Genomic DNA, 115,343 nt, shown 5'->3' with positions numbered 1-115,343 from the left:
TCTCGTCCACGGCATCAGGATCAAAGCCTTCCATCGGGGTCGAGTCGACCCGTTCGGAGGCCGCCGCCAGCATCGCAAAACCCAGTGCGATGTAGGCCTGGCGCGCAGCGCTTTGGGCATTGACCTGCGTACCGCGCGCCGCCACGATCGACAACAGCTGCTGCCGGTAGGCTTCCCACCCTTCGTTGATGGTGCCGCGTTGCTGGTTGGTCAGGTCGAACATCATGTTGACGCGATCAGCGGTGATATCGTCCCATGCCGCAAACACCAGCAGGTGGGAACTGTCGGTGACTTGCGACTGGTTCCAGGCGACCGCCTTGATCTTTTCGCGCACGCTCGGGTTGGTCACGACCATCACTTCGAACGGCTGCAGTCCGCTCGAGGTCGGCGCCAGGCGGATCGCCTCCAGGATGCGCTCGATCTTTTCGGCAGGCACTGCCTTGGATGCATCGTACTTCTTGGTGGCGTAACGCCAGTTCATGTCTTTCAGCAATTCGCTCATAAAACCCTCGATTCAGTTCGCATGGTGATTCATTACTAACGCAATGAAGAAATCTTGCCGATCATCTACAGACTAACAACCGGAAATGATGATGGGCATTCGCACGTATAATAAGTTTCAAGTCAACTTGAAGGTCAAGCACAATGAAGATAGGTGAACTGGCCCGGCAGACCGGGCTGGCAACTTCTGCCATCCGGTTCTACGAAGAACAGGGACTGATTGCCTCGCCGGCGCGCGGGGCGAATGGTTATCGCAGCTACGACGAACGCGCATTGAAGCAGTTGCGTATCGTGGTGGCGGTGCAGAAGCTGGGGTTTTCGCTGGAAAATATCCGCCGCATGTTCTCGGACGACGGAGTCTGCTCCAAGACGCGCACCATCGAACAGATCGAGGTGCGACTAAGCGAATTGCAAGAACTCGAACTGGCCCTCGCCTCGCAGCGCCGGGACATCGAGTCATTGAAGAAGGCGCTTGAAGAAAGCATCGAGAGCGGCCAGGACCCGATGTGTCCGACGCTGGTGGCGGCGTCCCCCAGGCGTACCCGCAAGCTGGCTTCCTGAGGCAAGGCCTGACATGGACTGCAGAGCCACCAGAAACTCCGGCCTTGATGCTGGCGGTTCATTAGCAACCAGGGCAGTCTCGCAGGCCGCGCCTGCGTTGCGCCGACCCTTGCTTTTTTAGGGCAGCCGTCACTATTCTGGTGCACCGGCACGGATCATAAAGAGTACAAATTCGCCCGATTCACCGCATCAACTTGCTTGGCCAAGACCACAGCAAATACACTCGGCGGGCCGGATATTTTCATTCTATCCGGGGCGCATCTGCTTTATCTCCGACTGCTTCCAGCCCCCTTCCTTGCTGAAAAAGACTACTCCTCTATGCAACGTGATCGCCGCCGATTCTTGTCACAAGGTTCAGGCTTGGGCATGGCCCTTGCCTTTCCACTTCTTGGCAACGCCGCCACTTCATCCGATCCCCTCCAGCAACGACGCGCAGTGACAATAGAAGCGCCATGCGGGCCGATTCGCGGAGCGGCAGAAAATGGCGTGAACTCCTTTAAAGGAATTCCTTATGCCATGCCACCCGTTGGTCCATTGCGCTTCAAGGCGCCCCAACCGGCGCCCCGGACACGCACCGTCATCAACGCATTCTCGTTTGCCAACGCGCCGATTCAACCCGATAGAATCCAGGCAGGAACAGGCCGCCGGTTCATCGGCGATGTGAACCAGAGCGAAGACTGTCTTTACCTGAATATATGGACGCCTGACACGCCCGGGCCGCACCCTGTATTCGTCTGGATCTATGGTGGCAGCAATATCTATGGCGCGACCAGCCAGCCCCTGTATGACGGCACCAGCTTTGCCAGGAGCGGCGTAGTCTGCGTCACCATCGGCTATCGCCTCGGTGCGCTTGGCTTCCTCGAGCTGGGCGCCATCCTGGGTGACGCATACAACGGCAGTGGCAATAACGCCCTGCGTGACCAGGTCCTGGCGCTGACATGGGTCAGGGATAATATTTCAGCCTTTGGCGGCGATCACGACAAGGTGACGATCGCCGGCGAATCCGCAGGCGGCAAGAACCTTTCTGCCTTGCTGGCGGCCCCTGCCGCCAAGGGGCTGTTCCAGCAAGCCATTGTGCAAAGCGGTGGCGCCCTCACCACTCATACGCAAAAAGACGCCCAGGAGGTCGCGGGGATCTTCGCCTCAGCGCTGCAGCAACAAGCGCCGGGAACACCTGTCGCGCAACTGCTCTTGAACACCGACGCCGCCGCCCTGCTCAAGGCGCAGGTCAAGACGGTTGAACAATATCAACGGAACTTTGCATTTCGCACGGTGATTGACCGCGACTTCATGCCTCGTTCGCCACAGGCATTGATTGCAGACGGCGCATCCAGCGACGTACCGTTGCTGATCGGGAGCAATCGCGATGAAGCCTTGCTGTTCTTCCCACCGGCATTGCTGGCAGCGCATCGACAGAATACCTATTCTGCCGCCGCAATCTCATCGCGGGAAATGGCCCAGATTGATCCGGCGACAATGCAGCAGGCCGACGATCTGTACCAGAAAGCGTTTCCCTCGCAATCGGCCTTTGACCGTCGGCTGCGTTTATTGACTGCCGAAGAGTACTGGATCCCGACCATTCGCGTCGCCGATGCGCATGCCGCCAATGGCGGTAAAACCTACCTGTACCGCTTTGATGAAAGCGCCAGGCAGGGACCGTTTTCCGGGTATGCAGTCCATGCCGGCGAGCAGCCGTTTACCTGGCGCAATTTCGGCGAGCCATTCCTTGAAATGCTGTACGGCAGAAATCCGCCAACCCCGGCATTTGCAGATGTGGTCCATCAAACCTGGGTCTCGTTCATCAAGACCGGTACGCCCTCGCACCCGCAACTTCCCACCTGGCCGCGGTATTCGCCTCAAGGGCGCCGTACGATGATTCTCGATGGCGCCGGCAGCACTATCCAGACCGATCCGGCAGGACAGGAGCGCGAACTGTGGAATCGTGTGATGCCCTGAGCGCCGTTCATGGCATTGACCAGATACAGATGAAGCGGCGCCGGGTTCCCGGCGCCCGCCCCATGCATCGCTACTCTTCCGGGTAATAACAAAAAATCAATAGCCCGGTTTCCAGGCGCGACTGCAACCGCAGCTGTCCATTGACGCCCAAAAAATTATCGTTCATCCTACGGGCGACCAAGAGCCGGGAAACAATAGTCTAATAAAAATAACAGCCCGGCCAGAGACCGCCGCGCTCTCAAGAAACCAGAGGCGCGCAGATTTTCGCGCCGTCGGCATTACCCACAACTCGCCCATTCCCTCGGCTAATGCCATGGCGATTTGCGCACAGCGACGAGGGTCGCCATGAATTGATGATCGGTCTTGCCCGTACTTGCTTCAGGTCATTGAAATTATTGTTCGAGAAGATATCCTGCCCGATGTTGAAGAACGATTTATTCCTACCGAAAGGCGGTAATCATGGATTGGCTGCATGCGCTGTTCGCAAAATCTCCCGAGATTGCGTTGTTCCTGTCCCTGGCCGTCGGCTATTACATCGGCAAGATCCAGTTCGGCAAGTTTCAGCTGGGCGGCGTGGCCGGCTCGCTGCTGGTGGCGGTGCTGGTCAGCCAGGTCGGCGTGAGCATCGATCCAGGCGTCAAGTCGGTGCTGTTCGCCCTCTTCATCTATGCCGTCGGGTATGAAAGCGGCCCGCAATTCTTTAATTCCCTCGGCAAGCAATCGATTCGCGAAATCATTCTGGCGGCGGTGCTGGCCATCAGTGGCCTGGCGACCGTGGTGGTCATGGCCAAGCTGTTCGGTCTCGACAAGGGACTGGCCGCCGGCATTGCCGCCGGAGGCCTGACGCAGTCGGCCATCATCGGCACCGCCGGCGACGCCATCGCCAAGCTCGGCCTGGCCGCCGACGAAGTCAAGCGGCTGCAGGGCAACGTGGCCGTGGGTTACGCCGTGACCTATGTCTTCGGTTCGTTCGGCGCCATCCTGGTCTGCGTGAACCTGCTGCCGAAGTTGATGGGGCGCAGCATCAAGGAAGATGCGGTGCGAGCCGAAGCTGCCATGCAGCAAGGCGTGCAGGTGCTGGCACCGGGGCAGCAGGCCGCGGCCCCCGATCTGGTAGGTCGGATTTATCAAATCGATGCCGCCACCGGGCTCACGGTGAATCAAATCGAAAAGAAACATCCGACCGCATCGATTACGGTCGAGCGCGTCAAGCGCGACGGCAAGATCATCGAGACGACTCCGCAACTGCTGCTGCAAGCCGGCGACATCGTGCTGGTGGTCGGACGGCGGGCGGCGATGGTCGGCATCGCCGCCCTGTTTGGTCGCGAGCTGTACGCCGTCGACGGCATGGAGCAGACGATGGAGCGCCGGGATGTGGTGCTGTCGAACCGCGAATATCACAACCGCACCGTCGGCGATATCAGCGCCAAGACCGCCAGCGAGGTGCGTCATGGCATCTATGTGGTGCAACTGACCCGCATGGGAAAAGCGCTGCCGATGCACGACGAGACCGTGATCCAGACTGGCGACGTGGTGACCGTGTTCGGCTCGGAACAGGACGTCAAGCGCGTCTCGGCACTGATCGGCTACGCCATCGTGCCCAGCCCCAAGACCGATTTCGTCTACCTGGGCGCCGGCCTGGTGGTGGGCTTGCTGATCGGATTGCTGACCGCGCGCATCGGGTCGATTCCACTGACGCTGGGCAGTGGCGGCGGTGCGCTGCTGTCGGGGTTGCTGTTCGGCTGGCTGCGGGCCAGGCGGCAGACATTCGGCGCCATGCCCAACGGCGCCGTGCAGATCCTGAAAGACCTGGGACTGGCCGGATTCGTCGTCGTGGTCGGGCTGTCTTCCGGCCTGCAGGCAGTGCAGACCATCAAGGCGCAGGGGTTGACGCTGTTCGGCGTGGGCGTGGTGGTCACCATCTTGCCGCTGGTATTGACCATGCTGTTCGGCCGCTATGTTCTGCGCTATGACAACACGGCCGTCTTCGCCGGCGCGCTGAGCGGATCGCGCAGCGCCAATCCGGCCTTCGGCGAAATTCTCGACAAGGCCGAGAACGCCATCCCCACCGTTCCCTTCGCCATTACCTATGCATTGGCGAACGTGTTCCTCACCCTGCTTGGCCCACTGGTAGTAGCGCTGGTTTGAGCGCACATCGAGCCGGCAGTGGCCGACTCCGCAATCTTTGCAGTTCTCTTCCCAAAGGAGTAACACCATGGATTTTAGCGACCCAGAAAAACTTGCCCTGCTGAGCCCCTTCGAATTGAAGGATGCGTTGATCCAGAGCGCCATGCAGAACAACAAGCTGATGCTCAATGCGGGTCGGGGCAATCCGAATTTCGTGGCCACCAAACCGCGCCATGGCTTCTTCCAGTTCGGGCTGTTCGCCATGACCGAGGCCGAGCGGTCTTATATCTACATGGATGGCGTCGGCGGTTTTCCGCAACGCGAAGGCATCGAGGCCCGCTTCGAACTGTACGCCAAGAATCATGCGGATGTTCCCGGCGTGCGCTTCATCGAGGCCGCAGTCTCTTACGTGCGAGATCAGCTGGGCATGTCTGCGGGCGATTTCATCTACGAGATGTGCGAGGCCATCCTCGGCTGCAACTACCCGGTGCCAGACCGCATGCTGCGCATGACAGAGCGTATCGTCGGCAACTATCTGCACAAGGAGATGATCGGCACCCATCCCTTCGTCGGCCACTTCGACATGTATGCGGTCGAGGGCGGCACCGCCGCGATGACCTACCTGTTCGGTAGCCTCAAGGCCAATCACGTGATCAAGGATGGCGACACGATCGCGCTGGGCATGCCGATTTTCACGCCCTACATCGAGATTCCGCACCTGGCCGAATTCAACCTGGTCGAGGTGACCATCGATGCGCCGCAATCCAACAACTGGCAGTACACCAGGAAAGAACTCGACAAACTGCTCGACCCCAAGGTGAAGGCATTCTTCCTGGTCAATCCGAGCAATCCACCGTCGGTCAAGATCGACGACAAGACCCTGGCCTACATCGCAGAGATCATCAAGAAACGTCCCGATCTGATCATCCTCACCGATGATGTCTATGCCACTTTTGCCGACAACTTCACCTCGCTCTTCGCCATCTGCCCGTACAACACCATCCTGGTGTATTCGTTTTCTAAATACTTCGGTGCGACCGGCTGGCGCATGGGCGTAGTCGCCACGCACAAGCAGAATGTGATCGACGAACTGATTTCCAAATTGCCGGAGAAGACCGCCCGCCAGCTCGACCAGCGCTACAGTTCGATCACGACGGCGCCGCGCAACATCAAGTTCATTGATCGCCTGGTAGCCGATAGCCGTACCGTCGCCCTCAATCACACGGCTGGTCTATCGACGCCGGTACAGGCGCAGATGACCTTGTTCTCGTTGTTTTCGCTGATGGATGAGGCTGGCAGCTACAAGGCGTCGATGAAGCGCATTGTCCTTCGTCGCAAGGAAGCGCTGTATCGTGAGCTTGGACTGCCGATGCCGGTCGACGCCAATTCGGTGCGTTACTACCACCTGCTGGACCTGGAACTGCTGTCGGCTGAAATGCACGGCGCCGAATTCTCCAAGTGGTTGCTGACGCGGTTAAAGCCTAACGAAGCGCTGTTCCGCCTGGCCGAAGAAACCGGGGTGATCCTGTTGCCGGGCAAGGGCTTTGGCGCCAGTCATCCATCAGGCCGCGTGTCGCTGGCCAACCTCAATGAATACGACTATGCCAACATCGGTCGCGCGATCCGCAAGATGGCTTCCGAATACTATGCCCTGTTCGAGCAGGAAAAAGGAAAAGCCAAGCCCAAGGCGAGCAAGGTAAGCAAGCCGGCCAAGGGCAAGCGCCGCGATTGATGTTTCCGGTGTTCGCCATTACGTCCTAGCCTGCAGCAGGGATCTCATGAAGACCGCCGTATTCATTACCCGTCGCATGATCAGCCCTTGTTTTCTCGTGAAAATCGGCATGGCGAACGTCAATCGTTGCCTCTCAGGTATGAAGTTAGGGGATATCCTGATACCCGGATTATGCGAAAAAAGCGATACTGGCGAGTGTCCAGGCGACTGTAGAAATCCCGCAGTCCCGCCCTCCGAAAAATTGCATCGGGGGCTTTGTCCATTATCTCTTCGCTTCTGAAGCCACCTCGCATGATCCCACTCCGCGCAGATCCATCTTCCCGGGAAAATACGGGCTGCAACGGCTGCCATGGCCCGGCGCAGCACGACATCGCGTTCGAATTCGCCTATCAGCCCATCGTCGACCTCGACGCCAGATCGGTCTATGCCTTCGAAGCGCTGGTACGCGGCCCCGAAGGGCAATCTGCGGCCAGCGTGCTGACGCAGGTCAACGACAACAACCGTTACCGTTTCGACCAGGCTTGCCGGATGAAGGCAGTCGAAGGGGCAGCCAGGCTGGGCATGACCGAACTGCTGTCGATCAATTTCCTGCCCAATGCCGTGTATCGGCCCGAGGTCTGCATCCGCAGCACCTTCGAGGCTGCGCGCACGCACGGTTTCCCGATCGAGAACATCATCTTCGAGGTGACCGAGGGCGAGCACATCCAGGATCGGCCTCATCTGGTTAACATCTTCAAGGAATACAAGCGCTTCGGTTTCCAGACCGCCATCGATGACTTCGGCGCCGGCTATGCGGGGCTCAATCTGTTAGCCGAATACCAGCCCGACATCGTCAAGATCGACATGGACCTGGTGCGTCATGTCGATACCGACAAGCCTCGGCAATCGATTGTGGCCGGCATCACCCGGATCTGTCGCGAACTCGATATCCGGGTTCTGGCGGAAGGCATCGAAACGCGTGGCGAACGCGATTTCCTGGCCAGTGTCGGCGTCAGGCTGATGCAGGGCTATTGGTTCGCCAAGCCGGGCTTCAAGGAACTGCCGCAGATACCTCCCGCCGCCTGGGATTGATGGTTGCGGCATGCCCCTCGAGGCTCAATAAGCCGATTCCACCTTGAGACTGGCCCAGAGATGCGCCGCGGCCATGGTCCGGTGCGGACTATAGCGCCTTAGGAATTCTTCAGCGGCCGGCATGTCGGGCCGCACCGCATGTCCGCATAATTTCCCTATCGCAGTGCGCACCGCCACATCGCCATGCAGCGAGCAGTCGGCGTGCCCGAAGCCCCTCAACAGCGCGTAGTTGACGGTCCACGGGCCGATCCCTTTTACCGCCAGCAGCGCCGCACAGATCGATTCGATCGGGTTGGATGGGTGCTCGACCAGATCAAGCTCGCCGCTGGCCACCATGGTCGCCAATCTCAATATGGTCTCGGCTTTCGAGCGCGAATACTGGCGGGTGGTCAGCGCCTCCAGCGGGACCCTGGCCGCATCGGCCGGCGACGGATAACACCAAAGACCATTGCTATGGCGCCGGCCAGCCAGTTCGATGAAGGTACGCCTGAGCGATACCGCAAACGAGACATTGATCTGCTGTCCCATCACCGCCCAGGTCAGGGCTTCGAAAATACTCGACGACTGCACGATGCGCAGGCTCTTCTGCTTTTTGGTCAGGGGACCGAACAGGGGATCGGACATCACGAAGGCGGCGAAGGGTCGCGGGTCCAGCCGCAGGCCGAGCAAGCTGGTCAACACTTCATTGGCCTGCGCCTGCATCGCATCGCTCAGTGCGCCATCAACGTGAATGATGCAATCGGCACTCTTCTTGCCGAATGCGATGTCGACTACCGCTGGCGTGTCGTCGATCAGCACGCCCTTGCGCAGACCCGAATCTGTTATTGCCTCGGCCAGTTGCTGCTGGTCGCGGCCGTGGAAGCTCAGCACATCGGTCGAGTCATAACCGGGCGGCAGCTTCAATGAGATTGCCATTTCGGACGACATCTGCTGGCTTATGGTCTTCCTTGCGGTCTTCTTTTCTGTCTTCTTTTCGATGGCCATGATGAGCTTGTAGCGGACGGGATCACGCACAGTGTAACCGTCGGCTGGATTGTCCGCGCACGGCACCGTTGCTAGCGCGTGCTTGTTGGACCAGTCCACGAAATTTGAATTGTGCCGGGATAGTGGGGAACAGGAAGCTGACGCTGCCCAATGGCGTTTGATGATGGGCAACCACGGTCGAAAACGTGACGCAATCGTAAACAGGACCGGAAATGATGATTCAGGCCATCAAGCCAGCCCATCCCACCGTACTTCGTATGGCGTCCTGCGCTCAGTTGAATTCGCTCAATATCGCGAAAAAGAAAGGAATTGAATGAGTCTGAAAGCGCTCGGGATCTACTTCGTTAGTTTGACTTTCGCTCTTGTTTTTCTCCTAGGTTTTATTACATGGCATGGCAGTGATGTGGAGTTTCAGCATTACACCGCCATCCGCATGCACGCCTGCGACATCGTAAAGAACGATCGATCAACCTTGCTCGGATTCGATCCGGATAAGTGTCAGGTTCATCGTAGACCGATGTGGGTTGGCGAGTTGATTGATGTTTCCTGCACCGCCGTTGACCGTGATGAAAAGGAGCATCAATTCTCCTACTCCTATAGCGACGTGCATGGCGTCTTCAATTATTTCTTCAAACGCTATTTCCCGGCCAACCGAGGAGGTCATTGCAATGGCTGACCTGCGAGAAGTATGGGCGTGGATTGTCTTCTATCTAATCACTTCGATCTTCGCGTTCATGGCGGCTCTATTCATCATGAACCTTTTTTGGCCAAGCTACGACGCTAGCGAACAATCATCTGGGCCTCTAGAACAGCAGTTTTATCTTCTACTCGCTGATCGTGGCTATTGGATGACGGGAAAAAATCGTGACAGTGAATTCGGGGAGGGAATGAGTGAAAAAGGACGGGAACGTTTCGCAAGGCTGCTAAACGACATCAGGTTCAAGAGAGATTGTCTGGACGGCGCAGACAAGAAAAACAAGGAAGAAATGGAGTGCACTGTAAATGGTGAATGGATTTATTTCGTCAATTAAGGCGGAATTAGCAAAGGAGCTTATATGAGCAAGGAAAAAGTGGTCTGGGATAAGAATGGTCTTCCTCCAAAGAGCTTTTGGGATGACCATTGGAAAAATGGCGGGGGGAAAACCGTTGTCATTCCCTCATGGATAATTTTCGAAGCGGTCGGCGACGGCCTGAGCTTAGCCAATCTAGCGGCCAGCAAAAAATTACTCGACCCCAAAGTGCCGATAGGCCAGAGGATATTAATAAAGGGGGCACCATACGCACAGGTTTTATATGACGAACTAGGCCTGCTCCACGATGCATCCTATTTTCTCGGTGCGACAAGTTATACCGTAGATATAGACCTGAAAAAAGTGGCCAAGGATAAGGTTATTGGCACAGCCACTTATACTTTTCATGGAGAGGATTTTGATTGGAACCGGAACGACAGCGACTCATGGGACACTGCATTCGCGAAATTTGTTCGAAGGAGCTATGTCGGCGATGGAACTCCCTTCAAGGTCGAGCCCGGCGGGCCGAATAGCCTTCAAGTCAGCGGAGAGGCTTTTATCGGATTCGATCCCAGATTTGACATCGCCGATGTCAAATCCTACAACCGTTTGAAATATGGAGTTGTCGATCAAGTCGAATCCAAATTCATCATTGGCGTAGAGCGTGAAAATACAGCGCCAACTACCCTCTGGCAGAGTAATACAGAGACCGCGAATGGAACAACCATTACCCAAACCGATAATAACGGCGACGGGAAATGGGACCGATTTCAGATCGACACGGGTTCAGACAACGGCGGCACGCCAAAACATCACATCGACACCGGCACCACCCTCGACCAGATGCTAGACGCCGACCGCAAGATGCAAAGCCTGCACCGGCTTGGCGAACTGGGTTCAGGCACCTGGGGCATGTACACCGAATGGTCGACTCGCCAACTGGTGGATGACAAGCCATTTACCTATACCCCTGGCTATACCTACCGACCAACGTTCGAGATGCCTGGACACAACCCGATTGGCGCCTTCTATGAGAGCCGCTCTGCAGCGCTGGATACAGCCGAATCGGTCGCCGCGCACAGTTTCCGCATTCTTGATGAAAAATCCGAGGCGGTGAGCGAGCGTCAATTACATGCGCGAGACATCGACGGCGACGGCCGCCTCGTCGGTAGCGAGCTCGATGGACTGTCAGCATGGGTCGACCGCAATGAAGATGGCGTGATGAATGACATCAGCGGCGCTGGCACGGAAAAAGTAACGCTGCGCATGGCCCTCGCCGGCATCGGCCTGGCCAGCTTGGGCGGCGCCGACTATCGTTGGTACACAGCGGGTAACGGCAAGCAACGCACTGACAGAGAACGTGACGTGGTGACGCCAGTAGAGCATCGTACTGCGCCGCAGGCATTGGCAAGCGACTACCGGCAGTTGCGCAATGGCGATCCGGTTTTTGCGGTCGCCAGCGGCGGATTGATCACCTGGCAAGCCAATCAGGTCAAGCTGAGCGGCAACCAGCTCAATCTGGTAGGCACGGACGGCGACGACAGCTTCGACATCAACTACTACCGGCAATACGACGGCCGCTATTTCAGCCTGCGCCATGTCCAGAATTTCTATGCCGGCGCAGGCAACGATGTCATGGGTGGCAGCGCACGGTCTGACAGGATGTGGGGTGGCACCGGCAACGATGCCCTGCTTGGCTACGACGGCAACGACACCATGCATGGCGAAGAAGGCGACGATGAACTGCAGGGCAATGCCGGGCATGATGTCCTGATCGGCGGCGCGGGCAATGATCGCCTGTTCGGCCAGGTCGGCAACGACACGCTCGATGGCGGTGACGGAGATGATCTGCTGATTGGCTTCAATGGCGCCAACGAGGCGACCCAGGCCTTGGCCGCCGGCGAACTCGATGACGACCTGCTGCTGGGCGGCGCGGGTAATGACCAGCTCGACGGCGGATTGGGTAACGATTACCTCGATGGCGGCATTGGCGACGATCTGCTGCTGGGTGACGCCGGTGCCGACACCCTGTTTGGCGGCAGCGGCCAGGACGAACTCGATGGCGGCGACGGCATCGACACCATGATGGGCGGTGATGGCAACGACAAGATGTTCGGCGGGGTGGGAAACGACACCATGTACGGTGGCGATGGCAATGACATTATGCTCGGCTTCACGGCCACCAATGTCCGCAAACAAACCTTGAATGCAGGTGAAACCGACGACGACGTAATGCATGGCGGCGCCGGCAACGATCTCCTGCTGGGTGGCCTGAGGAACGACCAGCTCTGGGGCGATGCCGGCGACGACGAGCTGCAAGGCGGCCAGGATCACGATCTGCTCTATGGCGGTGCCGGTCGCGACCGTCTGTTCGGCGGCGTCGGCGATGACGTTCTCTATGGCGGCGCGGGGGATGACATTCTGGTGGGCTTCACCGGCAGCAATGAACTCAAGCAGTCACTCCTGGCCGGCGAAACCGACAACGATCATCTCTATGGTGGCGCCGGTAATGACCTGCTGCTGGCGGGCCTGGGTAACGATTATCTCGATGGCGGCGCCGGAGCAGATCGCATGCAGGGTGGTCGCGGCGATGACCTTTACCTCGTCAACAGCGTCAATGACGTCATTCTTGAGTTCAGCGATGAAGGCGACGATACCGTCCTCAGCAGCGTCAACTATGTGCTCAACGAACATATCGAGCAACTGCACCTGATGGAGGGGCTGGCCATCAACGGCACTGGCAACAGCCGCGACAACACCATCATCGGCAACGACTGCGACAACCTGATCGATGGCGTCACCGGTGCCGATGTGATGATAGGTGCCAAGGGTAACGATACCTATCATGTCGACCATCTAAACGACCGCGTGATCGAACACCAGAGCGAGGGGATCGATACCGTCAATGCGAGTATCAGCTACCAGTTGGCCGACCATGTCGAAAATCTGGTCCTGCTGGATTTTTCGACGCCAGAAAAGGGGCGCGCCGACGGCGTCGATATCCTGGTCTACGGTTATCCCAAGGCCAATGAACTGGACTACATGCAAGGCAATGCCGTCAAAGGTTATCAGGGCACCTGCGCCATGGTCGGGATCGCCAACATGGCGACTCAGGGTGGGTGGGGCTTGGGCGAGGCCGATGTCGTCGGGCGCGCCATCGACAATGAATGGTGCGTCACCGATACGGCCAGCAGCGATTATGAACGCGGCGGATCGAACTACATCAACCAGCAGGCCTTGCTGGAGAGCTACGGCATCCGCAATCGCCAGCTGGCCGGCTACGACGAACAGGCGATTGCCAACCTGATACGGGGTGGGCGCGGCGTCATCGTCGGCCTCAATGCGGGCAAGCTGTGGGAGGACGAGGCCTACCGCGATCATGGTGGCGTCAATCACATCGTCACCGTAACTGGTGTCGCGATCGATGCTGCCAGCGGCGCACTCAACGGATTCTATATTGCAGATTCGGGTCGGGCGCTGGTGAGTGACATGACACGCTATGTGGCAATCGCCGATTTTCGCCGGCATGCCAATGTCACCAATGCCTATGCCATCTATTCCATCGAACCGATCAAGCTGTGGGAAGAAAATATCGATGGCATCGGCAATGCGATGGACAACACCTTGATGGGCAACCGCGGCAATAACGTGCTGGCCGGCGGCACGGGCAACGATATCCTGATGGGGGGCCTGGGAGACGATACCTATCTGTTCAATCGTGGCGATGGCCGCGACGTGATCAACGAAGCCGGTGGCGCAGCAACTGAGCACAACGTGCTGGCCCTGGGCGCCGATATCGCCTTGCAGGACCTGTGGTTCACCCATGACGGCGATGACATGGTGATCGATCTGCTCGGCCAGGATGCCGGGGGCCAGGACCGCGACCAGATCATCGTGCGTGGCTGGTACGCCGCAAGCCGCCAGAAAGTCGAATCGATCACGCTGGGTGGCGGCGAAGCCTTGTCCAGCCGCGATGCCGAAATGATGGCGGCCACCATGCAGTCGCTGACAGCGTCGTCTGCAACTGCACACGCCCTGTGGCAGAGCAATCGCCGTGCAGCGCCTGCTGCCAGCGCCTGGAACTGAGCATCATCGAGAGCGGCGCATGATGGTCGCAGGGCCTCCCCGGGCTCTGCGACCAGCCCGAAGAATCCGGCAAGCCTGGCGACCCCGCACCATGAGCGCAGCCGGCAGTTTCTGAAGCTGGTGGCTTAGTCAATAATCACCTCGTCGTCCCTGCGCAGGCAGGGACCCAGCGTCGTTATTCGCGCCGAACGATGCGCAACGCAAGTCGCTGGATCCTGACTTTCGTCAGGACGACGGAGATGGAGTGAAAAATCTCTCGTCGTCCCTGCGCAGGCAGGGACCCAGCGTCGTTAATCACGTCGAACGATGCATAACGCACGTCGCTGGGTCCTGACCTTCGTCAGGACGACGGAGATGGAGTGAAAAATCTCTCGTCGTCCCTGCGCAGGCAGGGACCCAGTGTCGTTAATCACGTCGAACGATGCACAACGCACGTCGCTGGGTCCTGACTTTCGTCAGGACGACGGAGATGGGATGAAAAGTCTCTCGTCGTGCCGGAGTACAACGATCAGAACGTCTGCCAATCGGCATCATTGCCGCGTGCCAGCAGCGGCGCCGACGGCGTCAGCTTCACCGGCGATGGCTTGCGCGGCGTGGCGACGGTGCGAATCGGAGCTCGGCCCGATGTGTCCTTTGCCAGCGTAAAGATACTGATGGCCTGGTTCAGGCCGGCGGCCTGCTGCTGCATCGATTGCGCGGCAGCCGCTGCTTCTTCCACCAGGGCGGCGTTCTGCTGGGTCACTTCGTCCATCTGGGTGATGGCGCGATTGATTTCTTCGATGCCGGTGCTCTGCTCCATGCTGGCAGCGGAGATCTCGGCCACGATATCGGTCACCCCCTTGACGCTGGCCACCACCTGTTCCATCGTCGCGCCAGCCTGTGCCACCAGCCGGGTGCCGGTGCCGACCTTGTCCACCGAATCATCGATCAATTGCTTGATTTCCTTGGCCGCTGCGGCCGAACGCTGGGCCAGGCTGCGCACTTCAGACGCCACTACCGCAAAACCGCGTCCCTGCTCGCCGGCACGGGCAGCTTCCACCGCTGCATTCAACGCCAGGATATTAGTCTGGAAAGCGATACCATCGATCACGCTGATGATGTCGACGATCTTGCGCGAGGAGCTGTCGATGGCTTCCATCGTCTCGACCACCTGCCCCACCACCACGCCGCCCTGCATCGCGATGTCGGAGGCGGTGCTGGCCATCTGGTTGGCCTGACGCGCGTTGTCGGCATTCTGCTTGACGGTGGATGTCATTTCTTCCATCGCCGAAGCGGTTTCTTCGAGCGAGCCGGCTTGCTGTTCGGTACGCGCCGACAGGTCCAGGTTGCCGCTGGCGATTTCGTTGGACGCGGTCGTGATGGCCTCGGTCCCCGAGCGCACATCGCCGACGATGGCGACCAGGTTGTCATTCATCTTGCGCAGGGCCTGCATCAATTGGCCAGTCTCATCGCGCGAATCGACTTCGATGCGGGTCGACAGGTCGCCCGCGGCGACATTCTCTGCCACCCGTACCGCACCGGCCAAGGGCGCTACGATGGAGCGGGTCAGGAAGAAGCCGGCCACCAGCGCCATCAGCACCGCCACGATGGAGCACAACAAGGTCACCTGGATCGCCAGTTCACCCTGGGCCACCGCATCGGCGCCCTCTTCACGCAACTGCGCGTCCTGCGAATTGGCGAACGCCGTGGCCAGGTCGAGATAGGCGTTCTGTGAAGCGATCACCTTGCGGGTAACGAAATCGTCGGCCGCTTCGGCATCACCGGCCTGCACCAGGGCTACCAGCTGCGCCTTGCCTGCTTCGAATTTCTCACGGGCAGCGTCGACATCCTTGATTTTCTGCTGGCCACCCACCGTGGTCTGGCGGGCGGCGATCTTGTCGATGGCAGCTTTGGTCTTGGCGACTGCGGCTTCCATCTCCTTGGCGCGATTTGCACTATATTGGGGACGACTGATGTCGATCACCATGCCGCGAATCAGCTTGATCTGGTCGTTGACGCCATCGCGCACGTCGCCGGCCCAGCGCACTTTCAGGTAACGGTCGTTGATGATGCCGTCGATCGTCGACTGGATGCGGCTGATCTTCAGGAATGCCGTTGCACTAACGACAACCAACAACACAATGATTAGGGCGAAGACAGCGGCAATGCGCTTGCCTACCGCCAGGTTCTTGAAATATGCAGACATGGTTTCCCTCGGTTGTTCATATTGGTAGCTGTCTCCTCTTCTCAAAACAAAGAAGACGATGCTTTTTTTATGGAACAACAGCGGCGGGCCAACTGATGCAATTATATTTAGCGGCCCGATGATGCAATAAAAGATGACTGCGCGCAATACGCAGTGTTACCTATATTTTTGCACCACAGGGCCCGCTGACAACGTTTATCTTCAGACAATTCCGCTGCTGCTGGCGCCTGCCACAGGCGGACGCTCGGCGCGTTTATGGTCGCGATAGGCGCTGGCGCGATAGAACGCCACCGGGTCGATGGCGCCGCCACTTCGCAGCCGCGCCATCGCCAGGATGGCCCCGACATCGGTACGAAATGCCTGCTTGAGCGTTTGCGCCGCCATCAATGCGTCATTGTTCTTCTGGTGATGCTCCAGCGCCTGCTGGTCGACCAGCGCGGCCTGGATGTAGGCGCGCTGCACTTCGATGGCGCTGGTCATCAGGCTCTCGATGGGGTCGGTGACATTGTGCGACTGGTCCAGCATGTAAGCGGGACTGAACGTCTCGCCACCGCGGATGGCGGCATCGCGCAATTCATTGAAGATCAGGAACAGCTGGAACGGATTGATGCTGCCGGAGTCGAGATCGTCGTCGCCGTACTTGCTGTCGTTGAAATGAAATCCGCCGAGCTTGCCGAACTGCGCCAGGCGCGCCACGATCATCTCGATATTAGTGTTGGGCGCATGGTGGCCGAGGTCGACCAGGCACTTGGCTTTGGGTCCCAGTTCGGTGGCGCAGGCGAAGCTGGTACCCCAGTCGGCGATGGTGGTGGCGTAGAACGCCGGTTCGAACAGCTTGTGTTCGATGAACACGCTCCAGTCGGCCGGCAACGCGGCGTAGATGCCGCGCATGCTGTCCAGATAACGTTCCAGTGCGCCGCGCAGGTTGTGCTGACCGGGAAAATTGGCGCCGTCGCCGACCCACACGGTCAAGCCCTTCGAGCCCAGCGCATGGCCCAGCTCCACGCAATCGATGTTGTGCGCCACGGCCTGCGCGCGCACTGCCGGGTCTTGCGCGGTCAGGCTGCCGAATTTATAACTCTGCTCCTGGCCGGCCGCATCCTGGAAAGTGTTGGAATTGACCGCGTCGAAATAGAGACCATGTTGCTGCGCCGCTTCGCGCAACGCGCGCGGGTCGCTTGTGCGGTCCCACGGAAAGTGCAGCGACACCCCGGGCGTGGCGCGGGTGAGCTGGTGGATGGTGCCGCAGTCGTCGATCTTCTCGAACACATTGCGCGGTTCGCCCTTGCCGGCAAAGCGCGCAAAGCGCGTGCCGCCGGTGCCCACGCCCCAACTGGGCAGGGCGACGGCAAAGCGGGCCGCCAGCCCGGTGAGGACTTCGATATCCTGCCCGCGCCGTTGCAGCGTACCGCCCAGGGCGTCGTAGTCGGCCTGCAGGCGGGCCTGTTCGCGTGCATTCTGCTGCGCGACGAAATCTGATGAAATGCGAAATGTCATGTTGTCTCCGTGATGGATTGCGCGTTGCTTTACATTACGTGCCGCGCTTATTTACCTGGTTTTACGACCGGCGCTTTACCCGCTCAGCGGGTGAAGGCGGCGGCGTTGCCGGCATCGACGTTAAGGATATTGCCGGTGCTCTTGGCTGATTTCTCGCTGGCGAAGAAATAGACCGCTTCGGCAATATCCTCGGGCAGCACGCTGCGCTTGAGCAGGCTGCGCTGGCGGTAGAACTCTTCGATATTGTCGGCTTCGATCTTGTTGGAGGCGGCGCGCTCCTCTTTCCATTTTCCATCCCAGATGCGCGAACCGCGAATCACGGCGTCGGGATTGACCACATTGACGCGAATGCCATACGGGGCGCCTTCGAGCGCGATGCAGCGCGCCAGGTGGATCTCGGCCGCCTTGGCGGTGCAATAGGCCGATGCGCCCGCCGAGGCCACCAGCCCATTCTTGCTGGCGACATAGATGATGCTACCGCCCAGGCCTTGCGCCAGCATGCTGCTGTAAGCGGTACGACTGACCAGGAAGTAGCCGGTGGCCAGCACCGAAAGATTGTGTTGCCAGACGGCGAGACTGGTGTCCTGCAACGGCGAGGCCGAAGCGATTCCCGCATTCGAGACTAACAGATCGACGCCACCGAAACGCAGGGCGACACTGTCGAGCACCCGCTTGACGTCGGCCTCGCTGGTGATGTCGGCCCGCACGGTGGCAATCGCATCCGCTCCGCCGTGCTTGACCAGGCCGCCGTAGGCGCTGTCGATGGCCGCCTGGTCGATATCGGTCAGCATCACGCAGGCGCCTTCGGCCAGCAATTGCCGCGCCACTGCCTGGCCGATGCCGCCGCCGCCGCCGGTGACCAGCGCCACTCGTCCGGCGAGACTCTTGGGCTTGGGCATGCGCTGCAACTTGGCTTCTTCCAGCAGCCAGTATTCGATGTCGAAGGCTTCCTGCTCAGGCAGGCCGACATAGGTGTCGACGCTGTTGGCGCCGCGCATGACATTGACGGCGTTGACGTAGAACTCGCCGGCGATGCGCGCCGTGGCCTTGTCCTTGGCAAACGACAACATGCCCACGCCGGGGATCAGGTAGATCACCGGGTTGGGGTCGCGCATGGCCGGGCTGTTGGCGCGCGCGCAACGCTGGTAGTAGGCCGCGTAGTCCTGGCGATAGGCTTCCAGCGCAGCGTCGAGGCTGGCGGCCAGCGCATCGAAGTCGGGCGCATCGGGGTTGAAGTCGAGCACCAGCGGCCGGATCTTGGTGCGCAGGAAGTGGTCGGGGCATGAAGTGCCCAGCGCGGCCAGCGCCTGCAACTCCTGGCTGCAGACGAATTCAAGCACGGCGGCGCTGTCGTCGAAGTGCCCCAGCTTGTATTCGCCCTTGCTGATCTTGCCCCGCAGCACCGGCATCAGGCGCGCCGCCAACGATGCACGTTCCTGCTGCGGCAGCGCAGCATGGCGTGCGCCACCGAAGGCCGGCGTGCGGCCATTGGCCGCCAGCCAGGCATCGGCCCGGCGGATGATGTTGAGCGTGTTCTCGTAGCAGGACTTGGCGGTATCGCCCCAGGTGAACAGGCCGTGTCCTTCCAGCATGATGCCCTTCAGCGCCGGTTGCTCGCTGACCATCGCCTGCAGCTTGAGGCCCAGGTCGTAGCCCGGGCGCTGCCACGGCAGCCATCCCAGTTCGCCTTCGAAGATGCTGGCGGTGAGCGCCCGACTGTTTTTGCAGGCGGCGATGGCAATGACGGCATCCGGGTGCATGTGGTCGACGTGGCGATGCGGGATGTAGGCATGCAAGGGCGTGTCGATACTGGCGGCACGGGTATTCAGGTTGAAGGTGCAGTGCGGCAGATAGCCGACCATCTCGTCTTCATGCTCAAGCCCGCGGTAGCGCCGGCGCAAGGCATTGAGCCGGTCCATGTAGAGCGTGGAGAAACCGTCCAGCTTGATGCTGCCCAGGTCGCCGCCGGAGCCCTTGACCCATAACACCTCTACCTGCTCCCCGCTGAGCGGATCGGGCATGACGATCTTGGCCGAGGTGTTGCCACCGCCGAAATTGGTGATTTCCTTGTCAGCGCCTAACAGATTGGAGCGGTAAAGCAGCAGTTGCGGCTGGTCCAGGGTGGCGGCGTGGGCGTCGTCCCAGGCCGAGGCGATGCGCTGTGCGCCGGCCCTGGCCGAGGCTAAGTCGGGTGAAAAGGCAGTGGTCATTCAAGTCTCCGTTCTGATTATGGTTGCTCGGCGCGACCCGCGACAGGCAATACAGCTAGTAAAAATCAGACGCCGATCAGAGTCAATCGATCTCCAATCAACTTGGTGATCGTTTATGAAGTAATCACCAAGTTGATTGATTGTTTGTTGACTTGTTTTTTGCCAATCGCTTAGTCTTGAGACATAACGAAAGATCGCAGGACAGGCACCGGCAACAGACCGGGCCGCCGGCGAAGAACATCATGGAGACGAACATGATCAACCCCAATCGCCGCAAGCGGTTGCTGGGCCTGCTGTCGGAACATGCCGGCGCCAGCGTCGAGCAGCTCTGCCAATGGCTCAACGCATCGGCGGCCACAGTACGGCGCGACATCGCCTGGCTGGCAGAGCGCAACATGCTTACCCGTACCCGGGGCGGCGCCGAGCGGCTCGAACCCAAGCGCAACACGTTTGCGCTATCGGGCGAGAGCTTCCAGGCCAACCTGGACCGCAATCGTCCGCAAAAACAGGCGATTGCGCGTTATGCCGCCGACATGTGCGACAACGGCGAGACCATCATCATCAACGGCGGCACCACGACCTTCATGATGGCCGAGTTCCTGGCGCACAAGCGGCTCAAGATACTGACCAATTCGTTCCTGATGGCCGAGCGCCTGCTGACCACCAGCGAGAACCAGATCATCGTGCCGGGCGGCCAGGTGTATCGCGAACAGAACGTGATTTTGAGCCCCTTCGACAACGACATCACCCAGCACCACTACGCCGGCAAGATGTTCATGGGCGTGTATGGCCTGTCGATGCTAGGGCTGATGGAAGTCGACCCGCTGCTGATCCAGGCCGAAAAACGGCTGCTGAGCCAGGCCGAACAATTGATCGTGCTGGTCGACAGTTCCAAGTTCTCGCGCAAGGCCGGCCTGATCCTGTGCGGGCTGAACCGTGTCAGTTGCCTCATCACCGACACCGGCGTAGCCGACGGTGCGGTGCAGATGATGGAGCAAGCCGGCGTCAAGGTAGTCACGGTGGCGCCGGTGCAGGAGCGCGAGCTGGCGCTGCAGGACTGAACGGCCACGCGCCATCCGCGCGCCAGGCCGCATATAACAATCACACTGGAGACAAGACATGAACAACAACAAGACAGGCGCGTCCGCACGCGCCGTGCTGACGATGGCGCTGGCGCTGACAGCGGCCGCCATCGGCTTGGCGCAACCCGCCGCGGCAGCCGAGAAGGTGCGCATCGCCATGGTGGTCAAGAGCCTGGGCAACGGCTTCTTCGACGCCGCCCACGAGGGCGCCAAGGAAGCCGCCAAGGAGCTGGGCGATGTCGACATCATCTACACCGGCCCCACCACCCCCACCGCCGAAGGCCAGATCGAGATCATCAATTCGCTGATCAGCCAGAAGGTCGATGCCATCGTGGTCTCGGCCAACGATGCCAATGCGCTGGTGCCGATCGCCAAGCGCGCCGCGCAACGCGGCATCAAGGTCATTTCGTTCGACAGCGGCATCGCCCGTGCCGGACGCCTGATGCAACTCAATCCGTCCAATGCCGAGCTGATCGGCGTGAAGCAGATCCAGATGGCATCGGAGGCCATCGGCGGCGCCGGTGAAGTGGCGATCCTGTCGGCCACGGCGCAGGCCACCAACCAGAACATCTGGATCGGTGAGATGAAGAAGGCGCTGGCCAAGCCCGAGTTCTCCAAGATCAGGCTGGTCGCTACCGTGTATGGCGACGACCAGTCCGACAAGAGTTACCGCGAAGCGCTGGGCCTGCTGCGCAGCCATCCGAACCTGAAGGCCATCATCGCGCCGACCACCGTTGGCATCAACGCTGCCGGCAAGGCCGTGGTCGATGAAAAACTGGTCGGCAAGGTCTACGTGACCGGACTCGGTCTGCCTTCGGAGATGGCTGGCCACGTCAAGAGCGGCGCCGTCAAGAGCTTCGCGATCTGGAACCCGATCGACCTCGGTTATGCCGCCACCTTTGCCGCCTACCAGTTCGTCAAGGGCAAGAACCAGGGCAAGGATGGCGAAACCGTGGCCGTGGGCCGGATGGGATCGATCAAGCTCGACGCCTCGGGTGAAGCGGCACTGGCGCCGCCGTTCACCTACGACGCCGGCAATGTCGACAAATTCGCCAAGATCTTCTGACGACGCTGCCATCAACCCGCCGGTACTGCCCCCTTCTTCTGGATAGCGACGACTCCGCCATGGTTACTTCCGTATTGCCTGTCCCAGGCACATTGTTCAACCCGCCGCAGGCGCCGGGCGCCGTGGCCATGCGGGCGGCGCTCGACACCAGCAGCGCGCCGGTGCTGGCGCTGAGCGGCATCGGCAAGCGCTTCCAGGGCGTGGTGGCGTTGCACGACGTCGGCTTCGAGGTGCGCGCCGGCGAAGTGATGGCCTTGCTGGGCGAGAACGGCGCCGGCAAGTCGACCCTGGTCAAGATCCTGACCGGCATCCACCAGCCGGATGAAGGCAATATCGTGCTGGGCGGACAGGCAGTGCACTTTGCGTGCGCCCAGGATGCCATGAAGGAAGGCATCACGGCGGTGCACCAGGAAACGGTCATGTTCGAAGAACTGACGGTGGCCGAAAATATCTGGGTCGGGCGCCAGCCGTTATGCGGCATGCCACGCCGCATCGACTGGCGCCGCATCGAGGACGAAGCCCGCGCGCTGTTCGAGCGGCTGGAAGTGGACCTGCCGATACGGGCCCGGGTCAAGGACCTGAGCGTGGCGCAGCGGCACTTCGTCGAAATTGCCCGGGCGCTGTCGCAGCGGGCCAAGGTGGTGATCATGGATGAGCCGACCGCCGCCCTGTCGCACCATGAGATCGGCGAGCTGTACCGGATCATCGGCCAGTTGCGTGCGAGCGGCACGGCGGTCATTTTCATTTCGCATAAATTCGACGAAATCTTCGCGGTGGCAGATCGTTATACCGTGCTGCGCGATGGCCGCTTCATCGCCGCCGGTGCGCTGGCCGACATCACCGAACCGCAGCTGGTGGCACTGATGGTCGGGCGTGAGGTAGGCCAGGTCTTTTCGCGGCCGACGCCAGCGCAGGATGCGCCGGCGCGGTCCGGCGCGCCCCTGCTCGAAGTGGAACACCTGTGTCATCCGAGCGAGTTCCACGATGTCAGCTTCTCGCTGCGCCGTGGTGAAATCCTGGGTTTCTACGGGCTGGTGGGCGCAGGCCGCTCGGAAGTGATGCAGGCCCTGTTCGGTCTGTCGCCGCAGGCGCACGGCAAGCTGCGCATCGACGGCCAGGTGGTGACGGTGGATTCGCCGGCGCAAGCCATCCGGCATGGCATCGCCTATGTGCCGGAAGACCGCCAGCGCCAGGGCGCCCTGCTGTCGCTGCCGATCTTCCAGAACATCACCTTGCCGATCCTGCCCGGCATCGGCTTCTTCCTGCGTCGTCATCGCCGGCACGAACTGGAGATTACCCGCCAGCTGTGCGAACAACTGGAATTGAAGGCCAGCCATTTCCATCAGCAGGTGGCGCAACTGTCGGGCGGCAACCAGCAAAAGGTGGTGCTGGCCAAATGGCTGGCCACCAAACCGCGCGTACTGATCCTGGACGAGCCGACCAAGGGCATCGACATCGGCTCCAAGGCGGCCGTGCATCGCTTCATCGGCCAACTGGTGGAGCAAGGCCTGGCCGTGATCCTGGTGTCGTCCGAATTGCCGGAGGTCATGGGCATGGCCGACCGCATCGTGGTGATGCACCAGGGCACGATGCAACAAATATTCGAACGCGACCAGGCCACCCCCGAATTGCTGGCGGCGGCAGCCTCGGGCAGCACCACGCACCTGACAGGAACCACAGCATGCCATTGACGTCACTAACCCCGTCCCACGGCCAGGCGCTGTGGCGTCGACGCGAGCCGCTGCTGGCCGCCCTTACGGTGGCGCTGGTGCTGCTGGTCGGCCTGCGCGCGCCCTCATTCCTGAGCTGGCAGAGCATGGACAACCTGCTCACCGACAGCGCGGTGGTGATCATGCTGGCGCTGACCCAGATGCTGGTCATCCTCACGCGCGGCATCGACCTGTCGGTGGCCTCCAACCTGGCCCTGTCGGGCATGATGTCGGCCCTGCTGGCGATGAACTTCCCGCAATTGCCGGTGGGCCTGATCATCGTCTCGGCAGTATGCATCGGCTTAGCGCTAGGACTGCTCAACGGTTGGCTGATCGGCTATCTTGCGTTGCCGCCGATCGTGGTCACCCTGGGCAGCATGAGCGTCTTTCGCGGGCTGGTGTTCGTGCTTTCGGGCGGAGCCTGGGTGTCGTCGCGCAACATGCCGGCCGACTTCATCGCCTTTCCGCTGGAACGACTGGGCGGACTGACCCATCTGGCCTGGCTGGCCGCCGCCGCCATCGTCGCGCTCTGGTTCCTGGCGCGCCACACGCGCTTCGGACGCGATCTGTATGCGATCGGCAACGATCCGGTGGCTGCCGCCTACGTCGGCATCGGCGCGCCGCGCCTGCTGTTGTGGACCTACGGCTTGTCGGGGGCGATGGCCGGACTATGCGGCTACCTCTGGGTGGCGCGCTATGCAGTGGCCTACACCGAGATTGCCTATGGCTTCGAATTGACCGTGATCGCCGCCTGCGTCATCGGCGGCATCAGCATCGCCGGAGGCGTCGGCAATGTCAGCGGTGCGGTACTGGGCGCCTTGTTCCTGAGCGTGATCAACAACGCGCTGCCCATCGTGCGCATCTCGCCGTTCTGGCAAAGCGCGCTGACCGGCCTGGTGATCCTGTCGGCGGTGGTCATCAATGCCCGTGGCGACCAGGGCCGTCGCAAGCAAATCCTGCCGTTGCATGGCTCCGGCCTGCCGGCGTCACCTGCCAGGAAACCAGCATGAGCCTCATGAGCGAGCCCGGCGCGACCAAGACCTCGCGCTACCACATCGAAGACCGGCCACGCTTTCGCCCGGTCGACCTGCTGCGTCACTGGGAATACCTGCTGGCAGTGCTGCTGCTGGCAGTGCTGGCCATCAACGGCCTGCTGCTGCCGCATTTCCTGGACCCTTACAACCTGGCCGACAGCACCTTCAACTTCAGCGAAAAGGCCTTGATCGCGTTGCCGATGGCGCTGCTCATCATCTGCCGCGAGATCGATATCTCGGTGGCGGCCATCATCGCGCTGGCGTCAGTGGCCATGGGCGTGGCCAATCAGCATGGCGTGCCACCGGTCGGCCTGTTCGCGGTGGGCGTCGCCACCGGCACCCTGTGCGGCCTGCTCAATGGCGTGCTGGTGACGCGGCTGGCCTTGCCTTCGATCGTGGTGACGATCGGCTCGATGTCGCTCTTCCGTGGCCTGGCCAGCGTGGTGCTGGGCGACCAGGCGTTCACCAGCTATCCAGAATTGCTCAGCGACTGGGGACAAGGTTATTTCTTCGATGTCATTCCACGCCCGTTCGTGGTGTGGCTGGTGGTGGCGGCCCTGTTCGCGCTGGCGCTGCATGGCACCCGCTGGGGACGGCGCATCTATGCCATCGGCAATAACCCGGTGGCGGCGCGCTTCTCGGGCATTGCGGTCGACCGCTACCGCCTGGCCCTGTTTGCGCTGACCGGTGCCATGGCCGGCCTGGCCGCCTGCCTGCTGACCGGACGCATCGGCAGTACCCGCCCCAATATCGCCATGGGCTGGGAACTGGAAGTGATCACCGTGGTGATCCTGGGCGGCGTGAGCATCGCCGGCGGCATCGGCACCATCGGTGGCGTCATGCTGGCGGTGCTGACCATGGGCATGGTGACCTACGGTCTGGCGCTGGCCAATATCCCTGGCATCATCATGACCATCGTGGTGGGCGCGCTGCTGCTGGTGACGATTGCCGTGCCGCGCCTGCTCAGCGGCCGGCGCAGTCGTTGAGGCCGTGATGGAACAGATTGCGTTCACCATGCAGTTGCGTGCCGGATGCGCCGACGAATATCGCCGCCGGCATGACGCCATCTGGCCCGAGCTGGCCGCCCTGCTGCATCAGAGCGGGGTGCGCGACTACAGCATCTTCCTCGACCCCGACAGCGGCAAGCTGTTCGCCGTATTGCGCCGCACGCCACAACACGGCATGGACTGCCTGCCCCTGCATCCGCTGATGCAACGCTGGTGGACCCGCATGGCCGACCTGATGGAAACCGGCCAGGATTGCCGCCCCCTGACGCAGGACCTGGTGCCGATGTTCCACCTTCCCTGATCAATGCCACGATGACCGCAGCCACGATGACCGAAGCCACCGCCGTATTCGATATCGGCAAGACCAATGTCAAGCTGACCCTGGTCGACCACCACGGCCAGGAACTGGCAGTGCGCCGCCGTCCCAATGCGACACGACAGGACGGTCCTTACCCGCATCACGACGTCGCGACCATCGAAGCCTGGCTGCTGGAAAACCTGACGCAACTGGCGCGCCGCTGGCATATCGCCGCCATCGTCCCGGTCGCCCACGGCGCTACCGCCGCCCTGGTCGATGACGAGGCGCTGGTGCTGCCGGTGGCCGACTACGAACACGATTTCCAGCTGCCCGGCTATGACCGGCTGCGCGCCCCGTTCGAACAGACCTTCTCGCCGCGACTGGACCTGGGGCTCAACCTGGGACGCCAACTCTATTGGCAACAGCAGCAATTTCCGCAAGCCTTCGGCCGCGCGCGCCATGTGCTGATGTACCCGCAATACTGGGCGTGGCGCCTGTGCGGCGTGATGGCTGCCGAAGTCAGTTCGCTGGGTTGCCACACCGATCTCTGGCAACCCGGCCTGGCTCGTTATTCGACACTGGTGGAGCACTGCGGCTGGTCGCACCTGATGCCGCCGTTGCGCCATGCCTGGGACACGCTGGGCACGGTGCGCCCGGCGCTGGTGGCCAGCACCGGATTGCCGGCCGACTGCCGGGTGTTGTGCGGGGTGCATGACAGCAATGCCTCGCTGGTGCGCCACCTCGAACCGGGGCCGGACCGTGCGCGCATCGTGCTCTCGACCGGCACCTGGGTCATCGCCGCCGCCCTCGACGGCCAGCTCGCGCCGCTGCAGGAACACAGTGACATGCTGGCCAACGTCAATGTCGTCGGCGCGCCGGTGGCCTGCATGCGCTTCATGGGAGGACGCGAATTTGCGCAACTGGCCGGCGCCACCCATGCGCACTGCACGCTGGACGATCTGCAGGCGCTGCTCGATGCGCAAGTGATGGCGCACCCCTGCTTTGCCGAATGTGGCGGGCCCTTCGCGACACGCCAGGGGCGGATTACCGGTCAACTGGCCAGCGGGGCCATCAACCCCTATGCCCTGGCAACGCTGTATTGCGCATTGATGACCGACTATTGCCTGGAACAACTGCAGGCGCCGGGCGGGATCGTGGTCGAAGGCAGCTTTACGGCCAATCCGCATTTCGCGCCATTGCTGGCGGCGCTGACGCAACGGCGCGTCAGTTGTTCGCAGGACAGCAGCGGCACCACGGTCGGTGGCTGGCTACTGGGGCAATGGGGCAACGCCGGCGCCAGCGATCAGCTGGGCGCGGCGCTTGCCGCGCCAGCGCTGTCCCTGCCCGGCCTGGAACGCTATCGGCAAGCCTGGCGTACCGCGCTGGCAGAGCAGGATGCGCCGGTTGCCTGCGCAGTCAACTGAGGTCGCGCTCGATCAGTCGAGCTTGGGTGTCAGGCCCGGATCGCCCTTGGCCATCGCCTGGCGATAGGCAGGCCGTTCACCGAGTCGCTGCAGGTAGGCCAGGATGTGGGGATAGCCGGACAGGTCGAGCGGCTGGAACTCGCGCATGGTGCTCAGCGAGAACAGGCTCATCACATCGGCGGCGGTGAATTCGCTGCCGGCCAGGTAAGGGACCTGGCCCAGGCGCGCTTCCAGCAGCGCCAGCACGCGCTCGACGCGTTCGCGGGTAGCCGCCAGCAGCGGGTGATCGGACGCCAGTCCGGCCCGTTGCACCGTCATGTTGCGCAACATCACCGATTGCAGGTTGCCATTGGAAAAATGGAACCAGTACAGGTAGGCCGCGTAGTCAGGATGTTCCGGCGCCAGCTTGAGACGCCCGCCACCGTGCACCGTGATGATGTATTCGACGATAGCCGCCGATTCGCCCAGCAGCAGATCGCCATCTTCGATCACGGGCGCAGCGCCCAGCGGATGCAGCTGGCGCAATTCCGGTGGCGACAGCCGGGTGACCGGGTCGCGGGTGTAGTGCTTCAGTTCGTACGGCAGGCCCAGCTCTTCGCAGAGCCAGATGATGCGTTCGGATTGGGAAATGCCCAGGTGGTGGATTTTGATCATGTCGGCGTCAGGAGTGGTTGCACATCAAGGTTTCTTGGCGCCTGATTCTACCGGACCTTCGATGCTCACCCCCATCGCCTGGAACAGCGTGGCCGTATCGGCCAGCCGCGCCGCAGTCGCCCTGATTTCACTGACCCGCGCATCCAGGTATTGCCGCTCGCCGGCGCGCACCGCACCCGGTGGCACGGCACCCAATGCTGCGCGCCGCTGCGCATTGCGCCAGCCCTGCTCGCCATGACCGCGCGCGGCCGACGCCGCCTGCAGCGCATCGGCATCATGGGTCAGCGCCACCAGGCTGTCGGCCACGTTCTGGAAGGCATTCAGGACGGTCTGGCGATAGTTGTCCTCGGACGCCAGGAAAGCCTCTTGCGCGGCGCGCCGACGCGCACTCAAGGCGCCGCCGTGGAAGATCGGCTGGGTCAGCGATGCGCCGAGGCCCCACACCGCGCCCGCCGCTCCGGTGGCGCGCGCCCAGGTAAAGCCGGACTGGCCGAACGAAGCACTGATCGACAGGCTGGGAAACATCTCGGCCGTGGCCAGCGCGACTTCGGCTGCGGCCACCTTCAGCGCCGCGTCGGCAGCCAGGATGTCGGGACGCTGGCGCAGCAGGTCCGACGGTATCGACAGCGGCACTCGCTCAGGCAGGCGCAAGGCGGCGATATCGAGGTCGGTAGGCGCGGCGTCCGGCGTGCGACCCATCAACACCGCCAGCGCATGACGCATCGCCTGCCATTGCGAGCGCAAGCCCGGCAGGCTGGCGCGCAGCGATTGCGCGCTGGTCTGCGCGGCCAGCACCTCATCGACCGGCACCGCGCCCATGGCGGCCCGGCGCTGCAATTCACTGGCATCGCTGTCGGCCAGCGCCACCAGGCGTTCGGTGTGACTGACCTGGGCTGCCAGCGAGGCCGCATTGATGGCGGTGATCACGACATTGGCGGCCAGCGTGCGGCGCGCCGCATCGAACTGGTACGACTGGGCGTCGACCTGGGCCGCCAGGGCCGAGTTGGCAAAGCGTTCCACGCCGAACAGGTCGAAGGTATAACTGGCCCGCAATTGTCCCGAGAAGACGTTGTAGAGGTTGGTCGGTTGCCCGATATTGGGCAGGCCCAGCGCGCGCTGGCGCGTGGCCTGGCCAACGGCGTCGATGGTCGGCCAGAGCGATTCGCCCAATTGGGCGCGCAGTTGCTCCTTGGCGCCCGCCAGGCTGTGTTCGGCCTGCGCCAGCGAATGATTGTGCTGCAACGCTTCATCGACCCAGGCCGACAATTCGGGCGAACCATAGGCTTGCCACCACTGGGGTACAGCGCGCTGGCCCAGCTCGAAATGCTGGCGCGCGCCTTCCGGGCCGAACGATGCCGGCGTGGCTTCTACCGCGTAGTTGGCCGGCTGTGGCATGACCGGGGCATCACCGGTCGGACCCAGCGCGCATCCGGAAAGAACCAGCATGCCCAGCACCGCCACCCGCTGCAGCTTCATTGAATGGAGTGGTCGCATCAGTGGCTCCCCTGGGTTGCCGCGTCGCGGTGATGGGTTTCGTCGGGCTTGACCTTGTAGCACAGCGCATACAGGGCCGGCAGATAGAACAGCGTCAATACCGTGGCGATGGTGATGCCGCCCATCAGGGCGGTCGCCATCGGCCCGAAGAAGTTGCTGCGCAACAGCGGGATCAAGGCCAGCACCGCGGCCGCGGCGGTGAGCGTAATCGGGCGGAAGCGACGCACGGTGGCGCCGACGATGGCGTCGAAGCGGGCCCGGCCGGCGCCGATATCCTGCTCGATCTGGTCCACCAGGATCACCGAGTTGCGCATGATGATGCCCAGCATGGCGATGGTGCCCAGCATGGCGACAAAGCCGAACGGCTGGTGGAACAGCAGCAATGCGCCGACCACCCCGATCAGGCCCAGCGGCGCGGTCATGACCACCATCATGGTGCGACCGAAGCTTTGCAGCTGCACCATCAGCAGCAACAGCACGGCGATGATCATCAGCGGCATCTGGGCCGAGATCGATGATTGCGCCTTGGCGTTTTCTTCGACCGGCCCCCCGACGTCGATGCGGTAACCGACCGGCAGGTCGCGGCGCAGTGCATCGAGCTTCTCGTTGACGCTGTTGGTCACGTCGATGCCCTGTACGCCTGCCCGCACATCGGCCAGTACCGTGATGGTCGGCTGCCGGTCGCGTTCCCAGATCACGCCATATTCCAGCGTGTTATGGAATTGCCCCAGGGTCGCCAGCGGCACCGGGCCATTGGCCGTGGGCATGGCCAGCGTGGCCAGCCGCGACGGGTCGACCCGTTCGCTGCGCGGGGCCCGCAGGTCGACGCTGACCAGCTTGTCGCGTTCCCGGTACTGGGTCACGGTAAAGCCCGACAACTGCATGGCCAGGAAGTTGGAAATCTGCTGCGAGGTCAGACCCAGCTCGGCGGCGCGCTTCTGGTCCACTTCGAACGATACCGAGCGCTGCGCCGGTTCATCCCAGTCGAGCTGCACATTGATGGCGCGGCTTTCCTTGCGGATCTCGGCGGCGACCTGCTCGGCGATGGCGCGCACCTTGGGGATCTGTTCGCCGCTGACCCGGAACTGCACCGGGAAACCGACCGGCGGCCCGTTCTCGAGCCGCGTGATGCGGGTACGCAGGCCACTGAATTGCTCGCGCAAGGGTTTCTCCAGCGCCCGCGCCAGGGCCTCGCGGTCTTCCACCGACTTGGCCGTGACCACGAACTGGGCAAAGTTGGCGCTGGCCAGTTGCTGGTCCAGCGGCAGGTAGAAGCGTGGCGCGCCGGTGCCCACGAAGCTGATCACATGGTCGACCTCGGCCCGGTCCTTGAGCACGGCTTCCATGCGATTGGCTTCGCGCTGGGTGGCCTCGAAGGAGGCGCGTTCCGGCAGGTGCAGATCGATCAGCAGCTCGGGACGGTCCGAGCTGGGGAAGAACTGTTGCGGCACCAGGCCAAACGCCGCCAGCGACGCCACGAACAGCAGCGTCGTGGCCAGCACCACGCGGCCCCGATAGACCACGCACCATGCCACCATGCGACGCAGCCGGACGTAGATGCGGGTCTGGTAGATCGGATGATCGTGGTCTTCCTCGTCATGCCCGGCATGCGGATTGGCGGCGATCTCTTCGTCGCTGAGCGCGCCGGGTTTTTCCTTCAGGATGTGATAGCCCAGCAACGGGATCAGGATCACCGCCGCCAGCCACGACAGCAACAAGGCAATGGCCGAGACCTCGAAGATCGAACGCGTATATTCGCCGGTGCCCGACTTGGCCAGCGCGATCGGCAGGAAGCCCGACACCGTCACCAGGGTCCCGGTCAGCATCGGGAAGGCGGTGCTGGTGTAGGCGAAGGCGGCCGCGCGCCGCTTGTTCCAGCCCTGCTCGAGTTTCACCGCCATCATCTCGACGGCGATGATGGCATCGTCCACCAGCAAACCCAGCGCCAGCACCAGCGTGCCCAGTGACACCTTGTGCAGGCCGATGTCGAGCATGTCCATGAACAGCGCGGTGACGGCCAGCACGATGGGGATCGAGATCACCACCACCATGCCGGTGCGCAGGCCCAGCGATACCAGGCTCACCACCAGCACGATGGCGACCGCCTCAGCCACGGCTTCGAGGAAGTCGTCGACCGACTTGGCCACCGCATGCGGCATGCTCGACACCGGTGTCAGGGTCAACCCGGCCGGCAAACGCTTGCGCAACTCGTCGGTGCGCTGGTCCAGCGCCTGGCCCAGGCGGATCACGTCGCCGCCGGGTTGCATGGTCACACCGATGCCAAGCACCGGCTTGCCGTTGGAGCGCATTTCCTGCTCTTGCGGTTCGTCGTAGCCGCGCGTGACCTTGGCGATGTCGCCCAGCCTGAAATTGCGGTTGTTGATATGGATGATCTTGTCCGACAGCGACTGCATGTCGTTGAACTGGCCGGTGGGCCGCACATAGACGCGGTCATCGGTGGCGGTGATGAGCCCGCCCGGCACCACCGCATTCTGGCCGCCGATGGCATCGGCCAGTTGCTGCGGGCTGATGCCCAGGCGCGTCATCTGCGCATTCGAGATATCAATGTAGATGCGCTGGTTGCGCTCGCCGAAGTAATCGATCTTGCCCACGCCGGGCACCCGCAGCAGTTCGCCGCGCAACTGGTCGGCATAGTCGCGCAGCTGCGCCGGCGAGAAACCATCGCCTTCCAGCGCATAGATATTGGTATAGACGTCGCCGAATTCGTCATTGAAGTAAGGACCGTGCACGCCCTGCGGCAAGGTGGCGGCGATGTCGCCCACTTTCTTGCGCACCTCGTACCAGGTCTTGGGCACTTGCGCCGCCGGGGCGGTGTCCTTGATGGTGAAGAACAGCTGCGACTGGCCGGCGCGGGAATAACTGCGCAGGAAGTCGACGTCCGGGGTCTCCTGCAGCTTGCGGGCGATGCGGTCGGTGATCTGCTCCTGCACCTGGCGCGCCGTGGCGCCTGGCCAGTCGGTCTGGATCACCATCACCTTGAAGGTGAACGGCGGATCTTCCGACTGCGACAGCTTGCTGTACGACCCGATCCCGAGCAAAGTCACCAGCGCCAGGATGAACGTCACCAGCGCCTGATGCTGCAGCGTCCAGGACGACAGGTTGAAACGACCCGGGGCGCTCATAGTGCGAAGTCCTCGGCATGCAACGGCGCGATGGCCTTGACCTTTTCGCCGGCGGTGAGGGTATGCACGCCCTGCACCACCACCTGCTCGCCGACGGCCACGCCCTGGCTGAGCGAGATGCTACGCTCGCCATAGGCGGCCACGGTCACCGGACGCAGCTCCAGCTTGCCGTCCTTGCCAACGATCCACAGCGCCGGCTTTTCGCCCTGATGGAACAGCGCGGTCGCGGGCAGCACCGTGATCGGGGCGGCCGACTGGTCCTGGTTGGCGATCAATACCTCGCCGCTCATGCCCAGCAACACGGCGGCATCGGGTTGTTCCAGCGTGACCTTGACGCGATAGGTACGGCTCTGGGCATCGGCCGCCGGGCTCACCTCGCGCACACGGCCGTTGAAGCTGCGGCCCGGCAGGGCCGCCAGCGTGACGGTGGCCGGGGCGCCGGACTTGATGCGGGCGACCTGGCCTTCGGCGGCATCGGTGATGACATCCACTGCGCCGCTCCAGGCCAGCGAATACACCGCTTGGCCAGCCGCCAGCACGTCACCGGTATTTGCCTGCTCGGCGCTGATCACGCCATCGCGGTCAGCTACCAGGTCGGTGTAGTTACGCTGGTTGCCGGCCACGCCGGCACGCGCCTCGGCGGCCTTGAACTGGGCCAGCGCGGCGGCATGCGCGTCCTGGCTCTGTTCCAGCTGTTGCGCGCTGATGAGGTTCTCGCGCGCCTGGTCGGTGTCGCGCTTGAGCTGCTTGCCTGCGGCGTCGAGGTGCTGGCGCGCCGAATCGAGGTCGGCACGGGCGCTGGCTGCGTTATAGTCGGCATCGACCGGGTCCAGCCGCGCCAGTAATTGCCCCTTCTTCACCTTGTCGCCCAGGTGCACCCGGCGCTCCGAGAGCTTGCCCGCCACCCGGAACGACATCGCCGTCACGAAGCGCGATTGCACCTCGGCCGGCAGGCGCAGCGCTTGCGCGCCGTTGCGTTGCTGGGCTTGCAGCACCACCACTTCGCGGGGCGCATCGGCCACCGGTTCGGGCTTGCTGCAGGCGGCGAGGACGACAAACAGGGGCAGTGTCAGCAAAGCGCGCGCAGGCAGGCTGCGCGAGCGAAGATGGAAGGCATGCTTCACGACGTTCCTTTCGTGGAATGTGAATGTCCGGACTGGCGTGGGCGCCGAACCATCAAAACATAGTCTAAGTTTTTGGCATTCTAATTCAGTTATGAATTCGGATGCAATATTGTATTTGAATACGCACCTGTTAGAATTCGAGTCATGACACGCCAACGACTCAGCCGCGAGCAAAGCCGGGAGCAAACCAGGGAACGGTTGCTCGATGCTGCGCACTCGGTTTTCATGCAAAAAGGATTGGCGCTCACCAGCGTGGAAGATATCAGCGGCGCGGCCGGCTATTCACGGGGCGCCTTCTACTCCAATTTCGAAGACAAGACCGAGCTCTTCTTCGAGCTCCTGCGGCGCGAAGACGAAAGCATCGACCAGGACTTCCATCGCATGCTGAGCGGCCCCGTGGCCGACCCCGCCGCCTTGCAGGAAGAAGTCGCCAGCTACTACGCGAGCCTGTTCCGGGCAGACAAGTGCAGCCTGCTGTGGATGGAAGCCCGCATCGTCGCCCTGCGGGACGAAAAATTCCGGGCCGAATTCAACGGCTTCCTGGAAGAGCGTTACCAGCAGATCGCCGAATTCGTCGAGATCTATTCCAGGCTGACCGGCACCGTGCCGGCGGCCCCGCCGCGCGAGATCGCCATCGGCCTGATGGCCTTGTGCGAAGGGGTGAGCTTCTCGCATCGCTGCGCTCCCGACATGGTGGACGACAAGACCGCCGAATCGGTGTTGTCGTGGTTTCTCAAGGCGGCCATCGCAGCGCCGGCCAACTAGTTTTTTCCCCGGCACTACTTCCCCGCTCCCGTCACGCCCCCTTCACCGTACTGACTGAGATCAGTACGGATCGACCTCAACCGGCTGCAGCCACACCCCTCCGCCAACGACAACTTGCCACCCGGCAGGCGTCGTCACGCTCATCTTTCACGTGCAAAAAATTAATCCAGACCCTGAAAAGCAAACTGGTATAGTGATGATACCAGTTGCCGGAACTCGTCTTTTGTTAGGGAAAGCCGAGGCAGCAGGTCAATAACAGCGCACCGCGCAGCAATGCCCCAGAGCAATAGCAGAAGAACCAACAAACGGCAGCCAGGCGCACGCATGAGGGCGCAAGCCCCCGCATCCCTGGCGCACATATAAAAGATGAGGTTGTTGTTGAAGGGCAATAGCCTCGCAACCTGCCAGGAGACAGTAATGCAAACCAACCCGAGCGCGGTCGAGAAATCGGCCATCCGCAAGGTGGCGATGAGGCTCGTGCCTTTCGTCGGCCTGATGTTCTTCATCAACTTCCTCGACCGCACCGCCATCTCGTTCGCCGGCCCCAATGGCATGACCCGCGACCTGGCCCTGACGGCGGCCCAGTTCGGCTTCGCCGCCGGGGTGTTCTTCATCGGTTATGTGCTGCTGGAAATCCCCAGCAACCTGGCCTTGCACAAGTACGGCGCACGCCGCTGGCTGGCCCGCATCATGGTGACCTGGGGCATCGTCGCGCTGCTCTTCACCTGGGTCAGCAGCATCGAAGGGCTCTACGTGCTGCGCTTCCTGCTGGGCGTGGCCGAAGCCGGCTTCTTTCCCGGCGCCATCCTCTACCTGAGCCTGTGGGTGCCGGCCCGGCACCGCAGTCATATCCTGGCGCTGTTCTACCTGGCGCAGCCCCTGACCATCGTCATCGGCGCGCCGGTGGCAGCGCTGCTGATCGAGGCCCACGGCCTGTTCGGGCTGGAAGGCTGGCGCGTCATGTTCGCCGGCGTCGCGCTGCCGGCCATCGTGGTCGGGATCATCGCCTGGTTCTATCTGGCCGACTCGCCAGCGGACGCCAAATGGCTCACGCCGGCCGAGCGCAACTGGCTGACCCAGGCGTTGCAGGCCGAACACAGCGGCAAGCAATCCAGCCATACCTCCCATGCCGGCGCGGCGCTCAAGAATGGCCGGGTGTGGATGCTGGCGCTGGTGTACTTCGGACTGATCTACGGCCTGTACGCGCTGGCGTTCTTCCTGCCGACCATCATCGGCGGCTTCGAAACGCAGTTCGGCGCCAAATTCAACGTCTTCCAGAAGGGCCTGATTACCGCCATTCCGTATCTGCCGGCGGCCATCGCGCTGTTCCTTTGGAGCCGTGACGCCACGCGGCGCGGCGTGCGCAGCTGGCACGTGGGACTGCCGGCGCTGCTGGGTGCGATCAGCATCCCGATGGCGCTGTTCATGCAGAGTCCGGCCGCTACCGTGGCCGCCATCACCGTCACTGCCTGCGCCATCTTCTCTGCCCTGCCGACCTTCTGGTCGATTCCGGCGCGCTTCCTGTCGGGCGCCGGTGCGGCCGCCGGCATTGCGCTGATCAATACGGTGGGCAACGCGGCCGGCTTCATGGCGCCCTTCATCACCGGCGCCATCAAGGATGCGACCGGTTCCTACCAGGCGCCGATGTTCGTGGTGGGCGCGTTGATGGCGTTGTCGTCGGCCATCATCTTCGCCATTGGCGCCGGTGCAACGCAGGAGCAAGCCGAGTTGCAAGGCCGGGCCGTGGCCGAATGAGCGGCAGGCAATCAATTACCAATTCCTGAACGGAGATAAATCATGAAACAGAAAATTGCGCTATTCGGCGCTGGCGGCAAAATGGGTGTGCGTCTGGCCAAGAACCTGAAGAAGTCCGACTATCAGGTGGCCCACGTCGAAGTCAGCGAAGTCGGCCAGAAACGCCTGCACGATGAAGTCGGGGTTGCCTGCGTGAGCATCGACACGGCGCTGGATAACGTCGATGTCGTCATCCTGGCGGTACCCGACACCCTGATCGGCAGGATCGCCGCCGAGATCTCGCCCAAGCTGCGCGCCGGCGTGATGGTGATGACGCTGGACGCCGCTGCGCCGTTCGCCGGCCATCTGCCGGACCGGCCGGACCTGGTGTATTTCGTGGCGCACCCCTGCCACCCACCGATCTTCAACGACGAGAGCACGCCCGAGGCACGTCATGATTTCTTCGGCGGCGGCCATGCCAAGCAATCGATCACCAGCGCCCTCATGCAGGGCCCCGATTCGGCCTTCGACCTGGGCGAGGATGTCGCCAAGGTCATCTATGCGCCGATCCTGCGCAGCTACCGCCTGACGGTGGAGCAGATGGCGCTGCTGGAACCGGGCCTGTCCGAGACCGTCTGCGCCACCTTGCTGTACGTGATGAAGCAGGCCATGGACGAGACCGTGCGCCGTGGCGTGCCCGAAGACGCAGCGCGCGACTTCCTGCTGGGTCACATGAATATCCTCGGTGCGGTGATCTTCAATGAAATCCCGGGCGCGTTCTCGGATGCCTGCAACAAGGCGATCCAGAACGGCCTGCCGCGCCTGATGCGCGACGACTGGATCAAGGTGTTCGACCACGATGAAATTGCCGAGAGCATCCGCCGCATCACCTGAAGCGCATCACCCGGAGAGACAAGCATGGAACGCATCTACGCCACTTATTGGCTGGAAACCGGCGACGACCCCGCGCGCGCCGCCGAGGTCATCGCCGGCGAACAATCGAGCGGCACCTTCGTCGCCCTGGCCACCGAGACCCCCGAGCTGAAAGAGCGTTCGGGCGCGCGCGTGGAGCGCCTGGAGGTGCTCGGCGTCAGCAGCCAGCCCAGCCTGCCGGGCGGCATGCCGTCGGCGCGCTACACGCAGTGCGAACTGGAGCTGTCGTGGCCGCTCGAGAACACCGGCGCTTCGCTGCCGAACCTGATGGCCACCATCGCCGGCAACCTGTTCGAGCTGCGCCAGGTGTCCGGCCTGCGACTGACCAGCCTGAAGTTGCCGCCGGCCTTCGCCCGCGCCTATCCCGGCCCGGCGTTCGGCATCGCCGGCACGCGCCGCCTGACCGGCGTGGCGCACGGTCCGCTGATCGGCACCATCATCAAGCCCAGCATCGGATTATCGGTGGAAGAAACCGCGCAGCAGGTGCGTGAACTGGTCGCCGGCGGCGTCGATTTCATCAAGGATGACGAACTGCAGGCCGATGGCGCACGCTGCCCCTTCGATGAACGCGTGCGTGCCGTCATGGAAGTCATCAACCGACACGCCGAGCGCACCGGCAAGAAGGTGATGATGGCCTTCAACTTGACCGGCGACCTGGATCAGATGCGGCGTCGCCACGATCTGGTACTGGCCGAAGGTGGCACCTGCGTGATGGCCAGCCTCAACTCGATCGGCCTGGTCGGACTGCATGAACTGCGGCGTCATGCGCAGTTACCGATCCATGCCCACCGCGCCGGCTGGGGCTACCTCACCCGCAGTCCGCAACTGGGCTGGAACTACGCGCCCTGGCAGCAACTGTGGCGCCTGGCCGGGGCCGACCACATGCACGTCAACGGCCTGCGCAACAAGTTCAGCGAGCCCGACGACAGCGTCATCGCCGCCGCCCGCGCGGTACTGGCGCCGGTCATCGAAGGCGCCGACGTCACCCCGACCATGCCGGTGTTCAGTTCCGGACAGACCGGGCTGCAGGCCGCCGACACCTATGCTGCCATCGGTTGCGCCGACCTGATCCATACCGCCGGCGGCGGTATCTTCGGCCATCCGCAAGGCGTCTCGGCCGGGGTCGAAGCACTGCGCGAAGCCTGGGTGGCGGCAATGGAAGGCATTCCCCTGGCGCAGCACGCGCGTGACAACCGGGCCTTGCAAGCCGCACTCGGATTCTGGAAATGAGTGCCGGACACCTGCAGGAACAACTGCCACCCGGCCTGCTGCTGGCCTACTACGGCGACGATTTCACCGGCTCCACCGATGCCATGGAAGTGATGACGGCGGCGGGATTATCGACCGTGCTGTTTCTGCGCACGCCGGATGCGGCCATGCTCAAGCGCTTTCCCGATGCCCGCTGCATCGGCATCGCCGGGTCGTCGCGCGGTCGTTCGCCACAGTGGATGGAGCAGCATTTGCCAGCCGCCTTCGACACCCTGGCCGCGCTCAAGCCGCCGTTGCTGCAGTACAAGGTATGTTCCACCTTCGATTCGTCGGCCGACACCGGTTCGATCGGGCGCGCCGTCGACATCGGCGTGCGCCATATGCCTGGCCGCTGGTCACCGATGGTGGTGGGCGCGCCCCGTCTGAAGCGTTATCAACTGTTCGGCAACCTGTTTGCGGCAGTCGACGGCATGGGACACCGGCTGGACCGCCATCCGACGATGTCGCGCCATCCGGTCACGCCCATGGACGAAGCCGACCTGCGGCGTCACCTGGGTCGCCAGACCAACCGCCGCATCGAACTGATCGACATGGTGCAACTGCGCGATGGCGCGCCCGGTGCGCATCAGCGACTTGCCGACCTGGTCGCCTCGCGCGATGAGCCGCCACCGGTCGTGCTGATCGATGTGCTGGATGAAGAAACGCTGCGCGAGGCCGGCCGCCTGGTGTGGAGCAACCCAGGCGCGTTCAGCGCCTCATCTTCCGGCTTGCAATATGCGCTGGCCGCCTACTGGCGATCGCGCGGCTGGATTCCTGCGGCGCCATCCTTGCCGACCGCCGGCAGCGTGCCGGTGATTGCCGCGGTCAGCGGCAGTTGTTCACCCGTCAGTGCAGCGCAGATCAATTGGGCGCGCCGGCATGGCTTCGCTACCGAACGGATGGACTTGCCCGCCGTGCTGGACGCCACCACCCGCGAAGACGAACTGCAGCGACTGCACAACTTGGCCATCGAGGCCATCGACGCCGGTCGTAGCCCGTTGGTGTTTTCGGCAGAAGGCCCCGACGACCCCAGCGTGATCGCCTTCGACGACATCGCCGCCGGCGCCGGCATGCCCCGCGCCGATGCCGCGCGCCATGTCGGCATCGCACTGGCCGAGGTGATGCGGCGCATCCTCCAGGCCCGACCGGTGCCACGCATCGCCATTGCCGGCGGCGACAGCTCGGGCGAGGTTGCCAGCGCCCTCGATATCGTCGCCTTGTCGGTCTGCGCAGGACTGGCGCCGGGCGCACCGCTCTGTCGGGCGTGGTCAGACCAGCCGCATCGCGACGGTCTCGAACTGGTTCTCAAGGGGGGGCAGGTCGGCGCCATCAGCTTCTATGGCGATGTACTTGAAGGGCGGGCCGCGGCCTGAGGCGACCAGGCGATTATGGTAGAGTGCGCGACCAACGACACTCCAAAATCTGCCTGAGACCCGCCTTCCATGCCGGAACCGATACAACGACGCAAGTTATACCAGGAAGTGCTGGAACGGCTGATGGACCGCATCCATGCGGGTGAATTTCCACCAGACTCGCAACTGCCGTCCGAACGTGAGCTGATGGAGCAATACGGCGTCGGTCGCCCGGCCGTGCGCGAGGCCTTGCAGGCCATGCAGCGCTCCGGCTTTGTCGAGATCGCTCACGGCGAGCGGGCGCGTGTGGTCGATCCCACCGCTGATCGGCTGATCGCCCAGATCACGGCTGGCGCCCAGCACCTGCTGCGCACCAAACCCGACATGCTCAGGCACATGAAAGAGGCGCGGGTATTTCTCGAAACCAGCACCGCCCGCATGGCCGCCGAGCGCGCCACCGATGAGCAGGTGGCGCGGCTAAGGCAGGCCATTGCCGAGCATCGGGCCTCGATGGTCAATCTGGAAGAGTTCATCGAACGCGACATGGCGTTTCACCGCGAGATCGCCGACATCAGCGGCAATCCCATTTTTCCATCGGTGGTGGAGTCCATGTTCAAGTGGGCCAGCGAGTTCTACGCCACGCTGGTGCGGGCGCCCGGCGCCGAAGAGCTGACGCTGGCCGAGCACCAGCGCATCGTCGACGCGATCGCCGCGCACGACGGCGACGCCGCCGCCGAAGCGATGCGCGCGCACCTGACGCGGGCCAACGAGTTGTATCGCGCGCTGGGCCAGAACTGACCTACACGGCCACCGCCATGATGGTCGCCTGCATCAGCGCCACCACCTTGCGCTGACCATCCTTGATCGCCACCACCTCACCGTTGCAGATGATCAGCGTCCTGCCGGCATTCTGCACCCGGCCGATGGCCACGAAGTGCTCGCCGATGGCCGGTCGCAGCAGGTTGATCTTGAATTCAACGCTCACCACTTCGCACCCTGGCGGCGCCTTCGTCAAGGCCGCGTAACCACAGGCGCTGTCGAGAATGCTGGTGGTGGCGCCGGCGTGCAGGTAGCCATGCTGCTGGCTCAGGTGCGCTGAAAAAGGCAGTTCGATCTGCACTTCGCCGTCGCCCACCAACGCCAGTCGGGCGCCCAGCGTCTGCATCAGGCCCTGGGCGTTGAAGCTGCTACTGATACGTTGCTGTATGTCGCTCATCAGGGGACTCCCACGGTTGTCTTCAGGCCCCGCTCACAAGGACCTGGAAAGATTTCACAGTGGATTGTCGCTCATCCGCCCGCATGTGACTTGCCTGTCGGTGGCAAATGCAGGCGATAATGCGCCATCCCTCATTTCGTTATAATTTCCGCCATGCAAGACATCATCAGTGGATTCCTGCGCTTCCAGCAGGAGGTGTTCCCCGAGCGCAAGGAACTGTTCAAGACCCTGGCCAGCGGCCAGACGCCCAAGGCGCTCTTCATTTCCTGTTCAGACAGCCGCATGGTGCCCGAACTGGTCACGCAACGTGAGCCGGGCGAGTTGTTCGTGATTCGCAATGCCGGCAATATCGTGCCCTCGTTCGGCCCCGAGCCGGGCGGCGTCAGCGCCACCGTCGAATACGCGGTGTCGGCCTTGCAGGTGTCCGATATCGTCATTTGCGGCCACTCCGACTGCGGCGCCATGAAGGCAGTCGCCACCTGCGCCTGCCTGGACCACATGCCGGCGGTCAAGCACTGGCTGCACTACGCCGATGCCGCCCGCATGATCAACGAGTCACGCAATCACCCCACCGAACCCGAACGCATCGATGGCATGGTCCGCGAAAACGTGATCGCCCAGTTGAACAACCTGCGCACCCACCCATCGGTGGCCGTGGCGCTTGCGCAAGGCCGGGTCACCCTGCATGGCTGGGTCTACGATATCGAATCGGGTTCGATCGATGCGCTGGATGCGGCCTCGGGTAAATTCGTGCCGCTGGCGCAACATCCGGCCACCAAGGTCTAGATCGTTGTAGCGCCCGTAGCGCGCCAGGTCATCCGATCACTGCCCGTGATACCGGATGCGCGACAGGCTCACCAGGCAGGCGGCGCCGGCCAGCGCCGCCGAACAGACCAGCACCAGCTGATACGGGGCCGACGACACCGTCAGCAACAGCGCCACCACCGAGGCGCCCAGGCTCTGCCCCATCAGGCGTCCGGTGCCCAGCATGCCGCTGGCGCCGCCGGTGCGCGCACGCGGCGCCGAACTGATGATGGTACGGTTGTTGGGCGACTGGAACAGGCCGAAGCCGAAACCGCACACGGCAAAGATGGCGGCGATGACGCCGTCCGGCGTGCCCTGCCCCACCATCAGCAGCATCAGCAGGCCGATGCTCATGATCGCGAGACCACATCCTCCCAGCAGCCCGGCCGAGAAACGGTCGGAAAGCTTGCCGGCGATCACGCCGGTCAGCGCCACCGCAATCGGCCACGCCGTCAGCAGCAGGCCGGCGCGACCGGCGCCCATGCCCAGCTGGTTCTGCAACATGAAGGGCAACATCACGAAGCTGGCCATCTGCGCCGCAAACGAACAGAACGAGGTGCCGATCGATAACGCAAACAGCGGGATGCGCAGCAAATCCAGCGGCAGCATCGGCGCCGATGTGCTCTGCACCTTCAACAGCACCACCAGGCTGATCACCGTCAGCACCGCGCACACCAGCACTGTCGACCAGCCTTCGACGTGGCCGATGGCATCTATCGTGTACAGCAGCAGGCCCACGAACAGCATGCACACCACCGCACTCTTGTGATCGAACTGGCGACTGGACAGTGGATTGAACGGTAGCGCCCGGATACCGATGAAGAACGCAACAAAACCCAATGGAATGTTGATCAGGAACAGCCAGTGCCAGGACGCGAAATGCAGGATCGCGCCCGCCACCGTCGGCCCCAGCGCCGTGGCCGTGCCTGCCACTAGCGCGTTATAACCGATGGCGCGGCCCAGCATGCGGCTGGGGTAGATGAAGCGGATCAGCGCCGTATTGACGCTGAGGATGCCAGCCGCGCCCATGCCCTGCAGCACCCGTGCCAGGCTCAATTGCAGCATGGTGTCGCTGGCCGCACAGGCCAGTGAGGCGACGGTAAACAGCACCAGGCCGGTCAGGTACACCTTGCGATATCCGGCCACTTCGCCCAGCGAGGCCAGCGGCAGCAGGAACACGGCCAGCGCGATCTGGTAACTGTTGATGATCCAGATGGCATCGGCCTCGGTGGTCATCATGTCGCGCGCGATGGTCGGCAGGGCCAGATTGGCAATCGAACCATCCATCACCGCAATCGCCACCGCCAGGACCACCGTCGCGATGGCCAGAATACGCTGCCTGCCCGGCAGGCCGTCGATGTCTTGCATGGCGCTGATCTTTGCTTGCACTGTCACCCTCTGCTGTTTCCGTTGTTATATGCGATAAATCTTTTGCGCGGTGCCGCTGAACAGGCAACTGCGCTCCACAGGCGACATTATCGCAGTCAGTCGCTTGAATGCGTTCCAGACGCTGACATAACCGAACATGCCCTTGTCGACCGGGAAATTGCTTTCGAACATGCAGCGCTGTGGACTAAACAATTCGATGGCGGTCTCGATCCAGGGTTGCCACGCCGTTGCCAGCACCTCGGAAGCGGGAGGCATCTCAAGCAGATGAAAATCCCAGCCGCCGATGGGCATGCCAAGGCCGCCCAGCTTCAGGCACACATTGGGTTGCGCCGCGATGTTCTGCATCGCGGCGCGCCAGTGGCGATAGACCTCCTGCTGTCGTCCCCGGTAGGGTCCGGCGCCGAGCGGGCCGCCCACATGATCGAGCACGATGGTGGTATCGGGACAGGCGCGGGCCAGTGCCAGGACTTCGTCGAGCTGGGTGTGATAGGCCCAGACGTCCAGCGTCAAGCCATGCGCCGGCAATCTGCGGGCGCCGGCCTGGAACTTCGGCTCCAGCAACAGCCCCGGCGGGGGCGGCACGGGATTGCTGCGGATCGCGGCGTCGCCATGCCAGGCGGTGGTGTTGCGGATGCCGCGCAGGCGTCCATTGCCGGCGGCAGCCAGCGCGTCCAGCACCGGCGCCACCGCCTCGCCCAGCATCAGGTCGGCAAAGCCGACGATGGCCGCGCAGGCCCGGGCCGGGCCATGGCGACCCGAGGCCGATTCTGCCGCGATGCCATCGATGAATTCGACCTCGCCGACCGGCTGCAACGCCAGCGGACCATCCTGGCGATACATGGTGCGACATTGCACGAAGACGGTACCGACAACATTGTGGCCAGCGCCCAGATCGGCCGACAGTTCATCGAGCAGGTAGCGCCCGGTCGGTCGATCCCATAAGTGATGATGGGCATCGATGATCGGCAATTCCGGCTCAAGTGCTTCCTCTTGCCGCAGTGCCAGCCATGCCTGGCGCACATGCAGGTGCGGCGAAGCCTGATCAGCGCCCGCCGACATACTCGCAGTTAAGCTTTTGCAACGACTTCTCGACCCAGCTGCGGTCGCTGGTGCCGGCTGCAATGGCAGCCATCTGCGCTGCCTCGGCGTCGTTCTTGGCCTTGGCGGCGGCATACACCGCATCGATGTCTTCGAATGCCACGCACAGCAGGCCGTCGCTGTCGCCGACCATCAGGTCGCCGGGACGCACCACCATGCCATCGATGGCGATCGGCACGTTGATCTCGCCGGGGCCGTCCTTGTAGGGGCCGCGATGGGTCACGCCGGCGGCAAACACCGGAAAGTCGCCACTCTGGATCGCATCCAGATCGCGGATGGCGCCGTTGATGACAATGCCGCCCAGCTTGCGCTGGATCGCCAGCGCCACCATCAGTTCGCCGATGATCGCATTGGACAGGTCGCCACCGGCGTCGACCACCACGATGTCGCCCGGCTCGGCCATGTCGAGCGCCTTGTGCACCATCAGGTTGTCACCCGGACGCGACTTGACGGTGATGGCGGCGCCGGCCAGTCGGGCGCCGCGATGCAGCGCGCGCAGGCGTGCACCGCCGGCCGACATGCGCGACATCGAATCGCTGATGTTGGCCACCGGGATGGCGGCAAACTTTTGTACGACATCGTCGGCGACCTTGCGCTGACGTTCGAAAATACGAAATCCCACGGACACGATGCTCTCCTCTGGCTAGCGAAAAAGTTACCGCAGACTGCTGCAGAAACGCTGCACGCGGGTGCAGGCATCGCGCAGGCGCTCGGTCGAATCGGCATACGACAGGCGGAAATTAGGCCCCTGGCCGAAAGCGCTACCGTGCACCAGCGCCACGCCCTCGGCGTCCAGCAGTTCGGACACGAAGTCTTCGTCGGTCTCGATGCTCTTGCCACTCTCGGTGCGCTTGCCCAGCAAGGCCTCGCACGAGGGGAAGACATAGAACGCGCCCTCGGGCACCGGGCAATCCAGGCCAGGCGCCTGGTTCAGCATCGACACCACCAGGTCGCGACGCTCCTGGAACACCTTGCGGCTGTGATGGATGTAATCCTGCGAACCGTTCAACGCTTCCACTGCCGCCCATTGCGACACCGAGCAGGCGCCCGAGGTCAACTGGCCCTGGATCTTTTCCATCGCCTTGATCAGTTGCACCGGACCGGCGGCGTAGCCGATACGCCAACCCGTCATCGCGTAGGCCTTCGAGACACCGTTCATGGTCAGCGTGCGTTCGACCAGCTCGGGCGCGATCTGCGCCGGGGTGGTGAACTGGAAACCGTCATAGACCAGGTGTTCGTAGATATCGTCGGCCAGGATCCACACGTGCGGATGGCGCTTGAGCACCTCGGCCAAGGCTTCCAGTTCGGCCCGGGTGTAGGCGGCACCGCTCGGGTTGCACGGCGAATTGAACATGACCCACTTGGTGCGGGGGGTAATCGCCGCTTCCAGTTCTTCCGGACGCAGCTTGTAATTGTTGGCACGGCTGGCGCGCGCAAACACCGGCACCCCGCCACACAGGGCGACCAATTCCGGATACGACACCCAGTACGGCGCAGGCACGATGACTTCGTCGCCCGGGTTGACTGTCGCCATCAGGGCATTGGCGATGACCTGCTTGCCACCGTTGGAGACGATGGTCTGCGCCACCGTGTAGTCGAGCTGGTTCTCGCGCTTGAACTTGGCCACCACGGCTTCGCGCAACTCGGTGATGCCGGCCACGGCGGTGTACTTGGTCTGGCCACGACGGATCGCCTCGAAGGCGGCCTGCTTGATATTGTCCGGGGTATCGAAGTCGGGCTGGCCGGAGCTCAGGGCGATGACGTTGCGCCCCTGCGCTGCCAGCTCGCGTGCCTTCTGGCTGACGGCAATGGTCGCCGACGGTTTGATACGGGAAAGGGAATCTGAGATGAATGCCATGGTGGTCTCGTTGATGTCGGTCGGAATGGGGTTCGGTAATCAGGCGTGGCGGATATCGGCGACGAATTTCTGCGCACGCGGATGCTGCGGCCGCTCGAAGAAATCCTGTGGCGTGGCGCGTTCGAGCACTTCGCCATCGGCCATGAAGATCAGGCGGTCGGCCACTTCACGGGCAAAACCCATTTCGTGGGTGACGCAGACCATGGTCATGCCTTCGGCGGCAAGCTGCTTCATGACGTGCAGCACTTCGCCCACCATCTCGGGGTCGAGCGCGGAAGTCGGTTCGTCGAACAGCATCACCGGCGGCTTCATCGCCAGCGCACGGGCAATCGCTACGCGTTGCTGCTGGCCGCCCGACAACTGGCCCGGGAAGGCATCGGCCTTGTTGGCCAGGCCGACCTTGTCGAGCAGGGCCATGGCGGTGTCGCGGGCTTCCTTTTCGGACAGTTTCAGCACCCGCATGGTGGCCAGCATCACGTTGCGCAACACGCTCATGTGCGGAAACAGGTTGAAGGACTGGAACACGAAGCCGATGCGACTGCGCAGCTTGTTGATGTCGACGCCGTTGCCATGGACATCCTGGCCATCGACATAGATATTGCCGTCGTTGATCGGCTCGAGCCGGTTGATGGTGCGGATCAGGGTCGACTTGCCCGAGCCGGAGGGGCCGCAGACGATGACGACTTCGCCACGTTTGACCTCTTCACTGACATTGCGCAGGGCGTGATAGTCGCCGTACCACTTGTTGACGTTATTGAATCGGATCATCACGCACTCCTGAATTGACGTTTGTTTTTGATGCGGCGCTCGGCCACGCCGACCAGCGAACTGAGCGCATAACAGATGGCGAAGTAGATCAGCGCCAGCAGGAAATAAACCTGGAACGGCTTGGTCAGCAGCTGGGCATTGACCTGGTAGGCGGCGTAGGTCAGCTCGTTGACGCTGATGATGTAGGCCAGCGACGTGTTCTTGATCAGCGAGATGAGCTGGTTCAGGATGCTGGGGATCATGTTGAACATCGCCTGCGGCAACACGATCTCGCGCATGGTCTTGAAGTAGCTCATGCCCAGCGAACGCGAGGCCTCGACCTGGCCCTTGGGAATGGCCTGGATGCCGGCCTTGATCACCTCGCCCAGGAACGCGGTCTCATACGCGATCAGCGCGCAGATCAGGGTGGTGGTGCCGGAGATCGACTTGCCGGTCAGCAGCGGGACGATGAAGTAAGCCCAGAAGATCAGCATCAATACCGGCAGTCCGCGCACGGTGTGGACCAGCATCGCGGCAGGCGCGGCGATCCACCTGATGCTGCTGGTGCGCGCGATGCCGCACAGCACCGCCAGCGGAAACGCGCACACCAGGCCGGTGACCGCCAGGATCAGGGTCAGCGCCAGGCCGCCCAGCGAGCCGTGCGGGAACTCGCCGATCAGCAACTGCAAGCCGTAGGTCGACAGGATGGAAGTGAAATCACTGATCATTTCAACGCTCCCCCGACTTCAGATTGCGGTTGTTGTAATAGGCGCCGACGGCCATGATGGTCCACGACATCAGCAGGTAGAAGGCCGATGCCAGCGCAAAGGTCTCGAAGGTGCGATAGGTTTCGTTTTCGATCTGGCGGCTGGAATAAGTCATCTCGGCTACGCCGATGGCCATGGCCAGGCTGGTGGACTTGAACAGGCTCAGCGACTGGTTCACCAGCGGCGGCACCGAGATGCGGATCGCCTGCGGCAGCAGCACGTCGCGCATCGACTGCACATAGTTCAACCCGAGCGCGCGCGCCGCTTCCAGCTGGGTGCCGGCGACCGAGCGCATGCCGCTACGCAGGTCTTCCGACATATAGGCCGCCGAATTGAGCGAGATCGCAATCAGGGCGAAGATGAATTCGCCGTTATGGTTATTGATGAAATCGGTGATCACCGCCGGCAGCAGTTCGGGAATGCCGAAGTACCAGACGAAGATCTGTACCAGGCCGGGAACGTTGCGGTGGTAATTGACGAAGGCCGAGATCAGCCATTCGAGGGGGCGCAGGTGCAGCATGCGCAGCGCGACCAGGATGACGGCCAGCACGAATGCGCACACCCAGGCGGTGGCGAACAGCCACAAGGTGGTCAAGGCGCCCTTGATCAGCCAGTCCAGGTATTGGCCTTGCAAGACCGCACTGAAATCGAGATGCATGTTGATTTCCTTCCTGCGGGTTCTGCCTGCCGCGCCCATCGAACGCGAAACAATTCCCGCTAGTGCCAGGGCGGCAGAGGCCCCTGGGGACGCCGAAGCGACGGCGTCCCATTGAGTTATTGCATGCGAGCGTCAGGCTTACTCGAAGGCGCTGACCGGGGTCAGCTTCTTCTCGCGCACGATGTTGTACTTGGTGCCGGGGCCAAACCACTTGTTCCAGTTCTTGTCGATCTCGCCGGCTTTTTCCATCTTCTCGAGCGCTTCGTTGACGGCAGCCAGCAGTGCCGGCTCGCCCTTCTTGATGCCCATGCCGGTCGGCTCGAAGTAGAGCGCGCCTTCCAGGAACTTGTACTTGCCGCTGCCTTCGTTGACGAAGCGCACACCCGATGGTTGCGAGATCGCCAGTGCCTGCACCTTGTTCTGCGCCAGCGCCAGGAAGGCAGCCGGGCTATCCTGGAAGGTCAGGATGGTGGCCTTCGGAAACTGGCGACGGGCATACAGTTCTGGGGTCGAGCCCTTGTTGGCGCTGATGCGCTTTTCGGCGATATCTTCGATCTTGTTGAAAGGACCATCGGCATGGGCCACCAGCTTGATCGGCGTCTGGTAATGAATCGAGCTGAAATCGATCTGTTGCGCGCGTTCCTTGGTGTAGCCCAGTGCGGCCACCACCAGGTCGACCCGTCCCAGCGTCAGCTCAGGAATCCGCGCCTCGACGGACACACCCTTCTGTTCCAGTTTCACGCCCAGCTCACGCGCCACGCCGGCACACATGTCGACGTCGAAGCCGACCACCTGACGCGTTTGCGGGTCGACAAAGCCGACCGGCTCGCTACTGGTCAAGGTGGCACAGATGAGGGTGCCGCGGGCCTTGATATCGGCCAGTCGATCAGCGTGTGCGGCGGTGGAAAAAGCCAACGAAAACAGGGCTGCTGCCATGCCCAGATGCGTCTTCTTGATGAGTGCCAGTTTCATGTTCCATCCTTTCCCGGTGGTGAGTTTCAACAATCTCTGAAATAAATCATAATGGCGTTATGATTTCATAACAAGCAGTTTTTATCGTTATTTTTCAATCACTTAAGGGATGCATCGATGCAGTGCAAGAATCGTTGCCAAGCGCCCCCAGGCTCACCTTTGGGGTGCAGAAACGGGCTTCAAAAGCCTGTTTCTGGTGCGCTGCAAGAGGGATAAAAAGTGATACGCTCACCACAAATGCGAAAAACGAAATCAATTGATGAAAATGCTGAATGAGTCCCCGAAATCGAAGCTGAAGGACCAGGAGAACCCGCCTGATCGTACCGTGCTGGGCGCCGAACGCAGCCTGGCCATCCTGGCCGCCTTCATCGACGCGCCCGAGCGCTTCGGGCTGTCCGAGCTGGAAGAACGCACCGGTCTGTTCAAGAGCGTGATCCATCGTTACCTGATGTCGTTCATCAAGCAAGGCTTCGTGATCCAGCGCGCCGACAGCTCGTACCAGCTTGGCCCCAAGGCATATCAGTTAGGCAAAGCCTTCGAGGCGCGTTTCGACTATGCCGACTTCATCATGCCGACGCTGGAAAAGCTGGTGAAGGAAACCGGCGAAAGCACGGCCTTCTATATATCCCAGCAAGACCAGCGGCTCTGCCTGTACGCCGCCGAGTCACCCGAGTCGGTCAAGGCCACGGTCAAGGCCGGTTCGCTGTTTGCGCTCGACCAGACGTCTGCGTCCCAGGTATTGCGCTTCTTCTCGGTGCCGGGAAACGCCGCGCGTTCGGGCGGGCGATATGTCGCCATCTCGGTCGGCATCAACAATGCACATTCGTCGTCGATGTCGACGCCGGTCTTCGGCGCCGGCGACCGGCTGGTCGGTGCGATGACGATCTTCGGCTTGTCGTTGCGGTTCGATCCCGCGGCCAGCGCCGTACTGCGGGGCAAGCTGCTCGAACTGGCGCAGGAATTGTCGGCCCGACTGGGCGCTTCGCCCCGGGTCTATGTCAATCCGGGCAGTGAGGTCTTCGACGAAGCGGCCACGCTGCAGGCGATGTCCTGAGGCACATGCAAAACGGGCCCCTGAGGGCCCGTTCGCAATAACGTTAACGCATCGGCCCCTCGGGCCGATTTGACTTAGTTTGCCGTCGGCATGGCGAAGTCAGCGCCCTTCTTGATGTTGTTGGGCCAGCGTTGCATGATCGACTTCTGGCGGGTGTAGAAACGCACGCCTTCTTCGCCGTAAGCATGGGTATCGCCGAACAGGCTCGACTTCCAGCCGCCGAAGCCATGCCAGGCCATCGGCACCGGGATCGGCACGTTGATACCGACCATGCCGACCTGGATGCGACGACCGAATTCACGCGCCACGCCGCCATCGCTGGTGAAGCACGATACGCCGTTGCCGAACTGGTGCTTGTTGATCAGGTTGACCGCGTCATCGAAGCTGGACACGCGGGTGCATGACAGCACCGGGCCAAAGATTTCTTCCTGGTAGATCTTCATCTCTGGCGTGACATGGTCGAACAGCGTGCCGCCGACGAAGTAGCCGCCCTCATGACCGGCCACCTTGTGGTTGCGACCATCGAGGATCAGCTTGGCGCCCTGCTCCACGCCCGAGGCGATATAGGACTCGATGCGCTGCACCGCTTCACGGGTGATGACCGGGCCCATCTCGGCTTCAGGATTCATGCCGTTGTCGATCTTGAGCTGACGTGCGCGCTGGGTAAGCATCGGCAACAGGCGTTCGCCCACATCGCCCACCAGGACCGCCACCGAGATCGCCATGCAGCGCTCGCCGGCCGATCCGTAGGCCGCGCCGATCAGTGCATCGACGGCCTGTTCGAGATCGGCGTCGGGCATCACCACCAGGTGATTCTTGGCGCCGCCCAGTGCCTGGTAACGCTTGCCGAAATGCGTGGCGCGCTCACCGATGTAACGTGCGATCGGGGTCGAGCCGACGAAGCTGATGGCTTGCACGTCAGGATGCTCGAGCAACGTGTCCACGGCTACCTTGTCACCCTGCACCACGTTCAACACGCCTGGCGGCAGCCCGGCTTCGGTGAACAGCTTGGCCATGAAGATGCTGGCGCTCGGATCGCGCTCGCTGGGCTTGAGGATGAATGCGTTGCCAGCGGCGATGGCCACCGGGAACATCCAGCACGGCACCATGCACGGGAAGTTGAACGGCGTGATGCCGGCCACTACGCCCAGCGGCTGGCGCAGGGTCCAGTTATCCATGCCGGTGCTGACCTGGTCCGAGAAATCGCCCTTGAGCAGTTGCGGGATGCCACAGGCAAATTCGATGATGTCGATGCCGCGCGCCACTTCGCCCTGCGCGTCCGAAAACACCTTGCCGTGTTCGGCGGTGATGATCGCAGCCAGCTCATCCTTGCGCTCGTTCATCAGCTGCAGGAACTTGTTGACGATGCGCGCGCGCCGCACCGGCGCCATGTCGCCCCAGGCCGCCGCTGCCTTGACGGCCGAGCGTACCGCTGCATTGACTTCCTCGGGCGCGGCCAGGGCCACCTTGCGGGCAGCCACGCCGGTGGCGGGATTGAAGACGTCTTGCGAACGACCACTGGCGCCGGCCACGACCTGGCCATCGATATAGTGTTCGACTGCTTGCGACGATGCGTATGCTGCGATCTTGTTCATTTGACATGTCTCCGATGTGAGGGTGATGACGAATAATGTCTCTTTTGCGCCATCAACTCAATATTCTAAAATTTGATTCATTGTTAAATTTTATGAACAATAGCGTTTATGGATAAATTAAACGGCGAGCCCCTCTGGAGTCATATCTTCACCTTGATCGTGCTGGGCGAGATGGGCAGCTACACCGCCGCCGCCACGCGCCTGGGGGTAACTAAAAGCGCCGTCAGCCAGCGCATTGCCGAGCTTGAGCGGGCGGTCAAGATCGAGCTGGTGCAACGCACCACCCGCAGCGTGCGCCTCACCGCCGAGGGCATGCGCTTCATCGAAGCCAACAAGGCGTATTACGAAGGGATCGACCGCAACTTCCAGGAGCTGTGCGATTCGATCCGCGAACCGCGCGGCATCGTCAAGGTGAGCGCGCCGGTGGCATTGGGCCGGCAACAGATCGTGCCGCGCCTGGCGGCTTTCCTGCAGCAGTTTCCCGATGTACGCATCGAACTCGAATTGAGTGACCAGTTGGTCTCGCTGGCCAAGGAGGGGTTCGACCTGGCGATCCGGCACAGCAATTCGGTGCCGGATACCCATGTCGCCTGGACCTTGTGCGAAACGCGTGCCGTGCTGGTGGCCTCGAAGGCCTACCTGAAGCGACGCGGTACTCCCGCCACGCCACAGGAACTGGCAGAGCACGAATGCCTGCACTACCTGCGTCGCGGGCAAGTCCCGATGTGGAGCTTCGCGCATCGCGGGCGTAGCGACCAGCAGGTGAGCGTGCCGCTGCGCGGCCCGATGGCCACCAATAACAGCGAGGCCTTGCGTGAGTGCGCGCTGGCTGGATTGGGGATCACCCTGCTGCCCGACTTCTCGGCGCAGCAGGATTTGCGCAGCGGAAAGCTGGTGACGGTGCTGTCGGACTGGACGTCGGTGGGCACCTTCGGCGACCGGCTGTATGTCATCCGTCCATACAGCCCGTACATCTCGCGCCCGGTGCGCGAGTTCATCGATTACATTCGTGCTGCGCTGGGTGGGGGGTTTTCTTCGCAGTGACGAAGGTGGGGTGGTGGGGGAAAATTTAGGTACAACCAACCTCGTCGTCCCGGCGCAGGCCGGGATCCAGTGACTTTAGTGATGCCTCGTAGTCCGCTGAAAGACGCTGGGTCCTGACTTTCGTCAGGACGACGGTGATAGGGGAAAACGCTTAGGTACAACCAACCTCGTCGTCCCGGCGCAGGCCGGGACCCAGTGACTTTGGTAATGCCACCAGTCCGCCGAAAGACGCTGGACCCTGACTTTCGTCAGGGCGACGGAGGCGACTCTATCGAATGACCGTCTGCCAGCTTCAATAACACTTCCGTCAACACCCGCGCCCCGGCAGCCGCATCGGCCGACGTGATCGATTCGGCTTCATTGTGGGTAATCCCGAGATGACAGGGAATGAAGATCATCGCCGATGGACAGACCTCATGCAGATACCTGGCGTCGTGTCCGGCAGTGGACAAGATGTCCTGCCAGGTCACGCCAAGCGTATCCGCCGCCGAGCGGATCAGCTCGCGCATGGCGTCCGGAAACTCCAGCGACATCGCCGTCGATAATTCCTTGACCAACACCTCGCACACCCCGACATTGGCCTGGCAAATGGCGTCGATGGCATCGCCCAGTTCACGCAGCAGCGCCGACTCCGGATGCCGCAAGTCGATAGAGAACGTGACGCTGCTGGGCACCACCGATGGCGCATTGGGCGTCACCGTGAAACGGCCCACGGTAAATTTAACGATATCCTCGGCGTCGTGCATCCGTTGCGTCAGCGCCCGCACTATATCGAGCGCGGCCAGCAAGGCGTCGCGTCGCTCGGCGCGGGTCGAGGTGCCGGCATGCGCCGCCTCGCCCTGTACCGTGACCTGGAAGGTGCGCTTGCCCTGGATGCCGGTGACCACGCCGATGGTGGTGCCGTTGCGTTCCAGTAGCGGCCCCTGCTCGATATGCGCCTCGACATAGGCGGCCAGCTTGCCGCCCACCGGACGCAGTGCCACATCGTCCAGCGCCACGGCGGCATCGGCCAACGCGCGCTTGACGCTGATGCCGCGACCATCGACGACCGGCTCGATATCGCCCAGGCCACGGGCGCCGGCAAATACGGCCGAACCCATCATGCCGGGCGCGAAGCGCGAACCCTCTTCGTTCATCCAGGCCACGACTTCGATGCTGCGACGGGGCGTGATGCCCGCCGCATGAATCGCCTCGCAGGCTTCCAGCGCCGCCAGCACGCCATACACGCCGTCGTACTTGCCACCGGTCGGCTGGCTGTCCAGGTGCGAACCCGACATCACCGCCGGCGCATCAGGATCGCTGCCGGCCAGCCTCAGGAAGACATTGCCTGCTGCGTCGCGCGACGCATGCATGCCGATCGCCTGCCCCCATTGGATCAATTGCCGGCTGGCGACGAAGTCTTCAGCCGACAGCGCCTGCCGGTTGACCCCGCCATGCTCGGTGCGACCGATTGCCGCCAATTGCTCGTGACGCTGCCAGAGCCGTTGTTCGGACACCTGTGCGGAGACCCTGCTCATGATGTCTTCATGATCTGCGATGGTTGCGAGCGCGGGTCGCGCGGCAGCCAGGCGTTCTGCGCCACGCTGGCCAGGAACTCGGCCACCAGCTGGTTGAACAAGGCCGGATCTTCCAGGTTGAGCGTATGCCCGGCCTTGGGCATCACCGCCAGACCCGACGCGGGAATGGCGCGCTTCATGAAGATGCCCGGTTGCAGGCAATGGTCGTCTTCATCGCCCACCACGATCAGGGTCGGCACCGGCATGGCCTTCAGTTCGGCCTCCAGATCGTACAGCGACGGCCGGCGCGCCTGCACCCCGCGCATGGTCATGGCCGAGCCGAACGCGGAGTGCTGCGACAGGTAATCCTGAAATTCCTGCCAGCCGCGCGGGTCCTTCTGCAGGAAAGGAATGCGCGAAGCCGCCAGCGAATACGTCTTGGAAAACTGTTCAGCACCCTGTTTCTCGAACTGCGCCGCCACTTCCAGCGAGACGTCGCGGAAGTAGTCTTCGTGTTCCTTCTCGGCGCCATAACCGGCGCCCGCCACCACCAGCGACAACGCGCGCTGCGGCGCGATCAGGCCGAAGTGCACCGTCGCGAACCCGCCCATGGACAAGCCGACGATGTGCGCCTTATCGATACCGAGGGAATCCAGGACATCGCGGATATCTTCGGCCGCGCGACGCTGCGAATACGCGTCGATGTTGTCCGGCACGGCCGACGGCGGATAACCGCGGGCGTTGAAGGTAATGCAGCGGTAGCGGCGCGAAAAATAACGCACCTGCGGTTCCCAGCTGCGCATGTCGCCGCCGAACTCGTGGACGAAAACGATGGCTTCGCCGCTGCCGGCTTCCTCGACAAACAGCTCGACCTGGTCGCTGGTGGTAATGATGGGCATGTCGGCTCCGTTCAGAACAGGTCTTTGGGGACGTCGATGGTGCGTGCCAGCTCGACCATCTCGGGCAACAGATCGCAGAAACGATCGGCCCATTCCTCCGGCACGGTCAGGCTGACCTTGACGAAGCGATCGCCAAACATCTTGGTGTGGTAAGCGCCCTGGCGAATCATCACACCGCGCGTCTGGTAAGCCGCCACCAACGCTTCGGGCTTGATGCCTGCGCCGATGGTCTCGATGATCAGCAGGTTGGCCTGGGACGGATAGACCGGCACCGCAAAGCCAGGAATCTTCAATGCCGCCTCGGCCACCACCTGCTGGTTGCGACGCTGGCGACGCCAGATTTCGGGGAACCACTCGGCCTTGCTCTTGAGGCCGGCAATCGCGGCCCGCTGCGACAGCACGTTGCTGCCCAGGTTGTTCGGCGGCGCAGTGGCCAGCAGCTCGATGATGTCGGCGTGCGCCAGCACCGCGCCCAGGCGCATGCCCGCCAGGCCCAGCCACTTCGAGAAGCTGTAGATCTGGATCGACTTCTCGGGGTAGAACCGGAAGGCCGGCGTGAAACTCTCGGCAAAGCTGCTGTAGGTCGAATCGTGGATCAGGTAGGCGCCGACCGAACGGGCGATCTCGGTGAAGGCGCGGATCTCTTCCTCGGTATGGCAGGTACCCAATGGGTTGTTAGGATCGACCAGGTAGATCACGCGGGTGTTTTCATTGACGGCGGCACGCAACTGTTCCACCGTCAGCTTGTAACCCTGCTCGGCGCTGTAGATCGGCAACTCGATCACGTTGGCGCCGGCCTTGCGGGCAAAGTGCATCGGCCACGCCCAGCTGGGATTGGTGGTGACGAAGTCGGTGCCGGGCTTGCAGATGTTGCTGCAGACGTTGTACAGCGCCTCGACCGCGCCATCGGTGACCAGCACCGATGCCTCGGGGATGCCCATGTCTTCGCGGATCAGACGGCGCAGTTCCTCGAAACCGGCCGGTGGCGCATAGGCGTGATACTCGCCGCTGTCGATGGCCTTGATCACGGCCTCGCGCACCGACGAATGCGGCGCATAGTGGTTGGTGTTCTGGCCCAGCCACATCAAGCCCTCGGTGTTGCACAGCTTGTCGAAGTACTGGTTGCGAATCTCAAAGGTCTTCATGGTTTTTCCTAAACGTCGAGGCGAAGTTTGTCCATGGAGCCGTCTCTACGGCCCCTCTGGAAGGGTCCTGCGATGGTTCGTCGTTAAACTTTTCGCTGTTACACCACGCTGCGACGCGAGGCGATGCCACCGTCGACCGTAAATACGGTGCCGGACGTATAGCCCGAGCGGAACGAAGCCAGAAACAGGAACAGGTCAGTGATCTCGTGCACCTTTGCCGGGCGCTTCAACGGATACTTCTCGAGCAATTCGTCGTAGCGTTCGGCATCGCCCAGCTTGTTCTGGGCGAACTTCTTGAGCATGTTGTAGATGCGGGTGGTGTCGACCGGGCCCGGGTTGACGCCCACCACGCGAATATTGTCGTCCAGGCTGACACCGCCCAGGGCGCGCGTCATGGCCATGATCGACGCGTTGCCGGCAGCGCCTTCGATATAGTTGGGATCGCACACCTCGCCGCCGTTGCCGATGTTGTTGAGGATGACGCCGCCGCCACGCTGCTTCATCTTCGGATACACCAGGCGGATCATGTCGGCATAGCCGAAGCCCTTGAGCGCCCAGCCGTCGCGCCACTTCTCGGGCGCGATATCGAACAGCGTGCCGCTGGGGATGACGCCCGCGTTGTTGATCAGGATATCGATGTCGCCCGCCTCGTCGACGATCTTCTCGCAGGCGCCGGCGGCGGTCATGTCGGCCGCCGTATAGGTAACCTTCACCTGAAAGCGCTCGATCAGCTCGGCCGCCATTTCCTTCAACTTGTCTTCCGAACGCGCTGTAAGGTGCAGGTCGCATCCCTCTTCGGCAAACGAATGCGCCAGCCCTTCGCCGATCCCCTGCGAAGCGCCGGTGATGAGCACCTTGTTACCCGTCAATTGCAAATCCATCATGATTGTTCCATCCGTATTTTGTTAGCGATTGAAAGTTGTCTGTGCCGCTGTCACTGATCCGGATTCATGATGCGCGGCAGCTGCGCAATGAAGTCGATCATGTCGTCACCCAGCAGGCTCACGTGGTCCGACGCCGCAGCGGCAGCGGCCTTCGGGTCCTTGGCCTGGATCGCCGCGATGATCTGCGCATGCTCGACCAGGGTGGCCTGCATGCGACCTGGCAGATAGGTCACGTGCTTGCGATACATGGATACACGACGGCGCAACTGGCGCGTCTGGTCCACCACGAACTCGGTATGCGATGCGTGGTACAGCGCGTCATGGAATTCGGCATTGATGGCGTAGAACTTCTCGGGGTCGGCATTGACGATCTCGGCCTCCAGGCGCTTCTGGATATCCAGCAACTGCGCGATCTCGTCAGGCGTGGCGCGGCGCGCGGCATAGCGGGCGCACATCCCCTCGAACATGGCCATGGTGTCGAACATTTCCATCAACTTGGGGATAGACAGCACCGACACCCACACGCCCTGGCGCTGGCGCACCTCCAGCAGACCGGTCGCCACCAGGGCCTTGATGGCCTCGCGCATGGGCGTGCGCGAGACACCGAATTGCTGGATCAGGGCCTGCTCGTCAAGCCGGGTTCCCGGGCGCAGCAAGCCGCTGACGATCATTTCTTCCAGCGCATCGCGCAACTGGTCGGAGCGGCTTTCGCGGGCGGCATCCATCGGTTCGAATGGGTTGGACGAAGATTCGGTTGGTTCAATGTGCATGATTTACTCACTACTTTTTATCGTTATTGCCCGCTGCCAGGCCAGGCAGCTACTCAATTCCACCAGATGGTTTTTCTCAACACGCCCACCAGCATCGCGTACAACAGCAGGCTGGCCATCGACGACAGTGCCACGGCAGCCCACACGGTGGTCGAATCCATTTGCGCGGTGGCCTGATAGATCACCTGGCCGATACCGGCATACGCGCCCAGCATCTCGGTGACGATCACCACCACCGTGCTGCGCGCAAAGCCCACCCGCAAGCCATTGGCCAGCGAAGGCAGCGCGGCCGGCAGGCGCAGGCGCCACAGGATGGCCAGGCTGCCGGCGCCGAAACTCTTATAGAGATTGACGTGCGCCTCTTCCGGGCGGCGCAGGCCGGTCAGGGTATTGATCAGCACCGGAAAGCTCACGGCCAGCGCGGCGATGGCCACCTTCGAGCTCATGCCCACGCCGAACCAGATCAGTGCCAGCGGCACGAAAGCGACCGTGGGCACCATGCTGACGGCCACGGCCACCGGCATGATCAGGGCCTCGGCCGGCTTGACCTGCATGACCAGGATCGCCAGCACCACGCCGATGGCCGAACCGATCGCGAAACCGGCGACGGTCTCGGCCATGGTCAGGCCGAGGTGACCCAGCATCTGCGTGATGTTGCCGACCACGTGGGAGGCAATCAGGGTCGGCGTCGGCAATACGAACACCGGCACCTGCATCACCGTCACCACCAGTTGCCACACGATCAGCGCACCGGCGATGGCCAGCAGGACCTGTGCTTGCGATGCCAGGCGATTCATTCGATTCTCCACCATACGAACTTCCTCTCGAACAGGCTCACCAGGCCGTACAGCACGCTGCCCAGCAAACCCGTGGCGATGATCAACACCCACACCCGCAACACGTCTTCCACGTACAGGGCCTGCAACAGCATCACACCCAGCCCTACCGTATCGCCAAACCACTCGCCGACGATTGCGCCCACCAGCGCCAGTGACAGGCCGGTCTTGAGACCGACCATGATGGCCGGCAAGGCAGTGGGCAACTCCACCAGGCGAAACACCTCCGCCTGCGATGCGCCGAAACTGCGAAACAGATCGATGCGCTGGCGGTCGCCCATGCGCATGCCATGCAGGGTGCTGACCGAGATCGGGAAGAACGCCAGGAAGAACGAAATGAACACCTTCGCCATCAGCGTGTTACCAAACCAGATCACCACGATGGCGCCGAACGCCACCACCGGAATCGTCTGCAAGGCCACGAAGATCGGAAACAGCGAGCGTTCGAGCCAGCCCACCTTGGCAAACAAGATGCCCCACACGACACCGAACACGATCGCCAACAAGAAGCCCAGCACCGCTTCCCATCCGGTATGCAGCACGCTGGCCAGCAACTCGCCGCTGACCGCCTGCGCGTTATGCAGGATCGGGCCCAGCGCCGGCAGGTAACGATCCGGCACCGACAGCGCCGGCACGATGAAGGCCCATGCCAGCAACAGCAGGATCGGCGCGACGAGCGCCCGGGCGAGACCCTTCGTGGTCATTTGCTGCTTCCTTCGAAGGACTTGAGGCTCTCTTCTTCCACCACCGCCAGCAAGCGTTTCTTGATGGCCGCAAAGGCCGGCGTGGTGGCCACCTCGGCCTCGCGCGGACGTGGCAGGTCGATGCTCTCGCTGTACTTGATGGTGCCGGGGCGGGTCGACATCACGGCCACCTTGTCACCCATGAAGATGGCTTCATCGATATCGTGGGTAATGAACAGGACCGTGCGCTTGTGATGGGCCCAGATATCGAGCAGCCAGCGCTGCATCAGCGAACGGGTCAGGGCGTCGAGCGCACCGAAGGGTTCGTCCAGCAGGATCAGGTCGCGCTCGAACAGGAAGGTGCGCATCAGCGCCACGCGCTGGCGCATGCCACCCGACAGTTCATGCGGATACTTGGTCTCGAAGCCGGCCAGGCCGAATTCGGCAAACAGCGCCCGCGCCTTGTCGCGCGCATCCTTCTTGCGCATGCCCTCGACTTCGAGGGCCACGATGGCGTTGTCCAGCACGGTGCGCCAGGGCAGCAGCAAATCGCGCTGCGGCATGAACGATACCTTGCCCAGCAACTCGCCATGGCGCTGCTCGCGACCGGCAAAGACGATGCCACCATCCGAATCGGGCGGCAGCAAGCCCGCAATCATGTTGAACAGGGTCGACTTGCCGCTGCCCGAGGGCCCGATCAGGGTCACGAACTCGCCCTTCTGCAGCGACATGTTCACGCCCTTGACCGCCACCACCTGGTTGGCGCCTTCGCCGAATCGCTTGGAAAGGTTGACCAGCTCGATCAAGGGATGCTCGGCCGGCGATGCTTGCATCACGCTCATGGCAGCTTGTACTCCGCAGGCACCTTGTCCCAGAACTGGTTGGTAAAGGCGGGCGCGACATCGATGGACGACTTCAGGGCCTGGTACTTCAACAGGTTGGCATTGGTGATGGTAGCCGCTTCCAGGTCAACCCAGCCCAGGCCCTTAGTCTTGCCCTGCGCGGCCTGCATCAGTTGCGCATAGGCCGCGAGCATGTTGGTCTGGTGGCTCTTATTGAGCCCGGAGCCGTTCTTCATCACGATGTCGACCGCCTCGGGCTGGTTCTGGATGGCGTACTTCCAGCCACGCAGCGTTGCGTTGAGGAAGGCCTGCACCACCTCGGGCTTTTCCTTGATCATCTTTTCGGAGGTGATGATGGCGTTATCCTGCACCCGCACGCCGTAGGCGTCGGCACGGAAGATGTTGACCGGGACATTCTTGTCCTTCAGCACCAGCAATTCGTTATACATGGTGACGGTCGAGACATCGTACTTGCCGTCGATAAAGGGCTGCATCGAGAAAGGCTGCGAGACGATGCTGACCGATTTCTGGTCCACGCCTTCGTTGCCGAGCGCCGTGAAGAGCTGGTATTGCGAACCGGTGAACCAGGCCGATACGGTCTTGCCGCTGAAGTCCTTGACCGACTTGATGGTCGAGGCCTGGTGCGACACGAAGGCGTAGGGTGTGGTTTGCAGCGTCATGCCGATGGCGACGATCGGCAGTTTCTTTTCGCGTGCAAACAGGATCGCGTCGGTCGCGCCCGAGACCGCAAAGGTATCGGCGCCGGAACCGACCAGGGTCTCGGTCGAGATATTAGGACCACCCGGATTGATCTTCACGTCCAGGCCTGCCTGCTTATAGAAGCCCTTTTCCAGCGCCACGTAGACACCGGCGAACTGGGTCTGCGTGACCCAGCGCAGGCGCACGGATACAGACTCTTCGGCATGCGCGCCGGAAGCTGCCATCAGCGACATCACGGCCGCAGCGTATACAAGACCTTGCTTAACAAATCTCATAATTTCCTCCTGGTATCCAATGAACGAAAGATTGCATCCTCTTTGCTCATCTAGCATTTAGCGTGCCATGTCCTTTTGGGGTACTGGCCGTGTTTTATGGTTTGAATATGCACCAAGTCGGATTGAATATCCAATAAATGCACTTTCTGTATGCAGAGTTATAGCTCTCGTAGTGCAAAGCTACAAGAACGGATACTTGAGAAGTTTGAATGCGAGGGAAAAAACTTAATCTGTTATTTTTTTGACAATTTCCTGGCAGTCATGGACTTGGTGGCGAGTTTGTCGGGTGACTGCGGTGCGCCGACTTCGGCCAGATGTGCTCGGCCGACTGGGCAAGATCCTGCTTTGCCAGGATGCAGAATTTCATGCGCGCATGTGGGACATGGTGACGGGACTGGACGTCGCGGCGCCACCGAAGTCACTGGGTCCCGGCCTGCGCCGGGACGACGAGGTTGGTTGTGCCTAAGCGTTTTACCCATCACCGTCGTCCTGACGAAAGTCAGGACCCAGCGTCTTGCAGACGACTTTGCGGCACCACCAAAATCACTGGATCCCGGCCTGCGCAGGGACGATGAGGTTGATCTTACTTAACTATTTCCCACCGGCTTAGCCGCGCTGCCTGAGTGCCTTTTCTATCTTCTGGTCGGTCTTGTACTGGCTCAATGAGTACACTGCCCAGATCGTCGCTGGCAACCAGCCGACCAGGGTGATCTGCAGTAGCAGGCAGATAATTCCGGCAATGGGGCGGCCAATCGTGAAGAACGTCAGCCAGGGCAGAATCAGCGCAATTAAAAGTCGCATATCGTTAGTTCATCCTACCCCTGTGCCGCGAGGTGCCGGTTGAGCGAATGCTCTGTTGGTTTTACTTGTCGGCGCTCCAGACGGCCAACTCGTAGCCATCCGGATCGATAAAATGAAAGCGTCGGCCACCCGGAAAATCGAAGGCCTGACGGCTGATCGTCGCGCCGGCTTGAACCAGGCGCGCCTGCACCCCATCGAGATCGTTGGCGTAGAGGATGACCAGCGGGCCACCTGGCCGAACCGGCTCACCGGTGGTGAAGCCACCGGCCAGGCGACCGTCGGTAAATTCGGTATAGGTGGGGCCGAAGTCGGTAAAGCTCCAACCGAAGGCTTGCCCATAGAACGCCTTGCTGCGCGCAATATCGGCGACGTTGAATTCGATGTTGTCGATCTGAAAATCCTTGCCGCGTATGCCCATGGCATTTCTCCGTTACGGATCAAAGCGCGATGATAAGACACTCCGCCGCCGCATGGCAGAAACGGCAGGCGTGCCGCTCGGATAACGCCTAATCCTCGCGTTATCCGAGCGGCACAACCCGCACCCGGTCGCGCCCTGCGCGCTTGGACTCGTACAGGGCAGCATCGCCCAGGTCGAGCAAGGTGGCCAGGCTGGATGGCGGACGCTCAAACAACGTGGCCCCTACGCTTAAGGTCACCGCCTTCGGGGTCGCGAACATCTCGCGCGCCGTTTTAGCGAAGGCTTCGCGCAAGTCATTGCCCAGCGCCACCACGCCGTCGGCGGAGGCCTCTCGCAGCAGGATCACGAACTCGTCGCCGCCCAGCCTGGCAGCCAGCGAACCTTGAGGCAGGAACTCGCGGATCATCTCGCTCAGCGCCACCAGCAGCTTGTCGCCGGCGCTATGGCCATGCAGGTCGTTGGCCTGCTTGAAGTTATCGATATCGATCAGCAGCAAGGCGCCCGGGCTTGCCGCAGAAGCCTGTTCGAACAGCGCCGGCGCGCGCATGTCCAGGGCACGGCGATTGAACAATGCGGTAAGAGGGTCGCGCGCGGCGAGCTGTTCGATCCGCTCCTCGCGGCGATGGCGCTCGGTGCCGGTCATGGACAAGGCGATCAACATGATCGCCATACTGCCCTCCACCAATGAAATCTGGATCACCTCGCCGCGAAACGCGGCCAGGTCGACGAAGGCACCCAGCGCCAGCGTGGATGCCGCCTTGGCGATATAGAACAGGCCATGCGCCATCAGCACGTAGCGCAGCTGCACGGCGCCGACGCTGAGCGAAACACCGTGAGGACGCAGCAGAAAGCTTGCGCGCAGGGTAATGCCGGCAATCAGCAGCGACTGGATGCACAGCATGACCCTCGACCACCAGGGCTCGCTGGGCAACAACAGCATGAGCAGCCAGGCCAGCACGACCAAGGTCCAGCCGCGCGAGAGCCGGGTGCGGGTGAACCAGGCAACGCCGGCCAGAAAGAGCCAGTGAGCACCGATCAACAAGCCGTTGGCAAACCAGATGCCGATCAGCAGATAGCCCTTGGAGCGCAGCAGCGCCAGCACGCAACCGACGGTGATGACGGCAAAACCCGCGCTCCAGAGCAGCAGCGATCGTTCGCGAACGCTGTTCCACTCCACGGCAAGGTAAAGCGCGGCGGCCGCAGCGAGGGCGGTGGAGAGAACGAGGATAGTGGAGGGATCTAATGCCATGGAGTAACAATTCTGCGTAAAACTATCTGAACGGCCTGATCGATGGCAATGCTGCCAGATTGAACGTTCAGAAATGAAGCCGCCGTATTCTACGTGGCCTGCAGATTTCGTTCTATCCGCAGTTTCCCTCAGCGGGGCAGCACAGGCCGCGTCGGGGCTATTGCTTCTTGGCCATACCCCCATGGTGGAGCGGAATAGCTTCGTCGATGTTTCAATGAAGAGCGCCCGTATTTCAAATGAAATACGGGCGCTGGCAAGGACGAATCAGAGAATGCGGAAAGCCTGCTTTCAGCCAGGCGCGTGGTAGCTGCCTGCTCTCGGCACAAGGATGCCGGGCCTTCCGATTAAAGGAGGAAACAGCGTCACGACGGTGGAAATATCCCGGCTTCCAACGCCTTCACCGCGCGCGCCAAGACGCGGCGACTTCACACAGCCACGCCCAGATAGCGCTGCACCAATGCAATCCAATACGCCACACCGACATCGATGATGTCGTCGTTGAAGTCGTAGAAGGGGCTGTGCAGTTCACGCGATGTGGCCTGCTGCTGAGGAGCTTGCCTCGCAGCGATGAGGCCGTTGCCGAGGAAAGCGTAGCACCCCGGCTTATGCTGCAGGTAGAAAGCGAAATCCTCTGAGGCGAAGGCCGGTTCGGTGTCCCCATCGACCTGCTCCGCACCGACTGCCACCATCATGGCCTGCATGGCCTGCCGGGTTTCTTCGGGATGGTTAACCAGCGCTGGATACAGGCGCTCGAAGTTGAACGATACGCGCAGGTCAAACATCTGGCCGGTTGCATCGGCGATGGCGCCCATGCGACGCTCGATCAGGTCAAGCGTATCGGCATCGAAGGCGCGCACGGTGCCGGACAGGGTGGCCTGTTCAGGAATGACATTGTCGGCCGTGCCGGTATGTATCTGCGTCACCGAGATCACTGCCCGATGATTGGGATTGAGGTTGCGCGTAAGGATGCTCTGCCAGGCCAGGGTGAGCTGCGCCGCAGCCACCACCGGATCAATGCCGCGATGTGGCTGGGCGCCGTGCGCGCCGCGCCCCAGCAGGGTCGCGCTGAAGGTGTTGCTTGACGCCATCAATGGACCGCAACGCACGCCGAAGCTGCCCGCCTGCAGCCCTGGCCAGTTGTGTACGCCAAAGATGGCGTCACATGGAAAGCGCTCGAAGAGACCATCCTCGATCATGGAGCGCGCACCGGCGCCCCCTTCTTCCGCCGGCTGGAATACAAGGTGTACGGTGCCGTCAAAGTCGACCTCGCGGCTCAGGCGCGCGGCCGCGCCGAGCAGCATCGCGGTATGTCCGTCATGGCCGCAGGCATGCATTTTTCCCGCGCAGGTGGACGCGTGGGCAAAGGTGTTTTCTTCCTTCATCGGCAACGCATCCATATCCGCGCGCAATGTGATGGCGCGTGCTGAACTGCCTTTACGCAGCGTGCCCACCACGCCGTAACCACCGATGTTCTCCTCGACGTCGAGACCATATTCGCGCAACAGCCCTGCAACATAAGCGGCGGTGGTCTTTTCTTCAAAGCGCAATTCGGGATGGGCATGCAGGTGACGCCGTATGGACACCAGATCCATTGTTTCGGGAACAGCCGACTGCCCGTGAGTAACGATATCCATGTAACCCCTTTCAGGTTGTTTCAATGACAGCGGTGCGGCAAGGCCAGCCTCAGGCCATCGCGGTCTTGCGCTGCATGCGCACCAGCGTTGCGATCAGGGCCAGGCTCAGCAGCGCGGCAGCGGTCAGGTACAGTCCGATGATGAGTTTGTCGCCGCTGACCTGGATCAGCGTGGTGACGATCATCGGCGTCAGCCCGCCGAAGATCATCACGCCCAGGGCGTAGGAAGTGCCGACGCCGGTCGCGCGATAGCGGGTCGGAAAGATGTCGGACATGACCAACGGAGCGCAAGCGGCATACAAGCCCAGTGTGATCGAGATGGCAATCTGCACCATCAGCAGCACCGGTAAGGTCGGCGTGGCGGCCAGCATCTTGAACAGAGGATAGGCCAGCACACCCGCCAGACCGGCACCCCAAGCCATCGGCTTATAGGGGCCGATGCGGTCTGCCAGCATGCCCACCAGTGGGCAGATCAGCAGCAGCGTCAAGCCGGAAGCGATCTGGCCCAGATAGGTCGAGGCCACCGGCATGCCCAATTCGCGCACGGCATAGGTGGTGAAATAGTTCGAGACCTGCGTGGCGACGGTCCAGAAGACCATGATGGCAATGCCGATCAGAATGCGGCCGAAGTTAGCCTTTACGCCGGTGAAAAAGGAATCTGCCGGCCCTTGCCGCAGGCTGTTCTCGAATTCCGGAGTCTCTGGCAGCGCGCGCCGTATGTACCAGCCTACCGGGCCGATCACCAGGCCCACGACAAAGGCCAGACGCCAGTAGTCCTGCAGCATGCGTTCCTGGCCAAAGACCACCGCAATGGTGAAGCCGACCATGCCACCCAACAGCACTCCGCCGCCCTGAGCCATCTGCTGGAAAGAGCTGAACAGCGCGCGATGGCGATCCGAGGCGTTCTCCACCAGCATGGCCACGTTGCTGCCGATCTCGCCGCCGGCCGAGAAACCCTGCAGCAGCCGTCCCAGCACCAGGATCACGGTCGCCGCGATGCCAATCGAGTCGTAGGAGGGGCACAGCGCTGGGACAATGGTGCCCAGCGCCATCAACAGCAGCGTGAAGCTTAATGCCTTCTTGCGACCCACTTTGTCCGCATACTGCCCGAGCACCAGTGCACCGATGGGACGAACCACGAAGCCGGCAGCGAAAGTCATGAAGGTAAACATCAGTGCCGCATACTCGTCCCCGCTGGGAAAGAAAGTCCTGGAAATGGCCACCGCAAAGATGCCGAAGATGATGAAATCGTAGATCTCAAGGACGTTGCCGATGGTCGCCGCTATCACCGTACGACGTTGCATTTTCGGGTCTAGCCCGGCGGTTTGCCTGTTCATATGGTCTCCATTGTTATGTTTAGTGGAGGCAGTGTAGGTCTTATGATCTATACTGAAAACTTCCTTTTATATATAACAAATATACTAAACAGGCATAGGTTATCCATCATGGAATTGCGCCATCTTCGTTATTTCCTGGGCGTGGTCGAACACGGCAGCGTGGCCGAGGCTGCACGGCGTCTGCACATCGCACAGCCGGCCCTGAGTCGGCAGATCAAGGATCTGGAAGAAGAACTGGACGCTGTGTTATTCGAGCGCAGCGTGCGCGGCACCACACTCACCGCTGCGGGTCAGCAGTTGGCTGTCGATGCGCGCCGCATCGTGGCCGACCTGCTAGGTACGCGGCAGCGCGTGGCACGCGTGGCCGAAGGTCTGGAAGGTAATCTGCGAATGGGTATCACGCCCAACTTTGGCTGGCATCCGAAGATATTGGGTTCGCTACGCCGCTTCCACCAGGCCGAACCGGAGATAGCGATGTCGTTGGAGCCCGGACTATCGGCGCGGCAACTGGAGCGGATCAGGGAAGGCGAATTGGACGCCGGCTTTCTGGCCTGGCGCTATCCTCCCAATGACCAGTTCCTGGCGCGCGAATTCGGCGAAATCCAGGTCTTTGAATGCCGGCTCAAGTTGGCACTGCCGCGCGACAGCCGACTGGCATGTCAGGTGCCCGCGCACCTGTCGGCGTTGCGCGACGAGCCGGCGATCTGGTTCCCGACCGAGGTGGCGCCGGGCTATGACCAGTTCCTGAATTACCAGTGCCAGACGGCCAACCTGGTGCCGCGCAAGGCCCAGCTGGCGAGCGATGTACTAAGTATCCTGGGCCTGGTCGCAGCCGGCGTCGGCTATGCCATCGTCTCGGACGTGAGCGCATATACCTGTCCTGAAGGCGTGGTGTTAGTCGACCATCCGGAACTCACCATGCGCCATCCCGTGTCCTTCGTCTATCGCAATGACAATAGCAACCCGACACTGAAGCGCTACATCGCCCATCTGGAACGAATGCAGCCTGCCGGATGAGCCGTCGAAGTCATGGATGACGACCATTGGTGCCAGTTGCAGGTGAGGATCACGTGCAACTGGCTGCCGCACCTCACTGATAGGTAGTGGCAATCTTTTCCGGCAACGACACGTTGAGCCACTTCTTGACGACACCGTTGAGTTCACCGCTCTTCTTGGACGCGGTCAACACATCATTGATCTCGCTCACCAGCGGACCTTCGCCTTTGTTGACGCCGACGAAACAGGTGGAGACGTTGATGACGTACTTCAGAACCGGCTTATTCGTCGGGGTTTTCTCGGCCAGCGAATAGGCCACGAAGTCACCGGTGCCGATGATCTGCACCTGACCGGCAACGTAGGCCGAGACCAGCCCGTTGTTGTCTTCATAGCGCTTGATGACCGTAGTCTTTGGTGCGGTGTCGGTCAGCATAAGATCTTCGAAGGTGCTGCGGGCAACGCCTACCGTCTTGCCTGCCAGGTCAGCCGGGCCGGTGATCCCGAGCGCGCCTGCGGCGAAAACGCTGTTGTTGTAGGGTGCATAACCTTGCGAAAAGTCCATCACCTTTTCACGCTCGGCGTTCTTGCCCAGGGTGGAGATGATCATATCGACCTTGTGCGTCTGCAAATAGGCGATGCGGCTGGCAGTTGGCACCGGAATCAGTTCGGCCTTCACCCCCAGCCCCTTCGCCACCAGCCTTGCTACGTCGATGTCGAGCCCTTGTAACTGCATGTCACCATTCACCGCGCCATAGGGTGCAAAGTCTTGCGGCACACCGATCTTCACTACGCCGGCCTTCTTGATCGAAGCCAGCGTGTCTGCCATTGCCGCACTGGTGGCAGCAACATACAGCGCCATAGATGCGATGATCGCCCACTTGATAGATTTCATATTCTTCCCCTGTGGTGTTTTCCGGTCGTGCACGGATAATTTAGAGTTACACCATCCTGCTGATGGCTGGCAAAGTGTAATCAACAGTTCTCGCACGTGGAAATTACCGAGTTACGATAGGGAATATGCCTCTGAAGTATATGAGCGAGATGAGGAGAACGCGCCGCCATCAGGTGGAGGGACCCACGCCCAACGGCCACCCGAGCCGCCGGATGATGCTGTGATATTGAATCGCACCGAGGACTGGCACAATTATGGATTGATGAGCACATCTGGCAATGTGACCGGTCCGCGCTCCAAGCTGAAGATCCGGGCAATTGGTGAGGCCTTAAGGCCGTCGTTCGGAAGGAGAGTCAAAACAGACCGGATAGCCGTATGTTGCATATAGGTTATAAGTTAGTCCGCAAACGGCCAGAAGCCGCCATTTGAGAATAGTAGGAGCGCTATATGCAGTTGAGGTTGATTTTGTTCTGGCAACGGCCGCGATGATCTTCGCTCACTCGGTGTGCGCAATGGAATTCTGTGATTAAACGAATACCCACGACCTTGCCGGCGATAGAAATCTGTCGGCCCGTATCCGAAGTTTTCTCGGGGACAAGCGGGTAAGCTTCTTTTATAAGGGGACGTTATCTGCTCAGGTGCTGGATGGCCTTGGTGGCCCCCAGACATCATTCATCCCGTTGCGGGAAATCTGAGAATGGCTTCAGCTTGTCGTTTCCATAGTTGCGATGAAAAAGTTGCGGTGATATTTGCCTGTCCTGGCGCCATACAGGCAGTGGGAATACTCCATTACGACATTAGGCCAGGACACTTCGACCCAAAAGCAGCGACGTTAACTATCTATGCCAAGGAGCTCCCCTCTGCGGTCGATATGGCCTTCGACGCCTGGCAAGCGCGCATTGAAGAAACAGCTGCTATCAAGATAGTTAAAGAAATTCAGACATCCTGGAAATAGTGCAAGATGACTGCATTCACCGGTTGAAACCGCCGCCAGAAGCGGACTCTGTCCAAATAAAAAACCACGAGAACCACTCCGCGGATGCTTGTGACGTTGACGATATGACCAGCGCGACGGGCCCGCATGTATGGGAGGACCAGTCGGACTAGCCCGATGGCCGCAAAGAAATTCAGTTCGAATACGTCCCTGGTTTGATCCAAAGTGATGTCTTCATCGCGCCATTGCCCGAAAGGCTATCGGCAGGCTCGTCGTAGAGCGGCGTTCTGCCGCTGGGAATTATTCCGGCAGTTCATATTTTAGATAGCTTAGGGCATCGAAAAGAGAAACTACCCTGGTCCCTTTTGGGGCGAATTTCTTCCAGAGAGCATCAATTTGAGGCTTCAACATCTGTTTGAATTTTTCTCGGTCGTCCTTCCCAAACTCCATTCCCTCCACGTCGCTCTTCCCGACAGTGAATTGAAGGTTGACCTTTTTCTTTTTAACGGAAGGCGAGCCATCTAGCTCTGGGATTCTCACGCATGGGGCATCTAGTTTGAGTCCTCCACGGACGCCATAACGCACACCCAATAGAGTGGCCTTTTTCGGTAGTTTTCCCCAATTCTCGAAAAAGGATAATCTGGAGACATGGATAGGCAGCTCTTCATCTTGGTTAAGGCCTTCTTTTACTTCTTTAAAGGCTTCATTTGCTTCAGCTGATGCGGATTCCTGGTACATCACAAGGTAAATGGGAAGATCTCTAAGCTGCTGAAGCGGGGCATCAAGCAGACAAACAGGCTGCTGGGGACGTGGGCGACTGGCTCGTCGCTTGAGCCACTGTGCTTTCGCTTCTTCAAGATGATGAGATTTGATCTCCAACGACGAAGTCCATAAGTTTGCAAACCACTTTTTCACATCTTTCAAATTTGTTGGATCATTGGAGACTATTCCTGCTTCTTTCCAGCCACCAGCTTCATCCATTTCGAGATTGAGGCCATTCGAAGAGAAATTTGCTGATCCTACAATTACGGAGTCTTTTCCAATAACAACTTTGGCGTGTAGGTCGTTCAGCATTCGGATAGTGACATTAGGCTGATCGAGCAAAACTTGGATTGGTGCTGGATTGGATCCGCCCATCGTCAAATTGCAAAGGATTTCGAAATGCTTTCCACTACTGAGTGGAAACATCTTTTCTGCTCCGTCTCCCCAGAACGCCGCTGCAACTTTCACTAATTCATTGTCCTCAATTAGCTTTGTGATTGCTTCCCTATATTGATTGGAAGAGACGAACATTTTGTTTTTCCCCCGTTGGTTATGTGTTGGGAATTTTATCAGTCTGAACATTTTTTGCTTGAACGCGTATCCGGCCTTCTACAACAATTTGGAGGATATTGTCAGCGATAGTTAGTCCGCTATCTCTGCCGCATCCAATGGTTGACGTCGAAATGGTCTGTGCCGCTGTAGCCGGCAACAACCAGCAGGGATTGAAATGGCGCAGCCAGGCCGATCTGCAGTTGCTGTAGCGTCGCACCCAGGCCCTCGACCCCCTGGGCTATCGATCCATGCAGCTTGACGATGCCCCACTCATCTCCATGTTCCCCATGTTGTACCTCAATTGTGGTTTGATCCCTGGATAGCACACGCACAGGGATACGGAATGAGGATGCGTTTCGATGCAGTCATCGAAATTGTTGGTGATGCACCACGCCTTGTTCTAAATCAGATAGTCGGAGATGGCGTGGTGAAGTGCATTGGGTGTTCTTTCTGCAAAGAGACTGAGAAGCGCCCGGGGATCTCCTGCGCGTGAGACATGGCCATCGCCGGTTCGACTGAATGCCTTGTCGAGAACGTGCTCCAACCGGGGAGATTTTTCTTCAGTATCGGGCTGCATTGGTCGAATACCTCACGAATCTCGTTCGCGGCCCTTTCGTCCAGCAAGTGATCGAGAAGGGCTGAGGTGAGTACTGCAACCGATGGCAATTTTTTCGGTGCAGCCATTGAGATGCCTGCACTGACGAAGAGCGCACATTTTACGGGAAAAACTTCTTTTGATTCGGTGAGCCACCAGCGGTCAATGGAATTGTCAAAGCGGTCAAATATAGGCACTAACGGAGTAACGACTTATGATGATGTAGTGCCATCGACGCGTAGCATCGTCCAGGTCAGGACGGCGAAAGCCGATGATGCAAATCGTGAGACAGCGCCCTTTGATACGGAGCCAATATCCGATTCATTAAACTGTGTGCTTTGGTTTCTGGTACGTCGGCTCCAGTTTTTCGGCAATCGGTGTGTAGGTGGCGCTATGGCTTGCCTTCGAGCCAAACGATTCAATTAATTTGGCACCCAAAGCGCCATCCACTGGATCGATGACGATGACCTTCTGGCACAGGTCACCGAACTCTTTCATCATCTCGATCAAAGCTTCGGGCGACACGCCGGATGGGTTCCCGCCTTCGTCTGCCATGTCGCTCGCGAGTAAATCCTTGAGGTCACGTTCATCGCTCAACTCGAAGGATTGAATCCAGCCGGATGACTGGCCGACGTTTTCCTCGCGTTCCTTGATCATGCGAAACGCGTCATCCAGCCTTGTATAGACAGGGGTATTGCCGGCTTTGTCCGGCCACGAGACATAGAAGAAGTGGGCACCAGGGAGATTTTTCCGTATCTTTTGCTGCAGCGAAAGGAAGCGGGTAATTTGCCAGGACGGATAGAAACGATCCCTTTCGGGAAGAGGGGATTGCGGATCGTATGCGACCAGATCCATATCTGCCATTGGAGCAATATCCTCCTTCCTAGCGTATGGCGGCTTTGTATCTTGCGGAAGGCGTGTGCTGAAGGCTTTTTGCGCGACATTTTGCAGGCCATACCCGATTGTCGAAAACCGTTTCGCCTGTGCCATGACGACATCAAATTCTCCGTCGGCCCTCGCAATGGCGAGGATAAAATCCACGCCCGCCATTGTCTCGCTGGTCTTGTTCACATGCAGCCAAAGCATTTGATGGTCCGGCTTCGGTTGCCATACCCAGTTTCGATGCCAGAACCGCTCTGCGGCAGTACAACAAGCCATGAAGGATGTCGTAATCCCTTCTTCATCCATTCCGGTGCCGAGGATGTTTGCCAGCAGGGAAAACGATTCTTCGATAAAGAGTTGCCTGGGCAACGCCGGAGCAACATCTTCAATCGAATGTTGCGGAGCGCATTCTTCCAGGGCTTGTGTGTAAGGGGGGACACTGGTCGTCATGGTTATCGATTTGCTTTATTGTGACGTTTGTTCTCAGTAATGACGCATCTTAGCGTTCAGGCTTGCCGGATGGCAGTTCAATGCTCGGGTGCGCAGATTGCCGTATGTCGTCAGCGGCCTCAATGCCTTGGCATTGATGAAAAGTGCACTGCACGCAAGAACGGGACAGACGATGGTAGCGAGCATGTTTTTCTCCTTGATGACGATGTTGATCCCGCAGCCGCATGTTGCATGTTTCAACTGAAACATGGCCCCCCAAACTGCAATCCTTCCGTAACCGGCCCGGCGCAAGATGCAGCCATACCGAAACGCAACGACGCATCGGCAACCCAAACCGGAACACCCAAGGAGATCATCATGCGCTATCTCACCGCCGCTACCGCCACCCTCACCATGGTCTTCTATACGACAGCAGTCCATGCAACCAGCCTCTGGGAGCGTGTTCTCCCCCACGAAAAACAGTACGCGGAGATTGCCCGCCTGTTCGCCAAGCTGAGTGCCAAGTATTTCGGCACCTGAGTTGCACTGCCGCGATGCAGTGTCATCCGGATGTGGATAAAAAATCGGCCCCTGACGAGGCCGATCTGCATGACAACCCTCGGCGTTAGCGCTTTGCCGTGCCAGTCGGGAAAGGCCAGGCTGCAGCTGGATTGAGAACTGTTCCGGTGCTGGGCTTCGCAGCGGCTTTTGGCGCCTTGGCGGGTTTGGCCTTTGCGGCCGGCACGGCCCTCGGTTTGCGTGGTGCCGAAAGGGCCGCTTTTGATGCGGATGCCTCGGCGATCAGGGGAATGACGTCCTCATTGCGGCCTTCGATAAAGTCCGCAATCTGCAGCCAGGGCACGTTTCCGCTCGACAGCAAAGGCGACGCGCCCAGGTTGAGGATATTGATGCGGAATTCTTTTGTGTACCGGTCGAGAAGCTTGACTGTCTTGTCGGAGGACGCGATCTGGCGCAGCGCTACGAGACGGATGGATTCTGCAACGAGCCAGGGGCCCATCCACTGCGTTTTTTTTTCGTTGAGCCGGTTTTTCGCGTATTCGATCTGATCGGAAATGTTCGCCACCGCCACGCGAATCATCGCCTCATCTTCGAAGTCCAGCGCTGTCTGCAGGCCTTTGACCTGGGCGACGAGCTTTTCCCATTGGTCTCTTTCGATCTTTTCGGTGACCTGGCGAACGATGTCCCGAACGGCAACATCGAGTTGGGTCGATACATCAAGGATGGCGTCCATGACTTTGGATTCCTGCGCGGCCATCTTGAGCTTGGTCATCTTGAGCTGATGGTCCCGTTCCGATTTCTCGCGGATATAAGCAAGAAAATCCGAAGCCAGGGCGAAGCCCTTGTCGATTAATGCGATTTCCCATCCCATGCTGTTCCCCTAAAAATTATTTTGCTTGCTACTTTATCGCTTTCCGCACTCCGATGCTGAAGGATTTATCCCTTCAACCTGCGAATGCGGTCATTGGCCGCGTTGATGTCGAATCCCTCCGGATCGAATACGCCGCCGATCCAGGTCAGCACATCGAGATGGCCTTCGTGCGCCGGGTCGGCCATGGCGGACAGGAACTCGACGTAGCCCCATGGGCCGCCGACATCTTCCGGCGGGCAGGCCCGTTCGCCCGCTGTGCACAGCGAGCCTGACCATGCAGGGTGGCCTTCCCGCATTTGTTCCACCACGACGCGGTGCGACCATCCATCGCCGAAGTCGTATTCATACATTAACTCGCGGATCTGGTCGCCCAGCACGCCCGCGAGCTTGATGTTCTTGTGGTTGATGATGCGGTCCATGAAGCCGTCGGGTTCGGCATAACGGGCCCCGTCGATGGCGAACTGGTGCAGATGACTGTTCGTCCAGCCCATGGCACCCTGGATGGCGCGATGCAGCCTGGGCAGCCTGGGCAGCGTGATGGTGGGGGGACCAGGAGGCGGCGCCATATCATGGGTTAGATATTGGCCAGTTCGATACGCAGGCTGTAGTAGGAAGGCGGTTTTTTCATGGTGCTGTCGTCAGGTACCAGGGAGGGAGATGTCGTGTTGTATTCGGTACGGCATTATAGGAGCCGGGCGGCCTTGTGATACCTGCCGCCGTGGGGCAGGAAGACATGGCCATGGTTTCAGATGAAACATAGAGGCTGAAAACTGACATGGCCCCGTATTGTCATCGCAGGTTTCCCACTCTCTCGGCATGGCCCGGCGCTGACTCGGTCGCCTCACCACCACCAGCGCACTCCCGCCTGTGCTCCGTAGCTCTGATATCCCTTTCCTAGGGCTGCACCGAGTTGGGCGAAGGCCGCCGCGGTCGGCGCCAGGGGGATGCTTGCGCCGATGTTCATCACCGCTTCGTCGCGCCCCAGCGCGGCACCGCGCACGATGAAGGTGTCGGCGGCGTTGTTGACGAACGCGGCCCGCACCGTACTATCATTGCTGCCCCAGCGATGTCTCCATGCGAAGTCTGCCTGCCACTGAATGGATGACGCCGTCGCGTCTTCCGGTAACGCCTGGTGCAGGCGTAGGCCCACGATACTTGTAGTCTGCGTGCTGCGCTGGCCGCCATAGGTCAGCGCAAAGCCGCCGCTGCCGCTTTGGGTGGACTCGCTGTAGGCTGGTCGCCATGTCAGCGCAACGGCCAGGCCGGCATAGGGTTCCAGCACCAGTCGACGGTCTTGCCAGGTATGACCGGCCTCGCCGTACACACTTGCGCTGCGCACCGTATATTTGCCACGTACATTGCTGGCGAAGGTGCCGATCGCCAGTTGCCTAGACAGCGTGCTGCTCCACCATCCCAGTGCGGCCATGCCTTTCATGAAGAATGCCTGCCCCTGGGGACGATAGCGCGTATACAGCGCGGCTTGCAGGCCATCGCTGCGCCCGTCGGCAACGACATCGCGATAGCGGGTGCGGTCGCTATTGGCCGAAAAGGAAAAGCCGGACAACACGTCCGGCGAGAGCATGTAGTCGTGCCCGAACGAGACGATGCTGCCGCCGTTGTCGTAGGAGCTGGCGCCTGCATCGCCGGTGGAGAGATGCTGGCGGGTAAGGGATACGCTGATCCACGGATCTTCGTCGATGGCCGGCGCGCCGGGGCGTGCGTCGATGGCGGCCAGGCGCAGCCCGATGGCCTGCTGCGAGGATTGGATGCTGGCACCTGCATGTTGAATGGCTGCGGTTACCACGTCGCCGCTGGCGGCAGCCAGCGCATTGCGCGCCTGACCGTCCGACGCCGTCAACATTGCCTGCGTGAAGGCGTTGCCGCCTGCCGCATAGAGCCGGGTCAAGACATCGGCCACGGCGCTCTGATTGGTCGATCCGACCGGCAGGCTGAAGCCTGACGTCTGGAAGGCGCTGCTGGGATTGAGCAGCACCGAGACCGTACCGGCATCGTAGGCAACCGTCGGCGTCAGATAGGCGAAGTTGTGGCTGAGCGTAGAGAACCTGCCGGTCCCGGTGCCCGTATAGGTAGCGATGGTGTAACGCGTACCCGCCGTATAGCTGCCGGCAGACGCCACCATCTGCAGCGTGCTGCCATTGGCGATGGAGAGATTGCCGTTGATGGACGTCAGCCCGGAAGCGCCGGTGCTGTTGGCCGCGACGCGATACGTCGCGCCGCTGGCGAAGGACAGATTGCCGTTGACCGTCAGCCCGCTGCCCGGACTATCGGCTGCCAGGGTGCCGCCCGATGCGACACTGGTTGCCCCCACCGATCCGCTGCCGCCCAGGGTGCCGCCGTTGTTGACGGTCATGGCGGACGACGCCATCACGCCGTTGACCACCAGACTGCCGGCGTTGATGCTCCAGCCACCATTGTCGGTGGACGTACCGACTAGCGTCCAGGTGGACGAGCCTTGCTTGCTGTAACCGGAAAAACCATAGTACCGTGTTGTCCCCGTGTACGACGAAGGCAGCGAGCCGGATATCAGGCTGACGTCAAAACTGCTGTCGGAGCTGCCGCCCAGGCTCAGGATGTTGCCCGTGCCGGAATGTGCGACGACATTGCCGTCAAAGCTGTAGCCGGCTTGCAGTTGGACCGTATTGTTGTTGCCGTTGATGCTGATCGCATCGGCCCTGCTGCTTGAGGAGCCGTTCCCCGACAATCCGCCGCGGATACTTCCCGCAGTGATGATGGTGTTGTTGTTGCTGGTGACAGCAACGCCGGCGCCGCCGGCGCCGACCGTGGTCGACGTGCCCACGGAGCCCGCGCCGCCACCGTTGCCGCCGCTGATGCCGGCGAGCGCTGAATTGATCAGCGTCGTGTTTCCCGCCGCCAGCGAGACGCCATTGCCGCCCGCCCCGCCATTGGCCGTGCCGGCGCTCCCGGAAGTGCCGTTGGCATTCGACTGTCCGCCCGCCCCGCCGTTTCCGCCGGCGATGCTGCCGCTGTTGGAAATGCGGACATCAGCACTCCCGACAACGATGCCGTCACCGCCCGTCCCGCCATTTGCAGATCCCGTCGTGACTACGCTGCCCGCCCCGCCGAGACTATTGGCGAGTCCATAGGATGTGCCCCCGCCCCCTCCACTACCGCCGGAGATCGATCCTGTGTTGTCGAGCGTCAGTCCTGTCCCGCCGATATGCACGCCCGCGCCGCCGTCACCTCCGTTCGTATTCCCCACGGCAATACTGTCGGCGCCGCTCGACATGTAGAAGCTGTTGTGACCACCACCACCACCACCGCCGCCGCTGATAGCTCCTGCGGTCGAATAGGTGATCAGGTTGGCGTTCGCCACAAGCCCGGCGCCGCCATTTCCGCCATTGAAATTTCCAGCCGAAAAAACCGTGACCCCGGATGCGGCCGACGAACCGCTGCTCAAGTCTTGATAGCCGCCTCCGCCGCCACCACCGCCGGAGATGGCATCACCAGCCGGCAGGCTTCCATTGGAACTGAGCGTCTGACCTGCCGCTCCTGCGCCGCCACTGGCGTCCGTCGTGCCGGTTGCCGTACCGGTTGCGGCACCGACTGCGCCGCCACTCACGGTCGCTCCACTTGCGGAACTGCCATTTCCACCCGCGATCGCAGCTGTGCCGCCAGTCCCGCCGTTGCCGGCGCCACCGGCCGCGACTCCCGAGCCGCCTGCGTATGAGTTGTCACCGTTGCCACCTGCGCCACCGGCCCAGCTGGCGCCGTTGCCCAGTGTCAGCGCGATGGCTAGTGCAATCTTGCTCAACCGCGGATCTCTAGCGCCCCCGCTACCCGCATCATTGTTCTTCATGCCCGCCCCATAGTTGTACAAGTCAGGCGCAGTCGATGAAGTAACAGACCTTTATTTTTTCAACGTTTCCATAGGGGAAGACGGTCTGTCGAATTAAATCGCACAGGCTCTTTGACCTTGCTGTTATAGCAATGTCGCCAATGTCGGGATAGTTGAAAAAAGCGACAAAAATCCCCTGTAATTTTCCCTTCATTTATCGACCTGCTCCGCTTGAGAAGCTCGTTGGTCATCGCAATCAAACAATGAAGAAAAAAAGCGTTTATTGACGAGGCGGAAGCGGTTTGGGGGCGCTAACCTTAACTATTTGAGGCATGATCGCACCTAGCCAAGTTAGACCTTGATGTCCGTTTTCGGCCAGGAGCAGACTTCATACAATACGCCTCGCACAACCCTTACCTGACTATCAATGCTCAAATTACTTAGTAAACTTTTGGGGCGGGACTTGACCGCCCCACCTGCGCCAACCGTAGAGGAAGAAGAAACCCTTTCGGACGCACAAATTTTGAAAGAATATTTTTCTGTATCAAAACAGAATAAACAAGCGTTAAGACGTTTCGTCAGCCTCATCACTGTTCAATTAGGGGTTAAGGAAAGCCAACGCTTAACCACATCGGTAATTTCACACCTGGAGCCCGGCAGTACGGCGAGTGAAGCAATCGAAAACGGCATACTTGACGACGGACAGCGGCGGGGCAAGTGGGTCTTGCTGCAAGTCGATTGGAAAGCAACTGAAGAAGTGGAATGGCAGGCGAATGAACTGCTGGCTGCTGCCGGGATTGCCGACACCTGGCATATGGAAAGCAGCACGAAAGCGACCGTTCCGCATGCGCTGTTAGAGTTTTCTTCCTGGGTGAAACCCAGGGGTTTACGCTTGCTCCATCTCGACTTGGGAGACGATGCTTATTACGCATTGCTGGCGTTAGCGGACCAATTGGAAGAGATTGTTCAAGCGGCGGAGGACGCTGGTCTGAAGATTCAGGAATCAGACGATTTTGAACGTGAGCATGTGCACGATTGACGCGAGAGAATTTGCTGTGCCGTGAACCAGAACGCCGTGTCATGCACCTGACTCAGGCGCTTGGATGACGTCTGTAATAAGCCGGTTTCCGCTTTGCACGGCGTCAGCCGTTTTTTAACCGAGCAACTTGCCATGCAAGGCTGAACAACGGCTATCGGCCAATAGCGGAAGTCTCGTTTTGAAAGCCATCATCCGGCAACTATCTAATTAGGCCAGAAAAAGACAACAGCATGATCAAGATAAGACATGCGCGGGCAGAAGACGCGACGACTTTGTACCGCGCAGAACATGCGACGAGCCAGAAACCTGGCTTGCTTATCTCGCATCCCGAAGAGCTTTCAGAAGACTCCTTCCACGAAAAGCTTCTTTGGCTCAATGAAGCCGGAATTTATGTTGTCGCCGAAATTGACGGTGTCCCCGCTGGTCACGCCTCCCTCGAGCCTGGTGCTCTACGCGCTATGGCGCATGTATTTTCGCTAACCATCGTCGTTCACCCTGGCCATACGGGGCGCGGCATTGGCACCGCGCTGATGGAATCTCTGCTTGCCTGGGCCGATAAGCATCCTGCAGTCGAGAAGATTGAGCTGCGTGTCAGGGAGGGAAATCTCGTAGCGCAGCGGCTATACGCTCGCTTCGGCTTCGTTGAAGAGGGGAGATTTGCGAAGAGGATCAGACTTGCCGACGGCACCTACCTTGCAGACATTGCAATGGCAAAACTCCTAACTACGTGATGGCTGCAATCGGCGCCAGGAGCGGATATCGAGTCCATGCTGAAAAACGCAAATTTATCGCATTGGCTTAGTTGCGTTTTTTGAAGATAAAAATAGACAACATGAAGATTTCTAAAGATTTTGGCATCATTATTCGACGTCAAGCATTACGTTCGAAGTCCATTGACATATCCTCGGTTATGAAAGAGCTTCATTTCGATGAGTATTTTGATGAGACAGACGATTTAATTTCTCTTGGTCCGTTCTTTGGTGGTGATGCGGCAGACGACTGTCTAAAATTGCTAGAAAAGCTCGGGCTTTGTTATATCGACGATTTTTTCATCTTCACTCAATATATTCCGAATTGGTGCGAAATACGCGCTGAGGTATTGGTCAATATTGACCGCTAGATAGGAGCTGCCACTGAAACTTAAAAGTCCGCAACCGGCCAGAAGCAGACTGGCCTGACCGCCTACCGGCGATACGATAGTCTGCAAGAATCCAGAGGCTGTGCTCAATCAACCACGAAGGCAATGCCAATATGTCATGCGAGCGCGCTGATGTCTGTCCTAAATGCTTCTCCAGCATTCATGTCCATGCAAAGAAAATTCTGATTGGGAAGGCCAGCCCCAAAGTTCTATTTGAAGAAGAACCCGCAGGGTATCGACGCAAAGACCAACTAGCGGTGGACGAATGCAAAATAGAGGCATTGGGTGAATCTCCTCTGGAGCAATTCCTCGATGGATATTTCTGTGTCAATTGTGGGATTGGCTTTGTATCGGATGGTGTCCTCAGCCCTTAGGTCGCGACGCTCATGTGCGAATACCCAAGCCACGATGGAAGCCCCTTATCGGCAAGGAACAGCCATTCCAAGCATGAATCGACGATTCAATCATTTAGGGATCGTTGTCTGATCGAAACGAGTTGACCGTGAGCCAACTTGAATCCCGCCCACCACAATGGCAAGTTGCTACTAATCTTCGACCAAGGCCAGACAACCATGGCATACGTTCTCTCGTGCTGGCGCCGCTTGTTGATGAGTGCGGAGATTATGTCTGGCTTCTGATGCGTTATCGGACACAGTATCCCGAACCAGGCGGAGACGAAGGCGATCACCTTTACACATCATCCGCCGAGACATGTGTGGAGGCACTAACGCGTAACAAACCCGAAAAGGCACTCGGAATACCCCCCGGCGCATCTCATTCAAAGCTACGAAAGCCCCCCCTTGAGCCACCTGCCGAGAAGATGCAATGGCCGACCTGGAAAATGTGAATTGGTGATGCTTGACGACAAGGCCTCAACATACAATGTCGCCCTGGGAAAATAAGATAAAACAGGGAAAAGCATGAAGTATTCGGATTTGAAGATTGGCGCGCGGCTGGCCATCGCATTCAGCGTCGTACTGTGCCTGCTATGCGTGGTGGCCGTCGTGGGGTGGCAATCCCTGTCGGCCAACAACAGGCAGGCCGAGGTCATCGTAGAAGAAAATAACGTCAAGATCGCCGCCGCCAACGCCATGCGCGGCTTCCTCAATACGGAAGTGCGTTCCCTGCGCAACATCATCCTTTATACCGACGCTGAGACGCGCCGCGCTCAGAGAGACATCGTACTCAAAGCGCGCAAGCAATATGACGATACCTTCGCCAGGCTGCAGTCGCTGGTGAAATCCGATGCAGCCAGGAAGCTGAGCGTCGAGATCGAATCCCACCGCGCCAAGATCAGGCCAAGCTTCGACAAGGTGATCTCGCTGGCTGATGCATCCAATGAAAAGGAAGCGGCAAGCTATCTCCAGACTGCGGTGCAGACGCCGCAAAACCAGTGGTTCGGCGATATCCAGGCCATGATCGAACTGCAGGAAAAACAGAACCAGCAAAGCATCACCACGATGCGGGCGGACTATGTCGTCACGTTGGAACTCCTGCTGGGACTGACCCTGGCAGCGGTCGCCCTGGGGGCGTTCTCGGCCTGGTACGCCACGCGCAGCATCACCACGCCGCTGGGCGAGGCTGTGTCTTTGGCACAGCGCGTCGCCGCGGGCGACCTGACTGCGGAGATCCGACCAGCCAGCCGGGATGAAACCGGCATGCTGATCGCCGCGTTGCGAGCGATGAACGACAACCTGGCCGGGATCGTGCGCGAAGTACGCAGCGGCACCGATACGGTCGCCACCGCGTCCAGCCAGATCGCTACCGGCAATCTCGAACTCTCCTCCCGCACGGAACAGCAGGCCAGCTCGCTGGAAGAGACCGCGTCGGCGATGGAAGAACTGACCTCGACGGTCAGCCACAACGCCGACAACGCACTGGAGGCCAGCACGCTGGCGACGGAGGCCTCCCAGATCGCAGTGCGGGGAGGCAGCGTGGTCGGCGACGTCATCCAGAAAATGGCCAGCATCAACGAGTCGTCTAAACGCATCGTGGACATCATTGCCGTGATCGACGGCATTGCCTTCCAGACCAACATCCTGGCGCTCAATGCCGCCGTCGAGGCTGCCAGGGCCGGAGAACAGGGGCGCGGATTCGCGGTAGTCGCGTCCGAAGTACGCGGCCTGGCGCAGCGCTCGGCAGCAGCGGCCAAGGAAATCAAGGAGTTGATCGACGACTCCGTCGACAAGGTCGCTGACGGCAGCGCATTGGTGATGCAGGCCGGTACGACCATGCAGGAAGTTGTGAGCAGCGTTGGCCGGGTGACCGACATCGTGCAGGAAATCAGCGCCGCCAGCCGCGAACAGACCGAAGGCATCGGCCAGATCAACATGGCCATGTCGCAGATGGACCAGGTAACACAGCAAAACGCCGCGTTGGTCGAAGAAGCCGCAGCGGCAGCGGGGGCGCTGGAAGACCAGGCGGCCAAACTGTTGCAGACGGTCAGCGTGTTCAAGGTGAAGGGCGGCTGAAAAGCCGTCATCACGACAAGCCGAGCGCGCCAGCGCGGGACCGGAAACCATCCGGCCCCACAGGGCTAGTCAAGTCAATACTTGAACTTCGCGGTCAACAGGAAGGTTCGCGGGCTGCCGAAGGTGATCAGCGTGGCCGCCGGCGTGGTGCCCTGGATGTATTCCTTGTCGAACAGATTCTTGATGCTCAGGTTGACGCCCCAGGAATCTGCCTCATAGCCGGCATTCACGTCGAACACCGTATGCCCCGCGAGGGCGACATAGTTGACACCCCGTTGCGATGTGCGGGCGCTTTGATAACGGGCGCCTGCCCCGGTATTCCAGCCCAGCTTGCCGGGGCTGAAATAATACTGGGTGAATAAGCCGACAGCGCTCTTGGGCACGAGATTGATTCGCTTGCCGATATCAGTCGTCGTGAGACTCTGCGTCGTCTTCGCGAATGGAATGTAACTGTACGACGCCGACACATTCCACTGCCTGGTCAGCGAGGCCGAGGCTTCCGCCTCGAAGCCCTTTGTTACCTGCTCGCCAGTCTGGACCGAATAACCCAGCGTGGCATCGGCTTCGGTCACGTTCTGGCGGCGCAGGTCATAGGCGGCCAGATAACCTTGCAGGCGCTGCTCATAGCCCTGGAACTTCATCCCGACTTCGGTCTGCTTGCCGGTCTCCGGTTTCAGCAAGGTGCCATTGGCGCCCAGGTCGGTGCCCGGCATGAACGAAGTCGAATAGCTGACGTAGGGCGCGAAGGCGTCGTTGATGCGATACATCAGCGAGGCGCTGCCAGTGAATGCCGTATTGGAATTCGTCGCATCGGCGCCGCCTAACAGATGCTTCACATTCACCCGCGCCCAGTCATGGCGGCCGGACAGGCCGATGATCCATCGGTTGTCGACCTTGATCGTATTGCGCAGGTACAGGCCGACATCTTGCGTAGTGGTCACGTCACGGGCTGCCGTGCCCCGCGTGATCGACGTGACGCCGTAGACCTGGGTGTTGGCGTTGAACGCATTGATGTTGTCGACGCGCTGGTAGTAATCGCTGCGTTCGCGCATCGTGTCCAGACCCGTGACGATGTCGTACTTGACCCTGCCAAGATCGAAACTGCGCTGCAGGTAATTATCCATCACCACATTCAGGTCCTGCTTGTCCTGGTTGTTGATCTGGCGGGCGACGAGCGGGAACCGGGCCGCACCGGAAGCGAATACCGAGTTAGTCCAGCTGCTGCCTCTTGAAACGGTAAGGTTCTGCTTGAAGGCCCAGCCGTTGTCAAAGTAATGCGTGTAGTTGGAGCCGACACGGGTGACGTCGACTTTATAAGGCCGGTCCGGTTCGCCGACAAAGATGCCGCGCCCATAGCGTTCCGACCAGTTCAGCGGCACGCCCTGGTTGCGGATGTATTCGCGGTGCTGGTAGCTGGCAATGATCGACAGTTCATTGCTGGCATTCAGATCGAAGTTGTATGACCCCGCCACGTATTGGCTTTTGAAGTACACATGGTCGGTCGGGTCGTTCTGGTCCGATACATGCGCTAAAAGGCGAAACGCGCCCTTGCTGCTGCCCTTGGGCGCAACGTTCAGATCGACGGTAGCGTCTTTCTGAGCGTAGCTGCCGTAGCTCAGGCCGGCAGTGAAGAACGTGTCCGCCTGGGGGCGTTTGGTGGTCAGGTTGACCAGCCCGCCGGGCAACGCCATGCCAAAGCCAACCGACGTCGGGCCCTTGACCACATCGATCGAACTCAGGCCGAAGATGTCCTCTGCCCGCAGGACATTGGTGGAATTCTGCGTTCGCAGGCCGTCGACATAGGTCTGCGCCGACGAAATCTGACCGCGGATCATGAAGTCATCCCAGCCGCGTCGGCCATAAGCGCCGGCAGTCACGCCCGCCACGCCATCGAGGGCTTCCGCAACTGTCTTCGCCTGTCTTTCCTCGATCTGCTTGGCCGTAATCACCGTGATCGATTGCGCGGTCTGGAATAAAGGCGCTTCCGAGCGCAGCACGCTCGGGGCACTGCGTGCCGTGTAATCTTTCTCGTTGTCCTGTTTTTTTTCGCCAAGCACCTGGATGGGAGCCAATCCGGTTTCTGCCGAATCGGTGGCCTGGGCCCAGGCTGACATGGGCATTGCGGTCGACATCAATGAAATGCCAAGCAGCACCTGCTTCCTGCGACGGGATAATTTAGTGGTCATGATGAATTCCGGCGGTGATCGCCAAGGGCAGTGAATAAGAGGTGGTGAAGTTAGTTCGATCCCAGCGCCCAGTCGACGGCAGCGTCGAACAGCTTGAGCCCGGAACCGGAAAGGTTGGTGAAGGTTTCGTTATCGAGGAAAAACATGACGCGACGTGCCGGGGCCAGCGATTCGTAGTCCATCGTGGCGCCCTTCTCATAGCCAAAGATGATGGATTTATCCGGCTGGCCATACACCGTGGCGATGACGGATGCGCCCAGGCCGGGCCTGCCCCAGTTCATTGCAGCAGGCTTTTCATAGACATTCACCACGCCGGCCGGCAACCCCGCGGCCAACGGATGCGGCGCATTGACGAGCCATGCATAGCGTTCTTTTTCCACCTTGCCGAAGTCGATATCGACACGCTTGGCGGTCATGCCGAGATCGTCGAGCAGGTCACTTTCCCAGGTCAGCATGGGCGCCGTCACGTTGCGGTATGCCCCCAGGAGGTCCCGCGATCGCACCGTGGCGGAGAGGATCACCAGGTCGGTGTCACGTGCTGCATCAACCGATGCGTACTGACTTTGCAGCGTGACGATGTATCCGCGTGCAGCGAGGTGCTGCTGGATCTTCTGGTCGACCGGCAGGCTCTTGCCTTCCATGCGCACGACCAGCAGCACTTTCTTGGCCGCCGGCGTGGCGGCATGGGTCTCGATGCAAAACATGCTGGCCAGCAGCAGCGCGGCCAGCAGCGATGTCAGGAACCTGGGCGCTTTCATGAGGCTTTTCCCTTAAAGAAATTGGAACAATGGAACGTCAGAATGGGCGTGATTCGGGTAACTACTTGATCGATGGCCAGGTCCTGGACCTGACCATTGCTGCCCCCCGTATTGACTGATTTGATTTCAGCCAAGCAAGGGAGAAGCCGATCGGGCTAAAAGAATCTGCCTAATACATCCATTGCCAATCGAGATTCAAAAAAGGGAACCGGTTTTTCGCAGAAAAATGTAAATTTTTCGGAGAAAGGCGTTATGGCGTTGGGGAGAAGAAGGAACAACCTGCTTCATGAACGCCCCGTTTTTACGCGGCATTTATGTAGATCCCCTCAATTGGAATCCGGTTTTTATGCCGCAGAGTCTAGATTGACGTTTCCGTCACAACGGGCTTGCCGATGCAAGTCACGACTCCATGAGACCGATCGCCATTCTTCAACACGAAGCAACGCAAGGACCGGGCGTATTGCTCGATCATCTGGATAAAAACGACCTTCCTTATCGACTTATCTCTCCTGCCTCGGATGGAACAGCGCCAGTCGACGCCAGCAAATTCAGCGGTCTCATCGTATTGGGTAGCGATCACTGTGTGAATGAATCCTTGCCATGGATCGAGGATGAATTGACATTATTGCAAGATGCCATCAGGCGCGACGTTCCGGTTCTCGGCCACTGCTTCGGCGCGCAGATGCTTGCGCGCGCGATGGGCGCCAAGGTCAGCCGCAATGGTTGCCCCAACATCGGCTGGAGCCCGATATGGGTCACACCGCCCGCACAGCACCGCATGGGCCTGCCCCGGCAAGTGACGATCTTCAACTGGCACTACGACACATTTGAAATTCCAGCTGGCGCGGTGCGCACGATGTATGGCAGTCATTGCCTGAACAAAGGCTTCCTGCGCGGGCGCCATTGGGCCTTCCAGGGACACCTGGAGGTGACCGAGGCAAGCGTCAGGAACTGGTGTGCCGCGGGACGCACAGAATTGCGTCACGCGCACGGCCCGGCGGCTCAAGGCGAGGCGCAAATCCTGGAAGGACTGCATGAGCGCATCGAGGCATTGCATTTGATCGCGGATCAAACCTACCAGGCATGGAGCCGTCAGTTGGACCGACCCATCTCTGTTGCAATGCGCTCTGCATCCTCGTATGCATGAATAGCGATCAATGGCGACATAGCCAAGCTGCTCAAGATTGCCTGGAAAACATCGAAGCGCCCTTTCCGCCACATAGGCGGCGACCATGTCAGATCGCTGTCAGCCGGCTATGCGAACATGGTTCAACGTCGAGGATTGAGGATTTCGACCTCTGGGTAACCGGACGGCCAGCAGAAAAAATGAGGGGAATGTCATGCAACGCCACCAATGGATCAAGCTGATCGTCGCCAGCACGCTGGTGTTCCCATGGCTGGCGCAGGCGCAGGACGTCCCCCCTTACCTGGCGACGGCCAGGACCCTGCTCAACGACGTCGCGCCCGAAAACAATAGTTATCAATATCGGGGCTGGATCCGGATCAAGGGCGATCCCACCCTGCTGGGCCAGGCAGATGTGTCTGAAGTGCATACCGACTGCAGCGGCCTGGTCGGCGCGCTGTTGAAACGTGACGCCCCGCAGGTGATGCAGGTGTTTGCGCATCAGCGCTGGAAATCGTATCCCAAGGCCGAGAATTTCTACGCCGCCATTGCGGCCAGCGACGGCTTTGTGCACAGGAAGAACATGGACCAAGTCGAGGTCGGCGATATCTTTGCCGCCAAGTATGAGGACGACAGAAACACCGGCCACGTCATGCTGGTCGATGCCAGGCCGAGATTGATCGAGACCCAGATCGAGCCTGTCATACCGGGCACTACGCAATGGGAGATCGTGGTGATCGACTCATCCAGCGCGCACGGCAAGACCGATACCCGTTACCGAAAGACCGGCAGCAAGCAGACCGGAATCGGTCGCGGCAGCGTGCGCGCCTATACCGACGCTAGCGGCCAGCTGGTCGGCTGGGTAATGACGATGGCGCCGCGCGCCAAACTGAGAAGTACCGGCAATCTGGCGATCGGCAAACCCGTTCTCTAAGTTTCTTCCGAGGCGTAACGAACGTCACTGGGTACCGGCCTGCGCCGGTACTCAGCGTCTTTTTTTGCGCACGCCTCAACACGCTATTCGGCAAGAATCTCGATCAAGCGTTCAAGCGAGGCCGGTTTGGTCACGTGGTGGTCGAAGCCAGCCGCGGTCGCGCTCAGCTTGTCGGCTTCGGCGCCCCGCCCCGTGAGGGCGACGAATTTGGCTTTGTCCAGGCCAGGGATCTTCCGCAGCTCTACCGCCACTTCATAACCGGACATATCCGGCAAGCCGATATCGAGGAACACCACGTCCGGTGGCGTCGTGCCGGCAATACTGAGCGCTTCCCGGCCCGTGGCCGCGACGCGGGCCGAATGGCCGTGATAGTCCATCAACATCTGCAGCATCTCGGCGCTGTCGACATTGTCGTCGACGATGAGGATATTCAAGACCCGGGCGCGCCCGGACTGCGCCTGCTGGCCGGATTTTCCATTGGCCGTGTCATGCGGCACGCGCGGCAGGCGTATCGAGAACGTACTGCCCAACCCCAGCCCTTCACTGACGACAGACACCTCGCCGTCATGCAGGTCGACCAGTCGTTTGACCAGGTGCAGCCCGATGCCCAGGCCGCCTTGCGCGCGATCAACCTCGGTCTGGATCTGGGCGAACATGCTGAAGACGGTGGTGATGTGTTCGGCCGAAAGGCCGATCCCGTTATCGCTCACGGTGATGACGGCGTAATCGCCATCGGCATGCGAAGCGACCACGATCTTGCCGCCGGCCGGCGTGTACTTGGCCGCGTTGTTGAGAATGTTGCTGATCACCTGGGTAATGCGATGGGGATCGGCGTCGATGACCAGGTTCGGGTCTGGCACCTCGACGATCAACTTGTGCTGGTTCTTCTCGATCAGCGGCATGCTGATCTCGACCGCGTCCGTAAAGGCCTCTTTCACCGAGACATGCTGCTTCTGCAACTTGATCTTGCCCTCGGTGATGCGGGCGATATCGAGCAGGTCTTCCACCAGGTGGGTCAGGTGGTGCACCTGGCGGTCCATCATCTGGTGGATGCCACGCTGACGCTCGTTGTCCGAGCCCAGCATCTTGATCACTTCCAGGCCATTGCGAATCGGTGCCAGGGGATTGCGCAGCTCGTGCGCCAGGGTCACTAGGAACTCGTTCTGCCGCTGGTTGATCTTGGCCAGGTCGTCGGCCAATATCTCCAGCGTGCGCTTGGCTTCCCGTTCGTCATGCACATCCACCACCGAACCGACAAAGCCGATCCCGTTGTCCGCTTCATCGAACAATGGCGTACCGGAAACCACCGCCCAGCGATAGGCGCCGCTGGCGTGCCGCAATCGATAGACATGATGGAAGGCGCTACCGGCGGCGCAACAGGCGAGAAAGTCTTGCGTGGCCGCTTGCCGGTCATCGGGATGGATGCTGTCGATCCAGCTCGGGATCGGCGCCTGCCCGCTCGGCTGGCCGCTGAAGTCATACCAGCGCCGGCTCAGGTAAGTGCTGCGGCCGGCCTGGTCGGTGGTCCAGATGATGGCCGTCGAAGCGTCGACCAGCGACCTGAAATATTGCTCGCTCAACTCCAATGCTGCGCGGGCGGCGCGGCGGCGACGGCTGGCATCGACCTGGCCCTTGATCCGGCTCAGCAATTCATTGGCAGAAAATGGCTTGACCAGGTAATCATCGGCGCCCGCCTGTATGCCCTCGATCTTCGCCTCGTCGCCGGCCCGGGCCGATAGCAGGATGACCGGCACATCCTTGGTGACGTCATTGGTCTTGATCTTCTTGAGCAAGCCAAAGCCGTCCAGCACCGGCATCATGACGTCGCTCAACACCAGGTCGGGGGGCGCGGCGCAAACGGCGGCGTAGGCGGCTTCGCCATCGGCGCAGGCTTCGACCGTGGCATACGACTCCAGCAGGCGCTTCAGGTACTCACGCATGTCGCGGTTGTCGTCGGCGATGAGGATATGGACCGGGAGCGCGTCGTTGGCCACCAGCGATGGCGACGGCACTGCTTCTTTTTCCGCCACCTCTGTGCTGCCCTGTGCGTCCGGCAACCAGGCTTGCGCCTCTTGGATGAAGGCAATGCCGGGTTGGGCATCCTTGCTGATGGCGACCGGGTTGATGCTGCCGGCGATATCCGATTCCTTCAGGTGGCCGGTGCCGAACGGGATCTCGACATGAAAGCTCGAACCGCGACCGGGCGTGCTGGTGGCGCCGATCTGGCCGTGATGCAACTTGACCAGTTCCTGGATCAGCGCCAGGCCGATCCCGGTTCCTTCATAGGTACGGCCCTGCGAATTCTCGATACGGTGGAAGCGTTCGAACACCCGCGGCAGTTCTTCGGCAGCGATGCCGGAACCGGTGTCGGTGATGGCCAGCCTGGCAGCGCCGGGCACGCGCTCTAGCGTCACGCTGATCTTGCCCTCGAAGGTGAACTTGAAGGCATTCGACAGCAGGTTGAAGACCACCTTTTCCCACATGTCGCGGTCCACGAAGACCGGCTCGCCCAGGTCAGCGATGCTGACCTCGAACGCCAGACCGGCCTTTTCGATGGTGGAGCGGAATACGCTGGCCAGGTCTTCGGTCAGCGACGACAGGTCGGTGGCGGCAAAATTGGCCTTGGCACGACCCGCCTCGATGCGCGAGAAATCCAGCAAGGCGTTGACCAGCTTCAGCAGGCGCTGCGAATTGCGATGTGTCACTTCCAGTCGCGTGCGCTGGACCGGACCCAGTGGCTCGCTGGTATCGGCCAGCGCATCGTCGAGCGGGCCGACCATCAGCGTCAGGGGCGTGCGGAATTCGTGTGAAATGTTAGAGAAGAAGGCGGTCTTGGCGCGATCGATCTCGGCCAGTTCTTCAGCCTTGCGCTGTTCGTGCTGATACACCAGCACGTTGGTGACCGAGGTACTGACGGCGTTGGCCAGCAGGGCATAGAAGTCCAGATACTCGGTATCGAGTGCCCGCCGGGCGCTGACCCCCGCCACCAGGAAACCGAACGGCAGCTCGGAACCGGCCGCGATGACCGGCAGGATCACCGCCTGCGTGGGCGCCTCGGGATAAGGGCCGGCTGCATGCTCGCCGAAACGCGTGAGCAGATCAGGTACCTGGACGATCGTGCGCGACTGCATGGCCTCGCTGAATGGCCAGCCGCCGGTGCTGTCGAGCGTGACGACATCGGGCGCCATCGGGCCGGCAGCATCGAGACCGGCCACGCCACGGCGACGCAGGGTATCGCCTTCAAGCTGGTAGAACAGCGTGAAGGGCACATCCAGCGAGAGCGATTCGTGCCGCTGCACCAGGCCCTGGCAAAGCTCTTCAATCGAGAGGCACTTGGCCAGGCCGGCAGACAGGTCGCGCAGGGATGACGTGCGGCGCGCGCCCAGCACCTTGTCGGTCGATTCGGAAATGGGGTGGAAGACGCCCCCCACTTCGCCTGATTCGACCCGGATCGGCGAAAACGAAAACGTCATGAAGGCTTCTTCGAGATAGCCGTAGCGGTCGAGGAACATGCGCTGGTCGCGAATATAAGTCCCCTCGCCCTGGTGCGCCCGGTCAAAGGCGTCACCCACCATCGGCAACGCGGTGGCCCAGCAGATCTTGAAGTCTTCCCCCATCGATTGCGGATGCTTGGCGCCACAGATGGGGCGATAGGCATCGTTATAGATCTGGATATCGTGCGGTCCCCACGCAATGAGGATCGGGAAGGTAGACGAAAGACACAGGCTGACGGCGGTGCGCAGGCTTTGCGGCCATTCTTCGATCGGCCCCAGCGGCGAATCCGTCCAGTCCATGGAGCGGATCAATTTGCCCATCTCGCCGCCGCCCGCCAGCCAGCTTGTCTTCGAATCCAGTTCGCCCACCCTGATGTCTCCGCAATGTCCGTTTATTTATACCGGAAGCAATGCTACTACCTTCCATCGCCGAATGACTAACCAACAAGCCTTATTTAACCGATGCCAGGGCGGCTGGGGATGGCAGGAACCTTGAAGGGCTATTGCAGGTCGGAGTGTGCTGCAATTGCGCTGCAGCAACCCTGCAGTTAGTTTGGGCCGCAGTGCCCGCAACGCCTCGATGCCCCCCTCCTGCGATATGAAAGTGAACATCAAATGACGATCCCCGGGAAAACACTACTGGGCACCGCGTGTGCAACCCTGGCCTTGCTGACCGGCTGCGCCGGTGGCGTGCCGCCCTACGTCGAGCCACCGGTGGCGACCGTTGCCGTCAAGGACAGCGAGGCCCGCATCGTGATGCGTTCGGCCGGCATGCCGATGGCGGTCAACTACGCCATGAGCACGTCAGAATCCACCTGCGAAGGCTTTGCCCCGGTCGGTCGCGTGTTCCATAGCGGGCGCGAACAGTTGCTGCCCTGGATTGCGACCCTGACGGAAAAGAGCCGCAGCGCCGTCTCTAACGACCAGCCGCAGGTCGAGCAAGTGGTGCCGGCCAACCGTCGGGTCCAGGTCAAGGCTTATTCCGGCTGGTCGGACGTCACTGCGCAAATGCGGTCATCGGGCTCTTGCGGGCCATTGACTTCGCAATTCACGCCAGCCGGCGGCAAGACCTATCTGGTTGAATTTCGTTTCGCCGGCACCCGCGACTGCAGCCAGACAGTCTATGAGATCGACGCCGCCGAACAGCGCTTGCCGGTCGAACAGCGCACGGCGCTGTATTGCAGCCGCTGATACTGGCCGCCCCGCTGGAGGCTGGCTTTATGCCGGCGGCGGCCCCGGCTCGGGATGCGGCGCGGCGGCGGCCCGTGCCAGCTCTTCGGTGACCCGGATCTCGGCCCCGATCGGGGTCATCTGCGCCGAGGCGGCAAAGGGCGCGGCGGGCACGGAAGCGGGATGGTGCTTGTTACGCCACAGGAAAAACGCCGTCAATGCCGCATGCAATATCAGGAATGCCCAGAACAGGCCATTGCTGCCGACCCGGTTCATCAGCGGCGAGATGACGATCGGGCTGAGCGCCGAGCCGACCGAATTGATCAGCAGCATGCCCTGGATGACCCGCACCAGTTCGCGCGAATCGGCCTGGTCGGCCGAGTGGCTGACCGCAACCGGATAGATGGCAAAGATGCAGCCGCCCACCAGGAACAGCAGCACCATCAACAGCGGCGGATAGGCCGGCATGATCAGCACCAGCAGCGACAATATCGTGCAGGCTGCACTCAGGGCCAGCAGCACGGTCTGGCGGTCGCGTCGATCCGACCAGCGCCCGACCGGATACTGCAACAGCATGGCGCCACAGATGGCGCTGGCCATCAATTGGCCGACCTGCCCGATATCGAGCCCTTCCCGCTGCAGATAGATGGGCAGCAAGGTATAGACGGCGGCAATGCCCACGCCGGCGCCGAAACTGCCGACCACGCCGGCCGGCGTCATGCGGATCAGGTGATGCGGCATCAGCGGCTCGATCGGACCGACTTCGGGCGAGATGCGCGGCAGGATCACCATCGGCAACACCGACATCGACCCCAGCACTCCCGCCAGCATGAATGGCGCACTGCTGCCCCAGGCATCGATGCGCCCCAGGCTGGCCTGGGACAGCATGATGGAACCGTAGAGCGCGATCATGTAGATGGCCAGCAGGCGGCCCCGGTTCTTGGGGTCGCCGGCCAGCAGCAGCCAGCTTTCGACCACCAGGTAGATGCCGACCATCGCCCAGCCATTGATGAGCCGCAGGAACAGCCAGAACCAGGGATCGAACACCAGCCCCTGCAATAGATAAGTGATGGCCGTCAGCGAGGCGAAGCCGCTATAGGCCCGGATGTGCCCGATGCGGCCGATGAGGCGGTCGCTGGTGACGGCGCCCACGGTCAGGCCCACGAAGTAGGCCGACGAAATGGCCCCGATCATCATGGCCGAGACGTGGGCCGCGTCCAGTCGCAACGACGTCAGGGATGAAATGAAGCCATTTCCAAGGCTGACAAAGAAAAGTCCCAGTAGTGGCCCCAGTACCATGGCCGACGTGTTTCGCGACAAAACGCCCTCTCAAAACAATACGAATGCAGCGCGAAGGATACTGGATTGCCCGATTTCCGATCGGACCGCCGGCCGTATGTCTCCGCTACTGCGCTTTACATCTTCAGTGCCGGTGCAGAATTGCCTTCAGGAACAGCTTGAGGTCTTTCTCGAGATCCATCCCGAAGTCCTGTCGCGCCACGCCACGAAACACCAGCATCTCCGTTAGTGGGTCGTTGTCGCCAGTGGTTCGCTCGGCGCCACCCAGGCCGTCGAATTTGATGGCGTACGAATAAGTCGGGTTGGTCACCGGGTCGGGATCTGCCGCGTAGCGACGCACCTGAAAGGCCAGGCTGACGTAATACGGCGGGTTGGCCTCTTCGCTCAAGTCGCCGGCCCACCAGCCTGCGGCCTGCAGCTCGAGGCGCAGGTCGGCAACAGTGCTTTTCACGGCCGCGACGGCGCGTGAGGTGATGATGTCGAAGTCTTCCAGCGCTTGCCTGAGTTCATCCTCGGCGGCTTGCTTCTCCAGCCTTATCTCGCGTATCGCCTCGTCAAGTATGCCCACGGGTCTGCTTTCAATTGGGTAAAGACCGGAATGGTAGCCGACAACCCGCATGCCCGTCGGGACGACCGGATCCGTGTTCGGGAATTGCATCTCGAACAAGTCGACGCCGGCCATGATTCCCACGGAATGATATTGATGCGCACCCTTATATGCCTCCCTCAGCATTTCTTAACAATTTTTCTCCTGACCTGATCCGTTTTTAACTTTCAGGTGTCATCCAAATAAGAACGCTTCTTTTTCTCAAAACGAGAACGCGTCTTTATTCCTAGTTAAAACGAAAGGTAGATCATGGGGCAGGTCCAGGCGTCGAAGCGCCAACGTAATTCCGTATTTCAACTGAAGGCCGTGGCATCGGCTGCGCGTCACCTGGTGCTGATGGCGCCCATGCTGGCCGTCCCGGTGGCTTATGCGCAAACCACCGCGACCTCCGGCGACGCTACCGCCACCCCGGCTGCCACCACTAATACCGGCAGCAACAGCAATGCCGTGCTGCCCACCGTTACCGTCACCGAAAGTCGCGACCCTACGGCGCCCTACGCCGGTGGTCTGGTGGCGCGCGGCGGCAGCCTGGGCGTGCTGGGCACGGCCAGCGTCATGGACACCCCGTTCAGCGTCACCAACTACACCTCGCAAGGCATTGAAGACGTGCAGGCGCGCGCCATCGGCGACGTCATCGCCAATGACGCATCGGTGCGCAACACCAACGGCAATGGCGGCTTCGGCGACAGCTATCAGATCCGTGGCTTCACGATGTCGGCCAACGATGTGGCCTTCAATGGCCTGTATGGCATGGTGCCGCTGACCCGTATGCCGATCACGATGGTCGAGCGCATCGAAGTGCTCAAGGGTCCAGGCACCCTGATGTACGGCATGGGTCCGGCCGGCGGCATCGGCGGCGCGGTCAACCTGGTCGCCAAGCGTGCCCACGAAGAGCCGACGTCGAGCGTGACTGCGACTTACCTGTCGAATTCGCAATTCGGCCTCAAGGGCGATATCGGCCGCCGCTTTGGCGACAACCAGGAATGGGGCATTCGCGTCAATGCACTGTACGCCGATGGCAACACCGGCCTGTCGGGCAGTAACCAGCAACAAAGCATGGGTTCGGTGGGTCTGGACTACAACGGCGGTCGCGTACGCTGGAGCCTGGATGCCTATACTCAGCATGAAGATTCGCGCAATTTCCGCCCACAATTCCGCATCGCCGGCCTGGAGATGCCCGAGGCCCCCTCTGGCAAGACCAACCTCTATCCCGGCACCACGCTGCAATCGGACGACAAGGCAGCTCTCACACGCCTGGAATATGACATCAACGATAGCCTGACAGCCTATGGCGCCATCGGTTACCACGTCGCGTCATCGGCGCAGAGCTGGCCCGGTGCGAATATCTTGAACGCCCGTGGCGACACCAGCGCGTTATCCAATGGCTACTATGACCAGAAGGTCACCTCCACTTCGGCGGATGCTGGCATGCGCGCTCGGTTCAACACCGGCGGCATTAAGCATACCGTCATGCTGGGGCTGAACATGCTCAACCAGCAGACCGACTACTTCTTCGCCTCGCAAAGCACCGGAGTGACATCGAATCTGTACAACCCGGTCGCACTCCCTTCACCAACAATGGCCCGGACCCAGGCAACACCACAGAGCCAGCTTCGCCTGACCAGCTTTGCGCTTACCGACACCCTGTCGTTTGCCGATGATCGCTTGCGCCTGATCGCCGGTCTGCGCCGTCAACAGGTTTATTCCCACAGCCTGCTCTCGGCCGCACAAACTTCCAACAAGACGGCGATTTCGCCGGTGCTGGGTGTAGTGGTCAAACCGGTAGAAAACCTCTCGCTGTATGCCAACTACACTGCTGCCTTGACTGCCGGCTCAATCGTGGCGGCTCCAAATGCCAACGCGGGCGAGGCGTTCCCGCCTTCCAAGTCAAAGCAATACGAGACTGGCGCCAAGATCGATTGGGGTCGCGTCACGACCAGCGCCGCAGTGTTCCAGATCGAGCAGAAGAACAACTCCACGCAGATCATCAACGGTGTGCAATATGCCACGCAGAACGGCCGTGCACGCATTCGCGGTCTTGAGTTGGCGGCCTACGGCGAAATACAGCGCGGCCTGCGTTTCAACGCCAGTGGTACTTTCTTTGACACCAAGTTGGCGCACACCGCAGGCGGCACGACCGACAACAACGAAGTCGGTGCCGTGCCAAGCCACAACTTCAACCTGGGCCTCGACTGGGATACGCCTTGGGTCAGCGGCCTGGCATTGAACACGCGCGTGGCCCGTACCGGTGCCATGTGGTATGACCAGACCAATCGCGTAAAAGTACCCGGCTGGACCCGCGCAGACATCGGCGCCCGCTACATCACCAAGACCGCTGGCCAGGTCGTGACTTATCGCGCCAACATCGAGAACCTGTTCGACAAGAACTACTGGGTGATGCAGAACGGCTACGTCGGCACCTCTTCCGGCCGCACCTTCGTGCTGTCGGCCCAGGTCGACTTCTGATGTCCTGATGCAACGCCAGGCCCGTGCCTGGTCTTTCGTGAAAACGCCCGCAGCATGCTGCGGGCGTTTTTTTTCGTCAACTGTCAGCCAACCGGTTCACCGGGCATGCGCCTTGATCGATCGTCGGATGGCGCAATCCAGGCAAGAAGGCATTGTTTTGAATAATCTTATGATCGATAATCGCTGCCATGAACGATACTACGAACCTCCCCCCGCTTCCCGACCGGCTCTCCATCGATCCCGGCAGCCCCCATTTCAATGCCGCCGTGTTCGAACACGACATCGGCATCAAATTCAACGACAAGGAACGCACCAATGTCGCCGAATACTGCATCAGCGAAGGATGGATCAAGGTCCCGGCTGGCAAGGCAATCGATCGCAAGGGCAATCCCTTGATGACCAAATTGAAGGGCCGGGTCGAAGCCTTTTATAAGTAAACACCGCTCCATGGCTACCAAGCCCTGCTGATTTGCAGGGCTTTTTCAATTGCGGGCTGGCTTACTGCGCAGTCACGCCTGGCCATCACCGGCCAGGATCGCCCGGAGTTGCTCTTCATATACCTCCGGCGGCTGCCCGCCCGGGATCAGGTAGCGATCATTCACCACCACCGCCGGTACGCTGCTGATGCCGCGTTGCACCCACAGGACTTCTTCGTCCCTGACCTCCTGGGCGTAACGGTCAGACTCCAGTATCTCGCCCGCCTCGGCGCTGTCCAGACCCACCTGCGCGGCAATCCCAATCAGCACATCGCGCTCGGCAATGTTCTTTCCATCGGTGAAATAAGCCTTGAGCAAGGCCGCCTTGAGCGCCGCCTGCGCGTCTTTTTCCCTGGCCCAGGCGATCAGGCGATGGGCGTCGAAGGTGTTGTAGACGCGACTGGCATCATCGCGATTCATGGTGAAGCCCACGGCGGCCGCCCTGGCCCGGATCTGCTCGCGGTTGGCGCGCGCCTGGTCGGGGCTGATGCGGTATTTCTCGGTGATGTAGTCGAGTTGCACTGCGCCGGCGGCAGGCATATCGGGGTTGAGCTCGAAGGGATGGAACGTGAGCTCGACCCGGGTCCCGGCGTCCAGCCTTTCGAGGGCGGTATTGAGACCCGCGAGGCCGACGGCGCACCAGGGGCAGACGACGTCCGAGACAAAATCGATCTTCAACGTATTACTCATTGGGATGTACCTCACACATGGCGCCTGGCATCAGGCCGGAAAACGAAGGGCCATTGTAAATCCGATCGGCAACGCTCATCGGGCCGCGCGTGCCGCCGCCTGTTTCAACTGAAACACCGGCCGCCGTCACTGAAATGCAGCGGCAACATGGCCAGCGCACTATGCACTCAACCCAACAGCAACACCCGATCAACTTCTGGCGGAGGCCAAGCATGCGTTCCTGTCTCGACTATCTCCTGGACTTCCTTACACCGGCGGCGAATGCGGACGAAATCCGCTACGAACTGCTCATCTTCTGAACCTCACCCCATCGCACGAACAGCAAGGAGAACAACATGCGTCAATTCATCGTCATCGCCTTATTGGCCGCCAGTGCAAATTGTCACGCCATGGACGTCTGGGATATTTCAATCTGGGACGGATTGCAAAGAGTGCAGCAGGAACGCCGCGACCTGATGGAAAGGCAAATGCAGGAACAGATGCGCCAAAGCCCGCTGTTTCGCCGTCGCTAAGAAAAAACCGCCACCATGGGTGACGGTTCCAGTCTCGCGCTCACACAACGGGACAACCAGCTTACTTCGGCGACAACTGCCCGCGAATCTCGCCGCCTGGATGCGCCGCGCTATGCACGTTGACGTAAAGCGTACCGGCCACATAGGCGGCATATTGCTCGTCGGACAACTTGGCCCCGGCCGGCACGCTCCAGCCGTTATCGCCATTCTTGGTCAGGCCAACGATCACCGGGCCGTTGGCGCCGGTCGCACCGGTGTGGATGTGGGCTGCCTTACCCTCGATGCCGGTCGTGGTGATGGTGCCGCTGACGCTCTTGTCGGCCGCCACGCTGATGCTGCCGGTGCCGCTGGCGGTGGAGGGATTGGCGGGTACTTCGTTGCTGCCGCGCAAATCCACATTGGCGGTTTGCGCCATGGTTACACCTGCGCTCAGCAACAAGGCGGCCAGCAATGCGCCGTGGATGGTCTTGATTCCAGTCATGCTTGTTCTCCTGATTTTTTGTAATTCACGAAATGAATGGCACGGTAGGACGATACGCAGTGTAGAACACTGCCGAAGATTTCACAGGACGGAAAACAGATAAGAATTTACCTAGAGATCAGATAACGGCCTCTCTGTTTCAACTGCAACATGAAACGTCGACCCTGACATCGGCCGGTAACCGGACCGCCGCAAGATAGACCCAAGCCAAAACGTAACGCAAAGAAGCGAAACGCCGGATTGGCCCACCATCGTCGGATCACTTTCAGGAGAACACCATGCGCCTCTATTCCACCTTCTTCATCGCCGCCGTCACCTTGTTGGCATCGACCGCCGCCCATGCCGCCGGCCGCGGCGACGACATCTGGCTGAAGATCATTCGCCTGCTTGCGCCCGGCATCTGACGTGGCCCCGGCACGATGCCCACATCACTTCTGCACCGCCGCACCGGCAGTATGCGGCGCCACCTTGAGCTGCGCCGCGTAGCGCTCCAGCACGGCGCGCAGCTCGCCGCGCTTTTGCATCAGTTCCAGTTGCGCATTGATGCGCGCCAGGTGCTTCACGCAGGGGCTGGCGTTGCTCAGCGCGAGAAAGTTATCGGTCTCGCTCACATAGGGTTGCAGCGCCACGAAGTGGTCGGCCTGGCCGCTCTGGTTAAGGTAGATCATGCCGTTGTAGTAGCCGGTGATGAAGTAGTCGACCTGGCCGGAATCGAGCCGGGTGAAATTCATGTGGGCCTTTTGCGCGGACTGTATCGTGAGATGGGCGCGCAGGAAGTCATCGAAGGGTCCGCCGAACTGGTTGCCCTGGGTGATGGCGCCACGCTTGCCGATCAGGTCTTGCCAGCCGGCATAGGCAAAGCGCCGGTCGCTGGCGACAAAGACCGAGATCGGATTGGAGAACAGCGGCACCGAAGTGAAGGAAAGAAATTTCTGGCGCTCGGGCGTGTTCTTCAGCGAAGCCACCATCGCCACATCGCCGCTCTCGGCTTCCTTGAGCACGCGATGGAAGGGGCCCACGTAGCGAACTTCAAAGGGAATCTCGAGCGCCGTCAGAACCCGCCGTGCGATTTCGATGCTGGCGCCGGTCAGTTGGCGGCCGTCATACCAGTGAAGCGGCGCATAGTCGGAGTCGGACGACACCGCCAGCTTGACGCATTCGGCCGCGCGAACCGGTGCCACGACGACCATTGTTGTCAGTAACAACGCCGCCAGGAAGGTCTTCATGATGCGTGGTTGAGAACCTGACAAGAACATATGCGCGCCCATATCTTTCGTATGTCCGTCCAGCATAAAACAGCGGGGCACGAGGATGCAAGAATCAATGTGATCGCCCGCGTCGCCATTGCAGGTACGCGAGCATCATTGCTGCGGCAGTGACGCCGACCGCCCAATTCCTGAGTTGCCAAAGAGACGGTCCCATCTGCCCTGCATATTCTGAAAAGACCTTGTACAGGAACATCTGCATCAGGTACGCCGCAAATGCGGTCGCGAGGATGACTGCTCTGGAGAGGGCGCCCGGGGTCTTGCCAACCCACTCGGCGACAAGAATTACCGGCAGCGCCAGGAAGGTCAGTTTGTCGCGATGCAACGACTTGGGGTAGATCTCGGTAATACCCAAGACAATCGCATTGAGGCTCCAGAATGCAAAGACAGCCGCCAGCACATACAAGAATGCGCCCAGGCGGCCGCGAAGGCTGCGACGTGCGCGCGAGGATTTCACTGCCGCGAAATAATGTATGGCGTCCTTGCGGCAAAGCAGCCAGGTGAAGAGCACAAGAAAAGGCAACGAAAAGAACAGCTGCACCATCAGCGGGCCATGCGCGTGCCGGTTCGCGAAAAGTATCAACACGAAACCCAGCCCTCCCTGTACGACATATGCCAGGCGCGCCCACCGCCACGCCCGCAACAGGCCGATGGCGACGATAATGGAGCTATAGCTCCACCCTTCGAACAACTGCCACTGCAATTGCGGTGCAATCGACACACCTGGCAACAGCGCTGTGTTGTGTAGATAGGGCCCGAACATCAATGCATTCACTGCAACACCCGCCGCGTTCAAGAGCAGGAGATAAGCAATCAAGGCAACGCCAGCAGGACGAGGTGCAGGTGAAGCATCAGCAGCGAGCGGCGTGATGATGGGTTCTATCGGAGAGAATTCAGGCGTTTCTGTTGTCATGGTTGAGCATATCGCTCTGTCTTCGGCCTTCGGACGGCGCAGCACAAAGAAAGAGGGAACGATACGTGGACGAATGTAATGTTAGTTTTTCGCCACTCTAACATTGTCGCCCGGCAATTAAAATCCTGGCACCTTCGCCCAGATTAGTTTTCATCCGTCGTCATTTGCTGCCCATCACCTGCATGAACGAACTCACCAGCCGCGCCTCGCGTCGCTCGGCCAGGCAATACAGATAGGTGTGGGTGCTGACCGGGTCACCTTCGATGCGCACCATGCGAAACCTGGGGTCGGCCACGAACTCGGCCTCCGACACCGTGCCCAGGCCAAGCCCGCGCGCCACCGCTTCACGCAGCGCTTCACGGCTGCCGATCTCCATCACCACCTGCGGTTTCACCCCGGCCTGCTGCAGCACTTTTTCCAGTGCCAGACGGGTGGTCGAGCCTTGCTCCCGCATCAGCATCGGCTGCCCTTCCAGTTCCGCCAGGCTGACCGATGCGCGCTTGTAGAAGGGGTGGCTGCGGTGGGCAAACAACACCACCGCATGGTCGGCGTACGGCATCGCGTAAAAACGGGCGTCATCGGTGAAGCTGGCCAGCACGGCGACATCGGTGGTGTAGCTCTCGAGATCGGCCAACGATTGCGCCGAATTGCCCAGCTTGATCGACAGCTCGACCTTGGGATAACGGGCGCGATAGGCATCGACCATCTCGATCACATGAAACGGCCCCACCGCCCCCACTCGCAGATGGCCCACATGCAAGGTGCCGGAATTGACCAGCAGGTTGAGCGCATCGAGCTCGAGCTCGGCAATGCCCTGGGCGATCGGCAACAGGCGTTGCGCGGTCTCGCTCAGGTCCAGCCGACGCCCACGGCGGTAGAACAATTCGACATTGTGCTCGCGCTCCAGCGCCTGCACCTGGGTAGTCAGGGTGGGCTGGCTCACGCCCAGCACACGGGCCGCCGACGAAAAACCGCGATGGCGGGCCACGGCCAGGAAAGCGCGAAGTTGCGATGGCGTCATCTATAGCTCCAATCAATAGTTGGATAGGATTTTTTAGATTATATCGATAACACAGCGGTCACATAGCGCCTTTAATCTACAACCTGTCCGCACCAGCAAGCGCTGTCTCCAACCCCGACTTCAGCCCGCATTCTCACCGATCAAGGATCAAGATGAAACGACGTTCACTCCTCGCGCTGTGCCTGGCCGCGCTCACTTCAGGCTTGCTGGTACAACCTGTCATGGCAGCGCCCACGCTGACGGTGGGCCTGATCCCGGCCGAAGATTCGCAGGCCATGCTGGAAAACAGCAAGCAGGTGATCGACGGCCTGCAAAAGCAGCTCGGCCTACCGGTCAAGGCCTTCATCGCCACCGACTACAACGGCATCATCGAAGCGCTGCGCGCCAAGAAACTGGACGTGGCCTACCTCGGCCCGTTCTCGTATGTGCTGGCCAGTTCGGTCGCCAACGTCGAGGCGTTTGCGGTGGCCGAAACCAAGAAGAGCGGTCGCAGTTTCTACAAGAGCATGATCATCGTGCGCCGCGATAGCGGGATCCAGAACCTGGAACAGCTGAAGGGCCGCACCATGGCCTTCGTCGATCCCTCGTCGGCCTCCGGCCACCTGTTTCCCAGCGCCGGGTTGCAGAAGATCAACATCGATCCCAACAAGTATTTCTCGCGGGTGATTTTCTCCGGTTCGCATGACGCCAGCATCCTGGCGGTGGCGAACAAGAAGGTCGACGCCGCTGCCGTGGCCGACCGTATCCTGGCCGCCGCCGTGGCCAAGGGCGCGGTGCGCCAGGACGACCTGAACGTGGTCTGGACTTCGCCCGATATTCCCGAGTCGCCGATGGTATGGCGGCGCGACCTGGACCCGGCGTTCAAGCAGAAGATCGCCGCCGCCTTCGCCGCCATCAAGGATGTGCCATGGGGCGACCAGGGCGTGCTCAATGGCTTCGTCAAGACCGATGACCAGGCCTACGACGTGGTGCGCGATACCGCCAGGATCCTCAATCTCGACCTCAAGGCGATGAAATGATCCGGATCCGATCGCTCACCAAGCAATACGGTAGCAATGCCGTGTTGCGCGGCATCGATCTCGATGTCGCCGCCGGCGAGTTCCTGGTGGTGCTGGGGCCTTCGGGCGCCGGCAAGTCGACCTTGCTGCGCTGTATCAATGGCCTGGTCGCGCCCACCTCCGGCGAACTGGTGGCGGCCGGATACGATGCCACCGACGCGCGCCGGGTGCGCCAGCTGCGCCGCAACGTGGCCATGATCTTCCAGCATCACAACGTGGTGCCGCGCCTGTCGGTACTGAAGAATGTGCTGACCGGTGGCCTCGGGCGATGCGGCACGCTGGCCTCGATCCTGCAATTGTTCTCGCGGCAGGATGTGGCGCTCGCCATGGATTGCCTGCGCCGGGTCGAACTGGAACACAAGGCAGGCGAACGCACCGATTCGCTGTCGGGCGGCCAGCGCCAGCGGGTCGGCATTGCGCGCGCGCTGGCGCAACGCCCGCAGGTGATCCTGGCCGACGAACCGGTGGCCAGTCTCGATCCCAAGACCTCGCGCCTGGTGCTGCAATACCTGCGCACCGCCTGCAGCGAACTCGGCATCACCGTCGTATGCAACCTGCATCAAGTGGATTACGCGCGTGAATTCGGCGACCGCATCGTCGGCCTGGCCGGCGGCAAGCTGGTGTTCGATGGTCGTGGCGACGAACTGCGCGAGTCTCACCTCGACCTGATCTACGCCGGGCTGGAACCGCGCGAAAATCCTGAACCAACCGTACGGCCAGCGCCCGAGCTGTCCATGCAGGGAGCGCTGTGATGAACGCCAGCTATCACGACATCGTCTGGACCGGGCCGCGTCCGCTTACCCTGCGCGCCTGGCTGCTATGCATCGGCGGCGTAATGCTTGCCGCGGCCATACTGGCGTGGAGTGCCGATGGCACCCAGCTGAGCTGGTCCGAACTGGCCAATGGCGTGCCGCAGATCGGCGACTTCCTGGCGCGTTCCTTTCCGCCTAACTGGAACATCCTCGCGCGGCTGGTGACGCCGGCCGTCGAAACCGTGCAGATTGCCTTGTGGGGCACCTTGCTGGGCGTGCTCGGCGCCATACCGGTGTCGTTCCTGGCGGCGCGCAACCTCAATCCGAACCGGGTGCTGTACCAGGGCGTGCGACAACTGCTCAATGTCACGCGCAGCATCAATGAATTGATCCTGGCGCTGGTGTTCGTGTCGGCGGTCGGCCTGGGGCCTTTTCCCGGCGTGCTAGCGTTGGCCTTGCACGGCATCGGCATGGTCGGAAAATTCTTCGCCGAGAGCATCGAGGAAATCGACGAAGGCCCGCTCGAAGCGCTACGCGCCACCGGCGCCCGTCCATTGCAGGTGATCGTCTTCGGCGTGCTGCCACAGGTCATCACGGCATGGATCGCTACCGTGCTCTACCGCTTCGAGGTCAATCTGCGCCAGGCGACCGTGCTGGGCATGGTGGGCGCCGGCGGGCTGGGCTTCGAACTGGTCAACAGCCTGAAGCTGTTCAAGTACCAGGACACCGCCACCTGCATCGTGGTGGTGACGCTGATGGTGGTGGCCGCGGATGCCGTCTCCAGCCGCCTGCGCCAGATGATCCAGGACGGCCGTCACTAACTGCACATCCATTTACCTTCATCGAGTCCAGACCATGTGGAATTATCACAACCCGGTGGCAGTGCATGCCGGCGCCGGCAGCCTGTCGCGCCTGCCCGAACTGCTGGGCCGTCGTCGCGCGCTGCTGATCACTTTTCCCGAAGCCGCCGCACTGGGCCTCGAAGACAAATTGTCGACGCTGCTGGGCGACCGGCTGGCAGGCATCGAGAATGCCGTGCAACCCAATCCCGACGTGCGCTGGCTGTGCGACATGTACCAGCGCATCTGGTCGCGCCATGCCGATGTCGATTGCATCGTCGCCTTCGGCGGCGGCAGCGTGATCGACTGCGCCAAGGTGATGCTGTGCGCCACGCCCTCGGACAACTTTGCGCCGTTGCTGGCGCACCTGCGTGACGGCATGCCACTCGACGGCGCGCGGGCCAAGGCCTTGATTGCCGTGCCCACCACCGCCGGCACCGGCAGCGAAGTCACCCCCTGGGCCACCGTGTGGGATGCCGACGCCGGCAACAAGTATTCGCTGCATCAGCCGTGGACCTGGCCGCAGGCGGCGCTGATCGACCCGCAGCTGATGCTGAGCCTGCCGCGTGAAATCACGCTTGCCAGTGGTCTCGATGCGCTGTCGCATGCGTTGGAATCGATCTGGAACATCAACCGCAACCCGGTCTCGTCCAGCCTGGCCGCGACCGCCGCACGGACGATTATCGCCACCCTGCCGGCGCTGCTGCGCCAGCCACGTGACCTGCCCTTGCGCGACCGCATGGCGGTGGCGGCGCTGCAGGCCGGGTTGGCGTTTTCCAACACCAAGACTGCGCTGGCGCATTCGCTGTCGTATGACATCACCCTGCAGCACGGCGTGGCGCACGGCATCGCATGCTCTTTTTCGTTGCCGCATGTGATGCGTCTGGCGTTCGGGCGCGACACCCAGGTCGACGCCTTGCTGCTGCAGATCTTCGGCGCCGCCTCGCCGGCGCGGGCCATCACTCGCCTGACCGAATTCCTGGATGAACTCGGCGTGTCCAGCGACCCGGCCGACTATGGCGTGGCCGACGGCTGGGACCAGCGCCTGCAACGCGCCCTGCAAGGGCCACGCGGACGCAACTTCATTGCCGCACCAGCCTGATCCATCATTGAAAGGACTACCATGACCCTGCACCACCGCCCTGCCTCCACTTCACAAGTCCAGGCCGTGATCTTCGACTGGGCCGGCACGCTGGTCGACTTCGGCTCGCTGGCGCCGACCCAGATCTTCGTCGATGCCTTCAAGAGCTTCGACATCCACATCACCTTGGACCAGGCACGCGGACCGATGGGCCTGTCGAAGTGGCAGCATATCCGCACGTTGCTGGATGAACCGGACATTGCCGCCCAGTGGCAAGCGGCGACCGGCAGCGCAGCCAGTGATGCCGATGTCGACGCTATCTATGCACGCTTCATGCCGATGCAGATCGCCAAGGTCGGCGAGTATTCGCACGCCATCGAAGGGGCGGCCGACACCCTCGCCGCACTGCGCGCTCAGGGGCTGAAGATCGGGTCGTGTTCGGGTTATCCGCGCCAGGTGCTGGACGTGCTGCTGCCGCTGGCGGCAGCCGAAGGCATTGCGCCCGACCATGTCGTGGCCGGTGACGAACTGGCCGCCGGCGGGCGGCCCGGTCCGTTCATGGCGCTGGCCAATGTGCTGGCATTGAAGGTGGGCGACGTGGCCGCCTGCATCAAGGTGGACGACACCGTGCCCGGCATCCACGAAGGCGTGCGCGCCGGCATGTGGAGCATCGGCGTGTCGTTGAGCGGTAACGAAGTCGGCTTGACGGCCGCGCAGGCGGCAGCCATGCCGGCGGCCGAACTGGCGAGACTGAAGGCGCATGCCGAAGATCGCCTGCGCGCTGCCGGTGCGCATTATGTGATCGATTCGGTGGCGCAACTGCCTGAGGTGGTGGCAGCGATCGGCCTGCGCCTGGCCGCGGGGGAACGACCGGCGTGACAGCGTTATAAGTTATCAATGCCCCGTCGTTCGTCAGGACGACAGAGGTAGCTTGATAAGTAATCCGTGGTCCCGGCGAAGGCCGGGACCCAGTGGCTTATGTAACAACATCGAGGTGCGCTGAAAGACGCTGGGTCCGGACCTTCGTCAGGACGACGGAGGTAGCTTGATAAGTAATCCGTCGTCCCGGCGAAGGCCGGGATCCAGTAACTTATGCAACAACACCGAGGCGCGCCGAAAGACGCTGGGTCCTGACTTTCGTCAGGACGACGGAGGTAACTTGATAAGTAATCCGTCGTCCCGGCGAAGGCCGGGACCCAGTGGCTTATGCAACAACATCGAGGCGCGCTGAAAGACGCTGGGTCCTGACTTTCGTCAGGACGACAGAGGTAACTTGATAAGTAATCCGTCGTCCCGGCGAAGGCCGGGACCCAGTGGCTTATGTAACAACACCGAGGTGCGCTGAAAGACGCTGGGTCCTGACCTTCGTCAGGACGACGGGATGGCGCGGTATCAATGCGCCCCTTCCAGTCCCTTCATCACCTCCACCTGTACCGTCTGCCAGATCGCGCGTTTCAACTCGATATAACGCTCTGACAATTGCGCTTCGGCTGTGCGCGGATGCGGCAGGTCATTGACGATGTCCTGCACCACGCGCCCCGGCTTGGCGCCCATGACGACCATGCGGGTCGACAGCATCAATGCTTCGTCGATCGAGTGGGTGATGAAGATGATGGTCTTGCCGCTCTTTTCATAGATCGACACCAGCTGCTCCTGCAGCACCTGGCGCGTCATCGCATCGAGCGCGGCGAAGGGTTCGTCGAACAGCATCACGTCGGGGTCGTTGGCCAGCACGCGGGCAATCGAGACGCGCTGCTTCATGCCGCCCGAGAGCTTGTTGGGGAAACTGTTCTCGAAACCCTTCAGCCCCACCATCTCGATGTAATGCTGCGCCACCTTGGCCCGCTCGGCGCGCGACACGCCACGCATCTTCAGACCGAACTCGACATTCTCGCGCACCGTCTTCCAGGGGAACAGCGCGTACTGCTGGAACACCATGCCGCAGCCGGGATCGACATCACGCACTTCGCGACCATTGACCCAGACGCTGCCGGCGCTGGTGCGCTCGAAGCCCGAGACCAGGTTGAGCATGGTCGACTTGCCACAGCCCGAGGCCCCCAGCAATACCAGGAACTCGCCCTTGGCCACCTGCAGATCGACCCGGTCGAGCACCTTCAGCTCGCCGAATGATTTGGCCACGCCGCGAAACTCGATCATGGGACGATCGGCCGCGCCGGATTTCACTTCTGCCATGACAGCACACTCCTTTGAATCAGGCGAAAGACGATATCGGTCACCAGCACGGTAAAACTGATCAGCACCATGCCCAGCACCACGGTATCGGTCTGGAAGAATTCCTTGCCGTTCATGATCATGAAGCCCAGGCCTTCCTTGGCCGCGACCAGTTCGGCCGAGATCACGCAGGTCCACGACAGGCCCAGGATCACCTTCATGCCCGACAGGATCTGCGGCATGCAGCCGGGCAGGATCACTTCGCGCATCACCTGCCAGCGATTGGCGCCCAGGTTGCGGGCGGCCCGGATCAGGATCGGGTCGATCCCCTGCGTAGCCTCGATCACGTACAGCAACGCCGGCGTGACCGCACCCATGAAGACAATGCTGTACTTTTGCGTCTCGGTGATGCCGAACCACAGCAGGGTCAGCGGGATCCAGCTCATCGACGGCAGCGGACGCAGGAACGACAGGATCGGATCAAACACGGCGCGCGCCACCTTCGACGTGCCCAGCATGATCCCCAGCGGGATCGCCACCGCCACTGCTGCCAGGAAACCCACCATCACCCGCCGCGCCGAAGCGAGGATGTTGATGATCAGGGTGTCCTGGTCCCACATGCGCAGCGCCCGTCCCAGTACCTGCGATGGCGCCGGCAGGAACACGGCGTCCACCACGCCGGCGCGGCAGATTCCTTCCCAGAGCAGCAGGAAGGTCACCAGCGACACCGCCGACAGCGTCACCAGCGCACCGCCCTGCAGCCACTCTTTCTTTTCAGCCATGCGCGTGCCTCACAGATAGGTGGTGTTGACCCACTGCCGCACCTGCGGCACGAAGTCGATCTGTTTCAGCTTGAGCAGCATTTCGGACAGCTTCTGCAGGCCATCGACGAAGTTGCCCGGCGCGACCAGCAGGGTCTTCTGGTCGGCCTGGGTGAACCACTCGGTCTGCTTGATCACGGCCAGTTGTTCTTCAATCGACAGCGAGGTCAACTCGAGCAGGATCTTGGCCGCTTCCTCGGGCTTTTGCGTCAACAGCGCATTGGCTTCGAAGATCGCCTGCAGGAAGGCCTTGACCGCCGCCGGGTTGTCGCGACCGAAGGCGGTGCGGGTCAGCAGCACGTCGGGACCGGGCGACATCTTGTAACTCTTGTAGAGCGAGAACGACGTGTCGTCGAACAGCAGCTTGGTGTTGGGCAGCGCGCGAATGCGATCGAAGGTCGGGGTCCAGGCGGCGGCAGCGTCGATCTGGTTGGCCTTGTACGCAGTCAGCAATTCGGTCGCCGGCAGGTTGATGATGGACACGTCCTTGTCCGGATTCAGGCCGGCCTGGGTCAGTACATCCAGCAGCAGCACGTGGGCGCTGGAGGCATAGGTCACGCCGATCTTCTTGCCCTTGAGTTCGGCCACGCTCTTGACGCCGTCACGGACCAGCAAGCCTTCGGCACGGCCGAAGTTGTTAGGCGTCGCAATCACCTGGAACTGCTTGGCGCCGCTGGCCATCAGCGCCAGCGCCGACACCACGCCGGTGCCTGCGATATCCACGTTGCCGGCCATCACGGCGGCCATGCGCGCCGACGAAGTGGAGAATGCCTGCCAGCGCAGGTCGATGCCGTACTTGGTCATCAAGCCGGTCTTCATGGCGATATAAGCCGAGTAATGGCCCAGCCAGGCCGAGCCGCCGTAGTTGATCACGGTCGGTGCTGCCGCGCGTGCCAGCATGGGAAAACCCATCGTGCCGGCGGCGGCCAGGGTAACGGCGTGCTTCATGACCCTGCGTCGAGTCTGGTTCATTGCTTGCTCCTTAGCTTATAGGTGGAATCGCTCGGTGTGACACGGCGATATTACTGACGGATGACGCCCGTCCCGACCCGCTTAAGGAAAACTAATACAAACTAGTTGCAGAGCTAATTTAGCTGCGCTGCAGCGGTGCGCGCACGCCCTGCGAACGTGCATGCGCGTGGTGCATTGCACCGTCCGCTGTCATTTCCACGAGAACGCATCCTTGGGCAGCCCCGGCAAGACCCGGCGAATCGCCGGCGATATCTTGTCCTGCAGCGCCTGGCGGGTCAGCGACGAGACCTCTTCGGCCAGGCTGTTCCACTCGCCCTCGCGCGACAACAGGAAGAAATTGCGCCGCCCCAGCTGGCTGGCCGGCAACGGCACCAGCACCACGTCGGGCAGGCAATGACGCGACTGCCACAGACACAGCGGCGTGGTGACCGCATAGCCGAGGCCCCAGGCCACCAGGTTCAGCATCGGGTCGGTGGCGTCGAATTCGAGCCGGCGCGGCGCGTCCAGCTTGATGTGCTTCAGGTAGCGCTCGATCTGCTGGCCGATCACCGAGCGGCGCGTATAACGCAATAGCGGCAGGCTTTGCAGGGCGCTTTGATAACCGGCGGCATCATCCCCGTGCTGTTCGGCCACGCTCTTCGGAATCACTGCCACGAAGCACTCCGAGAACAGCAGGCGCTGTTCGATGCGCAGGTCATTGACGTTGGATTCGGTGCAGACCGCCAGGTCCAGTTCACGCCGCTGCAACTGCTCGCTGAGAATCGGGGTCAGGCCCGACCAGAGCGAGATCTGGCGCGCATTGCGCGAGATCGCCTGGACCAGGATCGGCCCGATCGTGGCCGAGAACGAATCGACCCCGCCCAATCGTATCTGGGCCATCTCCGAACGCGACGCATCGATCAACCGTTCATTGACGCGTTGCGCATGTTCCAGCAGTCCCTGCGCCAGGTCGAGCAGCAGGCGGCCGGCCGCGGTCGGGCGCGAGGGACGGAATTCACGGTCCAGCAGCACCATGCCGCTTTGCGTCTCCAGCGACTTGATCAACTGGCTGATCGCGCTTTGCGTCACGCCCAGCTTGCGCGCAGCCTCGATCATCGAACCGCCCTCGCAGACCGCCACGAAGGCTTGCAGGGCGTGCAGATCGAATGGCATATCAGACATGGTGAATCCTCTATATAGGGCGCAATGCGGTGACGCATGATGAATCGAAAGAACTTAAGCCGGGCTAATGTTACCCGCACTTCTTCAAAACATTAGTTTCTCTAATGCTGGCGCAGGCGCTGCTTTTTTCGGTTCACACTGCCAGCCATTCTGATTGAAGAGGAAGCCATGAACACTTATGACGCCATCGTGATCGGGGCCGGGGTAATCGGTACCTCGACCGCGTTCCATCTCGCCCAGCTGGGCGCCCGCAACGTGCTGCTGCTGGACCGCAAGACCGTCGGCGAAGGGACCACCTCGCAGTCGTCCGGCATCCTGCGCACGCACTACTCGGTGCAGGAAAACGTGGAACTGGCGCAGTTGTCATGGCAAACCTTCAACCGCTTCGCCGAATACGTGGAAGACGACGAGGCCTCGTGCGGGCTGGTCAAGTGCGGATACATGATCTGGGCGCCCGAAGGCGACAAGCTGGAGCCGCTGCGCGCCTCGCTCAAGGCGCAGCAAGAGCAAGGCATTCCGCTGCAAACACTGGACCCGGCCCAGGCCCGTGAACTGCTGCCGATCGCCCGCTTCGACGACGCCGCGCTGATCAGTTTCGAGCCGGAGGCCGGCTTTGCCGATGCCTATCTGGTGGCGACGTCGTTCGCCCGTGCAGCACGCCGACGCGGCGTGACAGTCAAGGAAGGCGTCAACGTCGAGCGCCTGATCATCGAGCATGGCCGGGTGGTCGGCGTCGATACCAGCGCCGGGCGCTTCCTGTCGGGTACCGTCATCAGCACCCAGAATATCTGGACCCCCGAACTGGCGGCCTGGACCGGCCTGACCCTGCCGGTGCGCGCCGAGCGCCACACAGTGCTGGCACTGGAAGGGCCCGAACCCTACACCTTCAACATGCCGGTCTTCAAGGACCTGGCATCGAGCGGCATGCTGTACGGACGCAGCTATGGCGGCACCCAGATGCTGGTGTCGGAAGGCGTGGTCGGCGAAACCCTGGACAGCCCCGACACCGAGCAGGGCGACGTGTCGCTGGACGCCATCGTGGAAATCGGCGCCCAGGTCGCCGAGCGCTTCCCCAGTTACGAGACGGCAGGCCTGGCCACGTCGTGGACCGGCGTCTACGACGTCACCCCCGACTGGAACCCGGTGCTGGGCAAATTGCCGGGCGTCGAGGGCCTGTTGACCGGCTTCGGCTTTTCGGGACACGGGTTCAAGTTGTCGCCTGCCGTCGGGCGCATCCTGGCGCAGGAAGCCCTGGGCCTGGCCACCGACGTCTCGCTGGCGCCGTACTCGATCGAGCGCTTCGCCAGCGGCAAGCTGCTGGTCGGCAAATACGGTTCGGGCGCGGTGTCCTGAGCACGGCAACGGCCATGCAGATCATCACCCTGGCCGAGTGCGTGGCAACGCCGTGGCGCAACGGCGGCGGACTGACCCGTGCATTGGGCTCTGGCCATGCGCCCGGGTCGACGCCACACCCGGACGGTTTCGACTGGCGCATCAGCCTGGCCGAGATCGCCGCCGACGGGCCGTTCTCTACCTTCCCCGGCATCGACCGTCATGCCCTGCTGATGGGCAACGGCGCAGTCGAATTGTCCGGGCCTTCGGCGGCGGTGATGGCGCGACCCTTGCTGCCGATCAGTTTTCCCGGCGAGCTCGAACTGGGCGCGCGGCGCCAGCCAGGCACGGTGCAGCCCCGCTTTCTCAACCTGATGGTGCGCCGTTCGGCATTGCGCGGCGAAATACGTATCGTCACCCGGCGCTGCGGTATCAATGATGCCGTGGCCTGGGCGCTGGTGCCATTGACGGGCGCCTGGCAATTGTCGGGACGACCGCTCGAACCCGGCCAGGCCGCGCTGGGACACGGCAGCGATCTCGACCTCGCACCGCATGCCGTCGACGCCCGCGCCGCGTTGATCCTGGTGCGTCCCCTCCCCTGACTAACCCCTTGCCTGAGTGAATCAATCCATGAAGATACTTGTTGCAGTAAAACGTGTCGTCGACTTCAACGTGAAGGTGCGCGTCAAATCGGATGGCACCGGCGTCGATATCGGCAACGTCAAGATGAGCATGAATCCGTTCGACGAGATCGCGGTGGAAGCGGCCGTGCGACTCAAGGAAGCCGGCATCGCTACCGAGGTGGTGGCAGTCTCGTGCGGCCCCGCGCAATGCCAGGAAACCTTGCGCAATGCCATGGCCATCGGCGCCGACCGCGGCATCCTGGTCGAGACCGGCGACGAGCTGCAACCGCTGGCGGTGGCCAAGTTGCTGCACGCGGTGCTGCAGCAAGAACAGGCACCGCTGGTGATCGTGGGCAAGCAGGCCATCGATGACGACAGCAACCAGACCGGCCAGATGCTGGCGGCACTGGCGGGCATGCCGCAGGCGACCTTTGCGTCGTCGCTGCAGATCGTCGATGGCGAAGCCATCGTCAGCCGCGAGATCGATGGCGGACTGGAAACCGTGGCGCTGAAACTGCCGGCCCTGGTCACCACCGACCTGCGACTCAACGAGCCACGCTATGTGACCCTGCCCAACATCATGAAGGCCAAGAAGAAGCCGCTCGATACGCACACCCCGCAGTCGCTGGGCGTCGATATCACGCCGCGCCTGAGTACGCTGAAAGTGGCCGAACCGCCGGCACGCGCGGCCGGCGTCAAGCTGCCCGACGTCGCCGCCCTGGTGGCCAAACTGAAGCACGAAGCCAACGTCATCTGAGGAACATCATGCCGGTCCTGATCATTGCCGAACACGACAACCAATCCATCAAGAACGCCACCTTGCACGCCGTGACCGCCGCTGCTCAATGCGGCGACACGCTGCACCTGCTGGTGTGTGGCGACCAGTGCGCTGAAGCTGCACGCGCGGCCGCTGCCATCGCCGGCGTCCACCGCGTGCTGGTGGCCGATGCGCCGCACTTCGCCCACGGCCTGGCCGAGAACCTGGCGGCCCAGGCATCCAGCATCGCCAGGCAATACAGCCACGTCGTGGCCACCGCGACCGCCGCCGGTAAAAACGTCCTGCCACGGATTGCCGCCGCGCTCGACGTGGCGCAGGTCTCCGAGATCACGCGGGTGATCGCCGCCGACACCTTCGAACGCCCGATCTATGCCGGCAACGTAATCGCCACCGTGCGCTCGTCGGATGCGATCAAGGTAGTGTCGGTGCGCGCTACCGCCTTCGAGCCTACATCGACAGAAGGCGGCAGTGCCGAGATCGTGGCATTGGAGGCGGTGGCCGAGTGTGGCCTGTCGCGTTTCGTGTCGCGCCAGACCACCTCCAGCGGCCGCCCCGAACTGGCGTCGGCCAAGATCGTGGTATCGGGTGGCCGTGGCCTGGGGTCGGGCGAGAACTACGCGCAGATGCTGGAGCCGCTGGCCGACCGTCTCAATGCCGCCCTGGGGGCATCGCGCGCGGCCGTCGACGCCGGCTATGTGCCCAACGATTACCAGATCGGCCAGACCGGCAAGGTAGTCGCGCCCGACCTGTATATCGCCGTCGGCATTTCGGGCGCAATCCAGCATCTGGCCGGGATGAAGGACGCCAAGGTGATCGTCGCCATCAACAAGGACGGCGATGCGCCGATCTTCTCGGTGGCCGACTACGGCATCGTGGGCGACCTGTTCGAACTGGCGCCACAACTGGTCAAGCAACTGGGATAAGGCAATGCTGCAACAATACGGCCCGCGTGAGGCCATGGAATACGATGTGGTAATCGTCGGCGGCGGCCCGGCCGGCTTGTCGGCGGCGATCCGCCTCAAGCAACTGGCGGCGCAATCCGGCAAGGAAGTCGGCGTCTGCGTGCTCGAAAAAGGCAGCGAGGTCGGCGCCCATATCCTGTCGGGCGCGGTGATGGACCCGCGCGCGCTGAGCGAACTGATCCCCGACTGGAAGGAACAAGGCGCGCCCCTGAACGTGCCGGTCACCGAAGACCGCTTCCTTTTCCTGTCTGCCAGCAAAGCCTACCGGACCCCGTCCTGGCTGTTGCCAGCCTGCTTCCAGAACCACGGCAACTATGTCATCT

The 115,343-nt window shown here is 61.2% G+C and carries 104 protein-coding genes (1 of these 104 running past the window's edge); 48 read left to right on the top strand and 56 right to left on the bottom strand.

Annotation, left to right across the window (positions count from 1 at the left end):
- Window positions 1–502: the 5' portion of an NAD(P)H-dependent oxidoreductase gene (locus LBW87_RS19735; RefSeq protein ID WP_225203170.1), read on the bottom strand. It extends 137 nt beyond the left edge of the window; only the first 502 of its 639 coding nucleotides appear in the window; its start codon is at window positions 500–502; its stop codon lies beyond the left edge, outside the window.
- Between the two features lie 143 nt (window positions 503–645).
- Between LBW87_RS19735 and LBW87_RS19730 the strand changes: the two genes are divergently transcribed.
- The 5 genes from LBW87_RS19730 to LBW87_RS19710 all read left to right on the top strand — a co-directional run bounded on the left by LBW87_RS19730 (window position 646) and on the right by LBW87_RS19710 (window position 7,948).
- Complete coding sequence (locus LBW87_RS19730; RefSeq protein ID WP_225203169.1) at window positions 646–1,062, top strand: MerR family transcriptional regulator; 417 nt, start codon at window positions 646–648, stop codon at window positions 1,060–1,062.
- A 198-nt stretch (window positions 1,063–1,260) separates the two neighbouring features.
- Window positions 1,261–3,018, top strand: coding sequence for a carboxylesterase/lipase family protein (locus LBW87_RS19725; protein WP_225203168.1), 1,758 nt, complete (start codon window positions 1,261–1,263; stop codon window positions 3,016–3,018).
- Between the two features lie 459 nt (window positions 3,019–3,477).
- Window positions 3,478–5,166: an aspartate-alanine antiporter gene (aspT, locus tag LBW87_RS19720; RefSeq protein WP_225203167.1), complete on the top strand. Its 1,689-nt coding sequence runs from the start codon at window positions 3,478–3,480 to the stop codon at window positions 5,164–5,166.
- Between the two features lie 67 nt (window positions 5,167–5,233).
- A complete protein-coding gene (locus LBW87_RS19715) occupies window positions 5,234–6,877 on the top strand; it encodes a bifunctional aspartate transaminase/aspartate 4-decarboxylase (RefSeq protein ID WP_225203166.1) in 1,644 nt (547 codons plus the stop codon).
- A gap of 291 nt (window positions 6,878–7,168) precedes the next feature.
- Entirely contained in the window at window positions 7,169–7,948 is a 780-nt protein-coding gene (locus tag LBW87_RS19710; protein WP_225203165.1) for an EAL domain-containing protein, read from the top strand.
- A 24-nt stretch (window positions 7,949–7,972) separates the two neighbouring features.
- Here the strand turns inward: LBW87_RS19710 and LBW87_RS19705 are convergent, their stop codons facing one another.
- The gene (locus LBW87_RS19705; RefSeq protein ID WP_320442744.1) at window positions 7,973–8,962 is read right to left on the bottom strand and encodes a DNA-3-methyladenine glycosylase 2; all 990 of its coding nucleotides are present in this window, start codon (window positions 8,960–8,962) and stop codon (window positions 7,973–7,975) included.
- Window positions 8,963–9,245: 283 nt separating this feature from the next.
- Here LBW87_RS19705 and LBW87_RS19700 point away from each other — a divergent pair, with 283 nt between their 5' ends.
- Genes LBW87_RS19700 through LBW87_RS24015 form a run of 3 tightly spaced genes read left to right on the top strand, consistent with a single transcriptional unit; the run spans window position 9,246 to window position 14,028 of the window.
- Entirely contained in the window at window positions 9,246–9,608 is a 363-nt protein-coding gene (locus LBW87_RS19700) for a hypothetical protein (RefSeq protein ID WP_225203164.1), read from the top strand.
- The gene (locus tag LBW87_RS19695; protein WP_225203163.1) at window positions 9,601–9,963 is read left to right on the top strand and encodes a hypothetical protein; all 363 of its coding nucleotides are present in this window, start codon (window positions 9,601–9,603) and stop codon (window positions 9,961–9,963) included. Before LBW87_RS19700 ends, LBW87_RS19695 begins: the two co-directional genes overlap by 8 nt.
- A gap of 24 nt (window positions 9,964–9,987) precedes the next feature.
- Window positions 9,988–14,028: a calcium-binding protein gene (locus LBW87_RS24015; RefSeq protein ID WP_320442743.1), complete on the top strand. Its 4,041-nt coding sequence runs from the start codon at window positions 9,988–9,990 to the stop codon at window positions 14,026–14,028.
- A 508-nt stretch (window positions 14,029–14,536) separates the two neighbouring features.
- On the opposite strand, the gene LBW87_RS19680 is transcribed toward LBW87_RS24015, so the two are convergent.
- From LBW87_RS19680 to LBW87_RS19670, 3 genes are all read right to left on the bottom strand, one after another.
- Window positions 14,537–16,213, bottom strand: coding sequence for a methyl-accepting chemotaxis protein (locus LBW87_RS19680; RefSeq protein WP_225203162.1), 1,677 nt, complete (start codon window positions 16,211–16,213; stop codon window positions 14,537–14,539).
- 201 nt (window positions 16,214–16,414) lie between these two features.
- Window positions 16,415–17,710: an L-rhamnose catabolism isomerase gene (rhaI, locus tag LBW87_RS19675; protein WP_225203161.1), complete on the bottom strand. Its 1,296-nt coding sequence runs from the start codon at window positions 17,708–17,710 to the stop codon at window positions 16,415–16,417.
- 83 nt (window positions 17,711–17,793) lie between these two features.
- Window positions 17,794–19,920, bottom strand: coding sequence for a bifunctional rhamnulose-1-phosphate aldolase/short-chain dehydrogenase (locus LBW87_RS19670; protein WP_225203160.1), 2,127 nt, complete (start codon window positions 19,918–19,920; stop codon window positions 17,794–17,796).
- Between the two features lie 254 nt (window positions 19,921–20,174).
- On the opposite strand from LBW87_RS19670, the gene LBW87_RS19665 reads away from it, so the two are divergent.
- Genes LBW87_RS19665 through LBW87_RS19635 form a run of 7 tightly spaced genes read left to right on the top strand, consistent with a single transcriptional unit; the run spans window position 20,175 to window position 27,540 of the window.
- The gene (locus LBW87_RS19665) at window positions 20,175–20,981 is read left to right on the top strand and encodes a DeoR/GlpR family DNA-binding transcription regulator (protein WP_225203159.1); all 807 of its coding nucleotides are present in this window, start codon (window positions 20,175–20,177) and stop codon (window positions 20,979–20,981) included.
- Between the two features lie 58 nt (window positions 20,982–21,039).
- Window positions 21,040–22,068, top strand: a complete 1,029-nt coding sequence (gene rhaS, locus LBW87_RS19660; RefSeq protein ID WP_413927665.1) for a rhamnose ABC transporter substrate-binding protein — start codon at window positions 21,040–21,042, stop codon at window positions 22,066–22,068.
- 59 nt (window positions 22,069–22,127) lie between these two features.
- Window positions 22,128–23,759, top strand: a complete 1,632-nt coding sequence (locus LBW87_RS19655; protein WP_225203158.1) for a sugar ABC transporter ATP-binding protein — start codon at window positions 22,128–22,130, stop codon at window positions 23,757–23,759.
- On the top strand, window positions 23,750–24,787 hold the full coding sequence (locus tag LBW87_RS19650; protein ID WP_225203157.1) for an ABC transporter permease: 1,038 nt from the start codon (window positions 23,750–23,752) through the stop codon (window positions 24,785–24,787). The genes LBW87_RS19655 and LBW87_RS19650 overlap by 10 nt, the downstream gene beginning before the upstream one ends.
- Window positions 24,784–25,797, top strand: coding sequence for an ABC transporter permease (locus LBW87_RS19645; protein WP_225203156.1), 1,014 nt, complete (start codon window positions 24,784–24,786; stop codon window positions 25,795–25,797). Before LBW87_RS19650 ends, LBW87_RS19645 begins: the two co-directional genes overlap by 4 nt.
- A gap of 7 nt (window positions 25,798–25,804) precedes the next feature.
- Window positions 25,805–26,119 (top strand): L-rhamnose mutarotase, encoded by a 315-nt coding sequence (locus tag LBW87_RS19640; protein ID WP_225203155.1) that lies wholly within the window; start codon window positions 25,805–25,807, stop codon window positions 26,117–26,119.
- Between the two features lie 11 nt (window positions 26,120–26,130).
- Window positions 26,131–27,540, top strand: coding sequence for an FGGY-family carbohydrate kinase (locus LBW87_RS19635; RefSeq protein ID WP_225203154.1), 1,410 nt, complete (start codon window positions 26,131–26,133; stop codon window positions 27,538–27,540).
- 12 nt (window positions 27,541–27,552) lie between these two features.
- Here LBW87_RS19635 and LBW87_RS19630 read toward each other — a convergent pair whose 3' ends face one another.
- From LBW87_RS19630 to LBW87_RS19615, 4 genes are read right to left on the bottom strand one after another with little or no spacing between them, the layout of a single operon-like run.
- The gene (locus LBW87_RS19630) at window positions 27,553–28,194 is read right to left on the bottom strand and encodes a glutathione S-transferase family protein (RefSeq protein WP_225203153.1); all 642 of its coding nucleotides are present in this window, start codon (window positions 28,192–28,194) and stop codon (window positions 27,553–27,555) included.
- 24 nt (window positions 28,195–28,218) lie between these two features.
- Entirely contained in the window at window positions 28,219–29,688 is a 1,470-nt protein-coding gene (locus LBW87_RS19625) for an efflux transporter outer membrane subunit (RefSeq protein ID WP_225203152.1), read from the bottom strand.
- Window positions 29,688–32,831: an efflux RND transporter permease subunit gene (locus LBW87_RS19620; protein ID WP_225203151.1), complete on the bottom strand. Its 3,144-nt coding sequence runs from the start codon at window positions 32,829–32,831 to the stop codon at window positions 29,688–29,690. The genes LBW87_RS19625 and LBW87_RS19620 overlap by 1 nt, the downstream gene beginning before the upstream one ends.
- Window positions 32,828–33,955, bottom strand: a complete 1,128-nt coding sequence (locus tag LBW87_RS19615) for an efflux RND transporter periplasmic adaptor subunit (RefSeq protein ID WP_225203150.1) — start codon at window positions 33,953–33,955, stop codon at window positions 32,828–32,830. The genes LBW87_RS19620 and LBW87_RS19615 overlap by 4 nt, the downstream gene beginning before the upstream one ends.
- Window positions 33,956–34,099: 144 nt before the next feature.
- Between LBW87_RS19615 and LBW87_RS19610 the strand changes: the two genes are divergently transcribed.
- The 6 genes from LBW87_RS19610 (at window position 34,100) to LBW87_RS19585 (ending at window position 40,785) form a co-directional block, all read left to right on the top strand.
- Complete coding sequence (locus tag LBW87_RS19610; protein WP_225203149.1) at window positions 34,100–34,720, top strand: TetR/AcrR family transcriptional regulator; 621 nt, start codon at window positions 34,100–34,102, stop codon at window positions 34,718–34,720.
- A gap of 417 nt (window positions 34,721–35,137) precedes the next feature.
- Window positions 35,138–36,475 carry an MFS transporter gene (locus LBW87_RS19605; RefSeq protein WP_225203148.1) on the top strand — a complete coding sequence of 446 codons (1,338 nt, stop codon included), beginning with the start codon at window positions 35,138–35,140 and terminating at the stop codon, window positions 36,473–36,475.
- 42 nt (window positions 36,476–36,517) lie between these two features.
- Entirely contained in the window at window positions 36,518–37,348 is an 831-nt protein-coding gene (locus tag LBW87_RS19600; RefSeq protein ID WP_225203147.1) for a phosphogluconate dehydrogenase C-terminal domain-containing protein, read from the top strand.
- Between the two features lie 24 nt (window positions 37,349–37,372).
- A complete protein-coding gene (locus LBW87_RS19595) occupies window positions 37,373–38,617 on the top strand; it encodes a ribulose-bisphosphate carboxylase large subunit family protein (RefSeq protein WP_225203146.1) in 1,245 nt (414 codons plus the stop codon).
- Window positions 38,614–40,008 (top strand): 3-oxo-isoapionate kinase OiaK, encoded by a 1,395-nt coding sequence (gene oiaK / locus LBW87_RS19590; RefSeq protein WP_225203145.1) that lies wholly within the window; start codon window positions 38,614–38,616, stop codon window positions 40,006–40,008. Before LBW87_RS19595 ends, oiaK begins: the two co-directional genes overlap by 4 nt.
- Before the next feature lie 69 nt (window positions 40,009–40,077).
- Window positions 40,078–40,785 (top strand): transcriptional regulator NanR, encoded by a 708-nt coding sequence (locus LBW87_RS19585; RefSeq protein ID WP_225203144.1) that lies wholly within the window; start codon window positions 40,078–40,080, stop codon window positions 40,783–40,785.
- Window position 40,786: 1 nt separating this feature from the next.
- Here LBW87_RS19585 and LBW87_RS19580 read toward each other — a convergent pair whose 3' ends face one another.
- Window positions 40,787–41,203, bottom strand: a complete 417-nt coding sequence (locus LBW87_RS19580; RefSeq protein WP_225203143.1) for a PaaI family thioesterase — start codon at window positions 41,201–41,203, stop codon at window positions 40,787–40,789.
- Window positions 41,204–41,356: 153 nt separating this feature from the next.
- On the opposite strand from LBW87_RS19580, the gene LBW87_RS19575 reads away from it, so the two are divergent.
- A complete protein-coding gene (locus LBW87_RS19575) occupies window positions 41,357–41,989 on the top strand; it encodes a carbonic anhydrase (RefSeq protein ID WP_225203142.1) in 633 nt (210 codons plus the stop codon).
- Window positions 41,990–42,025: 36 nt separating this feature from the next.
- Here the strand turns inward: LBW87_RS19575 and LBW87_RS19570 are convergent, their stop codons facing one another.
- The 8 genes from LBW87_RS19570 to LBW87_RS19535 all read right to left on the bottom strand — a co-directional run bounded on the left by LBW87_RS19570 (window position 42,026) and on the right by LBW87_RS19535 (window position 49,496).
- Window positions 42,026–43,375, bottom strand: a complete 1,350-nt coding sequence (locus tag LBW87_RS19570) for an MFS transporter (RefSeq protein ID WP_225203141.1) — start codon at window positions 43,373–43,375, stop codon at window positions 42,026–42,028.
- Between the two features lie 45 nt (window positions 43,376–43,420).
- Window positions 43,421–44,455 (bottom strand): amidohydrolase family protein, encoded by a 1,035-nt coding sequence (locus LBW87_RS19565; RefSeq protein WP_225203140.1) that lies wholly within the window; start codon window positions 44,453–44,455, stop codon window positions 43,421–43,423.
- Window positions 44,439–45,122: an RraA family protein gene (locus LBW87_RS19560; protein WP_225203139.1), complete on the bottom strand. Its 684-nt coding sequence runs from the start codon at window positions 45,120–45,122 to the stop codon at window positions 44,439–44,441. Before LBW87_RS19560 ends, LBW87_RS19565 begins: the two co-directional genes overlap by 17 nt.
- Window positions 45,123–45,149: 27 nt before the next feature.
- A complete protein-coding gene (locus LBW87_RS19555) occupies window positions 45,150–46,352 on the bottom strand; it encodes a pyridoxal phosphate-dependent aminotransferase (RefSeq protein WP_225203138.1) in 1,203 nt (400 codons plus the stop codon).
- A gap of 39 nt (window positions 46,353–46,391) precedes the next feature.
- A complete protein-coding gene (locus LBW87_RS19550) occupies window positions 46,392–47,120 on the bottom strand; it encodes an amino acid ABC transporter ATP-binding protein (RefSeq protein ID WP_225203137.1) in 729 nt (242 codons plus the stop codon).
- Complete coding sequence (locus LBW87_RS19545; RefSeq protein ID WP_225203136.1) at window positions 47,120–47,827, bottom strand: amino acid ABC transporter permease; 708 nt, start codon at window positions 47,825–47,827, stop codon at window positions 47,120–47,122. The genes LBW87_RS19550 and LBW87_RS19545 overlap by 1 nt, the downstream gene beginning before the upstream one ends.
- 1 nt (window position 47,828) lies before the next feature.
- A complete protein-coding gene (locus LBW87_RS19540) occupies window positions 47,829–48,524 on the bottom strand; it encodes an amino acid ABC transporter permease (RefSeq protein WP_225203135.1) in 696 nt (231 codons plus the stop codon).
- A 138-nt stretch (window positions 48,525–48,662) separates the two neighbouring features.
- Complete coding sequence (locus LBW87_RS19535) at window positions 48,663–49,496, bottom strand: ABC transporter substrate-binding protein (RefSeq protein WP_225203134.1); 834 nt, start codon at window positions 49,494–49,496, stop codon at window positions 48,663–48,665.
- 259 nt (window positions 49,497–49,755) lie between these two features.
- Between LBW87_RS19535 and LBW87_RS19530 the strand changes: the two genes are divergently transcribed.
- Window positions 49,756–50,550 (top strand): IclR family transcriptional regulator, encoded by a 795-nt coding sequence (locus tag LBW87_RS19530; protein WP_225203133.1) that lies wholly within the window; start codon window positions 49,756–49,758, stop codon window positions 50,548–50,550.
- Between the two features lie 74 nt (window positions 50,551–50,624).
- On the opposite strand, the gene LBW87_RS19525 is transcribed toward LBW87_RS19530, so the two are convergent.
- Complete coding sequence (locus LBW87_RS19525) at window positions 50,625–52,145, bottom strand: CoA-acylating methylmalonate-semialdehyde dehydrogenase (RefSeq protein WP_225203132.1); 1,521 nt, start codon at window positions 52,143–52,145, stop codon at window positions 50,625–50,627.
- Between the two features lie 108 nt (window positions 52,146–52,253).
- Between LBW87_RS19525 and LBW87_RS19520 the strand changes: the two genes are divergently transcribed.
- A complete protein-coding gene (locus LBW87_RS19520; protein ID WP_225203131.1) occupies window positions 52,254–53,189 on the top strand; it encodes a LysR family transcriptional regulator in 936 nt (311 codons plus the stop codon).
- Window positions 53,190–53,437: 248 nt separating this feature from the next.
- Here LBW87_RS19520 and LBW87_RS19515 read toward each other — a convergent pair whose 3' ends face one another.
- From LBW87_RS19515 to LBW87_RS19450, 14 genes are all read right to left on the bottom strand, one after another.
- Window positions 53,438–54,706, bottom strand: coding sequence for a M20 family metallo-hydrolase (locus tag LBW87_RS19515; protein WP_225203130.1), 1,269 nt, complete (start codon window positions 54,704–54,706; stop codon window positions 53,438–53,440).
- A complete protein-coding gene (locus LBW87_RS19510) occupies window positions 54,703–55,584 on the bottom strand; it encodes an alpha/beta fold hydrolase (protein ID WP_225203129.1) in 882 nt (293 codons plus the stop codon). The genes LBW87_RS19515 and LBW87_RS19510 overlap by 4 nt, the downstream gene beginning before the upstream one ends.
- Before the next feature lie 11 nt (window positions 55,585–55,595).
- The gene (locus tag LBW87_RS19505; RefSeq protein ID WP_225203128.1) at window positions 55,596–56,729 is read right to left on the bottom strand and encodes a pyridoxal phosphate-dependent aminotransferase; all 1,134 of its coding nucleotides are present in this window, start codon (window positions 56,727–56,729) and stop codon (window positions 55,596–55,598) included.
- Window positions 56,730–56,827: 98 nt separating this feature from the next.
- Window positions 56,828–57,610 (bottom strand): SDR family oxidoreductase, encoded by a 783-nt coding sequence (locus LBW87_RS19500; RefSeq protein ID WP_225203219.1) that lies wholly within the window; start codon window positions 57,608–57,610, stop codon window positions 56,828–56,830.
- 53 nt (window positions 57,611–57,663) lie between these two features.
- Complete coding sequence (locus LBW87_RS19495) at window positions 57,664–58,383, bottom strand: GntR family transcriptional regulator (protein ID WP_225203127.1); 720 nt, start codon at window positions 58,381–58,383, stop codon at window positions 57,664–57,666.
- Between the two features lie 53 nt (window positions 58,384–58,436).
- Window positions 58,437–59,180: an ABC transporter permease gene (locus LBW87_RS19490; RefSeq protein ID WP_225203126.1), complete on the bottom strand. Its 744-nt coding sequence runs from the start codon at window positions 59,178–59,180 to the stop codon at window positions 58,437–58,439.
- Window positions 59,177–59,923 carry an ABC transporter permease gene (locus tag LBW87_RS19485; RefSeq protein ID WP_225203125.1) on the bottom strand — a complete coding sequence of 249 codons (747 nt, stop codon included), beginning with the start codon at window positions 59,921–59,923 and terminating at the stop codon, window positions 59,177–59,179. The genes LBW87_RS19490 and LBW87_RS19485 overlap by 4 nt, the downstream gene beginning before the upstream one ends.
- Window positions 59,920–60,744, bottom strand: a complete 825-nt coding sequence (locus LBW87_RS19480) for an ABC transporter ATP-binding protein (protein WP_225203124.1) — start codon at window positions 60,742–60,744, stop codon at window positions 59,920–59,922. The genes LBW87_RS19485 and LBW87_RS19480 overlap by 4 nt, the downstream gene beginning before the upstream one ends.
- The gene (locus tag LBW87_RS19475; RefSeq protein WP_225203123.1) at window positions 60,741–61,739 is read right to left on the bottom strand and encodes an ABC transporter substrate-binding protein; all 999 of its coding nucleotides are present in this window, start codon (window positions 61,737–61,739) and stop codon (window positions 60,741–60,743) included. Before LBW87_RS19475 ends, LBW87_RS19480 begins: the two co-directional genes overlap by 4 nt.
- Window positions 61,740–62,345: 606 nt before the next feature.
- A complete protein-coding gene (locus LBW87_RS19470) occupies window positions 62,346–62,540 on the bottom strand; it encodes a YqaE/Pmp3 family membrane protein (protein WP_225203122.1) in 195 nt (64 codons plus the stop codon).
- A gap of 61 nt (window positions 62,541–62,601) precedes the next feature.
- The gene (locus tag LBW87_RS19465) at window positions 62,602–62,958 is read right to left on the bottom strand and encodes a VOC family protein (RefSeq protein ID WP_225203121.1); all 357 of its coding nucleotides are present in this window, start codon (window positions 62,956–62,958) and stop codon (window positions 62,602–62,604) included.
- Window positions 62,959–63,058: 100 nt separating this feature from the next.
- The gene (locus tag LBW87_RS19460; protein ID WP_225203120.1) at window positions 63,059–64,207 is read right to left on the bottom strand and encodes a sensor domain-containing diguanylate cyclase; all 1,149 of its coding nucleotides are present in this window, start codon (window positions 64,205–64,207) and stop codon (window positions 63,059–63,061) included.
- 425 nt (window positions 64,208–64,632) lie between these two features.
- Window positions 64,633–65,841, bottom strand: a complete 1,209-nt coding sequence (locus LBW87_RS19455; RefSeq protein ID WP_225203119.1) for a M20 aminoacylase family protein — start codon at window positions 65,839–65,841, stop codon at window positions 64,633–64,635.
- A 49-nt stretch (window positions 65,842–65,890) separates the two neighbouring features.
- Window positions 65,891–67,177, bottom strand: a complete 1,287-nt coding sequence (locus tag LBW87_RS19450) for an MFS transporter (RefSeq protein ID WP_225203118.1) — start codon at window positions 67,175–67,177, stop codon at window positions 65,891–65,893.
- 108 nt (window positions 67,178–67,285) lie between these two features.
- Between LBW87_RS19450 and LBW87_RS19445 the strand changes: the two genes are divergently transcribed.
- On the top strand, window positions 67,286–68,194 hold the full coding sequence (locus tag LBW87_RS19445) for a LysR family transcriptional regulator (RefSeq protein WP_225203117.1): 909 nt from the start codon (window positions 67,286–67,288) through the stop codon (window positions 68,192–68,194).
- A gap of 73 nt (window positions 68,195–68,267) precedes the next feature.
- Here LBW87_RS19445 and LBW87_RS19440 read toward each other — a convergent pair whose 3' ends face one another.
- A complete protein-coding gene (locus LBW87_RS19440) occupies window positions 68,268–69,065 on the bottom strand; it encodes a transporter substrate-binding domain-containing protein (protein ID WP_225203116.1) in 798 nt (265 codons plus the stop codon).
- A gap of 697 nt (window positions 69,066–69,762) precedes the next feature.
- Between LBW87_RS19440 and LBW87_RS19435 the strand changes: the two genes are divergently transcribed.
- Window positions 69,763–70,020 carry a hypothetical protein gene (locus LBW87_RS19435; RefSeq protein WP_225203223.1) on the top strand — a complete coding sequence of 86 codons (258 nt, stop codon included), beginning with the start codon at window positions 69,763–69,765 and terminating at the stop codon, window positions 70,018–70,020.
- On the opposite strand, the gene LBW87_RS19430 is transcribed toward LBW87_RS19435, so the two are convergent.
- From LBW87_RS19430 to LBW87_RS19410, 5 genes are all read right to left on the bottom strand, one after another.
- Window positions 70,002–70,223, bottom strand: a complete 222-nt coding sequence (locus tag LBW87_RS19430) for an SDR family NAD(P)-dependent oxidoreductase (protein ID WP_225203115.1) — start codon at window positions 70,221–70,223, stop codon at window positions 70,002–70,004. The genes LBW87_RS19435 and LBW87_RS19430 overlap by 19 nt on opposite strands.
- Before the next feature lie 76 nt (window positions 70,224–70,299).
- On the bottom strand, window positions 70,300–71,292 hold the full coding sequence (locus LBW87_RS19425; protein ID WP_225203114.1) for a phospholipase D family protein: 993 nt from the start codon (window positions 71,290–71,292) through the stop codon (window positions 70,300–70,302).
- Between the two features lie 426 nt (window positions 71,293–71,718).
- Window positions 71,719–71,997, bottom strand: coding sequence for a hypothetical protein (locus LBW87_RS19420; RefSeq protein WP_225203113.1), 279 nt, complete (start codon window positions 71,995–71,997; stop codon window positions 71,719–71,721).
- A gap of 235 nt (window positions 71,998–72,232) precedes the next feature.
- On the bottom strand, window positions 72,233–73,240 hold the full coding sequence (locus LBW87_RS19415) for a hypothetical protein (RefSeq protein WP_225203112.1): 1,008 nt from the start codon (window positions 73,238–73,240) through the stop codon (window positions 72,233–72,235).
- Window positions 73,241–73,273: 33 nt separating this feature from the next.
- Window positions 73,274–73,426 (bottom strand): hypothetical protein, encoded by a 153-nt coding sequence (locus LBW87_RS19410; RefSeq protein WP_225203111.1) that lies wholly within the window; start codon window positions 73,424–73,426, stop codon window positions 73,274–73,276.
- A gap of 45 nt (window positions 73,427–73,471) precedes the next feature.
- Between LBW87_RS19410 and LBW87_RS19405 the strand changes: the two genes are divergently transcribed.
- Window positions 73,472–73,759, top strand: a complete 288-nt coding sequence (locus LBW87_RS19405) for a hypothetical protein (RefSeq protein ID WP_225203110.1) — start codon at window positions 73,472–73,474, stop codon at window positions 73,757–73,759.
- 85 nt (window positions 73,760–73,844) lie between these two features.
- On the opposite strand, the gene LBW87_RS19400 is transcribed toward LBW87_RS19405, so the two are convergent.
- The 3 genes from LBW87_RS19400 to LBW87_RS24010 all read right to left on the bottom strand — a co-directional run bounded on the left by LBW87_RS19400 (window position 73,845) and on the right by LBW87_RS24010 (window position 77,964).
- Complete coding sequence (locus LBW87_RS19400) at window positions 73,845–74,609, bottom strand: hypothetical protein (RefSeq protein ID WP_225203109.1); 765 nt, start codon at window positions 74,607–74,609, stop codon at window positions 73,845–73,847.
- A gap of 65 nt (window positions 74,610–74,674) precedes the next feature.
- Complete coding sequence (locus tag LBW87_RS19395; protein WP_265113012.1) at window positions 74,675–75,100, bottom strand: plasmid pRiA4b ORF-3 family protein; 426 nt, start codon at window positions 75,098–75,100, stop codon at window positions 74,675–74,677.
- 350 nt (window positions 75,101–75,450) lie between these two features.
- A complete protein-coding gene (locus LBW87_RS24010; protein WP_225203107.1) occupies window positions 75,451–77,964 on the bottom strand; it encodes an autotransporter domain-containing protein in 2,514 nt (837 codons plus the stop codon).
- 889 nt (window positions 77,965–78,853) lie between these two features.
- Between LBW87_RS24010 and LBW87_RS19385 the strand changes: the two genes are divergently transcribed.
- From LBW87_RS19385 to LBW87_RS24005, 4 genes are all read left to right on the top strand, one after another.
- Window positions 78,854–79,465, top strand: a complete 612-nt coding sequence (locus LBW87_RS19385) for a hypothetical protein (protein WP_225203106.1) — start codon at window positions 78,854–78,856, stop codon at window positions 79,463–79,465.
- A 230-nt stretch (window positions 79,466–79,695) separates the two neighbouring features.
- Window positions 79,696–80,196 (top strand): GNAT family N-acetyltransferase, encoded by a 501-nt coding sequence (locus tag LBW87_RS19380; protein ID WP_225203105.1) that lies wholly within the window; start codon window positions 79,696–79,698, stop codon window positions 80,194–80,196.
- 101 nt (window positions 80,197–80,297) lie between these two features.
- Window positions 80,298–80,585, top strand: a complete 288-nt coding sequence (locus tag LBW87_RS19375) for a hypothetical protein (RefSeq protein WP_225203104.1) — start codon at window positions 80,298–80,300, stop codon at window positions 80,583–80,585.
- A 938-nt stretch (window positions 80,586–81,523) separates the two neighbouring features.
- Window positions 81,524–83,074 (top strand): methyl-accepting chemotaxis protein, encoded by a 1,551-nt coding sequence (locus tag LBW87_RS24005; protein WP_320442742.1) that lies wholly within the window; start codon window positions 81,524–81,526, stop codon window positions 83,072–83,074.
- Window positions 83,075–83,148: 74 nt separating this feature from the next.
- On the opposite strand, the gene LBW87_RS19360 is transcribed toward LBW87_RS24005, so the two are convergent.
- Entirely contained in the window at window positions 83,149–85,260 is a 2,112-nt protein-coding gene (locus LBW87_RS19360) for a TonB-dependent siderophore receptor (RefSeq protein WP_225203103.1), read from the bottom strand.
- Window positions 85,261–85,310: 50 nt separating this feature from the next.
- Window positions 85,311–86,018 (bottom strand): hypothetical protein, encoded by a 708-nt coding sequence (locus LBW87_RS19355; protein WP_413927664.1) that lies wholly within the window; start codon window positions 86,016–86,018, stop codon window positions 85,311–85,313.
- A 409-nt stretch (window positions 86,019–86,427) separates the two neighbouring features.
- On the opposite strand from LBW87_RS19355, the gene LBW87_RS19350 reads away from it, so the two are divergent.
- Together LBW87_RS19350 and LBW87_RS19345 are read left to right on the top strand one after the other, a co-directional pair.
- A complete protein-coding gene (locus tag LBW87_RS19350; protein ID WP_225203102.1) occupies window positions 86,428–87,165 on the top strand; it encodes a type 1 glutamine amidotransferase in 738 nt (245 codons plus the stop codon).
- A gap of 193 nt (window positions 87,166–87,358) precedes the next feature.
- Window positions 87,359–88,075: a hypothetical protein gene (locus LBW87_RS19345; RefSeq protein ID WP_225203101.1), complete on the top strand. Its 717-nt coding sequence runs from the start codon at window positions 87,359–87,361 to the stop codon at window positions 88,073–88,075.
- A gap of 83 nt (window positions 88,076–88,158) precedes the next feature.
- Here LBW87_RS19345 and LBW87_RS19340 read toward each other — a convergent pair whose 3' ends face one another.
- Window positions 88,159–91,938 (bottom strand): ATP-binding protein, encoded by a 3,780-nt coding sequence (locus LBW87_RS19340; protein ID WP_225203100.1) that lies wholly within the window; start codon window positions 91,936–91,938, stop codon window positions 88,159–88,161.
- A 246-nt stretch (window positions 91,939–92,184) separates the two neighbouring features.
- Here LBW87_RS19340 and LBW87_RS19335 point away from each other — a divergent pair, with 246 nt between their 5' ends.
- A complete protein-coding gene (locus LBW87_RS19335) occupies window positions 92,185–92,760 on the top strand; it encodes a hypothetical protein (RefSeq protein WP_225203099.1) in 576 nt (191 codons plus the stop codon).
- A 27-nt stretch (window positions 92,761–92,787) separates the two neighbouring features.
- On the opposite strand, the gene LBW87_RS19330 is transcribed toward LBW87_RS19335, so the two are convergent.
- Together LBW87_RS19330 and LBW87_RS19325 are read right to left on the bottom strand one after the other, a co-directional pair.
- Window positions 92,788–94,059 (bottom strand): MFS transporter, encoded by a 1,272-nt coding sequence (locus tag LBW87_RS19330; protein WP_225203098.1) that lies wholly within the window; start codon window positions 94,057–94,059, stop codon window positions 92,788–92,790.
- A 103-nt stretch (window positions 94,060–94,162) separates the two neighbouring features.
- Window positions 94,163–94,606 carry a hypothetical protein gene (locus LBW87_RS19325; protein ID WP_225203097.1) on the bottom strand — a complete coding sequence of 148 codons (444 nt, stop codon included), beginning with the start codon at window positions 94,604–94,606 and terminating at the stop codon, window positions 94,163–94,165.
- Between the two features lie 288 nt (window positions 94,607–94,894).
- Here LBW87_RS19325 and LBW87_RS19320 point away from each other — a divergent pair, with 288 nt between their 5' ends.
- Together LBW87_RS19320 and LBW87_RS19315 are read left to right on the top strand one after the other, a co-directional pair.
- Window positions 94,895–97,111, top strand: coding sequence for a TonB-dependent receptor (locus LBW87_RS19320; protein WP_225203096.1), 2,217 nt, complete (start codon window positions 94,895–94,897; stop codon window positions 97,109–97,111).
- Window positions 97,112–97,299: 188 nt separating this feature from the next.
- Complete coding sequence (locus LBW87_RS19315) at window positions 97,300–97,548, top strand: DUF3297 family protein (RefSeq protein WP_225203095.1); 249 nt, start codon at window positions 97,300–97,302, stop codon at window positions 97,546–97,548.
- A 72-nt stretch (window positions 97,549–97,620) separates the two neighbouring features.
- Here the strand turns inward: LBW87_RS19315 and LBW87_RS19310 are convergent, their stop codons facing one another.
- A complete protein-coding gene (locus tag LBW87_RS19310; RefSeq protein ID WP_225203094.1) occupies window positions 97,621–98,277 on the bottom strand; it encodes a DsbA family oxidoreductase in 657 nt (218 codons plus the stop codon).
- 335 nt (window positions 98,278–98,612) lie between these two features.
- On the opposite strand from LBW87_RS19310, the gene LBW87_RS19305 reads away from it, so the two are divergent.
- A complete protein-coding gene (locus LBW87_RS19305; RefSeq protein WP_225203093.1) occupies window positions 98,613–98,789 on the top strand; it encodes a hypothetical protein in 177 nt (58 codons plus the stop codon).
- 61 nt (window positions 98,790–98,850) lie between these two features.
- Here LBW87_RS19305 and LBW87_RS19300 read toward each other — a convergent pair whose 3' ends face one another.
- Window positions 98,851–99,270: a CHRD domain-containing protein gene (locus LBW87_RS19300; RefSeq protein ID WP_225203092.1), complete on the bottom strand. Its 420-nt coding sequence runs from the start codon at window positions 99,268–99,270 to the stop codon at window positions 98,851–98,853.
- 278 nt (window positions 99,271–99,548) lie between these two features.
- Between LBW87_RS19300 and LBW87_RS23930 the strand changes: the two genes are divergently transcribed.
- Window positions 99,549–99,674, top strand: a complete 126-nt coding sequence (locus LBW87_RS23930; protein ID WP_265113011.1) for a hypothetical protein — start codon at window positions 99,549–99,551, stop codon at window positions 99,672–99,674.
- A gap of 24 nt (window positions 99,675–99,698) precedes the next feature.
- Here LBW87_RS23930 and LBW87_RS19295 read toward each other — a convergent pair whose 3' ends face one another.
- From LBW87_RS19295 to LBW87_RS19285, 3 genes are all read right to left on the bottom strand, one after another.
- Entirely contained in the window at window positions 99,699–100,496 is a 798-nt protein-coding gene (locus tag LBW87_RS19295) for a substrate-binding periplasmic protein (RefSeq protein WP_225203091.1), read from the bottom strand.
- Between the two features lie 94 nt (window positions 100,497–100,590).
- Window positions 100,591–101,448 carry a hypothetical protein gene (locus tag LBW87_RS19290; RefSeq protein WP_225203090.1) on the bottom strand — a complete coding sequence of 286 codons (858 nt, stop codon included), beginning with the start codon at window positions 101,446–101,448 and terminating at the stop codon, window positions 100,591–100,593.
- A gap of 160 nt (window positions 101,449–101,608) precedes the next feature.
- Window positions 101,609–102,469: a LysR substrate-binding domain-containing protein gene (locus tag LBW87_RS19285; RefSeq protein WP_225203089.1), complete on the bottom strand. Its 861-nt coding sequence runs from the start codon at window positions 102,467–102,469 to the stop codon at window positions 101,609–101,611.
- A 152-nt stretch (window positions 102,470–102,621) separates the two neighbouring features.
- Here LBW87_RS19285 and phnD point away from each other — a divergent pair, with 152 nt between their 5' ends.
- Genes phnD through phnX form a run of 5 tightly spaced genes read left to right on the top strand, consistent with a single transcriptional unit; the run spans window position 102,622 to window position 107,078 of the window.
- Entirely contained in the window at window positions 102,622–103,488 is an 867-nt protein-coding gene (gene phnD / locus LBW87_RS19280; protein ID WP_225203088.1) for a phosphonate ABC transporter substrate-binding protein, read from the top strand.
- Window positions 103,485–104,279, top strand: coding sequence for a phosphonate ABC transporter ATP-binding protein (gene phnC / locus LBW87_RS19275; RefSeq protein ID WP_225203087.1), 795 nt, complete (start codon window positions 103,485–103,487; stop codon window positions 104,277–104,279). The genes phnD and phnC overlap by 4 nt, the downstream gene beginning before the upstream one ends.
- Entirely contained in the window at window positions 104,279–105,100 is an 822-nt protein-coding gene (gene phnE, locus LBW87_RS19270) for a phosphonate ABC transporter, permease protein PhnE (RefSeq protein WP_225203086.1), read from the top strand. The genes phnC and phnE overlap by 1 nt, the downstream gene beginning before the upstream one ends.
- A gap of 34 nt (window positions 105,101–105,134) precedes the next feature.
- Window positions 105,135–106,220, top strand: a complete 1,086-nt coding sequence (gene psrA, locus LBW87_RS19265; RefSeq protein ID WP_225203085.1) for an iron-containing alcohol dehydrogenase PsrA — start codon at window positions 105,135–105,137, stop codon at window positions 106,218–106,220.
- Between the two features lie 21 nt (window positions 106,221–106,241).
- The gene (phnX, locus tag LBW87_RS19260; RefSeq protein ID WP_225203084.1) at window positions 106,242–107,078 is read left to right on the top strand and encodes a phosphonoacetaldehyde hydrolase; all 837 of its coding nucleotides are present in this window, start codon (window positions 106,242–106,244) and stop codon (window positions 107,076–107,078) included.
- A gap of 513 nt (window positions 107,079–107,591) precedes the next feature.
- On the opposite strand, the gene LBW87_RS19255 is transcribed toward phnX, so the two are convergent.
- The 4 genes from LBW87_RS19255 to LBW87_RS19240 form a co-directional block, all read right to left on the bottom strand.
- Window positions 107,592–108,392 carry an ABC transporter ATP-binding protein gene (locus tag LBW87_RS19255; protein WP_413927663.1) on the bottom strand — a complete coding sequence of 267 codons (801 nt, stop codon included), beginning with the start codon at window positions 108,390–108,392 and terminating at the stop codon, window positions 107,592–107,594.
- Window positions 108,380–109,153 (bottom strand): ABC transporter permease, encoded by a 774-nt coding sequence (locus LBW87_RS19250; protein WP_225203083.1) that lies wholly within the window; start codon window positions 109,151–109,153, stop codon window positions 108,380–108,382. Before LBW87_RS19250 ends, LBW87_RS19255 begins: the two co-directional genes overlap by 13 nt.
- Before the next feature lie 9 nt (window positions 109,154–109,162).
- Window positions 109,163–110,164, bottom strand: a complete 1,002-nt coding sequence (locus tag LBW87_RS19245) for an ABC transporter substrate-binding protein (RefSeq protein WP_225203082.1) — start codon at window positions 110,162–110,164, stop codon at window positions 109,163–109,165.
- Between the two features lie 189 nt (window positions 110,165–110,353).
- Window positions 110,354–111,325, bottom strand: a complete 972-nt coding sequence (locus tag LBW87_RS19240; protein ID WP_225203081.1) for a LysR family transcriptional regulator — start codon at window positions 111,323–111,325, stop codon at window positions 110,354–110,356.
- A gap of 168 nt (window positions 111,326–111,493) precedes the next feature.
- Between LBW87_RS19240 and LBW87_RS19235 the strand changes: the two genes are divergently transcribed.
- From LBW87_RS19235 to LBW87_RS19215, 5 genes are all read left to right on the top strand, one after another.
- Window positions 111,494–112,678 carry an NAD(P)/FAD-dependent oxidoreductase gene (locus tag LBW87_RS19235; protein WP_225203080.1) on the top strand — a complete coding sequence of 395 codons (1,185 nt, stop codon included), beginning with the start codon at window positions 111,494–111,496 and terminating at the stop codon, window positions 112,676–112,678.
- A 14-nt stretch (window positions 112,679–112,692) separates the two neighbouring features.
- Entirely contained in the window at window positions 112,693–113,259 is a 567-nt protein-coding gene (locus LBW87_RS19230; RefSeq protein WP_225203079.1) for a HutD family protein, read from the top strand.
- A 28-nt stretch (window positions 113,260–113,287) separates the two neighbouring features.
- Window positions 113,288–114,037 (top strand): electron transfer flavoprotein subunit beta/FixA family protein, encoded by a 750-nt coding sequence (locus LBW87_RS19225; protein WP_225203078.1) that lies wholly within the window; start codon window positions 113,288–113,290, stop codon window positions 114,035–114,037.
- A gap of 8 nt (window positions 114,038–114,045) precedes the next feature.
- Window positions 114,046–114,981, top strand: a complete 936-nt coding sequence (locus LBW87_RS19220; protein ID WP_225203077.1) for an electron transfer flavoprotein subunit alpha/FixB family protein — start codon at window positions 114,046–114,048, stop codon at window positions 114,979–114,981.
- Window positions 114,982–114,985: 4 nt separating this feature from the next.
- A partial coding sequence (locus tag LBW87_RS19215; protein WP_225203076.1) for an NAD(P)/FAD-dependent oxidoreductase occupies window positions 114,986–115,343 on the top strand: 358 nt, incomplete at its 3' end.

This window comes from Herbaspirillum sp. alder98, from assembly GCF_020179755.1.
Classification (GTDB): Bacteria; Pseudomonadota; Gammaproteobacteria; order Burkholderiales; family Burkholderiaceae_D; genus Herbaspirillum.
Note: the sequence above shows the minus strand (reverse complement) of the source record. Positions and strands in the feature narration are given on the sequence as shown.

Coding starts and splice junctions, on each gene's coding strand:
- LBW87_RS19730 (WP_225203169.1), top strand. CDS start 646: ATGAAGATAGGTGAACTGGCCCGGCAGACCGGGCTGGCAACTTCTGCC.
- aspT (WP_225203167.1), top strand. CDS start 3,478: ATGGATTGGCTGCATGCGCTGTTCGCAAAATCTCCCGAGATTGCGTTG.
- LBW87_RS19715 (WP_225203166.1), top strand. CDS start 5,234: ATGGATTTTAGCGACCCAGAAAAACTTGCCCTGCTGAGCCCCTTCGAA.
- LBW87_RS19710 (WP_225203165.1), top strand. CDS start 7,169: ATGATCCCACTCCGCGCAGATCCATCTTCCCGGGAAAATACGGGCTGC.
- LBW87_RS19700 (WP_225203164.1), top strand. CDS start 9,246: ATGAGTCTGAAAGCGCTCGGGATCTACTTCGTTAGTTTGACTTTCGCT.
- LBW87_RS19695 (WP_225203163.1), top strand. CDS start 9,601: ATGGCTGACCTGCGAGAAGTATGGGCGTGGATTGTCTTCTATCTAATC.
- LBW87_RS24015 (WP_320442743.1), top strand. CDS start 9,988: ATGAGCAAGGAAAAAGTGGTCTGGGATAAGAATGGTCTTCCTCCAAAG.
- LBW87_RS19680 (WP_225203162.1), bottom strand. CDS start 16,213: ATGTCTGCATATTTCAAGAACCTGGCGGTAGGCAAGCGCATTGCCGCT.
- rhaI (WP_225203161.1), bottom strand. CDS start 17,710: ATGACATTTCGCATTTCATCAGATTTCGTCGCGCAGCAGAATGCACGC.
- LBW87_RS19670 (WP_225203160.1), bottom strand. CDS start 19,920: ATGACCACTGCCTTTTCACCCGACTTAGCCTCGGCCAGGGCCGGCGCA.
- LBW87_RS19665 (WP_225203159.1), top strand. CDS start 20,175: ATGATCAACCCCAATCGCCGCAAGCGGTTGCTGGGCCTGCTGTCGGAA.
- rhaS (WP_413927665.1), top strand. CDS start 21,040: ATGAACAACAACAAGACAGGCGCGTCCGCACGCGCCGTGCTGACGATG.
- LBW87_RS19655 (WP_225203158.1), top strand. CDS start 22,128: ATGGTTACTTCCGTATTGCCTGTCCCAGGCACATTGTTCAACCCGCCG.
- LBW87_RS19650 (WP_225203157.1), top strand. CDS start 23,750: ATGCCATTGACGTCACTAACCCCGTCCCACGGCCAGGCGCTGTGGCGT.
- LBW87_RS19645 (WP_225203156.1), top strand. CDS start 24,784: ATGAGCCTCATGAGCGAGCCCGGCGCGACCAAGACCTCGCGCTACCAC.
- LBW87_RS19640 (WP_225203155.1), top strand. CDS start 25,805: ATGGAACAGATTGCGTTCACCATGCAGTTGCGTGCCGGATGCGCCGAC.
- LBW87_RS19635 (WP_225203154.1), top strand. CDS start 26,131: ATGACCGCAGCCACGATGACCGAAGCCACCGCCGTATTCGATATCGGC.
- LBW87_RS19630 (WP_225203153.1), bottom strand. CDS start 28,194: ATGATCAAAATCCACCACCTGGGCATTTCCCAATCCGAACGCATCATC.
- LBW87_RS19625 (WP_225203152.1), bottom strand. CDS start 29,688: ATGCGACCACTCCATTCAATGAAGCTGCAGCGGGTGGCGGTGCTGGGC.
- LBW87_RS19620 (WP_225203151.1), bottom strand. CDS start 32,831: ATGAGCGCCCCGGGTCGTTTCAACCTGTCGTCCTGGACGCTGCAGCAT.
- LBW87_RS19610 (WP_225203149.1), top strand. CDS start 34,100: ATGACACGCCAACGACTCAGCCGCGAGCAAAGCCGGGAGCAAACCAGG.
- LBW87_RS19605 (WP_225203148.1), top strand. CDS start 35,138: ATGCAAACCAACCCGAGCGCGGTCGAGAAATCGGCCATCCGCAAGGTG.
- LBW87_RS19600 (WP_225203147.1), top strand. CDS start 36,518: ATGAAACAGAAAATTGCGCTATTCGGCGCTGGCGGCAAAATGGGTGTG.
- LBW87_RS19595 (WP_225203146.1), top strand. CDS start 37,373: ATGGAACGCATCTACGCCACTTATTGGCTGGAAACCGGCGACGACCCC.
- oiaK (WP_225203145.1), top strand. CDS start 38,614: ATGAGTGCCGGACACCTGCAGGAACAACTGCCACCCGGCCTGCTGCTG.
- LBW87_RS19585 (WP_225203144.1), top strand. CDS start 40,078: ATGCCGGAACCGATACAACGACGCAAGTTATACCAGGAAGTGCTGGAA.
- LBW87_RS19580 (WP_225203143.1), bottom strand. CDS start 41,203: ATGAGCGACATACAGCAACGTATCAGTAGCAGCTTCAACGCCCAGGGC.
- LBW87_RS19575 (WP_225203142.1), top strand. CDS start 41,357: ATGCAAGACATCATCAGTGGATTCCTGCGCTTCCAGCAGGAGGTGTTC.
- LBW87_RS19570 (WP_225203141.1), bottom strand. CDS start 43,375: ATGCAAGACATCGACGGCCTGCCGGGCAGGCAGCGTATTCTGGCCATC.
- LBW87_RS19565 (WP_225203140.1), bottom strand. CDS start 44,455: ATGTCGGCGGGCGCTGATCAGGCTTCGCCGCACCTGCATGTGCGCCAG.
- LBW87_RS19555 (WP_225203138.1), bottom strand. CDS start 46,352: ATGGCATTCATCTCAGATTCCCTTTCCCGTATCAAACCGTCGGCGACC.
- LBW87_RS19550 (WP_225203137.1), bottom strand. CDS start 47,120: ATGATCCGATTCAATAACGTCAACAAGTGGTACGGCGACTATCACGCC.
- LBW87_RS19545 (WP_225203136.1), bottom strand. CDS start 47,827: ATGATCAGTGATTTCACTTCCATCCTGTCGACCTACGGCTTGCAGTTG.
- LBW87_RS19540 (WP_225203135.1), bottom strand. CDS start 48,524: ATGCATCTCGATTTCAGTGCGGTCTTGCAAGGCCAATACCTGGACTGG.
- LBW87_RS19535 (WP_225203134.1), bottom strand. CDS start 49,496: ATGAAACTGGCACTCATCAAGAAGACGCATCTGGGCATGGCAGCAGCC.
- LBW87_RS19530 (WP_225203133.1), top strand. CDS start 49,756: ATGAAAATGCTGAATGAGTCCCCGAAATCGAAGCTGAAGGACCAGGAG.
- LBW87_RS19525 (WP_225203132.1), bottom strand. CDS start 52,145: ATGAACAAGATCGCAGCATACGCATCGTCGCAAGCAGTCGAACACTAT.
- LBW87_RS19520 (WP_225203131.1), top strand. CDS start 52,254: ATGGATAAATTAAACGGCGAGCCCCTCTGGAGTCATATCTTCACCTTG.
- LBW87_RS19515 (WP_225203130.1), bottom strand. CDS start 54,706: ATGAGCAGGGTCTCCGCACAGGTGTCCGAACAACGGCTCTGGCAGCGT.
- LBW87_RS19510 (WP_225203129.1), bottom strand. CDS start 55,584: ATGCCCATCATTACCACCAGCGACCAGGTCGAGCTGTTTGTCGAGGAA.
- LBW87_RS19505 (WP_225203128.1), bottom strand. CDS start 56,729: ATGAAGACCTTTGAGATTCGCAACCAGTACTTCGACAAGCTGTGCAAC.
- LBW87_RS19500 (WP_225203219.1), bottom strand. CDS start 57,610: ATGGATTTGCAATTGACGGGTAACAAGGTGCTCATCACCGGCGCTTCG.
- LBW87_RS19495 (WP_225203127.1), bottom strand. CDS start 58,383: ATGCACATTGAACCAACCGAATCTTCGTCCAACCCATTCGAACCGATG.
- LBW87_RS19490 (WP_225203126.1), bottom strand. CDS start 59,180: ATGAATCGCCTGGCATCGCAAGCACAGGTCCTGCTGGCCATCGCCGGT.
- LBW87_RS19485 (WP_225203125.1), bottom strand. CDS start 59,923: ATGACCACGAAGGGTCTCGCCCGGGCGCTCGTCGCGCCGATCCTGCTG.
- LBW87_RS19480 (WP_225203124.1), bottom strand. CDS start 60,744: ATGAGCGTGATGCAAGCATCGCCGGCCGAGCATCCCTTGATCGAGCTG.
- LBW87_RS19475 (WP_225203123.1), bottom strand. CDS start 61,739: ATGAGATTTGTTAAGCAAGGTCTTGTATACGCTGCGGCCGTGATGTCG.
- LBW87_RS19470 (WP_225203122.1), bottom strand. CDS start 62,540: ATGCGACTTTTAATTGCGCTGATTCTGCCCTGGCTGACGTTCTTCACG.
- LBW87_RS19465 (WP_225203121.1), bottom strand. CDS start 62,958: ATGGGCATACGCGGCAAGGATTTTCAGATCGACAACATCGAATTCAAC.
- LBW87_RS19460 (WP_225203120.1), bottom strand. CDS start 64,207: ATGGCATTAGATCCCTCCACTATCCTCGTTCTCTCCACCGCCCTCGCT.
- LBW87_RS19455 (WP_225203119.1), bottom strand. CDS start 65,841: ATGGATATCGTTACTCACGGGCAGTCGGCTGTTCCCGAAACAATGGAT.
- LBW87_RS19450 (WP_225203118.1), bottom strand. CDS start 67,177: ATGAACAGGCAAACCGCCGGGCTAGACCCGAAAATGCAACGTCGTACG.
- LBW87_RS19445 (WP_225203117.1), top strand. CDS start 67,286: ATGGAATTGCGCCATCTTCGTTATTTCCTGGGCGTGGTCGAACACGGC.
- LBW87_RS19440 (WP_225203116.1), bottom strand. CDS start 69,065: ATGAAATCTATCAAGTGGGCGATCATCGCATCTATGGCGCTGTATGTT.
- LBW87_RS19435 (WP_225203223.1), top strand. CDS start 69,763: ATGGCTTCAGCTTGTCGTTTCCATAGTTGCGATGAAAAAGTTGCGGTG.
- LBW87_RS19425 (WP_225203114.1), bottom strand. CDS start 71,292: ATGTTCGTCTCTTCCAATCAATATAGGGAAGCAATCACAAAGCTAATT.
- LBW87_RS19420 (WP_225203113.1), bottom strand. CDS start 71,997: ATGGCTGCACCGAAAAAATTGCCATCGGTTGCAGTACTCACCTCAGCC.
- LBW87_RS19415 (WP_225203112.1), bottom strand. CDS start 73,240: ATGACGACCAGTGTCCCCCCTTACACACAAGCCCTGGAAGAATGCGCT.
- LBW87_RS19410 (WP_225203111.1), bottom strand. CDS start 73,426: ATGCTCGCTACCATCGTCTGTCCCGTTCTTGCGTGCAGTGCACTTTTC.
- LBW87_RS19405 (WP_225203110.1), top strand. CDS start 73,472: ATGTTTCAACTGAAACATGGCCCCCCAAACTGCAATCCTTCCGTAACC.
- LBW87_RS19400 (WP_225203109.1), bottom strand. CDS start 74,609: ATGGGATGGGAAATCGCATTAATCGACAAGGGCTTCGCCCTGGCTTCG.
- LBW87_RS19395 (WP_265113012.1), bottom strand. CDS start 75,100: ATGGGCTGGACGAACAGTCATCTGCACCAGTTCGCCATCGACGGGGCC.
- LBW87_RS19385 (WP_225203106.1), top strand. CDS start 78,854: ATGCTCAAATTACTTAGTAAACTTTTGGGGCGGGACTTGACCGCCCCA.
- LBW87_RS19380 (WP_225203105.1), top strand. CDS start 79,696: ATGATCAAGATAAGACATGCGCGGGCAGAAGACGCGACGACTTTGTAC.
- LBW87_RS19375 (WP_225203104.1), top strand. CDS start 80,298: ATGAAGATTTCTAAAGATTTTGGCATCATTATTCGACGTCAAGCATTA.
- LBW87_RS24005 (WP_320442742.1), top strand. CDS start 81,524: ATGAAGTATTCGGATTTGAAGATTGGCGCGCGGCTGGCCATCGCATTC.
- LBW87_RS19360 (WP_225203103.1), bottom strand. CDS start 85,260: ATGACCACTAAATTATCCCGTCGCAGGAAGCAGGTGCTGCTTGGCATT.
- LBW87_RS19355 (WP_413927664.1), bottom strand. CDS start 86,018: ATGAAAGCGCCCAGGTTCCTGACATCGCTGCTGGCCGCGCTGCTGCTG.
- LBW87_RS19350 (WP_225203102.1), top strand. CDS start 86,428: ATGAGACCGATCGCCATTCTTCAACACGAAGCAACGCAAGGACCGGGC.
- LBW87_RS19345 (WP_225203101.1), top strand. CDS start 87,359: ATGCAACGCCACCAATGGATCAAGCTGATCGTCGCCAGCACGCTGGTG.
- LBW87_RS19335 (WP_225203099.1), top strand. CDS start 92,185: ATGACGATCCCCGGGAAAACACTACTGGGCACCGCGTGTGCAACCCTG.
- LBW87_RS19320 (WP_225203096.1), top strand. CDS start 94,895: ATGGGGCAGGTCCAGGCGTCGAAGCGCCAACGTAATTCCGTATTTCAA.
- LBW87_RS19315 (WP_225203095.1), top strand. CDS start 97,300: ATGAACGATACTACGAACCTCCCCCCGCTTCCCGACCGGCTCTCCATC.
- LBW87_RS19310 (WP_225203094.1), bottom strand. CDS start 98,277: ATGAGTAATACGTTGAAGATCGATTTTGTCTCGGACGTCGTCTGCCCC.
- LBW87_RS19305 (WP_225203093.1), top strand. CDS start 98,613: ATGCGTCAATTCATCGTCATCGCCTTATTGGCCGCCAGTGCAAATTGT.
- LBW87_RS19300 (WP_225203092.1), bottom strand. CDS start 99,270: ATGACTGGAATCAAGACCATCCACGGCGCATTGCTGGCCGCCTTGTTG.
- LBW87_RS23930 (WP_265113011.1), top strand. CDS start 99,549: ATGCGCCTCTATTCCACCTTCTTCATCGCCGCCGTCACCTTGTTGGCA.
- LBW87_RS19295 (WP_225203091.1), bottom strand. CDS start 100,496: ATGAAGACCTTCCTGGCGGCGTTGTTACTGACAACAATGGTCGTCGTG.
- LBW87_RS19290 (WP_225203090.1), bottom strand. CDS start 101,448: ATGACAACAGAAACGCCTGAATTCTCTCCGATAGAACCCATCATCACG.
- LBW87_RS19285 (WP_225203089.1), bottom strand. CDS start 102,469: ATGACGCCATCGCAACTTCGCGCTTTCCTGGCCGTGGCCCGCCATCGC.
- phnD (WP_225203088.1), top strand. CDS start 102,622: ATGAAACGACGTTCACTCCTCGCGCTGTGCCTGGCCGCGCTCACTTCA.
- phnC (WP_225203087.1), top strand. CDS start 103,485: ATGATCCGGATCCGATCGCTCACCAAGCAATACGGTAGCAATGCCGTG.
- phnE (WP_225203086.1), top strand. CDS start 104,279: ATGAACGCCAGCTATCACGACATCGTCTGGACCGGGCCGCGTCCGCTT.
- psrA (WP_225203085.1), top strand. CDS start 105,135: ATGTGGAATTATCACAACCCGGTGGCAGTGCATGCCGGCGCCGGCAGC.
- phnX (WP_225203084.1), top strand. CDS start 106,242: ATGACCCTGCACCACCGCCCTGCCTCCACTTCACAAGTCCAGGCCGTG.
- LBW87_RS19255 (WP_413927663.1), bottom strand. CDS start 108,392: ATGGCAGAAGTGAAATCCGGCGCGGCCGATCGTCCCATGATCGAGTTT.
- LBW87_RS19250 (WP_225203083.1), bottom strand. CDS start 109,153: ATGGCTGAAAAGAAAGAGTGGCTGCAGGGCGGTGCGCTGGTGACGCTG.
- LBW87_RS19245 (WP_225203082.1), bottom strand. CDS start 110,164: ATGAACCAGACTCGACGCAGGGTCATGAAGCACGCCGTTACCCTGGCC.
- LBW87_RS19240 (WP_225203081.1), bottom strand. CDS start 111,325: ATGTCTGATATGCCATTCGATCTGCACGCCCTGCAAGCCTTCGTGGCG.
- LBW87_RS19235 (WP_225203080.1), top strand. CDS start 111,494: ATGAACACTTATGACGCCATCGTGATCGGGGCCGGGGTAATCGGTACC.
- LBW87_RS19230 (WP_225203079.1), top strand. CDS start 112,693: ATGCAGATCATCACCCTGGCCGAGTGCGTGGCAACGCCGTGGCGCAAC.
- LBW87_RS19225 (WP_225203078.1), top strand. CDS start 113,288: ATGAAGATACTTGTTGCAGTAAAACGTGTCGTCGACTTCAACGTGAAG.
- LBW87_RS19220 (WP_225203077.1), top strand. CDS start 114,046: ATGCCGGTCCTGATCATTGCCGAACACGACAACCAATCCATCAAGAAC.